Origin of the sequence: Brevundimonas sp. UBA5713 (assembly GCF_002419815.1) — a bacterium.
Lineage (GTDB): Bacteria > Pseudomonadota > Alphaproteobacteria > Caulobacterales > Caulobacteraceae > Brevundimonas.
In genome coordinates this window covers 1-81,035 of sequence record NZ_DIGV01000019.1, presented here as the reverse complement: position 1 = coordinate 81,035, position 81,035 = coordinate 1, and the positions used below count along the sequence as shown (strand labels likewise).

Annotated in this window: 80 protein-coding genes and 4 pseudogenes; 33 read left to right on the top strand and 51 right to left on the bottom strand. The window is 62.0% G+C overall.

The window, feature by feature from the left end:
- The 3 genes and pseudogenes from B3B04_RS05340 to thiE form a co-directional block, all read right to left on the bottom strand.
- Positions 1-330, bottom strand: a pseudogene (locus B3B04_RS05340) (hypothetical protein); the annotation flags it as partial.
- Between the two features lie 54 nt (positions 331-384).
- Positions 385-2,031, bottom strand: coding sequence for an ATP-binding protein (locus B3B04_RS05335; RefSeq protein WP_292040682.1), 1,647 nt, complete (start codon positions 2,029-2,031; stop codon positions 385-387).
- 129 nt (positions 2,032-2,160) lie between these two features.
- Positions 2,161-2,820, bottom strand: coding sequence for a thiamine phosphate synthase (gene thiE / locus B3B04_RS05330; RefSeq protein ID WP_292040681.1), 660 nt, complete (start codon positions 2,818-2,820; stop codon positions 2,161-2,163).
- A gap of 135 nt (positions 2,821-2,955) precedes the next feature.
- On the opposite strand from thiE, the gene B3B04_RS05325 reads away from it, so the two are divergent.
- The 6 genes from B3B04_RS05325 (at position 2,956) to B3B04_RS05300 (ending at position 7,280) form a co-directional block, all read left to right on the top strand.
- The gene (locus B3B04_RS05325) at positions 2,956-3,141 is read left to right on the top strand and encodes a (2Fe-2S)-binding protein (protein WP_292040694.1); all 186 of its coding nucleotides are present in this window, start codon (positions 2,956-2,958) and stop codon (positions 3,139-3,141) included.
- 170 nt (positions 3,142-3,311) lie between these two features.
- A complete protein-coding gene (bfr, locus tag B3B04_RS05320) occupies positions 3,312-3,800 on the top strand; it encodes a bacterioferritin (protein ID WP_292040679.1) in 489 nt (162 codons plus the stop codon).
- 74 nt (positions 3,801-3,874) lie between these two features.
- The gene (locus B3B04_RS05315) at positions 3,875-4,369 is read left to right on the top strand and encodes a TspO protein (RefSeq protein ID WP_292040676.1); all 495 of its coding nucleotides are present in this window, start codon (positions 3,875-3,877) and stop codon (positions 4,367-4,369) included.
- A gap of 131 nt (positions 4,370-4,500) precedes the next feature.
- Positions 4,501-5,067, top strand: coding sequence for an elongation factor P (gene efp, locus B3B04_RS05310; protein ID WP_292040641.1), 567 nt, complete (start codon positions 4,501-4,503; stop codon positions 5,065-5,067).
- A 132-nt stretch (positions 5,068-5,199) separates the two neighbouring features.
- Positions 5,200-6,006 carry an inositol monophosphatase family protein gene (locus tag B3B04_RS05305; protein ID WP_292040639.1) on the top strand — a complete coding sequence of 269 codons (807 nt, stop codon included), beginning with the start codon at positions 5,200-5,202 and terminating at the stop codon, positions 6,004-6,006.
- A 233-nt stretch (positions 6,007-6,239) separates the two neighbouring features.
- Positions 6,240-7,280, top strand: coding sequence for a glycerophosphodiester phosphodiesterase (locus B3B04_RS05300; RefSeq protein ID WP_292040637.1), 1,041 nt, complete (start codon positions 6,240-6,242; stop codon positions 7,278-7,280).
- A gap of 2 nt (positions 7,281-7,282) precedes the next feature.
- Here the strand turns inward: B3B04_RS05300 and B3B04_RS05295 are convergent, their stop codons facing one another.
- Entirely contained in the window at positions 7,283-9,139 is a 1,857-nt protein-coding gene (locus B3B04_RS05295) for an ABC transporter transmembrane domain-containing protein (protein WP_292040634.1), read from the bottom strand.
- A 132-nt stretch (positions 9,140-9,271) separates the two neighbouring features.
- Between B3B04_RS05295 and rpmE the strand changes: the two genes are divergently transcribed.
- Together rpmE and B3B04_RS05285 are read left to right on the top strand one after the other, a co-directional pair.
- The gene (gene rpmE, locus B3B04_RS05290; RefSeq protein WP_292040632.1) at positions 9,272-9,496 is read left to right on the top strand and encodes a 50S ribosomal protein L31; all 225 of its coding nucleotides are present in this window, start codon (positions 9,272-9,274) and stop codon (positions 9,494-9,496) included.
- A 148-nt stretch (positions 9,497-9,644) separates the two neighbouring features.
- Positions 9,645-11,198, top strand: a complete 1,554-nt coding sequence (locus tag B3B04_RS05285; protein ID WP_292040631.1) for a L,D-transpeptidase family protein — start codon at positions 9,645-9,647, stop codon at positions 11,196-11,198.
- A 69-nt stretch (positions 11,199-11,267) separates the two neighbouring features.
- Here the strand turns inward: B3B04_RS05285 and B3B04_RS05280 are convergent, their stop codons facing one another.
- Positions 11,268-11,777, bottom strand: a complete 510-nt coding sequence (locus B3B04_RS05280; protein ID WP_292040619.1) for a DUF1465 family protein — start codon at positions 11,775-11,777, stop codon at positions 11,268-11,270.
- A 114-nt stretch (positions 11,778-11,891) separates the two neighbouring features.
- The gene (locus B3B04_RS05275) at positions 11,892-12,110 is read right to left on the bottom strand and encodes a DUF1192 domain-containing protein (RefSeq protein ID WP_292040618.1); all 219 of its coding nucleotides are present in this window, start codon (positions 12,108-12,110) and stop codon (positions 11,892-11,894) included.
- An 87-nt stretch (positions 12,111-12,197) separates the two neighbouring features.
- On the opposite strand from B3B04_RS05275, the gene B3B04_RS05270 reads away from it, so the two are divergent.
- Entirely contained in the window at positions 12,198-13,169 is a 972-nt protein-coding gene (locus tag B3B04_RS05270) for an NAD(P)H-quinone oxidoreductase (protein ID WP_292040616.1), read from the top strand.
- Between the two features lie 60 nt (positions 13,170-13,229).
- Here the strand turns inward: B3B04_RS05270 and B3B04_RS05265 are convergent, their stop codons facing one another.
- Positions 13,230-13,895, bottom strand: a complete 666-nt coding sequence (locus tag B3B04_RS05265) for a beta/gamma crystallin-related protein (protein ID WP_292040614.1) — start codon at positions 13,893-13,895, stop codon at positions 13,230-13,232.
- 211 nt (positions 13,896-14,106) lie between these two features.
- Between B3B04_RS05265 and B3B04_RS05260 the strand changes: the two genes are divergently transcribed.
- Entirely contained in the window at positions 14,107-14,778 is a 672-nt protein-coding gene (locus tag B3B04_RS05260) for a DUF1013 domain-containing protein (protein WP_292040613.1), read from the top strand.
- Positions 14,779-14,841: 63 nt separating this feature from the next.
- On the opposite strand, the gene B3B04_RS05255 is transcribed toward B3B04_RS05260, so the two are convergent.
- Positions 14,842-15,015 carry a YdcH family protein gene (locus B3B04_RS05255; protein WP_292040610.1) on the bottom strand — a complete coding sequence of 58 codons (174 nt, stop codon included), beginning with the start codon at positions 15,013-15,015 and terminating at the stop codon, positions 14,842-14,844.
- A gap of 128 nt (positions 15,016-15,143) precedes the next feature.
- Between B3B04_RS05255 and B3B04_RS05250 the strand changes: the two genes are divergently transcribed.
- The 3 genes from B3B04_RS05250 to B3B04_RS05240 are packed head-to-tail and all read left to right on the top strand — an operon-like array spanning position 15,144 to position 16,486.
- A complete protein-coding gene (locus B3B04_RS05250; protein ID WP_292040609.1) occupies positions 15,144-15,746 on the top strand; it encodes a UbiX family flavin prenyltransferase in 603 nt (200 codons plus the stop codon).
- The gene (locus B3B04_RS05245; RefSeq protein ID WP_292040606.1) at positions 15,743-16,219 is read left to right on the top strand and encodes a TIGR02444 family protein; all 477 of its coding nucleotides are present in this window, start codon (positions 15,743-15,745) and stop codon (positions 16,217-16,219) included. Before B3B04_RS05250 ends, B3B04_RS05245 begins: the two co-directional genes overlap by 4 nt.
- 42 nt (positions 16,220-16,261) lie before the next feature.
- Positions 16,262-16,486 carry a YdcH family protein gene (locus tag B3B04_RS05240; RefSeq protein WP_292040603.1) on the top strand — a complete coding sequence of 75 codons (225 nt, stop codon included), beginning with the start codon at positions 16,262-16,264 and terminating at the stop codon, positions 16,484-16,486.
- A gap of 38 nt (positions 16,487-16,524) precedes the next feature.
- On the opposite strand, the gene B3B04_RS05235 is transcribed toward B3B04_RS05240, so the two are convergent.
- The 5 genes from B3B04_RS05235 to B3B04_RS05215 all read right to left on the bottom strand — a co-directional run bounded on the left by B3B04_RS05235 (position 16,525) and on the right by B3B04_RS05215 (position 24,703).
- Positions 16,525-16,998, bottom strand: coding sequence for an Lrp/AsnC ligand binding domain-containing protein (locus B3B04_RS05235; protein WP_292040602.1), 474 nt, complete (start codon positions 16,996-16,998; stop codon positions 16,525-16,527).
- A gap of 145 nt (positions 16,999-17,143) precedes the next feature.
- On the bottom strand, positions 17,144-18,916 hold the full coding sequence (locus B3B04_RS05230; protein ID WP_292040600.1) for a DUF885 domain-containing protein: 1,773 nt from the start codon (positions 18,914-18,916) through the stop codon (positions 17,144-17,146).
- A gap of 96 nt (positions 18,917-19,012) precedes the next feature.
- Positions 19,013-21,967 (bottom strand): TonB-dependent receptor domain-containing protein, encoded by a 2,955-nt coding sequence (locus tag B3B04_RS05225; protein ID WP_292040597.1) that lies wholly within the window; start codon positions 21,965-21,967, stop codon positions 19,013-19,015.
- 122 nt (positions 21,968-22,089) lie between these two features.
- Positions 22,090-23,757: an amidohydrolase family protein gene (locus tag B3B04_RS05220; protein ID WP_292040595.1), complete on the bottom strand. Its 1,668-nt coding sequence runs from the start codon at positions 23,755-23,757 to the stop codon at positions 22,090-22,092.
- Between the two features lie 361 nt (positions 23,758-24,118).
- Positions 24,119-24,703 carry a GGDEF domain-containing protein gene (locus tag B3B04_RS05215; RefSeq protein WP_292040593.1) on the bottom strand — a complete coding sequence of 195 codons (585 nt, stop codon included), beginning with the start codon at positions 24,701-24,703 and terminating at the stop codon, positions 24,119-24,121.
- A gap of 129 nt (positions 24,704-24,832) precedes the next feature.
- On the opposite strand from B3B04_RS05215, the gene purE reads away from it, so the two are divergent.
- Together purE and B3B04_RS05205 are read left to right on the top strand one after the other, a co-directional pair.
- A complete protein-coding gene (gene purE / locus B3B04_RS05210; protein ID WP_292040591.1) occupies positions 24,833-25,324 on the top strand; it encodes a 5-(carboxyamino)imidazole ribonucleotide mutase in 492 nt (163 codons plus the stop codon).
- Between the two features lie 2 nt (positions 25,325-25,326).
- Positions 25,327-26,403, top strand: coding sequence for a 5-(carboxyamino)imidazole ribonucleotide synthase (locus tag B3B04_RS05205; protein WP_292040588.1), 1,077 nt, complete (start codon positions 25,327-25,329; stop codon positions 26,401-26,403).
- A 35-nt stretch (positions 26,404-26,438) separates the two neighbouring features.
- Here the strand turns inward: B3B04_RS05205 and B3B04_RS05200 are convergent, their stop codons facing one another.
- Positions 26,439-27,140, bottom strand: coding sequence for a COQ9 family protein (locus B3B04_RS05200; protein WP_292040585.1), 702 nt, complete (start codon positions 27,138-27,140; stop codon positions 26,439-26,441).
- 192 nt (positions 27,141-27,332) lie between these two features.
- Between B3B04_RS05200 and rpsU the strand changes: the two genes are divergently transcribed.
- On the top strand, positions 27,333-27,563 hold the full coding sequence (rpsU, locus tag B3B04_RS05195; RefSeq protein WP_292040692.1) for a 30S ribosomal protein S21: 231 nt from the start codon (positions 27,333-27,335) through the stop codon (positions 27,561-27,563).
- Positions 27,564-27,714: 151 nt separating this feature from the next.
- Here rpsU and B3B04_RS05190 read toward each other — a convergent pair whose 3' ends face one another.
- From B3B04_RS05190 to B3B04_RS05170, 6 genes and pseudogenes are all read right to left on the bottom strand, one after another.
- A complete protein-coding gene (locus tag B3B04_RS05190; RefSeq protein ID WP_292040582.1) occupies positions 27,715-29,157 on the bottom strand; it encodes an ABC transporter permease in 1,443 nt (480 codons plus the stop codon).
- Positions 29,154-30,113: an ABC transporter ATP-binding protein gene (locus B3B04_RS05185; protein WP_292040579.1), complete on the bottom strand. Its 960-nt coding sequence runs from the start codon at positions 30,111-30,113 to the stop codon at positions 29,154-29,156. Before B3B04_RS05185 ends, B3B04_RS05190 begins: the two co-directional genes overlap by 4 nt.
- A 139-nt stretch (positions 30,114-30,252) precedes the next feature.
- Positions 30,253-32,049, bottom strand: coding sequence for an autotransporter domain-containing protein (locus B3B04_RS05180; RefSeq protein WP_292040576.1), 1,797 nt, complete (start codon positions 32,047-32,049; stop codon positions 30,253-30,255).
- 128 nt (positions 32,050-32,177) lie between these two features.
- On the bottom strand, positions 32,178-33,434 hold the full coding sequence (gene serA, locus B3B04_RS05175) for a phosphoglycerate dehydrogenase (protein ID WP_349679362.1): 1,257 nt from the start codon (positions 33,432-33,434) through the stop codon (positions 32,178-32,180).
- A gap of 108 nt (positions 33,435-33,542) precedes the next feature.
- Positions 33,543-34,082: pseudogene (locus B3B04_RS14590) on the bottom strand (HAD family hydrolase); the annotation flags it as partial.
- 88 nt (positions 34,083-34,170) lie between these two features.
- Positions 34,171-34,797 carry a hypothetical protein gene (locus B3B04_RS05170; RefSeq protein WP_292040570.1) on the bottom strand — a complete coding sequence of 209 codons (627 nt, stop codon included), beginning with the start codon at positions 34,795-34,797 and terminating at the stop codon, positions 34,171-34,173.
- Positions 34,798-35,068: 271 nt separating this feature from the next.
- On the opposite strand from B3B04_RS05170, the gene B3B04_RS05165 reads away from it, so the two are divergent.
- Complete coding sequence (locus B3B04_RS05165; protein WP_292040567.1) at positions 35,069-36,007, top strand: Hsp33 family molecular chaperone; 939 nt, start codon at positions 35,069-35,071, stop codon at positions 36,005-36,007.
- 67 nt (positions 36,008-36,074) lie between these two features.
- Here B3B04_RS05165 and phoB read toward each other — a convergent pair whose 3' ends face one another.
- From phoB to B3B04_RS05135, 6 genes are all read right to left on the bottom strand, one after another.
- A complete protein-coding gene (gene phoB, locus B3B04_RS05160; protein ID WP_292040564.1) occupies positions 36,075-36,764 on the bottom strand; it encodes a phosphate regulon transcriptional regulator PhoB in 690 nt (229 codons plus the stop codon).
- Positions 36,765-36,812: 48 nt separating this feature from the next.
- Positions 36,813-37,553 carry a phosphate signaling complex protein PhoU gene (gene phoU, locus B3B04_RS05155; RefSeq protein WP_292040561.1) on the bottom strand — a complete coding sequence of 247 codons (741 nt, stop codon included), beginning with the start codon at positions 37,551-37,553 and terminating at the stop codon, positions 36,813-36,815.
- A 7-nt stretch (positions 37,554-37,560) separates the two neighbouring features.
- Entirely contained in the window at positions 37,561-38,448 is an 888-nt protein-coding gene (gene pstB, locus B3B04_RS05150) for a phosphate ABC transporter ATP-binding protein PstB (RefSeq protein ID WP_409514416.1), read from the bottom strand.
- Between the two features lie 5 nt (positions 38,449-38,453).
- Positions 38,454-39,746 carry a phosphate ABC transporter permease PstA gene (pstA, locus tag B3B04_RS05145; RefSeq protein WP_292040559.1) on the bottom strand — a complete coding sequence of 431 codons (1,293 nt, stop codon included), beginning with the start codon at positions 39,744-39,746 and terminating at the stop codon, positions 38,454-38,456.
- On the bottom strand, positions 39,739-41,169 hold the full coding sequence (pstC, locus tag B3B04_RS05140) for a phosphate ABC transporter permease subunit PstC (protein WP_292040556.1): 1,431 nt from the start codon (positions 41,167-41,169) through the stop codon (positions 39,739-39,741). The genes pstA and pstC overlap by 8 nt, the downstream gene beginning before the upstream one ends.
- Positions 41,170-41,341: 172 nt before the next feature.
- Positions 41,342-42,763: a sensor histidine kinase gene (locus B3B04_RS05135; protein WP_292040553.1), complete on the bottom strand. Its 1,422-nt coding sequence runs from the start codon at positions 42,761-42,763 to the stop codon at positions 41,342-41,344.
- Between the two features lie 168 nt (positions 42,764-42,931).
- Between B3B04_RS05135 and B3B04_RS05130 the strand changes: the two genes are divergently transcribed.
- Positions 42,932-45,232: an ATP-binding protein gene (locus B3B04_RS05130; RefSeq protein WP_292040550.1), complete on the top strand. Its 2,301-nt coding sequence runs from the start codon at positions 42,932-42,934 to the stop codon at positions 45,230-45,232.
- A gap of 41 nt (positions 45,233-45,273) precedes the next feature.
- Here the strand turns inward: B3B04_RS05130 and B3B04_RS05125 are convergent, their stop codons facing one another.
- Both B3B04_RS05125 and aceA read right to left on the bottom strand, forming a co-directional pair.
- On the bottom strand, positions 45,274-45,483 hold the full coding sequence (locus tag B3B04_RS05125; protein ID WP_292040548.1) for a hypothetical protein: 210 nt from the start codon (positions 45,481-45,483) through the stop codon (positions 45,274-45,276).
- A gap of 55 nt (positions 45,484-45,538) precedes the next feature.
- On the bottom strand, positions 45,539-46,816 hold the full coding sequence (aceA, locus tag B3B04_RS05120) for an isocitrate lyase (protein WP_292040545.1): 1,278 nt from the start codon (positions 46,814-46,816) through the stop codon (positions 45,539-45,541).
- 155 nt (positions 46,817-46,971) lie between these two features.
- On the opposite strand from aceA, the gene B3B04_RS05115 reads away from it, so the two are divergent.
- The gene (locus B3B04_RS05115) at positions 46,972-48,417 is read left to right on the top strand and encodes a helix-turn-helix domain-containing protein (protein WP_292040543.1); all 1,446 of its coding nucleotides are present in this window, start codon (positions 46,972-46,974) and stop codon (positions 48,415-48,417) included.
- Here B3B04_RS05115 and B3B04_RS05110 read toward each other — a convergent pair.
- The gene (locus B3B04_RS05110) at positions 48,414-49,856 is read right to left on the bottom strand and encodes a hypothetical protein (protein WP_292040542.1); all 1,443 of its coding nucleotides are present in this window, start codon (positions 49,854-49,856) and stop codon (positions 48,414-48,416) included. The two genes, B3B04_RS05115 and B3B04_RS05110, sit on opposite strands and share 4 nt — an antisense overlap.
- A gap of 94 nt (positions 49,857-49,950) precedes the next feature.
- Positions 49,951-50,928 carry a helix-turn-helix transcriptional regulator gene (locus B3B04_RS05105; protein ID WP_292040540.1) on the bottom strand — a complete coding sequence of 326 codons (978 nt, stop codon included), beginning with the start codon at positions 50,926-50,928 and terminating at the stop codon, positions 49,951-49,953.
- A gap of 99 nt (positions 50,929-51,027) precedes the next feature.
- Here B3B04_RS05105 and B3B04_RS05100 point away from each other — a divergent pair, with 99 nt between their 5' ends.
- Positions 51,028-51,300: a hypothetical protein gene (locus B3B04_RS05100; protein ID WP_292040537.1), complete on the top strand. Its 273-nt coding sequence runs from the start codon at positions 51,028-51,030 to the stop codon at positions 51,298-51,300.
- Positions 51,301-51,328: 28 nt separating this feature from the next.
- Here B3B04_RS05100 and B3B04_RS05095 read toward each other — a convergent pair whose 3' ends face one another.
- From B3B04_RS05095 to B3B04_RS05050, 10 genes and pseudogenes are all read right to left on the bottom strand, one after another.
- Entirely contained in the window at positions 51,329-51,706 is a 378-nt protein-coding gene (locus tag B3B04_RS05095) for a cupin domain-containing protein (protein WP_292040536.1), read from the bottom strand.
- A gap of 83 nt (positions 51,707-51,789) precedes the next feature.
- Positions 51,790-52,218 carry a hypothetical protein gene (locus B3B04_RS05090; protein ID WP_292040535.1) on the bottom strand — a complete coding sequence of 143 codons (429 nt, stop codon included), beginning with the start codon at positions 52,216-52,218 and terminating at the stop codon, positions 51,790-51,792.
- 39 nt (positions 52,219-52,257) lie between these two features.
- Positions 52,258-53,676, bottom strand: a complete 1,419-nt coding sequence (locus B3B04_RS05085) for an NAD(P)(+) transhydrogenase (Re/Si-specific) subunit beta (protein ID WP_292040534.1) — start codon at positions 53,674-53,676, stop codon at positions 52,258-52,260.
- Positions 53,677-53,699: 23 nt separating this feature from the next.
- The gene (locus B3B04_RS05080) at positions 53,700-54,068 is read right to left on the bottom strand and encodes a hypothetical protein (RefSeq protein ID WP_292040532.1); all 369 of its coding nucleotides are present in this window, start codon (positions 54,066-54,068) and stop codon (positions 53,700-53,702) included.
- Between the two features lie 22 nt (positions 54,069-54,090).
- On the bottom strand, positions 54,091-54,375 hold the full coding sequence (locus B3B04_RS05075; RefSeq protein WP_292040530.1) for a hypothetical protein: 285 nt from the start codon (positions 54,373-54,375) through the stop codon (positions 54,091-54,093).
- The gene (locus B3B04_RS05070; protein ID WP_292040529.1) at positions 54,375-54,668 is read right to left on the bottom strand and encodes a hypothetical protein; all 294 of its coding nucleotides are present in this window, start codon (positions 54,666-54,668) and stop codon (positions 54,375-54,377) included. Before B3B04_RS05070 ends, B3B04_RS05075 begins: the two co-directional genes overlap by 1 nt.
- A gap of 2 nt (positions 54,669-54,670) precedes the next feature.
- Positions 54,671-54,985 carry an NAD(P) transhydrogenase subunit alpha gene (locus B3B04_RS05065; protein WP_292040527.1) on the bottom strand — a complete coding sequence of 105 codons (315 nt, stop codon included), beginning with the start codon at positions 54,983-54,985 and terminating at the stop codon, positions 54,671-54,673.
- Between the two features lie 2 nt (positions 54,986-54,987).
- A pseudogene (locus B3B04_RS05060) lies at positions 54,988-56,120 on the bottom strand (Re/Si-specific NAD(P)(+) transhydrogenase subunit alpha).
- Between the two features lie 148 nt (positions 56,121-56,268).
- Positions 56,269-56,520, bottom strand: a complete 252-nt coding sequence (locus B3B04_RS05055) for an aa3-type cytochrome c oxidase subunit IV (RefSeq protein ID WP_292040525.1) — start codon at positions 56,518-56,520, stop codon at positions 56,269-56,271.
- Between the two features lie 73 nt (positions 56,521-56,593).
- Positions 56,594-57,958, bottom strand: a complete 1,365-nt coding sequence (locus tag B3B04_RS05050) for a serine hydrolase domain-containing protein (protein ID WP_292040523.1) — start codon at positions 57,956-57,958, stop codon at positions 56,594-56,596.
- A gap of 126 nt (positions 57,959-58,084) precedes the next feature.
- Between B3B04_RS05050 and B3B04_RS05045 the strand changes: the two genes are divergently transcribed.
- Positions 58,085-59,392: a short-chain fatty acid transporter gene (locus tag B3B04_RS05045; protein WP_292040521.1), complete on the top strand. Its 1,308-nt coding sequence runs from the start codon at positions 58,085-58,087 to the stop codon at positions 59,390-59,392.
- A gap of 21 nt (positions 59,393-59,413) precedes the next feature.
- On the opposite strand, the gene B3B04_RS05040 is transcribed toward B3B04_RS05045, so the two are convergent.
- Positions 59,414-61,210, bottom strand: coding sequence for a M3 family oligoendopeptidase (locus tag B3B04_RS05040; RefSeq protein WP_292040520.1), 1,797 nt, complete (start codon positions 61,208-61,210; stop codon positions 59,414-59,416).
- 292 nt (positions 61,211-61,502) lie between these two features.
- Between B3B04_RS05040 and B3B04_RS05035 the strand changes: the two genes are divergently transcribed.
- From B3B04_RS05035 to B3B04_RS05025, 3 genes are all read left to right on the top strand, one after another.
- Positions 61,503-63,218, top strand: coding sequence for a DUF4153 domain-containing protein (locus B3B04_RS05035; RefSeq protein WP_292040518.1), 1,716 nt, complete (start codon positions 61,503-61,505; stop codon positions 63,216-63,218).
- Positions 63,219-63,351: 133 nt separating this feature from the next.
- Positions 63,352-64,833 (top strand): sigma-54-dependent transcriptional regulator, encoded by a 1,482-nt coding sequence (locus B3B04_RS05030; RefSeq protein ID WP_292040516.1) that lies wholly within the window; start codon positions 63,352-63,354, stop codon positions 64,831-64,833.
- 163 nt (positions 64,834-64,996) lie between these two features.
- Positions 64,997-65,644: a hypothetical protein gene (locus B3B04_RS05025; RefSeq protein ID WP_292040515.1), complete on the top strand. Its 648-nt coding sequence runs from the start codon at positions 64,997-64,999 to the stop codon at positions 65,642-65,644.
- A gap of 3 nt (positions 65,645-65,647) precedes the next feature.
- Here the strand turns inward: B3B04_RS05025 and B3B04_RS05020 are convergent, their stop codons facing one another.
- From B3B04_RS05020 to ykgO, 3 genes are all read right to left on the bottom strand, one after another.
- Entirely contained in the window at positions 65,648-66,064 is a 417-nt protein-coding gene (locus B3B04_RS05020) for a hypothetical protein (RefSeq protein WP_292040514.1), read from the bottom strand.
- Between the two features lie 16 nt (positions 66,065-66,080).
- Positions 66,081-66,350, bottom strand: a complete 270-nt coding sequence (locus tag B3B04_RS05015) for a DUF2312 domain-containing protein (protein ID WP_292040512.1) — start codon at positions 66,348-66,350, stop codon at positions 66,081-66,083.
- Between the two features lie 222 nt (positions 66,351-66,572).
- A complete protein-coding gene (gene ykgO, locus B3B04_RS05010; RefSeq protein WP_003165750.1) occupies positions 66,573-66,698 on the bottom strand; it encodes a type B 50S ribosomal protein L36 in 126 nt (41 codons plus the stop codon).
- A 295-nt stretch (positions 66,699-66,993) separates the two neighbouring features.
- On the opposite strand from ykgO, the gene B3B04_RS05005 reads away from it, so the two are divergent.
- Together B3B04_RS05005 and B3B04_RS05000 are read left to right on the top strand one after the other, a co-directional pair.
- Positions 66,994-68,283, top strand: a complete 1,290-nt coding sequence (locus tag B3B04_RS05005) for a lytic murein transglycosylase (protein WP_292040686.1) — start codon at positions 66,994-66,996, stop codon at positions 68,281-68,283.
- Positions 68,284-68,387: 104 nt separating this feature from the next.
- Positions 68,388-69,005 (top strand): DJ-1/PfpI family protein, encoded by a 618-nt coding sequence (locus tag B3B04_RS05000; RefSeq protein ID WP_292040510.1) that lies wholly within the window; start codon positions 68,388-68,390, stop codon positions 69,003-69,005.
- Between the two features lie 67 nt (positions 69,006-69,072).
- Here B3B04_RS05000 and B3B04_RS04995 read toward each other — a convergent pair whose 3' ends face one another.
- On the bottom strand, positions 69,073-69,282 hold the full coding sequence (locus B3B04_RS04995; RefSeq protein ID WP_292040507.1) for a cold-shock protein: 210 nt from the start codon (positions 69,280-69,282) through the stop codon (positions 69,073-69,075).
- 340 nt (positions 69,283-69,622) lie between these two features.
- On the opposite strand from B3B04_RS04995, the gene B3B04_RS04990 reads away from it, so the two are divergent.
- Positions 69,623-70,027, top strand: a complete 405-nt coding sequence (locus B3B04_RS04990; protein ID WP_292040504.1) for a hypothetical protein — start codon at positions 69,623-69,625, stop codon at positions 70,025-70,027.
- A 7-nt stretch (positions 70,028-70,034) separates the two neighbouring features.
- Here B3B04_RS04990 and cysS read toward each other — a convergent pair whose 3' ends face one another.
- Entirely contained in the window at positions 70,035-71,486 is a 1,452-nt protein-coding gene (gene cysS, locus B3B04_RS04985; protein WP_292040503.1) for a cysteine--tRNA ligase, read from the bottom strand.
- A 157-nt stretch (positions 71,487-71,643) separates the two neighbouring features.
- On the opposite strand from cysS, the gene folE reads away from it, so the two are divergent.
- From folE to B3B04_RS04965, 4 genes are all read left to right on the top strand, one after another.
- Positions 71,644-72,258 carry a GTP cyclohydrolase I FolE gene (folE, locus tag B3B04_RS04980; protein WP_292040502.1) on the top strand — a complete coding sequence of 205 codons (615 nt, stop codon included), beginning with the start codon at positions 71,644-71,646 and terminating at the stop codon, positions 72,256-72,258.
- Between the two features lie 220 nt (positions 72,259-72,478).
- Entirely contained in the window at positions 72,479-72,901 is a 423-nt protein-coding gene (locus B3B04_RS04975) for a biopolymer transporter ExbD (protein ID WP_292040500.1), read from the top strand.
- A 140-nt stretch (positions 72,902-73,041) separates the two neighbouring features.
- Complete coding sequence (locus B3B04_RS04970; protein ID WP_292040497.1) at positions 73,042-74,886, top strand: gamma-glutamyltransferase; 1,845 nt, start codon at positions 73,042-73,044, stop codon at positions 74,884-74,886.
- 17 nt (positions 74,887-74,903) lie between these two features.
- A complete protein-coding gene (locus tag B3B04_RS04965; RefSeq protein WP_292040495.1) occupies positions 74,904-75,575 on the top strand; it encodes a DUF2971 domain-containing protein in 672 nt (223 codons plus the stop codon).
- A 50-nt stretch (positions 75,576-75,625) separates the two neighbouring features.
- Here the strand turns inward: B3B04_RS04965 and dxs are convergent, their stop codons facing one another.
- From dxs to B3B04_RS04940, 5 genes are all read right to left on the bottom strand, one after another.
- Positions 75,626-77,509 carry a 1-deoxy-D-xylulose-5-phosphate synthase gene (gene dxs, locus B3B04_RS04960; RefSeq protein ID WP_292040492.1) on the bottom strand — a complete coding sequence of 628 codons (1,884 nt, stop codon included), beginning with the start codon at positions 77,507-77,509 and terminating at the stop codon, positions 75,626-75,628.
- A gap of 80 nt (positions 77,510-77,589) precedes the next feature.
- Positions 77,590-78,462, bottom strand: coding sequence for a polyprenyl synthetase family protein (locus B3B04_RS04955; protein ID WP_292040685.1), 873 nt, complete (start codon positions 78,460-78,462; stop codon positions 77,590-77,592).
- 35 nt (positions 78,463-78,497) lie between these two features.
- Positions 78,498-78,854 (bottom strand): tRNA-binding protein, encoded by a 357-nt coding sequence (locus B3B04_RS04950; RefSeq protein ID WP_292040489.1) that lies wholly within the window; start codon positions 78,852-78,854, stop codon positions 78,498-78,500.
- Positions 78,854-79,111 (bottom strand): exodeoxyribonuclease VII small subunit, encoded by a 258-nt coding sequence (locus B3B04_RS04945; protein ID WP_292040487.1) that lies wholly within the window; start codon positions 79,109-79,111, stop codon positions 78,854-78,856. The genes B3B04_RS04950 and B3B04_RS04945 overlap by 1 nt, the downstream gene beginning before the upstream one ends.
- A gap of 68 nt (positions 79,112-79,179) precedes the next feature.
- A complete protein-coding gene (locus B3B04_RS04940; protein WP_292040484.1) occupies positions 79,180-79,797 on the bottom strand; it encodes a histidine phosphatase family protein in 618 nt (205 codons plus the stop codon).
- Positions 79,798-79,999: 202 nt separating this feature from the next.
- On the opposite strand from B3B04_RS04940, the gene B3B04_RS04935 reads away from it, so the two are divergent.
- Entirely contained in the window at positions 80,000-80,527 is a 528-nt protein-coding gene (locus tag B3B04_RS04935) for a GNAT family N-acetyltransferase (RefSeq protein ID WP_292040483.1), read from the top strand.
- Between the two features lie 62 nt (positions 80,528-80,589).
- Positions 80,590-81,035: pseudogene (locus B3B04_RS04930) on the top strand (VWA domain-containing protein); the annotation flags it as partial.

Sequence of the window (81,035 nt, the reverse complement as noted above, 5' to 3'; positions counted from 1 at the left end):
GGCTCGCGGCACGGGCCTCGGGGCCGGTGCGGGGCGTGCAGCAGGTGATGCAGGCGTCTGGTTCACAGGAGCAGATGCGCGCGGGGCAACTGCGGGCGTTTCCACAGGGGCAGGGTTTGTGACCGGGCGTACAACCTGCTGCGGCACACTCTGCGCTGCCGGTTGTGCGGGGGAACGGGCCGAGTTTAGGCGGCGGGTCAGTTCCTGCGCCGACATACGCTGGGTGTCCTGATCGGTCGGAGCTGGCGATTGGCTTGCCGATTGGGCCATCGCGGGTGCCGCTGACAGAGCAGCAGCCGCAGCAACAAGGGGGAGGACAAGGTGTTTCATGCCCGAACCCTGCCCCCGCGCAACGCCACTAGGCAAGCCCAAATGGTCGTGAACTCAGTGCACTTCCGGTAAGTCGATCCAGAAGGCAGCCCCCTCGCCCACGGCAGAGATCACGCCCATCTGGCCCTCCTGAAGCTCGGCCAGACGCTTGGACAGGGCCAGACCAATGCCATGCCCTTCGATGGTGCTGCGCTCCAGCCCCAGGCGATTGAACGGCTCGAACAATTGGGCCTGCTTCTCCTCGGTCAGACCGGGACCGTCGTCCTCGACCGACAGGCGGATGGTATGATCGCCCGCGCGCGATGCGCGGAAACGCACAGTCCCGCCAGAACGACCGTATTTGGCGGCATTGCTGCCGAGGTTCGCCAGTATCTGCGCCAGCCGCTGCGAGTCAGCGCGCACCATCAGGCCTCGCTCTTCCTCGATAACCGATATCTCCAGACCCTGCGCCTCGGGTAGAAGACGAAGTCCCGACGCCGCATCTTCCAGAACGCCATAGACATCGGTATTGCGCAGCTCGATACGCACGGCACCCGACTCGGCCTTCGCCACATCCAGCAGGTCATGCGACAGCGCTTCGATCTGGCGGGCCGTGCGCACCATCATCTGGGCCATGTCGATCTGGGCGTGGTCGACCTTGCCCAAATGACCGGAGGCCCACATCTCGGCAATGCCGATGATGCCCCCGATTGGGCTTTTGATCTCGTGCGCCACATTGGCAAGCAATCGCGACTTGGCCACCGAAGCCTGTTCGGCTTTGATCCGCCCCTGACGGGCCCGCTCGGCCATGGCGTCGCGTTCATGCAGGAGGCCCGCCACGATCAGTGCTGGCGCATAGCCGAGCAGGATCAACATCTGGACCATGCCCAGACGGTCATCCAGCTCCATATTGTAATAGGGCCCCATGCCCGCGACCGTGCCCTTGATAGCAATGGCCGTGAGCACCGTCAGCGCGACCGCCGTGCCGACCACGCCCAACCGCACAGCGAACATCAGCAAAATCGGCAGAATGAGAAAGCCCGTCGCCATCGATTGCGGCCCGAACACGAACAGCGCCGCCACAACCAGCGTCGTCATCAGCACGACGAACTCGGCGACCTTGCGCGGTGATTTCATGTGCGCCAGCGTCCGGCCCGTCACGGCCAGTCCTGCCGCAGCCATCAGTACCGAACCCAGTGAGTGGCCCAGCCACCACATCCGCATACCGGCCAGAGGGCCGTCCAATGCCCCATGCCTCAGCAGGAAGGCACACAGAACCGCCGACGGCAGGGTAGCCACAATGATGCACAGTAGCAGTCGAACCTGACCGGCCACCGTCCCGATCTCCAGACGAGGCTGGAAACGGCGGAGGATCATCACCGCCAGCACGATCTCGAGGAAGCTGAGCCCTGCAAACAGAATGGCGCGGTCAGGCGGATTGCCCACCAGTAACTCGCCCGTCATCAGGGCAAAGGCGGTCATGCCGCCAAAGGCCACATCATAAGCCAGCCCGCGTCCGCAGCGCAGCCAGACGGCTATAGCCAGACCACTGGCCAGCCAGACGGTCGAGATCACGGTCGGCCCCGCCGTCAGCACCTTGATCGCCAGTACAGCCAGCGCGCAAACGGCAAAGGCCGTCAGGACCGGCGCAAACGGATGGCGGAAAAACGAGGTTCCGGCTCGGGCATGACGATCGGACGCCGAACGGGATGCCGTCCGCACCGGTCCGCGCCTGCTATCGCTGCGCTCAGCCGCCTGCCCCATTGATCCCCACTCCGCACGCAAAAGTAGGTATCTACTAGGCTATAAGCTCCTAACAGCGCGTGAAAAACCGCCGTTCAAACCGCTGGCTCAAAAGGCCTTGGACAACACGTCATTGAAGGCGGCCACGGCAGCTGCAGGGCCGTCTTTGTGGCTCCAAACGCCGCCGGATACCGCAACGAAATCCGCACCTGCCGCAGCCAGAGCCGCTGCATTCTCCACGGTGATACCACCGATTGCGACGCACGGGGTCTCCATGGTCTCCTGCCAGATGGTCAAAACGTCCGGCTCGGGCTTGTATTCGGTCTGTTTCGTATCCGTCGGATAGAAGGCACCAAACGCCACATAGTCGGCACCGGCCTCTGCCGCTTCCATGGCCAGATGGCGGCTGTCGTGACACGTGGCACCGATCATGGCGCTGTCACCCAGCATACGGCGGGCATCGGCCACGGACGCATCTTCCTGTCCCACATGGACGCCATCGCAGCCCGTCGCACGCGCCAGATCCGGACGGTCGTTCAGCAAGACCGGAACGCCGTGCGCATGGCAGACAGGTTTCAGTCGCGCCACAGCCGCGCGGATCTGCTCATCGCTGGCTGGTTTCAGGCGGATTTGCACCGCCGCCACCTCACCGGCACCCAGCGCCTTGTCGAGCTGGTCGGCAAAGGCGTCCAGATCGTCAATCGACGGGGGCGTGATCAGATACAGCTGACAGACAGGACGGGGCGGGACTTGCGGTTCACGAGCCATAGGCGTGACGTGCCCTCACCCGCGCCGAAGGTCAACGGCCTAGTCCAATTGTCGCGTGCGTTTGCGAATGAGTTGCACAGACAGGAATCTGTGATATGGAGAACCATTCTCAGCAATGACTTGGGGCAAAACGCCTTGTACGTCTGTAACTGTAACGGCATCCGCGCTCGCGACGTCCACTTTGCTATCGAAGCCGGTGCCAAGCGTCCGAAGGACATTTTCGCTTCGCAGGGCTGTCAGGCCCAGTGCGCCAAATGCGTCTGCGAAATGCGCCAGATGATCCAGGAAGCCGAACAGTCGTTCGCCCTGGCTGCCGAATAAAGTCACCGCGTTAGATGCGAGTGAAAAACGCTCGCATTATCAATGTGGTGAAAGTAATTCTCAAATAAACAAATCCGATTTTTCGGTGCTATTCTATGCTTCGAACAAGCAGTGATGGCACCAAGGATGAACCCTGGTCTCCCGTTGACTGCCAACCGAGAGGCAAGACCATGAAGGGTGATCCCGCTATCATCCGCACCCTGAACAAGGTGCTGACCAACGAACTGACCGCCGTAAACCAGTATTTCCTGCATGCGCGCATGTTCGAAAGCTGGGGCCTGACCCATCTCGGCGACATCATTTACAAGGAATCGATCGGCGAGATGAAACACGCCGATCTGCTGATCAAGCGCGTGCTGTTCCTTGATGGTCTGCCGAACCTGCAAGACCTGCACAAGCTCAAGGTCGGCGAAGACCCCATCGAGTGCCTGCAGGCCGATCTGCAACTGGAACTGGACAGCCGCGAAGCCACCCGCGACGCCCTGACTGAATGTGAAGCCGCACGTGACTACGTCAGCCGCGAAATCCTTCAACAGATCCTGACCGATACCGAGCACCACATCGACTTCCTCGAAAACCAGATGCAACTGGTCTCGTTCATGGGTGCCCAAAACTACCTTCAGTCGGCCATGAAGGAGATTGTCGGCGAGGGTCACTGACCCTTTTTGACGATTTTCAATCAGATGTGTCAGGGCGGCGGGGAACATCCCAGCCGCCCTTTCATTTGGGCTGCATGGAAGACATTGAAGACCTGATCGACACCGCCCGCGACAAGGCCGACGAGCTGCTCAACATCGGCAACCGCGACATGTCCCACGTTGTCACCGGCGCGCTGCTGACCGCCGGGTTCGCACTGGCCGTCACGGTGCTGGCGCGAGAGATCGCGCCCGAGCAAACGCCGAAGGCCTTTGGTCGCAGGATGAAGAACGAGGTGAAGGCCGGCAACTGGCTGATGCCCGCTGTCTTCTCGGCCAATACTCTGGCTGCCATCCGTGTATGGAACTCCCCCGCTAAAAAGGGTCGTGTGTCGGCGATGGGTCTTTGGGCCATGGCGCAGACGGCCAATGCATGGTGGCTTGCGGCGCGCCCGCAAAATCGCTGGAGCCAGATTGGCGCGGCCATGGCCTCGGCGGGGCTGGCGGCCGCCTTTGCCTATGAGGCGCGCAGACTCAAAGGCGTCAGCGCTATGGTCAACCCCGTGACCACCGCCACAAACCTTGTGAAATAACATCGGGCGGGGTGCCTATTGGTGCCCTTCCCATTGCCCTTTTTGCCCCTTTCCTCTACGGCTCGCGTCGATTTGGAGCGCCCCTTAAGGTTGGTGCCCACCTGCCCATCAACGAGCCCGAACGGTTCCTCATGAAAATCAACGCCAATACCATCAAGCCGGGTATGGTCCTGCAGCACAACGGTGGTCTGTGGGTCGTCACCAAGGTCAACCACGTGAAGCCCGGCAAGGGCGGCGCTTTCGCCAACGTGGAAGCCAAGAACCTGGAAACCGGCAACAAGCTGGCCGAGCGCTTCCGTTCGGAAGACCGCGTCGAGCGCGCCACACTGGAACAGAAGGACTTCTCCTACCTGTTCGACAACGGCGACAGCCTGGTGTTCATGGATGACGCTACCTATGAGCAGATCGAACTGCAAAAGGACTGGGTCGGCGAAGACCGCATCGCCTATCTGGCCGAAGGCATGAAGGTCGTCATCGAAATGCACGAAGGCCGTCCGATCGGTCTGGAACTGCCGGACCATGTCGTTCTGGAAGTTGCTGAAACCGAGCCGACCGTTAAGGGTCAGACCGCTTCGTCGTCGTACAAGCCGGCGACCGCCTCGAACGGCGTGCGCATCATGATCCCGCCGTACATGTCGGCTGGTGAAAAGATCGTCGTGGACACCGCCACCGGTGAATACGTCCGCCGCGCGGACTAAAAAACGCCTGCTTCCACCTGCAAAGGTGGACTATTGTTTCAGGGGTGCGGATGGTCCGCACCCCTTTTGACTTCTCCGTCCATCCGGGGCCGCGGCCTTACGTACAGGATGCACGGATCAGGAGATCGACTTATGGCTCTCGCTTCCGCCCTTCTTCAGGTCATGATGGACGCCGTCCGCAAGACCGCCCGCCCGATGCTCCGCGACTTCGGTGAAGTTTCGCAGCTTCAGGTTTCCCGCAAAGGTCCGGCTGACTTCGTCACCGCAGCGGACGTCAAGGCCGAAGACACCCTCTACGAACTGCTGATGAAGGCCCGCCCGGGCTACAGCTTCCTGGGTGAAGAGCGCGGTCTGATCGAAGGTACCGACAAGACCCACATGTGGATTGTCGATCCGATCGACGGCACCACCAACTTCATGCACGCCATGCCGCACTTTGCGATCACGGTCGGCCTGCAACGCACCCACCCTGATGGCTCTTCGGAAATCGTCGCCGCCGTGACCTATAATCCGGTCATGAACGAGATGTTCTGGGCCGAAAAAGGCAAGGGCTGTTACCTGAACGACACCCGTATCCGTCTGGCAGGCCGCAAGAACCTCGACGAGGCTCTGGTCGCCACCGGCCTGCCCTTCGTCGGCAAGACCGGCCACGGCCAGGCCATCAAGGACATCCATGCCGTGGGTCAACGCGTGGCCGGTATCCGCCGTCTGGGCGCAGCCTCGCTGGACTTCGCCTGGGTGGCCGCTGGCCGCTACGACGCCTTCTTCGAGCGTAACCTCAAGCCGTGGGATGTCGCAGCCGGCATCCTGCTGGTCACCGAGGCCGGCGGCGTCGTCACCTCGATCGAACAGGACGGCGATCCCAAGAACGGCAAGACGATTGTCGCGGGCAACCCCGACATCCAGGCCAAGCTGCGCAACGTGCTGCAAGCCGCCTAAGCCTGTAGGGCTACCACAACAAATCAGGGGCGCTTCCTCATCTGGAAGCGCCCCTTTTTTTCTGACAAAGCCGTCATCGTCTGCCGCCCCTGCGTTCGGACTGCCTCAGGGCACGCCCCGTCGCCACAGGCGGAAAAGAGATGATCTTTCCGGCAGGTTTGCCACGTCGTGACGGCATATTTCTTTCATCTCCACGACACAGGGTCATTGCACAACCGGGCCAAAAGGCGTCCATGATCGCTATTATGCTCGGCCTCGTCCTGACCCTTGCCCCCGCGCCGCTCGGCCCGACCACGCCCCAGATCATCGCCCACCGTGGAGCCAGCGGCGAACGCCCTGAACACACGCGCGCGGCCTATGAACTGGCCATCGATCAGGGGGCCGATGTGATCGAGCCCGATCTGGTCATGACCTCTGACGGGCATCTGGTCTTGCGCCACGAAAACGAGATCGGCGAGACGACCAACGTGGCCGACAAGCCCGAGTTTGCCAGCCGCCGCGCCACCCGCACGATCGATGGTGTCGATGTAACGGGCTGGTTCACCGAAGACTTTACGCTGGCCGAACTGAAGACCCTGCGCGCCAAGGAACGCCTGCCCCAGATGCGCGGCACGGCCTTTGACGGGCGCGAGGCACTGCTGACCTTTGACGAAGTACTGGACATCGCAGAGGCGGCCAGCGCCCGCACCGGCCGCCGCATCGGTGTCGCACCCGAACTGAAGCACCCGACATATTTCATCCAGCGCGGTCTGCCCGTCGAAGACGCCTTTGTGGCGGTGCTGGAGCGCCGCGGCCTGACAGGACCGGATGCACCGGTGCTAGTGCAATGTTTCGAGGTCGGCACGCTGGAGCGCCTGTCGCAGCGTGTCGACACGCCGCTGCTGCAACTGATGCAGGCATCGGGCGGCCCGTTCGACAAGCCGGACACCACCTATGCCCAGATGGCCACGCCAGAGGGTCTGGCCCGTATCGCGACCTACGCCCGTTCCATCGGCGTGGACACCGGCATGATCCTGCCGCCCGACGAGGCCGGACGTAGCGCCCAGCCCACGGCTCTGGTCGAGGATGCCCATACAGCGGGTCTCAAGGTGGTGGTGTGGACCTTCCGCGCGGAAAATGCCTTCCTGCCGCTGGAGCATCGTTCCAATGGAAACCCGTCAGACCATGGCGATCTGACGGGCTATCTGAACCGCTTCTATGACCTGAAGGTCGATGCGGTGTTTAGCGATTTTCCGGCGCTGGCGACGGCGGCCCGACTGGGCCGCCAGCCCTGACTTCAGTCGTTCTGGAACTGAAGCTTGGCGAGGCGTGAGTACAGCCCACCCTTGGCCATCAGCTCGGCGTGGGTGCCCTCTTCCACCACCTCGCCTGCGTCCATCACCACAATGCGGTCGGCCCGCAGAACGGTGGCCAGACGGTGGGCGATGACCAGTGTGGTGCGCGCCTCCATGGCCTGATCCAGAGCCGCCTGAACCAGACGCTCGTTCTCGGCGTCCAGAGCGCTGGTAGCTTCGTCCAGCAGCAGGATCGGTGCCTCGCGCACCAGAGCACGCGCAATAGCCAGACGCTGGCGTTGACCGCCCGACAGGCTCTTGGCGCGCTCGCCCAGCGGTGTGTCAAACCCTTGCGGCAGACGCTCGATAAAGGTCAGGGCCTGCGCCTCGCGGGCGGCTTCCTTCGCCTGTTCCAAGGTGGCGTCCTCACGGCCAAAGCGAATGTTCTCCAACGAAGAGCCCGAGAACAGCGGGGCCTCTTGCGACACCCATGCATAGCGGCCACGCACTTCAACCGGATCGGCCTCGCGGACGTCCACGCCATCTACCGACACCACGCCCGACTGCGGATCATAGAAGCGCAGCAACAGACGGAAGACTGTCGACTTGCCTGCGCCCGAAGGCCCGACCAAAGCCACCGTCTCGCCCGGACGCACGGTCAGGCTAAAGCCTTTCAACGCCGTCAGGTCGGGACGGCCCGGATAGGCAAAGTCCACCGCCGACATCGACACCTCGCCACGCGGCGGCACCGGCAGTGCGCGCGGCTGGGCTGGAGCGGCAATCGCAGGCTCGGCGCGCATCAGCTCGTCGATCCGCTCCATGGCACCGGCGGCCTTTTGCACATCACCCCAGCTTTCGCCCAGCGCACCAACGGCCCCTGCGGCAAACACCGACAGGAGCACGAACTGTAGCAGCGCGCCCGGCGTCATGTTGCCCGCCACCACATCCTGCGCCCCCAGCCACAGCACCAGCGTCACGCCACCGAACATCACCACGATGATCATGGCCGTCATGACGGCGCGGGCCCGCATGCGCTTCAGCGAGGCGGCAAAAGCGGCCTCGACAGCACCTGCGAAACGGCCATGGGCGCTGGCTTCGCGGCCAAAGGCCTGCACCGTTTCCAGTGCGTCCACGCTCTCGCCGGCAAAGCCCACGGCACCGGCAAAGGTGTCCTGCGAGCGAATGGTCAGCTTGCGCACCTGACGGCCAAAAACAAACAGCGGCACAATCAGCACCGGCACGATCAGCAGTACCAGCGCCGTCAGCTTGGGACTAACGAAGAACAGCAGGATCGTCGCACCGATCAGGGTGAAGAAGTTGCGCAGCGCATAGGAGATAGAGGTGGTCAGCAGCGTATCGACCAGCTGGATGTCGGTCGTCATGCGCGACAGCACCTCGCCCGTGCGCATATGGGCAAAGAAGACCGGATCCAGGGACAGGATGCGGCCAAACAGCCCCTGACGCAGATCGGCGATCATGCGCTCGCCGGTCTTGGTGACGAAATAATAGCGCAGGGCCGTCATCAGTCCCAGCACCAGCGCATTCAGGCCCAACAGTCCGAACCAGAAGTTCAGATAGCCTCCGCCTTGGTCAAAGCCGGTGTCGATGGCCCCGCGCGCCGTCGCCGTCAGCGCCAGCGACGCCCCCGTCGAAGCCAGCAGGAAAACGAACGACAACCATGCATGCCCCTTATGCGCTGCCAGATAGGGCAACAGGCGCGACAGCGGCTTGATGTTGCGGCTGCGGCTGCGCTTACCGGCAGCCTCGCCGATCTGTTCCATCAACTGCGCCCCGGCCCCCGGACGACCCTGGGCAGCGAAATCGGCACTGTTATGCGGACTTTGGGATGTTTGGCTCATACGCTGCTCTTGCCCCGTAACGCCCCTCGGTGTAAACGCCGCACCTCGCTCCCGTCGCTGTTAGTGGCGGGATTCTCTATTTTACGCGCAGTGACGGTCGGAATCGTCGTCGCGCAGAGACGGAATTTTACGATGAAAGCCGACACCCACCCGAACTATCACTTCATCAACGTTGTGATGACCGATGGCACCACCTACCAGACCCGTTCGACCTACGGCAAAGAAGGTGACACCCTGAACCTCGACATCGACCCGACCTCGCACCCGGCTTGGACCGGCGGCAACGCCCAGCTGATGGACCGTGGTGGTCGCGTGTCGCGCTTCAACGGCAAGTTCGGCGGCTTCCTCAAGAAGTAAGCCCTACGCCTCGGCGACATTAGGAAGCACCGCCCCCCATAAGGGCGGTGCTTTTTGTTTACCCGGAACAGGGATAATCTGCGCGCGTTCAGTCCCTAGTCTTGCCGACAATGGGTCTGCAATTTTTAGCGTTTAGAACGGTCTGGATATGAATCGACGTGAATTGGGCTTGGGTGTCGCCACAACGACCCTGACCCTGGGTGCAGCTAACTCGGCCCTGTCGCAAATACAGGTCACCGTCCCCGCGCCTGCCTCCGACGCGATGACTGCCCAGATTGGCCGCCTGCCTCAGGATATTCAGGCCGATGTGCGGAAGGTCTATGAAAAGACCGGAGGCCGCCCGATCTGGACGCCCGAGCGCCTGCGCACCTTGCAAGAGGTGGCCCAGCGCGCCGACCATCACGCCCTACCGGTCAATGACTATTTCGATTTCGTCGGTCTGGCCGCCCAGCCCGAAAGCGCCGAGGTCCGTACCACGGCCGCCGCCCTCTCCTACGCCAAGGTGCTGGCCCATGGCCGCATTCGTCCGGAAACGGTCGAAGAGCTATGGGAGATGGACAAGAACAGTGTCGATGTCGCCGATGGTCTGGTCACGTCGCTGACCAACAACCGTCTGTCTGACTGGTTTGACGAACTGCCGCCGCAGGACATCGGCTATAAGAACCTGTCGGCGGGCTACATCCGTTATATGCGTCTGGCCCGTAACGGCGGCTGGCCCGCGTTCACCACCGGTCCGCAGATCGAGCCGGGCAGCTCCGACGCCCGCGTGCCTGCTCTGGTCGCCCGTCTGGTGGCCGAGGGTGACCTGACGCAATCGGCCGCTGCGGCTGTCAGCGGCAATGTCTACAGCAGCGCCATCCAGCAGGCTGTGCGCAGCTTTCAGGTCCGTCACGGTCTGGGCTCGGATGGCCGCATCGGTCCGGCAACCCAGCGCTCTCTGACCGCCTCTGCCGAAGACCGCGCCCGCCAGATCGCCCTGAACCTCGAGCGGCGCCGCTGGTTGAAGCGCGAGCTGCAGCCCGAGCGTATCGAGGTCAACACCGCCGCTGCCATCATGGTCTATTGGAAGGACGGCCAGCCCGTTCACTCCAACCGCGTGGTTGTCGGCTCGGTCGAAAACCAGACACCCAGCCTTGAGCGCCCGTTCGCCTCGGTGGTGGCCAATCCGCCGTGGACAGTGCCCATGGGCATCGCCCGTCGCGAAATCCTGCCCAAAGGTCCGGCCTATCTGGCGGCCAACGACATGTACATCAATGACAGCGGCTGGGTGGTGCAACGCGCCGGCCCGCGCTCGTCGCTGGGCTATGTGAAGTTCGAACTGCGCGACAGCTACGCCATCTTCCTGCATGACACCCCCAGCAAGGGGGCCTTCAACCTGTCGATGCGCCAGCGCAGCCACGGCTGCGTGCGCGTGCAGAACGCCGAAGATTTCGCCCGTCTGTTGCTGCAACCCGATCCGGCGCGTCTGGCCCGCTTTGACGAGGCGCGCGCCAGTGGCCAGACCACCCGCGTGCAGACCGGTCGCCCGATCGGCGTCCGCCTGCTGTACTGGACGGCCTTTGTGGACGGTCAGGGCCGCGTCGCCTTCCGCGAAGACTCCTATCGCCGCGACAAAAAGCTGGCCGAGGCCATGGGCATCCACGTCAACCTGCCGGAAGTCGTTTCCGAAGCGCCGGCAGACAAGGATGACCGCTGGATCTGATCCGGCGGCAGACCAAACAAAGAGGGCGACGGTTCATCCCGTCGCCCTTTTTTATATCCGCATATCGCCTTAGCCAAATGCGGCGCGCAACCGCTCCATCTGGCCCAGCACTCCGTTCTGGGACGGAGCTTCGGGCGGCAGAACGAACATCTTCTGATCGAGATAATAGACGCGGTCATACAGGCGCTCGGCCCGCACGATGTATTCTACCAGCGCAATCGGCATTTCCGACGGTAGCGGCTCGGGGGCCATGGCCCGCTCGGCCAGACGATAGCGCGGCTCGAACACCGCATCGGGTATCAGATTGCCTTCGTTGACGGCGCGCTGCACCAGAAGCCACGATGCGATCTGCATCAGGCGCGTGGTCAGTTTCATGCTCTCGCTGGCATAGGCCAGACCCACGGCCCGCGACAGCAGGCGTGATTCATTGCGCCCATCTCCGTCCAGATAGGCAGCTGTCTCTTCCACCAGCTCTATGCCTTCACGGAAAAAGCGGTGGAACAGCTCGGATCGGGTGAACTTCAGCACCTCGGCCGAACGGTCCACTTCGGCAAGTTGTTGAACGTTAAGAAGATTCACGCCTATGCCATCCCCTCAGGCTTTAACTATACTGTGCGTCACTTGCCCAAGCTTGGCAATAACAATGGTTGGTTTCACCCACAGTGCAATCTGCCTGCCAACGACGGTGCCCCATCATGAGGCACCGGAGCCCTTGAAACTGAAAAGCGCGTCGGCAGCATTGCGCTGGGACGACTTGGCCTCGATAGCCTGACGCGCGCGACGGATTTCCCCTTCCAGAGCCTCGATCCGCGCTTGCAGGTCCACGACGGCATAGCTGTCCAGATCTTCGCGAAGCAGCGCCTTTAGCGCATCACCGTCCACATGGCGCGGTTCCAGATCTTCGAAGGACATGGCCATCTCCTTTGACCGTTTCCGTATGAAACTGTTCCCAGATAGAAAGCGCTTCAAAAGCACAGTTGGCAAGTTGAGGAGTGTCACATGAAGGTCATAGAGATCGACGGCGGAAAAGGTCCCGCCAGCGCCCTGCGCATCGCAGAGCGCCCGACGCCCTCGCCGAAAGCTGGCGAAATTCTCATCCGTGTGCGCGCGGCGGGCGTAAACCGCCCCGACATCGTACAGCGCAACGGCCACTACCCGCCCCCCGCCGGGGCCTCCGATATTCTGGGACTGGAAGTGGCGGGCGAGGTCGAGGCTGTCGGCGAGGGCGTTACCCAATGGGCGGTTGGCGACAAGGTCTGCGCCCTGCTGGGCGGCGGCGGCTATGCCGAATATGCTGTGGTGGACGCCCTCCACGCCCTGCCCGTGCCGGAGGGCCTCAGCTTCGAGCAGGCGGCGGCCTTGCCGGAGACGGCCTTTACCGTCTTTACCAATGTGTTCGAGGGCGGCGCTCTGAAAGAGGGCGAGACCTTGCTGATCCATGGTGCCACCAGCGGCATCGGTGTCATGGCCATACAGATGGCCAAGGCTGCCGGTGCCCGCGTGATCGCCACCAGCCGCTCAAAAGCCAAGGCAGAGGCCGCCAAGGCACTGGGCGCGGACATCAGCCTGGATGCCTCGTCGCTGGACCTCGCCGAAGAGATCAGGGCGGCGGGCGGTGCCGATGTGGTGCTGGACATGGTCGGCGCCGACTATGCCGAGTTGAACCTGAAATCGCTGAAAGAGCGTGGCCGATGGGTGGTGATCGCCAGCCTGACCGGCACCAAGACCCAGATCGACCTGCAACGCATTATGCTGAAGAAGCTGGTGCTGACCGGATCGACCCTGCGCAGCCGCCCTGCCGACGAAAAAGCCCGTCTGGCCGAACAGGTCCGCAACCGCGTCTGGCCGTGGGTGGAAAGTGGACAGATCAAGGCCCGCATCCACGCTACCTATCCGCTGGACAAAGCCGCAGAAGCCCATGCCGATCTGGAATCCGGCGATCACGTGGGCAAGATCGTCCTGATCCCCTGATACAAAAAGGGCGGAAGACCTTTTGGCCTTCCGCCCTTTCAGTGTGCCATTAACGCGGGCCTAGCGACGGCCCACCGGACGCAGCGACGACACCTTGTCGTTGAAGTTCATACGCGTCAGGTCGCGGACGTCACCACGGACGGTCTCGCAGCGGCCACGGAAGTCGGCGTGCTCGCAGATTTCCCACGTGCCGCGCGACAGGCGGATCGAGCTGATGGCATCGTTCAGACCGTACTCACGCAGATTGCGGATCGACCCGTCAAAGGTGCGCGACGTGCCGCGGTACTGGGCGTCACGATACACAGTGATGGCAGCGCCACGACCATTGTCCCAACCGGGGCGGTTCGGACCGTGGTGGCCTTGCCCCGGACGGTTCGGGCCATTGTCCCAACCCGGCCGCCCGTTGTTCGGACGATCGTTATTCGGACGGTCGTTGTTGGTCAGATTTTCCATGCGGCCACGGTTATTGCCGCACATCAACAGGCCATTGCTGTTGTTGATATCGTGGCCATTACAGCGGTTCACCTCGATCGAAGACCCCCGCAGTTGGCCACGCGTGTCATAACAGCGGGCATAAAGGCGGCCCGAGCGAACTTCCGTATCAGGGCAGGTCTGGGCATAGCTGCCACGCGGACCACGTTGCTGGGCCTCAGCCGGGTTGGCATAGAATGCCGAAGCACCTGCCACGATGGCCACACCGGAAACGGCAAGGATAAGATTTTTCATCGGAGTGACCTCCCTCATAGATGCTGCGAAAAGTCAGCGTTGAAGGGGTAATGACCCAAACTATGTGAACGTTGCCTGTATGAAGAACGCAGTCTTCGTTTTCTTTTCCTCGAAATAGGCCTATAGTTTAGTCATCGCGCCCGGCCGAAAGGTCGGGCGCCGTCGTATCCAACGCCCGGAAACGGGCCCGCAAACGCCGGGATTTACGCCCATGACCGAGATTTTGATGCCTAAGGCCACTGCGGTCTGGCTGGTAGAAAACACCTCGCTGACGTTCGAGCAGATTGCCGATTTTTGCGGCCTGCACCCGCTGGAAGTGCGCGGCATCGCCGACGGCGACGTGGCCCGCGACATCCGTGGTGCCGATCCGATCGTCAACGGTCAGCTGACCCGCGAAGAGCTGGAAAAGGCCCAGAACGACAGCAACTATCGCATGAAGGCTGTCGTCAGCCGTCACGCCGAGCTGCTGAAGCCGGCCAAGAAGGCTCCGAAATACACGCCGGTGTCGCGCCGTCAGGACCGTCCGGATGCCATCATGTGGTTCGTCCGCAACCATCCGGAAGTGCCGGACGCCCAGATCGCCAAACTGCTGGGCACCACCAAGGCCACCATCGAGTCGGTGCGTAACCGCACCCACTGGAACAGCGCCAACATCAAACCTGTCGATCCGGTGACGCTGGGCCTCGTTGGTCAGCTGCAACTGGACGAAGTGATCCGCAAGGCCGCTGACAAAAAGGCCAAGGAAGACGCCAAGAACGGCGTGCTCCAGCCGATCGAACCGGCTGCCGAAGAGGCCCCGGCCCCTTCGTTTGAAGAAGAAGAAACCGATCGCTTTGCCGATGGCGAACCGACGGCGGAATCGGTGTTCGGCTCGCGCGACTGATCCGCGCAGCCCGCTGATGAAACAAGGCCCCGAAGCGATGCTTCGGGGCCTTTTTCCTTCGCCTTAGTGAGGAGGGGATTCGAGAGCGGAAATCTGCTCTTTGAGCTTGAGCTTTTGCTGCTTCAGAGCCCTGAGTTGGGTCGGGTCGGCTGTTGGCCTACGCATTTCTCGCTGGATATGGTCGTCCAGACTCCGATGCTTACTTCCCAACTCGCGAATACGCGCCTCAATGGTCATGGCTTGCGCCTCCATGTCTAAGGGATCACTACAGTGAGGACGAGGATGCCGCCGGTGTGGAATCACATTCCGGTGACTTCCTGCCCCGCTTCCGCCCTTCGCCCCCCGGCTTCACACGGTTTGAAACAGTGACTGACGCGCCCCTATCCTCGACGCCCCGCCGACTGGTTGTGGGAATTTCCGGAGCATCCGGCGTGGCTTACGGGGTCCGTGTGCTGGATGCGCTCAAAGAGTTGGGCGTTGAAAGCCACCTTGTGATTTCACGCGCGGCCCTGCTGACCCTTTCACAAGAAACTGATCTGACGCCGGACGATGTCACGGGGCGTGCCGATGTGGTGCATCGCATCAATGATGTCGGGGCGACTATTGCCTCCGGCTCTTTCCGCACCATGGGCATGATCATCGCCCCCTGTTCGGTCCGCACCATGAGCGAGATCGCCACGGGCGTAACCTCTACCCTGCTGACGCGCGCGGCGGATGTGGTGCTGAAAGAGCGCCGCACACTGGTGCTGATGGTGCGCGAGACGCCGCTACACCTCGGCCATCTGCGCACAATGACGGCGCTGGCTGAAATGGGCGCGATCATTGCCCCGCCCCTGCCCGCCATGTACGCCCGCCCCGAGAGCGTGGATCAGATCATCGACCAGTCGGTCGGACGCGCGCTGGACCTGTTCGGTCTGGATTGGGCCGCCGTGCGCCGCTGGAACGGCCTGCAAGGGACCGAGGCATGAACAACAGCGACGGTCTGTGGGACTGGGCATTAACCGCTTATAAGCGCGAGGGTGTGTCCGAGGCCTGCTTGCAGCTTCAGGACTATTTCGAGCAAAACGTCTGCCTGCTTTTATGGGGCGCCTGGTGCGCCGATACCGGTCGCCTGCCGGACGAAGACACGCTGGAAGCCGCCGCCGACACCGCCCGCGCGTGGGAGACAACCACCGTCGCGCCTCTACGGGCCGTGCGCCGCACTCTGAAGGCCCCTGTGCCTGATCTGGACACCGATGCTCGCCTCGCTGTGCGCGAGCAGATCAAGGCTGTTGAACTGCTCGCCGAGCGCCACCTGCTGAACCAGCTTCAGGACCTCGCCCCGCCGCCATCGGGCAAGGTGCGCCCTGCTCTGGACGGCATGGCCGACGCGGCCCGTCTGTGGGCCCGCATCATCCCCCGCCCTGCCCTCAAGACACTGGCAGAACGCCTTTCAGCCTGATCCGGCGTCGGTTATAAGCCGTTGTCGCGTGGGGACCCGTCTATGAACGATCACGATCCAATTCTGAGCGAAGAAGACAAAGAGCTTCACGAAAAGCTGGCTGTCCTTCAGCAGGAGCATGCCGATCTGGACGCTTCCATCGAGGCGCTGGCCCTGATGCCGTCGCCCGACCAACTGATGATTGCCCGCCTGAAACGCAAGAAGCTGCTGCTCAAGGAAGAGATCGTCAAAATCCGCGACCAGATCCTGCCCGACATCATCGCCTGATACAAAAAAGGCCCGCCGCAGCGAGCCTTTTGAAGTCATTACAGCGGCAGGACCGAGGTGTCCTTCACCTCTTCCATCACCGCATAGGTGCGGGTTTCGCGCACCCCCGGCATGACCACCAGCGTGTCGGCCAAGAAGGCGCGATAGGCCGCCATGTCCTTCATGCGCACCTTGACCAGATAGTCGAAACCGCCGGCCACCATGTGGCATTCCAGAACCTCGGGAGAGCGACGGATGCGTGCTGCAAACTGGTCGAAAATGTCCGAGGTGGTGCGGTCCAGCAGGACTTCGATAAAGATCAGCAGCTCGCGCTCGGCGTATTTCGGATCAATCAGGGCCGTATAGCCCATAATCACGCCACGCTCGCGCAGACGTCGGACGCGCTCGAAGCACGAAGAGGCCGACATGTTGCAGGCAGCGGCCAAGTCCTGATTGGTAATGCGTCCGTCTTGCTGGAGGACACGCAGGATACGACGATCCGCTTCGTCGAGCTTGTATTCTGGCGAACTCATTTTTGATCCCCCTCAAAACGCACCTTCACGTTTATTGTCAGAGCGGGACCGTGCCGACAATGGCTGTTCTGCAAATGAATCGGAACAGCTGGGCCGTGTGGGAATGGCGCACCACATTCGGTAAGCGGTGCGCCATTCCGAAAAATTAACGGCCAGCAGCCGCCTTTTGATCGGCAATCCAAATATCCATCTCCGCCGTCATAGACGGGATGGTGGCCACGCTGATCGCCATCAGGTGATCGTGGAAGGCGCGGATGTCGAACTTGTCACCCAGTTCCTGCTCGGCCTTGCGGCGCAGGCGAACGATCTCGATCTCGCCCAGCTTATAGGCCAGCGCCTGACCCGGCCAGGTGATATAGCGGTCGATCTCGGTGCCGATCTCGTGGTCCGACAGGGCGGTGTTGTCCGTCAGGAAGGCAATAGCCTGCGCACGGCTCCAGCCCTTGGAGTGGACACCGGTGTCGATCACCAGACGGGCAGCGCGCCACATCTCGTAGTTCAGACGGCCAAAGTCCTCATAGGCATCTTCATAGACGCCCATCTCCACAGCCAGCTTTTCGGTGTACAGCGCCCAGCCTTCACCAAAGGCCGAGATATAGACCTGCGCGCGATAGGGCGGGATGTCGGTGTGCTCGCGGCGCAGATTGCCCTGCCAGGCGTGACCGGGGTTGCACTCGTGCACAGTCAGGGCCGGAATATTGTAGCGCGGACGCGACGGCAGGTCATAGGTGTTCAGCAGGCAGGTGCCATTGCCGCCACGACCCGCCGTATAGAAGGGCGCGATATTGTCCGGCACGGGGATCAGGCTGAAGGTATCGCGCGGCTTGTGGCCGAAATATTCGCCCATCTTGCCGTCCACCTTTTTGATGACCCATGCGCCGTGCCACAGCAGGTGCTCGGGCTTGTCATAGTGGAACTGCGGGTCCGTCTTCAGGAAGCGGACGAACTCGGCAAAGGTACCGGTAAAGCCGGTGGAGCGCATGACCGCTTCCATCTCGGCGCGGATGCGGGCCACCTCGGCGCGGCCGATCTCGTGGATCTGCTCCGGCGTCAGGTTCACGCTGGTGTATTGGCGGATTTGCGTCTGATAGAAGTCTTCGCCGTTCGGCAGGCGGTTGGCGGCCAGTTCGTTACGGGCACCCGGAACATATTCGTTGCGGATGAAGTCCAGCAGCGTCTTGTGCGCCGGAACGACATCGCCGCTGATCACCTGTACCGCGCGGGCGCGCAGACGGGCCTGATCCTCTGCCGAGATGGTGCGCGGCATGGTCTCGAACGGTTTGTAGAACAGGCTCTTGGTCGGGTCCGACACCTCGGTCACGGCCAGAATGGACACGTCGCGACCGACCAGCGATTCACGCGGCTGGGTAAAGCCACGGGCCAGACCCGAACGCATGTTATCGATCTGCTGGCCGAAATAGCGCGGCACCTGCGACAGGCGGTTCAGATAACGCTCATACTCCTCGACCGAGGCGTAGGTCTGGTTGGCCGAACCGGCGATGGACGACCAGAAGGACGAGTCCGAGTTGAACGGCATTTCGTACAGACGGTGGCGGCCGTCATCGACATAGTTGTCGACCTCGTGCTTGAAGACCGCATAGTCCAGACGCGCCGAGCGCGACAGCTGGTCCGGCGAAATGGCATTCAGACCCTGCTGGACCTGCTGCCAGTAGGCCAGAATGCGTGCTTGGTTGGCAGCGCTGACGTCGGGCAGATCGACCGCGCGCGAACCGCGACCTGCCATCTCTTTCTGACGCCAAGCCCATGCCTCTTCGGCCAGTGCCTTGAAGGCCTGCTCAGTTGCACTGGCCGTCACAGTCTGCGGTGCCGATGCCATGGCCGGTGCCGTCAGCAGAGTGGTTCCTGCCAGAACCCCCATGGCGGCTATGATCGCACCTTTGGCGATTATGGTTTTCATCAGGAACTCTCCCCTTTTCCTTCGACGGCCCCGAAGGGTCCCCCGTACCCAACTGAAGTTTAGGGTGCTGCCCGAAAAGCAGCACCCTTGGCAAGCTTAGAACGTCGCGTTCACGCCCACATAGATATAACGGCCCAGATTGTCATACAGGCTGGCGTTGAATCCGTTGTAGAGCGAGGTTCCCGTCCAGGTGAACGGGGTCTGCGGCGGGATTTCGTCGGTGAAGTTGTTGATACCGGCAAACAGTTTGTACCGGTCCAGATCGTACTCGACGCGGATGTCGTGAGTGGCCCACGACGGTGCCTTCCACACCTCATAGGTGCCCGGCGCGTCCTGATTGGAGCGTAGCACGCTGCTGAGATAGCGGTTGGCGTAGGACAGGCTGAGGCGGCCATGATCCCAGGTGATACGTGTGTTCACGCGACGCTTGGGATTGGGCGTCTCGCCGGCCTGATCGTCACGCACGCTGGCGTCACCCGGCACCGGATCATAGGTCAGCTCGTCAAGGAAGCCTGCGGCCACATTGAACGACAGCAAGCCATAGTCCGGCAGACCCAGATCCGCCAGACTGGTGCGATAGGACGCCGTCACATCCCAACCCGAGTTGGTGTACTCGGCCACGTTCATCACCTGATTGATGACGCGCGAGATATTGCCGTCGGCGCTGCGGAAGACATTGGCGCAGAACGGGTTGTTCAACGTCGGGCTGTCCACGCAGTTGTTGATGATGGTGCGTGCCCCGAACGAGGCGATCACATCGCTGATATCGATCTGGTAGTGGTCAACCGTGATGGCCAGACCCGGCACGAATGACGGGGTCAGGACCACGCCCAGCGTCAGGGTTTCACCTTCTTCCGGCGACAGGTCTTCATTGCCCTTGCTGACGCTCGGCTTGGTGCCGCCCGACTGGGTGAAATTCGGGTCCAGACCCAATGCCGCACAGTTGGCGCGACGGTTGGCGGCATAGTTGCCACCGTTCAGGCGCGTGGCATCGCAGGGGTCGTCAAACAGGGCGTAGCCCTCGCTGCCACCATTGAACAGTTCGCTGATGTTCGGTGCCCGTACCGCCTTGGCATAGTTGCCACGGAAGCGGACGTTGCGGTCAACAGCCCACTCCAGACCCAGACCAAAGCTGCCGTCACCACCAGTGGTCGAATAGTCCTGATAGCGATAGGCCGCGTTCAGGTTGACGTACTGGGCAAACGGCACGTCGGCCAGCAGCGGCACGCTGACTTCGGCGAAGATTTCACGCGACTGGTACTCACCTTCGGTACGCGCCTGGGTGTTCTGGAAGATCAGGCCCTTTTGCGACCGCTCGTCCGGCACCATGCGGCTGTATTCCTTGCGCCATTCGACGCCCGCTGCGAACGACACCGGCAAGGCCGTGCCGCTGAACAGCGACGGATAGGTAAACAGTTCGCCATCCACGCTGGCCACGGCATTCCACTGCTTCATCACGTCCTCGCGGACGGTGTAGATGTAGGAATAGTCCAGCGCCTCACGCGAGGCGACGCCTGCGCCAAACAGGTTCAGCGGCTGACAGCCATTAGCGCGCGCCAGTTCGCTGCGGCAGACAATCTGGCCGTTCAGCGAGACAGCGTCGATTGAGTCGTAGAACTCGGCCTGCAGGCGGTCGAAGTTGATGAATTTCGACTGCGTCTCGCCATAGTTCACATAGGCTTCAAAACGCCAGCCATTGGTGAAGGAGCCGTCCACGCCGGTCACGAAACGAACGGTGTCGTTCTTGCTGTTGGTGGTGCGGATGCCGAAGTCGGTGTCGATACGGCTGATGTCGAAATACTGGCGACCGGTCGTAGCTTCGATAGGCGCACTGGCCAGATGCGGCTGCAGCGACGCGGGCAGGAAGGCGTTGTCGGTATAGATGCGATAGGCATTACCCGTCGCGCGGCCTGCTGTGGTGTCGGCAAAGGTACCGTTACGCGCCTGACTGCTGGCTTCCATGTGGAAGAATTTGCCTTCGGCGAACAGGCTCACATCGTTGATGAAGCTGTTCGACGCGTCAAAGCGGTGACGCAACTGAATGTCGGCCCCGTAGCGCTCTACCGGCGTACGCAGCATGTCGTCCGTGATGCGGAAGCCGTCACCACCGATTGACACCGCCTGCGCGCGCCCTTGGCCGTCATAAACGATCTGGCCACGGTTGAAGGTGGTCAGTTGGCCGTCCGGCGTGAACGTCAGCGAAAAGGCTGGCGTGTCGCCCAGGCGCGTCACGATTACCGGGGTGAAAAAGTTGTTCTGGGTGTTGGTATAGACATCGCGCGCCACGATGAATGACGGCAGGCCGTCATCGGCGCTCTTCTTCAGCGGATTGGGGATTTCGGCCAGCGAGCTCAGCGCATAGTCGCGTTGGTGACGCAGCAAGCCCTCGGACTTGTCATAGGTCAGCGCACCCATGACGTTGGTGCGACCTTCGTTGAAGTTCCGGCCCATGGCGACCGAACCAAAATAGGTGTTCGTGCCATCCGCCGAGCCGTACTGGCTCTGGAAGGTGATGCCGTCGAAGTCCTGTTTGGTGATGAAGTTCACCACACCGGCCACGGCGTCGGCACCGTAAACCGCCGAAGACCCACCGGTCACCGTATCGACGCGCGCAATCGCGGTCTTGGAGATGGAGTTGATATCAACGGCACTGCTGCCTGCCGAACCGGGCACGTGACGGCGACCGTTGACCAGAACCAGCGTACGCCCTGCGCCAAGGTTGCGCAGGTTGACCGTAGCCATGCCCTGACCGGCAATGGAGTTGGTGGTGCTGGATGCCGAGCTGCCCAGACCCGCTTGCGGCTGACGGGCCATGGCGTCGGCCAGATTGGTGGTGCCCAGAGCCTCGATTTCGCGCGAATCCACCACGTTTACCGGCGTGGCCGCTTCGATGTTCGGGCGACGGATACGCGATCCGGTCACCACGATCTCGCTAACGGCAGCCACCTCCTCCTGACCGGTAGCGTCCTGTGCCAACGCCGCAGGTGCCAGCACCATTGTGGAGACGCCCGCCAGTATCGTGCCGGACCTCAGATATTTGGACAGTCTCATTGCGTCATACCCCTCATGCTATGACTTCCCTTCCAGGCACACTTCCTCGATCGCCCTCCCTCAAAGGCGTCTCAGAAGAGTTCGGTTAAAAAGAAAGGGCGGCCCCCCGACCGCCCTAGGCTTTAGCGGCCAGTTTGTCCGCGTTCGGCTTTCTGTTGATCGACCATGGCCCGCACATCGGCCAGCAGGGCCTGAGCGTCATAGGCGACACCCCGGGCCACGGTCCATTTCACCCCGCCCACCGTTTCGATGCGGTTCTCGGGGCTCAGACGCTCATGGCCGGTGGCGTACAACGTCTTGAAGTTTTGCAGCGGGTTTTCCGGCACAATGACCAGATCGGCGCTCATGCCCGGACGGACAATGCCGAACTCTGCCGGACGGCCCGTCGGTTCGGCCAGCACATTGGCCCCGTCCATGGTGGCGGCGCGCACCACTTCCAGCGGGTGGAAGCCGGCTTCTTGCAGAAGCTCCAGTTCCTCGATGTAGCCAAAGCCGAACAGCTTCCAGATGAAGCCCGAGTCCGAGCCCACCGTCACTACGCCGCCCGCTTTCTTATAGTCGTTCAGCAGGCGCATGAAGCGGTCGTAGAACCGGCGCCATGACACTTCGTTCTGGGTGGTCCAGTCGAAGAAATAGCTGCCGTGGTTGTCGCGGGTGGATTCGAAATAATCCAGCAGGGTCGGCAGGGTGTAGGTGTCGTGCCAGCTGGCGTTCTTGGCGCGCATCAGATCACGCGAGGCCGCATAGATGGTCATGGTCGGATCGAACGCCACGCCCGTCTCGACCTGAGCCTTCAGATAGTCGTCCCACCCCGGCATGCCGATGTCGACCTGACGCCAGATTTCGGCCGCCTCGCCAAAACGCTTCTGTTCGTCGAGGAAATTATAGTCGACGGGATAGTTCTGGATCGTGCGGCCACCCAACAGCGATTCAAAATGGCCATAGAAGTGGGTGATGGTGCCCAGACCCGCTTCGGCCAGCTGGGCAGCATTCAGTTGTGCCACGCCCGGCTGGGCGATGTGGGCCACCGTGCCCATGCCAACCTTTTTGGCTTCGTCGATGGCCGCGAGAACCACCTCGGGCGTCTCGTCATTGCGGATGAAGAATTTGATGCCGTCCACGCCGTTGGCTGCACCCCAGCGGACCCATTCGCGGGCCATCTCGGCATTGCGGATACGGCCACGGTTCCAGCCCGAACCCAGCGTTTGATAGTTGAAGATGCGCGGGGCGACGATCTCGCCACGGGCCGAGCGATCACGCTCCGAGCGGGCGATGGCGTGCGGGGCCAAGCTGACACCGCGCACCGTGGTCACGCCGTGGGCCAGCCACAGCTTATAGGCATATTCCATGTCCGGAGCCTTGCCCGGACCACCGGCGTGGGTGTGCATGTCGACAAAGCCGGGCATCACATACATGCCGCGCGCGTCGATCTCGTGGGCGGCACCGTGCGGAGCACGGTTCAGGCGCTCTGCCATGCCGGGCCAGCCCGCCTGTATGACATCGGTGATCTTGTCGTTCTCGATGACGATGTCGACCGGACCGGTCGGCGGTGCGCCGGTGCCGTCAATCAGCATCGCACCGCGGATGACCATCAGCGGGAACGGGCCAAGGCCTTCGCCCGCACGACGTGCCGGCGCGGGATTGAAAGTGTTACGCGAGGCGGCGGCAGGCTCCTGATGGGCCATGGCCACCTGTCCTGCCGACAAGGTGGCTGCGGCGATGACGACGGCTCCGCAGACCCCCGTCCACAACTGAGCCCCGAAACGACGATTATTCGCCGATTTACGCATACCACCCCTCCAAGTTCACCGGGCCGCGCTATTTCCGCGCCCTGACTATCCCTTGGATGAAATCGGTAACACTGTAATCGCAGACAGAGTTTCGGATATTGATTGCCAAGCTGAATAAAATTCGGATAACGACAATCTCTGATGTGTCGAACACCAGACATCAACCGAAGGCTGTCGGGGTGAAATTTTTTCCAATGTGCCATTTGGCTAGCCGAATAGCCAAGCTTGCGCAGTTTTACGTAGGAAACATGCAACAGATTGCCCGCCTAGCGGGTCAGACGCCATCCCACAGCGTCCTTTCATTTACCTACGACACCCGAATATCGTTCGAGGAAACATAACCGCCGTTAAGGTGACGCGCCTAGCGTGAGGCTTTGCGGTCCGCCTTGCGTAGCCACATGGCCGCGTCCGCCTCGGCCAGCCAGGTTTCGGCATCGGCCTGCTGCCCCAAGGCCCGCACACCGATGGAGCCGCCCAGCGTGCGCGGCTGCCCTTGCCAGCTAAAGGCGATCCGGGACAGGCCCTCGGTCAGACGCTCGGCCTTTACGCGGGCCGATTGGGCGTCGGCATTCATCAGCAGGACCGAAAACTCGTCCCCGCCCAGACGCCCCACCGCATCCGACTCGCGCACCTGACTGATCAAATATTCCGCAACACAGATCAGGGCCGCATCCCCTGCCGGATGACCCAGTTCGTCATTGATCCGTTTAAATCCATCCAGATCCAGATAGAGCAGTGCGGCCTCGACCCCGTGGCGACGGCAATAGGACATGGAGCGCGACAGGGTCTGAAAAAAGCCGCGCCGGTTCAGCGTGGGGGTCAGAACATCATGGTCGGCCAGTCGTTCAGCCCGTTCCGCACGAACAGTCAGCGCCTCGACCTCGGTGCGTAAACGCTCGATTTCGGCCAGCAATGCCTCGATCGAAGGGCTGTCAGTCTGGCTCAAGGTCACGGCTCCGGCATGACAAAGGGCGCGACTCGCTCCCCCGACAGGCATTTTAAGTCTAACGCTGTCGGTTGCGGACGCAACGCACCTGCTATAAGCGGCCACTTTCTGAATGGGGAGCCTTTGCGCATGACCGCCTCCACTCCACCCGTCGCCATCATCATGGGCAGCCGCTCGGACTGGCCGACGATGAAACTGGCCGCCGACAAGCTGGATCAGCTGGGCGTCGCTTGGGAGGCCAAGGTTGTCAGTGCCCACCGCACCCCGCAACGCCTCTATGACTTTGCCACCGGCGCCAAGGCCGCGGGCTATAAGGTGATCATCGCCGGTGCGGGCGGTGCCGCCCACCTGCCGGGCATGGCCGCCTCCATGACCGATCTGCCGGTGCTAGGTGTGCCGGTGCAGTCCAAGGCCCTGAAGGGCATGGATAGCCTGCTCTCCATCGTCCAGATGCCGGGCGGTGTGCCTGTGGCCACTCTGGCCATCGGTGAAGCCGGTGCCACCAATGCCGGTATTCTGGCCGCGCAGATTCTGGCCCTGTCGGACGACAGCATCGCCGAGCGCCTCAGCGCCTTCCGCGCTGCCCAGACCGAATCCGTACTCGAAACCGTCGAGGATTAAATATGACGGCAGCCCTGCCCCCCGGTTCCACCATTGGCATCCTCGGCGGCGGCCAGTTGGGGCGCATGCTGGCCGAGGCGGCCTCTACCCTGGGCTTTGACGTGGCGCTTCTGGAACCTCAGGCTGACTGCCCCGCCTCGCGCGTGGCCGCTCACCACATCCAGACCGCCTATGATGACGTCGAGGGCCTGAGAAAACTGGCGGCACTTAGCGACGTCGTGACCACCGAGTTTGAAAACGTGCCCGCTTCGGTCGTGGCCGTGCTGGAGGCCGAGGGCGTGCGTGTGGCCCCCAATGGTCGCGCACTGGCTACCGCCCAGGATCGCGTCACTGAGAAGACCTTCCTGAACAGCGTCGGGGCTACCACGGTCGATTTCGCCAAGGTCGATGATCTGAACGATCTGACCGCCGCCATCGAAAAGCTGGGCCTGCCCGCCCTGCTGAAAACCCGTCGCGAAGGCTATGACGGCAAAGGTCAGGTCTGGATCAAGAACGCAGCCGACGCCGAAGCCGCGCTGGCCGCCGTGGGCAACAAGCCGTCAATTCTGGAGGCACGCGCCGCCTTTACGCGCGAACTGTCGGTGATTGCGGCACGCGGTGTGGATGGCGATGTCGCCGTCTATCCGCTGGGCCAGAATACCCATGAGAACGGTATCCTGCGCACCACGGTCGCGCCGGTGGAGGTCGATGACGCCACCCAAGCCCGCGCCGTCGAGATCGCTACCGCCATTCTGAAGGGTCTGGATTATGTGGGTGTGATCGGGGTCGAACTGTTCGACCTTGGCGGTACCCTGCTGGTCAACGAGATCGCGCCGCGCGTTCACAATACCGGCCACTGGACGCAGGACGGCTGTAGCTGTGACCAGTTCGAACAACAGATTCGCGCCGTCGCGGGCTGGCCGCTGGGCTCGACCCGCGCCCATGCCAAAATCGAAATGATCAATCTGTTGGGCGATGAAGTGGACGGCTGGCACGCTATGGCATCCGATGCCGACACCCACCTGCATTTCTATGGCAAGCGCGAAGCCCGCGCGGGCCGCAAGATGGCCCACATTAACAAGGTGCTCCAGCGCCTCTGATAATCAAAAGGGCCGCTGATCCAGCGGCCCTTTTTCTATTCCACCTTCGCGCCGTAACGCAGACGCCCGAGGAAGTCGGTGATCTTGCGCACCGGTGCGTCGAAATCCTTGCCTGCCTTCCACTTCTCGAACGCCATCACATTCTCGATGCGACGGGCGACGAAGGCGTCGGCGGCCTCCTTGCCTTGGAAAAGGCGGATGGTCAGGGCCGGAGCCAGAATGCCGCTGAGGATGGTCCGCTTGGAATAGTGGTTCTGGTCGGTCGCCGTATCACCGGCCCAACGCCAGATCTTGTCGGCGGTGTCCCACGTGAGACTGATTCCGAGATCAGCGTTAAATGGAAGCGCGAGGAAGCCCGCGCACTTTTTCGATGCCTCGGCATCCTTGGCCGCGGCCTCCAGACGGGCGGTGACCCCTGCCGAGATTCGCTCGCGAATCTTCAGCGTGTGGGCGGGCGTCGCCTCGAGCGCCTTCAACGCCTCGGCATCGTGGCGACGCGACAGCAAGGCCGCCAAATCGCGGGGACCGTGAGGAAGCAAAAGCTCTTGATCTCCAAGGGAAAGTCCCTTGGCTTCGCAAGCGGCCCGCACCAGCTGGCTGTTCCAGCCCAGACGCCCCGCACGGGCAATGGCGGCGTCCAGAACAGCCTGTTCCGTGCGCTGCGCCCAATCAGAAGACGGCTGATCTCCGCCTTTGGTAGAGGCGGTGTGCTCGGTCGGGTGCGGAGTCTCGGTCATATCCATACAATACCCGCATAATGATTGGGTTTCGAGCCATCACGATTACCTTCGTCCGCTGGACAGACGCCGAAACATCATGTATTCCGCCGCCTTCATCCAAAGGGGCCCGTCTCTTTGGACCAGAATTTTGTTTTGTCTGCCCGTCTTCCCTTCAAAAGGACGCGGCGGGCGGCCAAAGGAGAGAGAACCCTGGTTCAGATTTTCGTTCGCGACAACAATGTCGATCAGGCCCTGAAGGCTCTGAAAAAGAAAATGCAACGTGAAGGCAGCTTCCGCGAAATGAAGCGTCACGTGCACTTTGAAAAGCCGTCGGAAAAGCGCGCCCGTCAAAAGGCCGAAGCTGTCCGTCGCGCTCGCAAGCTGGCTCGCAAGCGCGCTCAGCGCGAAGGCCTGCTGCCGGCACCGAAGGGTCGTCGCTAAGACCGACGCCTTCAAAAGGCTTCCTGAAAACCCGCCCCGCGATTGCGCAGGGCGGGTTTTCTTTTGTCTGTGCCCCTGCCCCGCACAGCGGGCACGAAAAAAGGGCGGACCAGAAACGGCCCGCCCTTTCGTTGTTTGAGGCACGCAGCTGTTAGCGGCTGCGCATGGCGTTCATGAACGACTTCCACGACAGCTTGGCATCCGACATGGCCCCGGCGCGGAAGGCCCGCCCCGACAGCCACACCATCAGCGCTGCGAAGGCGAACATCACCACAATGCTCGCGATGATCTCGATCATCGGCGGCTCGCTGGGCGCGCGTGCGGGCATCAGGAACGGCGTGAACGGCGGGATCAGGCTAAGCACCTTCAGGATCATCGCATCGGGCGATCGCAGCGCCATCTGCATGAACAGCAGCGGCACGATCATGGCGATCATCACCGGCCCCATCAGCACCTGTGCCTCACGCGGGGTCTCGCAGAAGGCCCCGATGGCAGCGAACAGCACCGCGTACATCAGATAGCCGCCGATCAGGAAGATCAGCAGATAGAGCCACAGGCCGTTGGTCAGCAGCACCGCGCCGATATCGCGCGCCACCTCGGGGAAGGCCATGCTGAGGCTGACGGCACTGATGAGGCCCCACCCCGCCATGACCGTCAGGGTCAGGATGGCGACGCCCAGCACCTTGCCGGTCAGCAGCTCGGTCGCCGTCACCGATGACAGCAGCACCTCGAGAATCTTGTTGGACTTCTCTTCCATCACCCCGTTCATCAGCATGCTGGCCCCGGTCAGGATCAGCGACCACATCAATAGGCCACCGACCATGCCGATCAGGCCGGGCAGACGGTCACGCAGGCCCACCTCGCCGCCCGAGGCCGCGCGCGGCGACAGCAGGGTCACGTCGGGACGGAACTGCTCGGTTGTCTCCACCAGCTGCGGATCGATGCCATTGGCGGCAAATACCGAATGGCGATGGGCTTCGGACAGGGCGTCTCGGATATTGTCTTCCAGATCATTACCCGAAGCGCGGCGCGTCCAGATACGGGCGGCAGGTTGGTCATCCTTTTGCGTCAGGATCACCACAGCCGACAGATCACGGCCATCGATAGCCCCGTCCCTCTCGACCCATTCGCGGGCCAGAGCATCCTTGGCCTCGCCCGCAGGGGCAGCCACCAGATCGGCCGGCGCGGGCAGTTCTTCAGTGCCGCGACGCGGTGCCTTGAAGGAGGCCGCCGCGCGGGGAGCCACCTGTTTCAGGGCCGCAAGCCCCCCGTCATAGCCACCGGTCGCAGTCGCAGCGCGCACGGCATCGCGTCCGGTCATCCCTGCCTCTGGCACAGCGGCCATGGCCATGGAGGAAAGGACGGAGCGGTCATAGTCCGAGGTCAGCGCCTTGCGCACATCGGCGGCCAAGGTGCCGCCCTCGGTCTCGTCCACCACCACATAGGCATGCACAGGCTCGGCCCGCTGCATCAATATCGGCGCAAAGCCGCCCAAGGCCGCAAAGAACGGCAGGCTGAGCAAAGACAGCCAGAAGCCCCAGGTTTTGACATAGGCCATCACCTCGCGCTGGGCGATCAACAGGGTCCGGTTCATGCCCCCGCCTCCCCTTCGATCTTGTGTCGTTGGTCGTCTTCAGGATTAGTGCCGGTCAGGGCAATAAAGGTGTCATGCAGGGTCGGCTCGTGCAGTTCGAAGCGGCGCACATCCAGCCCCCCCACAAAGGCCGCCCGCAGCGTCTCCTGCGCCTGTACGCGTGGGGCCAAGGCCACACGCAGCGCCACGGCATCATCCTGACGGGACAGTTCGCTGACGTCGGCCACGCCGGGCAGCGCCCTCACCTGCCCCACATCCAGCGCGCCCTCGATCTCCAGATAGCGCGGCGACGTCTGGCGGGCTTGATCCACCGTGCCCTCGAACGCCTTTTGACCGCGCGCCAACAGCACCACCTTGTCGCACAGGCGCTCGGCATGCTGCATCACGTGTGTCGAAAACAAGACCGTGGTGCCATTGTCGGCCAGAGCGCGGATCATCGCCTCCAGGCCCTGCTGGTTCATCGGGTCCAGACCCGAAAACGGTTCGTCCAGAATCACGAACTCGGGCTGATGCACCACAGAGGCGATCAGCTGGACCTTCTGGGCCATGCCCTTGGACAGATCCTTCATTTTCTTCTTGGCCGCGTGGCCCAGCCCCATCCGCTCCAGCATGTCGCGGGCGCGCTTTCGGCCCTCGCTGGCGGGCAGGCCCTTCAGCGTACCCAGATAGGTGATGGCCTCGACAGGCGTCATCTTTTTGTACAGGCCGCGTTCTTCGGGCAGAAAGCCGATCTGGTCGCGCACCTTGCGCCCGTCGTTCGCACCCAGAATTTCGATAGAGCCGGACGTGGCCGCTTGCAGCCCCAGTATCATGCGGATGGTCGAGGTCTTGCCCGCGCCATTCGGCCCCAGAAAGCCGCAGATCGCGCCGCGCTCGACTTCGAAGCTGAGGTTTTTCACGGCTTCAAAGCTGCCGTAGCTCTTGCTGACGTTGGCCAGTTTCAGAACTGTCGCCATGCCACCTCCCATTGTGCCATCATGGCTACCTTGGGTTAGAAGTCAGACAATCGGGCTCGCCTCGCAAGGCTTTTCCCTGAAGGCCAACAGGAAAAGGGCCCGCGTTTTGTCGCAGGCCCTCCCCCACACTTCGCGAAGATCAGAAGGCGTAGCTGAGACGCACGCCGCCCAGATGGCTGTTGAAATCGCTGCCGAAACGGCCGCGATAGGCCACCTCGACGTTCAGCTTTTCACCGATCCGGCCTTGCAGGCCGACCGTGGCGAGCCCTTGCGAGCCATAGGGCACATCCACCGTTTCCGACAGGACACGAGCCGTATTGCCGACCAGACCGGTGCGCATGGCATCGCCGTTGTCGCTGATGATGTCGCGCCAGCCGCCTTCTGCGAACAGCTGGAAGCGTTCGGTGCCGTGTTCAAGGCGAAGCGCCACCTCGCCCGTCACCGCGTCCAGCTTGCGGGTCTGATAGTCGTATTTGGCTGCGGGGCCGTTCTCGAGAAAGTCATCGACCGAGGTGTTCACCCACGCCACGGCCACGCGCGGCGAGATGGCCAGATTGCCGGACTGGAACCACATGCCGCCCTGTGCGCGCGCGCCATACGACTTACCACGCGTGCTGGAGGCATGGACCACGGGTGCCAGAACCGTCAGACGGCGGATGTCGTTATAGTCGTCCGAAGCCGCCCCAGCGGCCAGATTGAAAAAGGCCGTGTCCGAGCGCCAGCCGCCATAGACGTCGATGCTGAAATTATCGACATCGGCTTTCACTATGCCTGCATGCAGTTCCGACTGACGGATACCGCCTGCAAGACCGAAACGCATCGTTTCGCTGCCCGATTCCAGTGCCAGACGCAGGCCATAGCTGTCGGTGCGGGCCTCTTCGATAGCACCGCGCGCATCCACCTTGGCGGTGGCGGCAATGCCCGACAGGGTCATGCGCGTACCTTCGCCCCAACCGCCGCGGCTGGACAGAACGCGCGTGGCCTCGTCCAGATCATCTTCGCGGTGGCGCCATGAGGTTTCCCCCAACACCGCCATCCGCGAACCCGAGACCCCATAGTACAGATAGTCGGTCGCCAGATTGGCCAGCACCCTATGGCCTTGTGCCGTGGGGTGAACGCCGTCGAAATAGAAATAGCTATCCGGATTGGAGCAGACGGTCGTGCCGTTGAAGCACGGCTCGGTGATGTTGGACACGCCGAACGCCTGCGGGTTGGCCGCCACCACATCGCCGATGGCGAACAGGTCGACCTGAATGATGTTGGTGTTGGGGTTGGCCGCCGCCGTGGCCGTCAGCAGGCCTGACAGGGTCGAGTTGAAGGTACTGGCCCCATAGTCGGCCAGCGGTGCCCCTGCCGTATTGCGGAACTGGGGCGTCAGGGACAGTTTCGGCAGGTTGGTGACCAGCACCGTGCCCGCGCCCATGGTGGCGATCTGGCCGACCAGCCCGTTTACGTCGTTCGCCGCGCTGCGGGCGGTCACGCCGAATGTTCCGGTCGGATTGGGCGAGGCACCGGCTGCGGCAATACCTTGAAACAGGTTGTTGGCCCCGCCCAGCACGCTGACCAGATCATTGGGGCCGAAGGTGCCGCCGCGCTGACGATAGGTGGCCAGTTGAAGCTGCATACCCAGTGGTGCCGCCTGACTGTCGGTCCGAGCACCGCCAAAGGCCATGTTGATGCTGCCGCTGACCGGCCCCATGAAGTTGGCGGCATCAAAGCCCAGCTGTTCGGTGAACACCTTGCCGTTCGAGAAACGGCCTTGCCAGAAGGGCGGCGAAGCGGGCGTCGTGCCCTGCGTCGCCATATAGAGATTGCCATTGTCCGACAGGCTGTCGCCGAACACGACCAGACGGTCATAGGTCTGGGCTTCGCCCCGAGAGGTCCACACCCCCACGGCCAGAACCGCCACGGCGGCCCCGCACATCAACGCCTTCATCCTGAATCCTCCGATCAGTCCTCACTGACGGGACTGTTGAGGCGAAGGATGCGCCGCTTTCGCGCTTTTACAATACAGCGTTTGGCGAAAGGCTTTCGCCTTTGGCGAGAAAGCGGGTTGGCGTGATTTTAATGCAGCATACGGAACTTAACCGTTCCGGGAATGTGGCGCAGCTTCTTCACCGCCTCCAGATCGTAGTGGCGGTCCACGTCGATGATGACGTAACCGGTCCGCTCGTCGGTCTTGAGGTGCTGGCCGAGAATGTTCAGGCCCGCCTCTGACAGGCCCTTGTTCAGTTCGGCCAGAACGCCCGGCTGGTTCTTGTGGATGTGCAGCAGACGGTGGGCGCGGCTGACTTCCGACAGCTGCACGTTCGGCAGGTTCACACAGAAAGTCGTGTCACCACGGTTCAGATAGTTGAGCAGGCGCTCGGCGGCGAACTCGGCGATGGCTTCCTGCGCTTCTTCGGTCGAACCGCCGACGTGCGGGGTCAGGATCACCTTGTCGAGGCCGATCAACGGGCTGTCGAACGGGTCGGAGTTGGTGCGCGGCTCTTCAGGGAAGACGTCAACCGAGGCACCGCCCAGCTTGCCCGACTTCACAGCCTCGGCCAGCGCATCGACATCAACGATGTGACCACGGGCGAGGTTCAGGAACAGAGCCCCGTCCTTCATCTTGGCGAACTGTTCGCGGCCAAAGATGTTGGCGTTGTCCTTGCGGCCATCGACGTGCAGCGTGACGACATCGGCCTCTGCCAGCAGATCGTCCAGCTTGCGCACGCGACGGGCATTGCCCAGCGCCAGACGCTCGTTCAGATCATAGAACAGCACGCGCATGCCAAGGTTTTCGGCCAGCACCGAAAGCTGGCTGCCGATCGCGCCATAGCCGACAATACCCAGCGTCTTGCCGCGCACTTCGCGCGAGCCGGTCGCCGACTTGTTCCAGATGCCCTGATGCATCTGACGCGACTTGTCGGTCACATCACGCATCATGACGATCATCATGCCCAGCGCCAGTTCCACCACCGAACGGGTGTTGGAGTAAGGCGCGTTGAACACGGCCACGCCCTTGTCGGCGCAGGCGTCCAGATCGATCTGGTTGGTGCCGATGCAGAAGGCCGCCACGGCCATCAGACGGTCGGCGTGTTCCAGCACGCGCTTGGTGACGGTCGTTTTCGAACGGATGCCCAGAACGTGCACGCCCTTGATCGCTTCGATCAGGTCGTCTTCGTCCAGCGCGCCCTTCATGGTGGTGACGCTATAGCCCGCCTCTTCCAGACGCTCGACGGCGGCAGGGTGGACGTTTTCCAGCAGCAGCATCTTGATGCGGTTGCGCGGATAGGACCAACGCCCCGGCACGCCCTCGGCGTGGAGCAGTTCATCCATCGAAGAGGCCACGGCATCGGCCACCTCGACCACCTTGGGACGGGCCACGATTTCGGTGAAGGCATAGAAGCGGTCTGCCGCACCCGACAGCTTGACCTCGGCATCGTTCCAGCCGTCACCGATCATCACGATCGGGCGCTCGAGGTTCAGGCTGTTGATGACCGTCGGCTTGCCGTTTTCACGGGCCAGCGGATTGGCTTCGTTCACGCCCGTCACGCGGCCTTCGTCATCATAGACCAGCTCATTGGCCAGCACGTGATCGCGCGAAATGCCCAGACGGTCGGCCAGCGGATAGATGACCTCGGTAAAGCCACCCGACAGGATGTAGATACGTTCGGCGTTACGCTCGAAGAAGTCGACGTTGCGGCGTACCGAAATGGTCGCCTCGTCCAGAATACGGTCAGCCAGAGCCTCGACGTGCTCGCGGCGAAGGCCCAGCAAGGACAGTCGCTGGTGCAGCGCCTCTCCGAAACCCAGCTGGCCGTTCATCGCCTGATCGGTCAGATCGGCAATCCTGGCCTTGCGCTCCTCGGCGTCGGGCGCGGCAGCCAGTGACAGCTCTGCAAGCGCCTCCAATGTCTCGATCCGTACCAGGGTCGAGTCGAAATCGAACACGAAAACGGGCGAAGCATTGATCGGCGAGGTCATGCCCGCCGATTAGCCCACCTTCGCACTTGCAGCAATAAAAAGGGGGACCAGAGCCCCCCCTTTCTGCACGATTTTTCCAAGAAGCGACTTACTCGCCCTCTTGTCCGGAAACGCGCTTGTGTTCCAGCGCCACCGCACCGATAGCCGCCGCGATCAATGCAACCGCAAACAGGGCCGCACCTTCACGGGCATGGTCCTTGGCAAAGTCGGTTGCATAGTCGCGCGCGTCCTCGGCAGCACGGCGGGCCTTCTTGGCATAGCGGCGGCCTTTGCGGCCATGACGGCTGCTGCCGCGCCAGTCCTCGAAACGCTGACGCACGCTATCGGCAAGATCCAGAGCGCGGTCCTGCACATCCTGGGCGCGGTCCTTGACCTCAAACCCCAGATCGACAGCGCGATCCTTGACGTCGTGGCCCAGATCAGCAGCCCGACCGACAGCGGCGCTACCCATGGCTTGGGCCCGCGCGGCGCGGCGGCGGTACTTTTCGGCCCTGTGGTCGAATTCGTCTTCAAAGTCGTTTTCGTCGAACTGGCCAAAGCGCGCGCGCAGGCCACGGGTATCCACCCACCCCCGCGGATCCAGACGCTCGCGGATCACCTCGATACGACGCGGACCCGTGCGTTGGCGCAGGAATAGGGTCGCAAAGCCCACACCCGCCAGAATGGCGATGGTCCCTGCGACAATGCCCGGGTGCTTGCGGGCTTCTTCGGCCAAGCTGCAGTCTGTGAAATCGAAATCGTGTGCCATGCCCGACCTTTCGTCCTAATGCGCAATGATATCCGGCTAGATGAGCGGATACTGGGCCGATGGGTTCCAAAAGGCCCGGCTTGTCCCGATGTATGCACAGTCACAGTGTGCATCCAACATCGGTTAGGCCGGGTTTGAATTGCCGCCACGATCGAGGCGCGCTCCCTGCCCTTACATTTCGCCCTCACCATCCCTATGTTCCGCGCCTTCTAGAACCACGCGCATTTCAGGACCCCCTGTGACCGATCACACCGCCACCGCCCCCGCAATCCATGACGATCTGGCCGCCGCCTTCCAGATTGACGGCTGGCCTGTACGCGGTCGTCTGGTGCGTATGGGCGATGCCATCAACACTGTGCTGTCGTCGCACAAATATCCGCTGCCGGTCGCCCGCCTCCTGGGCGAGGCCTGCGCCTTGGCGGCTCTGGTGGGGTCTTCGCTGAAGTTCGAGGGCCGTCTGCTGGTGCAGGCACAGGGCGACGGTCCCGTTCGCTATGTCTTGGCCGACTATGGCACCGATGGCTCGCTGCGAGGCTTCTGCCGCTATGACGAGGGCGAACTGGCCGCGGCCTGCGAAAACAAGTCCAACCCCGGTGCCGAAGACCTGTTGGGCAAGGGCGTGTTCATCATGACGCTGGACCGTGGTCCGGACTTTGAACGCACCCAGGGCCTGACCCCGATCGAGGGTGACAGTCTGGCGTCGTGCGCCGAGCATTATTTCGTCCAGTCCGAACAGATTCCGACCAAGGTCAATCTGGCTCTGGGCGAGATCACCACCGACACCGGCACCCAGTATCGTGCGGGCGGTGCCCTCATTCAGGTCATCGCCGCCGACGACGCCCGCGGCTCGACCGAAGATGTGTGGGAGCGCACGCGCGCCTTGTTCGCCACCCTGACCGACGATGAACTGGTGGACCCGACCATTACGCCGGAAACCCTGCTGTTCCGCCTGTTCCACGAGGACGGCGTGCGTCTGGAAGGCGCGACCCCGATCAAGGCCCAGTGCCGCTGCTCGCGGGACCGCATCGTTACCGTGCTCCAGTCTTTCCCCGAGGACGAGCGCGACGAGATGATCGAGGAAGACGGCAAGATCCACGCGAACTGCGAATATTGCTCGACCGATTATCTGGTCGATCCGGCAGAGGTTACGCCTCCGGCTCCGGAAGCCCGCCACTAAGTCGAAAGGGCGCTGCGGCATCGGCCACAGCGCCCTTTTTTTTCTGTCCGGCGTTCGTCTAAGCGCCCTAGTTGTTCAGGTCCAGCGAATAGCCCGCCGAGCGCACGGTGCGGATGGGGTTGACCGTGCCGTCCACATTCAGCGCCTTGCGCAGGCGGCCGACGTGGACGTCCACAGTGCGCGCCTCGACATAGACGTCAGAACCCCAGACGGCATCCAGCAGCTGTTCGCGGCTGAACACACGGCCAGGATGTTTCAGGAAATGATCCAGCAGGCGGAATTCCGTCGGGCCAAGGTGGATTTCCTTGCCCGCGCGCGACACGCGGTGGGCCACACGGTCCATAACGATATCGGCGTGGTTGACGCGGTCATCGGCCAGGCCGGGACGCAGGCGGCGCAGTACAGCGCGCATACGGGCCGTCAGCTCCGTCATGGAGAAGGGCTTGGTCATATAGTCGTCGGCACCGGTATCCAGACCCCGTACGCGGTCGGCTTCCTCGCCACGCGCCGTCAGCATGATGATCGGCAGGTTACGCGTTTCCGACTTGGAGCGGATACGGCGGCACACCTCGATGCCCGACAGTTTGGGCAGCATCCAGTCCAGCAACACCAGATCGGGCTGGCGTTCTTCGATCATCAGCCAGCCCTCTTCGCCGTCCTGGGCGACCGCGACCTCGTAGCCTTCTTTTTCAAGATTGTACTGGAGGAGCGTCGACAGCGCGTCCTCATCTTCCATAACCAGTATGTAGGGTTGCATGTCTGGTTGTCTCCGATCTGCGGGGGACGTCAGGGCAAGATTTTAGGGTCAGTCAGCCGACGGAGTGTCCGTCAGGGTCGGTGTCGGCGAGTTGTCCTCACCAGGGGCCGGTACCGCACGCGGGCGTTCGCCCTGCATGTCTTCGCCGGTGATCTCGTAATAGACGGCCTCGGCGATATTGGTCGCGTGGTCACCGATGCGCTCAAGGTTTTTGGCCATGAACAGCAGATGGGTGCAGGCCGTGATGGTGCGCGGGTCGCCCATCATATAGGTGAGCAGTTCGCGGAACAGGGCGTTGTAGTGCTCGTCCACCTCGTCGTCGGTCTGCCACACGCTCATGGCGCGTTCGACTTCCGAGGCGGTGTAGGCGTCCAGCACATCACGCAGGCGGTTCGACACCAGACGGCCCATGCGTTCGATCGAGCGGGTCAAGACCTGCATCGGCTCGCCCTCGGCGAGGATCAGGGCGCGTTTGGCGATATTCTTGGCCAGATCACCCGTGCGCTCGAGGTCCGAGGCCAGCTTGATGGCCCCCAGCGTGCGGCGCAGGTCACTGGCCACAGGCTGACGAAGGGCGATCAGACGGATCGCCTTCTTCTCGATGTCGTAATGCAGCGTGTCCAGCTTGACGTCGCGCTCAATGACGGCGCGGGCCAGCGCCACGTCGCGGCGGGCCACAGACTCGATGGCGTCGGCCACCTGGGCCTCAGCCAAACCACCCATGCGGACGACCTCGGCCGTCAACTGGTTCAGTTCGTCGCCATACGCTTTGACGGTGTGCTGGTTCATAGCGTCCTCAGCCGAAGCGGCCGGTGATGTAATCGAGCGTGCGACGCTCGCGGGGGTTGGTGAAGATGTCTTCGGTGTCGCCGGTCTCGACGATGTTACCCATGTGGAAGAAGGCCGTGCGCTGCGACACGCGGGCGGCCTGCGCCATGGAGTGGGTCACGATCACGATGCAATAACGCTCGCGCAGTTCGTCGATCAGCTCTTCGATCTTGGCGGTGGCAATCGGGTCCAGTGCCGAGCAAGGCTCGTCCATCAGGATGACTTCCGGCTCGACGGCAATGGCGCGGGCGATAACCAGACGCTGCTGCTGGCCACCCGAAAGGCCGGTGCCCGGCGCGTGCAGACGGTCAGCGACCTCATCCCACAGACCGGCGCGCTTCAGGGCCGACTGGACGATGTCTTCCAGTTCCGACTTCGACGAGGCGAGGCCGTGGATTTTCGGACCGTAGGCCACGTTCTCGAAGATCGACTTCGGGAATGGGTTCGGCTTTTGGAACACCATGCCGACCTGTGCGCGAAGCAGCACCGGATCGATCTTCTTGTCGTTGATGTCCTGACCGTCCATCTCGATACGGCCCTCGACGCGCGCGCCGGGGACGGTGTCGTTCATGCGGTTCAGGGTGCGCAGGAAGGTGGACTTGCCACAGCCCGACGGGCCGATCAGGGCGGTGACCGCCTTGTCCGGAATATCGAGGCTGACGCCGTGCAGGGCCTGCTTCTCGCCGTAGAAGACCTTGACGTCCTTGGCGGCAATCTTGATTGCGCCCAGATCAGCGCGGGCCGAGGCTCCAACGGTGGGTACGGACGACAGAGAGGCACCTGCCGACGCACCCTGCCCTTGCGACAGACCTTCGGGGGCGCGTTGGATAGAGGCGCGGATAATCTTGGAGCTCATTCGTATTACCACCGGCGTTCGAAACGACGACGCAACAGGATTGCGGCGGCGTTCATGACGATCATGAAGGCGAGAAGCACAAGGATGGCGGCAGCGGTCCGTTCGTGGAACGCGCGCTCCGAGGCATTCTCCCAGATATAGATAAGCGACGGCAAAGCGCCAGCGGGGGCGTCAATGGCTGCCGTAATGCCCGGCACAAAGCTGATCATACCGATCAGCAGCAGCGGGGCCGTCTCGCCCAGGGCGTGGGCCATGGCGATGATCGAGCCGGTCATCACGCCCGGCATGGCCAGCGGCAGCACGTGCTGGAACACGGTCTGGGTGCGGCTGGCACCCATGGCCAGAGCGGCGTCACGGATCGACGGCGGCACAGCCTTCAGCGCCGAACGGGTGGCGATGATGATGGTCGGCAGCGCCATCAGCGCCAGCACCAGACCCCCGACCAGCGGACTTGCGCGTGGCAGGTGCAAGAAATTGATAAACAGGGCCAGACCCAGCAGGCCGTACACAATCGAAGGCACAGCCGCGAGGTTGTTGATGTTTACCTCGATGATCGCCGTCAGGCGGTTACGCGGGGCATATTCTTCCAGCCACACGGCTGCGAACACACCTACCGGAATAGCGATCAGAGCCGTCACCGTCAGCATCAGCGCCGAGCCGACCACAGCACCGAGCAGACCTGCCAGTTCCGGCTGGGTCGAGTCGCCCTTGGTGAACAGGGCCGAGTTGAAGTGGGCACGGGTCACGCCGCGTTCCTTCATCTGGTCCAGCCACTGCATCTGCTGGTCGCTGATGCGGCGCTGCTCCTCTGGCGTATTCTGGGTGATCTTGCCCTTCAGATACATTTCCGCATCGTCGGACAGAGGGGCCGACACCGGAACGGTCTGACCGATCAGGGCGGGCTGGTTGCGGATCATCTCCGCCGCCACATACTTCAGCTCCGACGAGATCAGGGCGCGCATGGCTGCGGTCTGGGTGCCGGTCTCATCGGTAATGCCCAGACGGGCGATCTGCTGTTCGGCGGCCAGTTGTTCGAAATTGGTACCCTGCGGATAGGCGCGCTCGATGCGTGCCGGATCCATATACAGCGGCATGGTCAGGCTGTGGCCGTAGAAGGCCGTATAGCCCTGCATCACAATGCTGGACAGCAAGATGGCCAGGAACACCAGAGCCACGCCGATAGCACCGCGCCCGTACCATTTGAAACGGTTCTCGCGGGCATAGCGGCTCTTCAGGCGCGCTTGCAGCTTTTGGGCTCGGGTGCTGACCGCACCGGATTTAGAGACGGCGTCAGTCATACTGTTCACGATAGGCTTGCACGATGCGCATGGCGATCACGTTCAGGATCAGGGTGACGACAAATAGCGTCAGCCCCAGACCAAACGCAGCCAGCGTTTTCGGGCTGTTGAACTCTTGGTCGCCGGTCAGCAGGGTCACGATCTGCACGGTCACTGTGGTAACCGTTTCCAGAGGGTTCAGCGTCAGCTTGGCCGCCAGGCCGGCCGCCATGGTCACGATCATGGTCTCGCCGATAGCGCGCGACACGGCCAGCAGCAGAGCGCCCGCAATGCCCGGCAGAGCCGCAGGAAGCAGAACCTTTTTGACCGTTTCCGACTTGGTCGCCCCCATGGCGTAGGAGCCATCACGCAGAGACTGGGGCACAGCGTTCATGATGTCGTCCGACAGAGACGACACGAACGGGATCAGCATGATGCCCATCACGCAGCCGGCCACCAGAGCCATCTGGTTTTGCACCAGCATCAGATACTGGCCCAGACCGTTCAGCGGACCGCCAACCATCCACTCGCCGATGGTGTTGAAGAAGACGCGCAGCGCCGGACCAACGGTCAGGGCGGCAAAGAAGCCGTAGACCACGGTCGGCACGCCTGCCAGCACTTCCAGCAGCGGCTTGACCACGGCGCGGGTCGTCTTGGAGGCGTACTCCGACAGATAGATCGCCGAGAACAGGCCGACAGGCGCAGCCACAGCCATGGCGATCAGCATGATCAGGAAGGTACCGGCAAACAGCGGCACCGCGCCGAAGGCACCCGACGAGCCGACCTGATCGGCGCGGATAGCGATCTGCGGGCTCCACTGGGTGCCGAACAGGAACTCGAACACCGACACCATGCTGAAGAAGCGCAAGGAGTCGTAGACCAGCGAGAAGATGATGCCTGCGGTCGTCAGCACGGCCACGGTGGCGCAGCCGAACAGTATGCCGACCGCCCAGCCTTCAACCGTGTTGCGCGCGCGCAAGGACGGTCGAATGCGCAAGGTCACGTAAAGTGCGCCTAGGATTGCGGCGAGAACAGCAGCCGTCAGGCCACCCCATTGCAAGGCGGTGCGAATGCTGTGGGCACGGCGACCTTCGGCGGCCAGCTCTTCGGCGTACGGGGCGGGCCAGATTTGCAGCGCCGGCTGACCGGCACCCACGCGACGGGCGTCATTGAAGAAGGCCTCGCGACGGAACGGCTCGAGTTGCTCGACCACTTCCGGCGTTCCGGCGGCAACCAAAGAATGCTCGATCGGGCCGGAGAAGACGCTGGCCAGCGCCATGACAGCCATAAACGGGGCCAGCACACCGATCAGGGCGTACATGCCGTGTTGGCCCGGACGCGAATGGGCCCGCGTGCCTTGGCTGCGGCGGATGGCCAACCGACGCCCGCCCCAGAAGGACAGAACGGCAAAGGCAGCCATCAGTAACAGAAAAATCCAGGTCATCCGTATCCGTGACGTTTACACAGCCCGCCCGGAGGCAGGATTTATCTTTGGGCGGAAAATGCCCATGAATGGCGAGCGCAATAAGACGGATGCATGACAGTTCTGTTACGTAGCAACCGAGCCACAGCGCAGCGATATTTGAAATTTTTGACCCTGGCGCGCCTGTGAAATCCTAAAAGATTTCCGCTGGTAAGCTGTCATCGGCCCGAATTCGATCCGGGGCCAGAGGAAAAGCAGCAGCAAACAGAGCCCCCGAACCCAGCGCACTTTCCACAGAAAGTGCGCCGCGATGGCGGATGACAATGTGACGCACAATGGCCAATCCGAGCCCTGTACCCTGTCGCTCGCCGCTCTTTTGGCCTTCGACGCGATAGAATCGTTCCGTCAGACGTGGCAGGTGCTCGCGCGCCATGCCCGGCCCGTGATCGCGCACGGTCACGACCACATATCGGGCCGACTGTTCACGGTCAGGTGTTACCAGAGACAGGCGGGTGCTGTCCTCCATACGCGAGCGGAAGCTTTCATCCAGAGTGCGGTCGCGTTCGATGGTGATTTCGATCTGGCCACCGGCGCTGGAGTATTTCAGGGCGTTGTCGACGAGATTTTGCACGACCTGAACGATCTCGTCGCGGTCCCCCGTCACATCGGCTCCGCCTAGCCCCAGTTCGGCGCGGATCGACACTTGCCTTTCTTGGGACAGCACACTGACAGCGTCCACCACATCGGACGTCGCGCGCGAAAGGTCCACGCGTCCCGAGGGGGCAATATGTTCGTTCAGTTCGATTCGCGACAAGGACAGCAGGTCCGCCACCAGACGGCTCATCCGGTCGGCTTGAGTGGCCATGATGTCGAGGAAGCGGTCGCGCGCCTTGGGATCATCCTTGGCGTGCCCCTTCAAGGTTTCGATGAAACCCGACAATGAGGCCAGCGGCGTGCGCAATTCGTGGCTGGCATTCGCCAGAAAATCCACGCGCATCCGCTCGATCCGGCGCAGGTCCGTTTCGTCGCGAAGTGCCAAGAGCGCCAAGGCCTCGTTCTGCCCTGCCCGTTTGGGCAGCGGCGTCACAAACGCCCGCCAGTTCCGCTCGCTGGCACCACCGGAGAGGAAATCCACGCGCGCCGAAATGTCGGCAAACAGGGCCTCGTCGACGGCTTCCAGCACGCTCGGTTCGCGAATAACAGAGACCAGCAGGGTGCTGGAGTGGCCTGCGATGCGGAACATGTCGCGCGCCGCACCATTGGCCAGCATGATGCGTCGTCCCGCAATATCGTCCGCTTCACCTCCCGCCACGATCATGATCGGATCGGTCACCGTCTCGAACACATCCGCCAGCAGGGCTGCCTCGTCGGGTCGGTCGACACTGGTATCCTTTGCGGCCGCAGGGACAGGTTCTGACATATGGGGCTCTCGGTTGACCAGCCACGTAGCCAGCCCCACGGCCATGGCCCCCATGACCAGCCACCCCGCCAGTTCGGGCTTCATTACCGCCAGCACCAGCATGATCAGGATGGACAGGCCGCCACTGGCACCCGCCGTCCAAAGACGGGAGTTCAGCTTGGGTGCCACCGGAGACGGCTGAGGTTCGTAAGACATGGACTTCCTGATCCGACGGCTGAGGCCGTGCTTTGCGGCTATCATGCCGCTCCGCTTCATCCCTGTCTGCCCTTGCCCTGTGACATCCGTGCAAAGATCGTCCTGATGCGCGTTTAAATCTCGTCCCGCAGCATAACCGTGATATCTTTTGTCACGGAGGGTGTGATTATGAATCGTCTGGGTTTGGCAGCATTGGGGCATCAATCCGTGCTGGAAGGGCTGACGACTTTCTCGGTGAGTTTGGCCGGGTTTGCTATTGTCTTCAGCCTTATGGAAGCGACCCACTATTTCGGGCGCGGCCGACGCATATTCCCAACAATCCTGATACCCGCTCTGTGCGCCCTAGGCGTATGGAGCCTGTGCTTTTCCGCGATTCAGGGTGGTTTGGTCGGTGAAGGCTCGACCTATGATCTTGCGCTGATCAGCCTGTCTATCGCGGTGGTTTTCACAGGCTTCATACTGGCCTATGGCCTTGTCATCGCCGTGCCGCACGACCGGTACAGCCGACCGCACCGCATGGCAGGGTCGATGCTGGCCATCGCCAGCGTAGTCGTGATGCACTACGCCATTTTAAAGAGTCTGCGGCTACCGGCCCAGGAGCTGCAATGGTCTGCACTATCCGTTTCAGTGGCCGTATCGGTACCCCTGCTGGCCGGATTGGTGGGTGGCTATTACTGGCCGGCCAAGCCCTTATGGCGCATTCTTTTTTATACATTTCTGGCCACTCTGGCGATTTGCTGGCTCCATTTCGTTAGTACCGGCCTGTCTGTGGTGGTCCCTTCGGCTTCACTCTCGGACCACGGCCTTTCCGCTTTTATCGTCAACAAGGTCGTGACCGGATTCATCACCTGTCTCATCCTCACGCTGACATTCGTCGCGGGGGGATTATGGCGCTCGAATTTCGACCTGATGCAAAGTGTGCAGGACGCGATCGAGGTCATGCCGGTGGGTCTGTCGATCTATGACCAGGACGACCGGCTGCTCATCTGGAACCAGAAGTATGCGCAGTTAAATCCCGAAATGATCATGCCGCTTAAAAAAGGCATGACCTATCATCAGGTGCTGACCCTGGGCTTGAAGAGCAAGCTGGTCCCGTCGGACATGACGGATCGGGAATGGATTGAAGAACGCAGCCGCAATCACTGTGAGGGCGACTGGCTGCTGTCCTTCTGTCACAGCGATGAATGGGTGCACATTCAAACCCGGCGCACAGGTAATGGCGGCTTGATCACCATTACCAATGATTTCACCGAGCAAAAACGCCACGAACAGGAACTTGCCAGCGCTCTGTCGGCCGCCCAGAGCGCTAGCGTGGCAAAAAGCCAGTTTTTGGCCAATATGAGCCACGAAATCCGTACGCCTCTAAACGGCATCATGGCCGTAGCCGACGCCCTGCACCGCACACCGCTACAGCCCAAACAGGCCGAGATGGTCGACCTGATCTGCGCCTCCAGCCGGACGCTCAAAACCCTGCTGTCCGACATTCTGGATCTGGCGCGCGTCGAATCCGGCCAGACGACATTGGCTCCAGAGCCTATCGAACTGGCCTGTCTGGTGCATGAGAGCACCCAGCTCTATGCCAACTCGGCGCGCGAAAAGGGACTGGCCTTCAATGTCCACATCGCGCCGGACGCGCGCATATGGGTCAAGGCCGATCCGGTGCGCACCAAACAGGTTATCGGCAACCTTGTATCCAACGCTGTGAAGTTTACGGACGAGGGCAGCGTGACGCTGAATGTCGACCGCATCGATGGCCAGATTCGCTTCACAGTGGCCGATACGGGCATCGGTTTCGATCCTGAAAGCCGCGACCGCCTGTTCAAACGATTTGAGCAGATCGACAACAACATCACCCGCCGCTTTGGCGGCTCGGGCTTGGGCCTCTCCATCGTTGCCCAACTCGTCGAGATGATGAACGGCAGTATCGATGGCACCAGCGTGCCCGAGACCGGCTCCATCTTTACCGTCACCCTGCCCTTGCCCGAAGTCACGCCTGTCCAGACAAAGGCGGCCGAGACCGGACTGGCAGACGATTTGGGCCGCGCCGCCCAAAGCCTGACGCAAGCTAGTTCCAGTCAGGCCACCCGTATTCTTCTGGCCGATGACAACCCCACCAACCGCAGAGTCGTGCAACTGATCCTCGACGCCCAAAATATCCAGGTGTCCGAAGCCGCCGACGGTCAGCAGGCGCTGGATATCTTCACCGCACAGGATTTTGATCTGGTGCTCATGGATATGCAGATGCCGGTGATGGACGGCCTGGCGGCCACGCGCGCCATCCGAGCGCTGGAATCACAAAGGGGCACCCTTCCTACCCCCATCATAATTCTGACGGCCAACGCCATGCCTGAACATGTGCAATCGTCTCTGGACGCGGGGGCTGACGCCCATCTGTCCAAACCGTTCAATGTCAGCCAATTTCTGGAGCTGACCTATAATCTGACCGCCAGAAACCAACAGCCCGCCTGAGGATCACTCAGACGGGCTGCCGTTTCAGGGAGAGGTTTGGCTTATTCGTAGCCGTGGGCGGCTTCGTTGATCACCTGACTGGGCATGGAAGAGAAATCCACGCTCAGGGGCACGGACGCCTTGGCCTGAAAAGTCTTGATGACGTGCTCCAGACGACGGCGCACTTCCTGCGTCGTGTCGGCACCCGCATCAAGTTCAAGCGGCGCGAGGCAGTAGTCAATGATCGCGCGGGGGCTGTTATAGGTCGTCATCAGGTCTCTCCTTTTCAGGAAGTGGGAGCCGGAACAGGCCGGCTCCCGTGGGGGATTAGGCGGCGTTGAACTGGGCCGTCTCGGTCGAGTCCTTCAGCGCGGTGGTCGAGGACTGGCCTTGCGAGATGACCGTGGCGACATCGTCGAAATAGCCGGTGCCGACTTCGCGCTGGTGGCGGGTGGCGGTGTAGCCTTGGGCTTCGTTGGCGAATTCGCGCTGTTGCAGCTCCGAGTAAGCCGCCATGCCACGGTCGCGGTAGCCCGAGGCCAGTTCGAACATGCCGTTGTTCAGGCTGTGGAAACCGGCCAGCGTCACGAACTGGAACTTGTAACCCATGGCACCCAGTTCACGCTGGAACTTGGCGATGGTTTCCTTGTCCAGCTTGGCTTCCCAGTTGAACGACGGCGAGCAGTTGTAGGCCATCAGCTTGCCCGGATACTTCTTCTGGACAGCTTCTGCGAACTTCTTGGCGTCATCCAGATCAGGGTGCGAGGTCTCCCACCACAGCAGATCGGCATATTTGGCGTAGGAAAGGCCACGGGCGATGCAATGCTCAAGGCCGGTGCCTTCCTTAAGACGGTAGAAGCCTTCCGGCGTGCGGTTCTCGCGGTCAATGAACGGGTGGTCGCGCTCGTCGATGTCCGAGGTGATCAGCTGGGCCGATTCAGCGTCGGTACGGGCAACCGTCAGGGTCGGGGTGCCGCAAACGTCGGCAGCCAGACGGGCCGCGATCAGGTTGCGCTCGTGGGCTTGGGTCGGGATCAGGACCTTGCCACCCAGGTGGCCGCACTTCTTCTCGGAAGCCAGCTGGTCCTCGAAGTGAACGCCAGCCGCTCCGGCCTCGATGAAGGCCTTCATGATTTCGAAGCTGTTCAGCGGACCACCGAAACCGGCTTCGGCGTCAGCCACGATCGGGGAGAACCAGTCGCGCTTGGCACCACCCTCGGCATGCTCGATCTGGTCGGCGCGTTGCAGGGTGCGGTTGATGCGGCGGCACAGTTCCGGCGCAGCATTGGCCGGATACAGCGATTGGTCCGGATACATGGCGCTGGCGGTGTTGGCGTCGGCAGCGACCTGCCAGCCCGACAGATAGATGGCCTTTAGACCCGCGCGGACCATCTGCATGGCCTGATTACCGGTCACAGCACCCAGAGCGTTGATGTAGGGTTCCGAGTGCAGCAGTTCCCACAGACGGTTGGCACCGCGTTCGGCCAAGGTATGGGTGATCGGCACCGAGCCGCGCAGACGCAGAACATCCTCGGGGGTGTACGGGCGTTCAATGCCGTCAAAGCGGCCCTGGGGTGCGGGAACCAGATCAGCGAAGGTCGTCATGGCGTTCTCGTTTTCTGCGTTGGCGCGGTCACAACCGCCTCACAGGTCAAAGAACACACCCCAGTCACAAAAGACACAGGCCGACAGCCGACTTTAAAGTCACTTAGTCAGAATATGACTTGACGAAGTTAGTCACAATATGACCTAACAGAGACATGCAGGACAATGCCGACCGCAAACTCTTTCTCGGGGCGCGTCTGAAACGGCTGCGCCGCGATCTGGGCCTGACCCAGACGGCTATGGCCGAAGACCTTGGCGTGTCGCCGTCCTATCTGAACCACATCGAGCGCAACCAACGCCCCGTCTCGGCGCAACTGCTGCTCAGACTGGCAGAGACCTATGACGTTGACCTGCGCACCCTCAATCAGGCGGGTGCCATCGATGAGGCGCGACTGAACGAAATCCTGGCCGATCCCGTCTTCAAAGGCGTGTCGGCACCGCGCCACGAGCTGATGCAGGTGGTAGAGGAAGCCCCTGCTGTCGCCGAGGCCCTGTTGCGCCTGTATCAGGCGTTCGATGACCAGCGCGCACGCGCCCGCGCGGCCGCCGAACAGGGCGATGGTCTGGACGATGCCGCGCCTGCCGACTGGGTGCGTGAATATGTGCAATCGCGCGGCAACCACTTCCCCGATCTGGACCAGATGGGCGAGGCTTTGGCCCACCAGCTGTCGCAGGACCGCCCGCCCCACGCCGAAGGGTTTGAAGTCACCGCCCGCCACCGATTGGCTGTCACCCATGGACTGACGGTGCGCACCGTGCCCGCCGATGTGATGGTGGAATGGACGCGGCGTTTTGATCTGCACCGCCGTCGCCTGTTGCTCAGTGAGAGCCTCGGCCCGTCATCGCGCGCCTTTGCCGTCGCCTATCAACTGGCCCTGTCCGAACACGGCAGCGCGCTGAATGCCATGGCCGATGACGCGGGTGCCCCTGATGCGGCCACGCGCAATCTGTTGAAGGTGGCCCTGACCAACACCTTGGCCGCCGCCATCCTGATGCCCTATGGCGCGTTCCACCGCGCCGCCGAAGAAAGCCGCTATGACCTCAACCGGTTGGCCGCAAGATTTGGCGTCTCCTATGAACAGGTGGCCCACCGCCTGACGACCCTGTCGCGGCCCTCGGCCCGTGGCGTGCCCTTCTTCCTGATGCGGGTGGATCAAGCGGGCAACATCTCCAAACGCTATGCGACCGGCGCATTTCCCTTCTCGCGCTTTGGCGGGGCCTGCCCGCGCTGGCGGCTGCACTCGGCGTTCCGCACACCGGGGCGCATCATCACCCAGATCATCGAAACGCCGGGACAGGACGGCAAGCCCGGTGGCCGCTGGTTCACCTTTGCCCGCACGGTCGAGCGTCAGGGCCGCGACGGCTTTGGCGATGCCCAAGACCTCGCCATCGGCATGGGTTGTGAACTGCAACACGCCCACCGCCTGATCTATGCCCAGGGACTGGACCTGAACCATCCCGACGTCACGCCTATCGGTCCTGCCTGTCGACTGTGCCACCGCCATCCGTGCGCCGAGCGCGCGGCTGCGCCTATCGACCGCCCGCTGGCCGTCGACGACTGGGCAAAGTCGCTGAGCCCCTACCCGTTTGCGCAGGCCTAAGCCTGGCCGAGGATGACGCGATCACCGACTCGGCGGGTTGGCCAGTCGGACAGCACCGCCATGACAGCAGCCTGCGGATCGGTGGCACCCCGATTGATCATGTCCAGCAGCAGGCTGGCCACCTCGGGGCGACCTCCGCGCGCGGCAAAGTGGGCCATCCACTCTTGCACCGTCAGCACACCGTCACGGCGGTTGGCGTCGATTAGCGGGCGAATAAAGTCGATGAAGTCGCCGCCTGTGCGCCTGCGCTCAGCCGCCTCTGCGGCCATGGCGAACACGGCCCCGCAGGCATAATAGGCGCGGTGCTCGCCACGCTCGCCCGCAGTGGCGATGGGCTGACGGGCATATTTAACACAGTCATCGATCTCGGTCTGGAGTTCGGCCGTTTCGTCATAGGCCGGATCGCGCGCCTTCAGTGCTCGCACCGCCATCATATCGGCCCCGCCCTCGGTGATCCACGCATCGCGGGCGAACTCGTAACGCACCGTCTGGCCCAGCCAGAAGTGGGCAGCTTCATGCGCGATGAACCACAATGAACGCTCGCGGATTTCATCATTTGGCTCTGTGATGCCCGAACCTTCGAAATTCATGACGATCAGTCCAGGCAAGACGCTGCCACTCATACTGGTCATGCGTCGGGTCGGGCCGTTCCATGCCGCCATCAGCACCGGATTTTCCGCCTCGGCATTCGCTGGCCCCAGTCGCTGCCGATACCATTGTCCCGTTGCGGGCGCAGCAGTGGCCAGCGCGCTCGCCATCCATTGGGGCAGGGCCGGATCGATAACCGCCGTCAGACCGTCTCCGCTAGTCACGTCGGCATCGCCCAGCAGCACATAGGAGCGCTCGAACTGGGTAATCAGTTCTGGGCGGCGCACCGCCGCATACAGCAGTGGCCCCGCTTCATCACGCCAGTGCACGCGCGTCGGGCCAGTGGGCAGGTCCACACCATTCAGGTCTGACGGCAGGGCCGCCACCTCGTCCGCACTGTCCATCGGAAAGACCGTCATCTGCCGCGTGGGCAGTGCCACCGCACCGTTGGAGAATTTAAGCGTCGGGTATTCCGCCTCCAGATCCACCGCGCGGGGCGTGATCTGGATATCCACCGTGCGCGGCACCGGACCGCCGTCATCGCTGCGTAAAATGTCGTAGTGTCCTGCCCGATCCAGCACGACGCCGGGGGTCAGCACCCGCCATTGGCGCGGACGCCACGGCTCGCGCACCTCGCTCATCAGGGCCGAGTCATAGAAGGCCCAGACGGCGGCATCGCGGTCCAGACTGTATTGCAGATGAAGGGTCTCGCCCTGACGCAGCACACTGGCGCTGGCCGCAGGCGGCCCGCCACGCTCAATCGGCGGCAGGGGCGCACAGGCCGTAATCAGGGCCGTCATCAAAGCCGCGACCGAAGCCGCAGCCGCCGCCCGTCCGGAGCGAATGTTCAAAGGCCACCTCATGTTAAAACCGTCACCGACACCGTCACCGGATGCCGCCCCCGTTGTCAGCTTACAAATCAGCAAGGCACGATGCGGGTTCCTTTCAGGCGATGGTATGTCGCGCCTTTTCCAGCTCCTCGGCCATGACCTGTTTCAGCCGTTCGGGCTGGACGATAGTGGCGGTACCGCTCCAGCTGAACAGGTGCCACGCCAGTTCGCGCATGCCCGAGGCGCGGAAACGCACGATGACAGAGCCGTCGGCCTGATCCTCCAGTGACTGCGTCGGGTGCCAGCGCCAGCCTCGCGCTTCCTGCGCCGCCTCCGGCGCGATCCGCAGGACCACATCCTCGATCTGGTCCTGATAGATGCCGAACGACTGGGTGGCGAAGGCGGCCAGATCGAAATCGGCGGGCGGACGGGCCATCCCCTCGCCCGTCATGACGCTGCTCATACGGTCCAGACGGAAGGTCTGGATGCGCTCGCTGGCCGGATCATAGGCCACCAGATAGTTGGCCCGTCCGAACATCAGCCCGCACGGCGTGACGGTGCGGGTGCGCGCATCCGCTCCCGGTCGCGAATAGATAAAGTTCAGCGGGCTTTCCGACAGGATGGCATTGCGGATGGTGGTCAGCACCGTTTCATCGGCACCGGGACGCGGGCCGGCCTGCACGGCGATCGTTTCGGCGCGCACCAGAGCCTCCAGATCGGGGGCCATCCGGTTCAGCGTGGTCGAGCGCATGGCTGCCTTGATCTTGCGCTCAAGGCTTTCCAGCGCCGCCGCCCGTGAAGGGTCGCCCGCCGCGTGCAGGGCGGCTGCCGCCTTGGTCAGCTCCAGCATCTCCGTCGCCGTCGGGGCCTGCTCGAACGCCGACAGGCCGCCACGGATGCGCCAACGCTTGGTCGGCGGGTCGCTGATTTCCTCGGCCTGCGGAAACAGCATCAGGACCGCATCGCGCATACGCTCTGCGGTACGGCGCCCCACGCCCAACTGGCCGGCCATGTCGTTGATGGTCAGGCCCTCGGCGCTGGCCGCCATCCCGCGCGCCAGATCGATGACCATCGCCGCCTTATCGTGCCGCATGAAACTCTCCACAGAGGTGCGTCCGTATCTGACGCAATGCTGTCGCATAACCATCCTGTCAGCAAGAGGCAGACGCCTCCCAGCAGGAGTTTTTCACAAATGGCCTTCTCGTTCGCCCGCACCGCCAAAGCCCAGATGGATCGCGCTGCCCAAAGCCCCTACGCCGCCGCACCGACCCTGCGTCCGTTCGAGCGCAAGTCGTTTGCCGATCGCTATCTGATCGTGCCGTGCGAGACCGAGGCGGATCTGGCCGTCATCTGGGACCGTCAGGAAGAACAGGTCGTGGACGTGATCTGCGCCCCCATGGGTCATTATTCCGAAGAAGATGCCATGTGGGACGAGTTCCGCAGTGCAGCGGCCCTGGCCGCCTGATGGCCAGCGGTCCCGCTTCGCAGGGGCTTTAGTGGACGAGCGGATCCGGCTTCGCGATCCGCCCCGCCAGCGTCCAGGGCCCCTGCGGCACCAGCCGCACCCAAGCCCCCGACGGAGCCGTCATCCAGTGACCGTCTCCTGCCTTTGAGGCCTCGCGCATAACCGGTCCTCCGGTCGCGATTTCCAGAACCAGCGGCGCACCCATATAGGCCGTCCACATTTCCTCGCCGTCCATAGGCACCCACTGCGGGTCCTGATCGGCGCAGATCAAACGATAGGAGGCGATCTTTTCTGCATCCGCCTCCTGCCCCGGCAAAATGCGATAGAAACCGCCCGCCGGATGCGGCGCGAGGCCAAGGTTCATCGCAACCTCGTCGGCCGTGAAATCGTCGTCGCCGTCGCTCATGGATCGCGTTACCCGTGCGGTGTCTCAAGCTCAGCTATAAGATGATCCGCTATGCGGTGCCAAGCCGCACCGAGGGCGCGGCCTTATGGCTGGACCACAGCCTTCCACTGCCCGTTTTCGAAGCGATAATACCCTGCCCAAGTCCACGGCACGGCCGATAGCGCGGATTTCGAACGCCCCGACGCCCTGACCAGATAGGTCTGATCCGCTTGTAAAGGCGCGGCCTGTCCCGATTGCACAAAGCCATCCGGTACCTCGCCATAGGCCAGTTGCCGCACCGTGCGGCACCCGCGTTTGGCGTCGAGGGACCAGATGGGCTGGTCATGACTGCGCGATACGCCGAGGTGCTCGACGCAGGCCCGTTCCGGCTGCTCGGCGCTCAGGCCAAAGGTGGCCACGGGCTGCGCCAGCGTTCTGGCAACATGCACCGGCACCATGGCCGAACAGGCGGCCAGCACCGTAACGGCAAACAGCCAGACCGGATGGCGAGGGACAGACAGGCGAGCGCTCATACAGGCCAAACGCCCGCCCGTGCCGCCGGTTCTCGGCACCTAAAGACCTTTGACGATACCCTCGACCATCTTCTTGGCGTCGGCGAACAGCATCATGGTGTTGTCGCGGAAGAACAGCTCGTTCTCGACGCCCGCATAACCCGCCGCCATGCCGCGTTTGACGAACAGCACCGTGCCCGCCTTATCGACATCGAGGATAGGCATGCCGAAGATCGGGCTTTGGGGATCGGTCTTGGCGGCAGGGTTGGTCACATCATTGGCCCCGATGACAAAGGCCACATCGGCAGAGGCGAACTCGGAGTTGATGTCTTCCAGCTCAAACACCTCATCGTACGGCACATTGGCCTCGGCCAGCAGCACATTCATGTGGCCCGGCATACGTCCGGCCACGGGGTGGATGGCGTATTTCACCTCCACACCCTCTTCCTTCAGCTTGTCGGCCATTTCGCGAAGGGCATGCTGGGCCTGCGCAACCGCCATGCCATAGCCCGGCACGATGATGACCTTGGAGGCATTCTTCATAATGAAGGCGGCGTCGTCGGCACTGCCCTGTTTGACGGGGCGCGTCTTCACGCGGCCATCTCCAGAGGCAGCGGACGCATCCGCACCAAATCCGCCGAGGATGACGCTGATGAAGCTGCGGTTCATCCCCTTGCACATGATGTAGCTGAGGATCGCACCCGAGGAACCGACCAGAGCGCCCGTGATGATCAGGGCGATGTTCTCCAGCGTAAAGCCCAGCGCCGCTGCGGCCCAGCCGGAGTAGGAGTTCAGCATGGACACCACCACCGGCATGTCGGCCCCGCCAATAGGGATGATCAGGGTGACGCCCAAAATCAGACTGATGCCGAACACCGCCCAAAAAGCCCAGACTGCCGTGCCCCCCGTGCCGATCAATATGCCGATCAGGAATACCAGCGCCGCCGCCAGCGCCAGATTGATCAGATGGCGCGAGGGCAACAGAATCGGCGCACCGCTCATATTGCCGTTCAACTTGGCGAAGGCGATAACCGAGCCGGTAAAGGTAATGGCCCCGATGGCCACGCCGAGGCTGAGTTCGACCAGAGACAGGGTCTTGATACCGCCCGCCACAGTCTGGATGTTGAAAGCTTCGGGCGCATAGACCGCACCCACAGCGACCAGACAGGCCGCCAGACCGACCAGAGAGTGAAACGCCGCCACCAGCTGCGGCATGGCCGTCATCGGCACGCGATTGGCGATCACGGCGCCTGCCCCGCCGCCCACCACCACACCCGCAGCCATCAGACCCAGTGTCAGCGGGTCCAACAGGCCTTGGGAACCCATGAGGAAGAGGGTGACGCCGACTGCCAGCGCCATACCCACCATGCCAAGCAGATTGCCGCGTCGGCTGGTTTCAGGGCTGGAGAGGCCACGAAGGGAGAGGATGAACAACACCCCCGCCGCCAGATAGGCCAAAGCCGCAAGTGATGCCTTCATCCCCTCCCCCTCATGGAGTTGCCTTAAAAGACGTTGATGACCGCCGGTGCAGCACCCGTGCTGCCTGCGGCGGTGGGCTTGCCGTCCTTGACCAGGGCGACGCCGACGTTGCCGTCACCGCCGGTCTTGGTCAGGGTGCAGCTGCCGTTATCGGTCGGCAGATTGCCGCGTTGCGGGCCGGTGCCCGAAACCTGCATGCGGTTTTGATACACGCCGCGCAGGGTGACCGGACGGAAGCGGCAATCCAGGGTCCACGATGCGCCCTGCGGCGCAGCCACGGCCCAATCCAGACCGCCCTTCAGGTCACCGGCCACTTCCTTCGGCTGGGCCGAAACGGCACCAGCAGCGGTCAGGCTCAGGATCAGGGCGGCGGTCGAAACAAAGGTCTTCATTCTCGGATACTCGACTGAGTTTTTATGACTTGATGTGCGGCTGGGTGCGGGACAGTCGCCACAGGGCAGCGACGATGAACAGCGGGCCAAGCATGACGATTACCCAATCCAGAAAATTGAGTTCTCTGTCACGCAAGAAATACATCGCCAGTGTCGCCGATATGACGATCATCGTGCCGCAGTCGTGAAAACGCTGACGGATGATGGGGGATCTTGCCTTGAACCAGCCCCACCCCCACAGGCCAAAGCCGTAGAGAACCATCAGGCGGGCCAAGATCAGGGCCCAGGGTTCGCCAGCGATGGTCATCAGTTCTTGCCTGCCTGACGGCGGCGCTGGGACCGGATGGCCAGAAACACCATGGCCGCACCGCCCACGGCAAAGCCGTACATCGAGGTGTCGTTTCCTTCCTGATAGGCGCGATACGACAGGGCCGCAAAACACACGCCGACGGCCAGCGGATAGCCGACCCCCAATACCTTCTGCAGTCCGGCACGCACGCCGGGGCTCAGTCGCGACGAGAACACCGTCAGCAACAGAACCGCTGCCACACTCAAGGCCATGGCCGAGATCGCCACCATGGCCGGATCAAATCCACTCATACTCAACGTCTGTCCTTCTTGCGGTACATGGCCAGCATACGCCGCGTGACCATGAAGCCGCCAAATATGTTCACACTGGCCAAGGTGACCGCTGCAATGCCAGCGGCCTTGGCGATCCAGCCACCGGAGCCGCCGTCCACCGTCAGCGCCGCCGCGGCCATCAAGCCCCCGACAATGATCACCGATGAGATCGCATTGGTGACCGCCATCAGCGGCGTGTGCAGGGCCGGAGTGACACTCCAGACCACATAATAGCCGACGAATATGGCCAAGACGAAGATGGCCAGACGAAAGACGGTGGGATCGACATGTTCCATGCTCAGCCCTTCAGTCCCTGATGCACCACTTCCCCGCGTGTGTGACGACAGCAGCGGTGAGAATTTCATCATCCTGATCAATCACCAAGGCTCCATCCTTGATGATCAGTCCCAAGAAGGCGAATAGATTGCGCGCATAAAGGGCGCTGGCGTCTGCGGCGATACGTCCCGCCAGATTCGCCCAGCCGACGATGCGCACGCCATTGTTCGTGGTGACCACCGTATCCAGCCGCGATCCCTCGACATTGCCGCCCGCCTCGACGGCCAGATCAACGATAACCGAGCCCGCCTTCATCGAGGCCACATGGTCGCGCGTAACCAAAGTCGGGGCCTGCCGACCGGGGATCAGGGCGGTCGTGATCACCACATCCTGTTTGACGATGTGGCTGGCCGTCAGCTCGGCCTGTTTGGCCTGATATTCGGCGGACATGGATTTGGCATAGCCGCCCGCCGTCTCGGCGGCTTTGAACTCCTGGTCCTCGACGGCGATGAATTTGGCCCCGAGGCTTTCGACTTGTTCCTTGGCGGCGGGGCGCACATCGGTGGCGGTAACCACCGCACCCAGACGCCGCGCCGTGGCAATGGCCTGAAGCCCCGCTACGCCGGCGCCCATGACAAACACCTTGGCCGCCGCCACCGTGCCTGCCGCCGTCATCATCATGGGAAAGCCGCGATCATATTCGGAAGCGGCCTCGATCACCGCGCGATAGCCCGCAAGGTTCGCCTGTGACGACAGCACGTCCATCACCTGCGCGCGGGTGATGCGGGGCACGAACTCCATGGCAAAGGCCGTGGATTGTGCCCCGCGCAAAGCCTCCACCGTCGCCTTTTCACGATAGGCGTCCAGCATGCCGATCACCACGGCACCGGGTTTCAGGGCGCTGATTTCCGCTGACGTCGGAGCGCGCACCTTCAACACGATGTCGGCCCCTGCCAGCACCGAGCCCAGATCGGGCCGCACCGTGGCACCTGCCGCCTCGAACTCATGATCGGGAATCGACGAGCCGAGACCCGTTCCGGCCTCGATCGCGACGCTGGCATCCAAGGCGACCAGCTTCTTGACCGTCTCCGGAGTGACGGCACAGCGCGTCTCTCCCTCTCGGCGTTCACGCGTAACAGCAATGGCAACTGCCAAGGGCCTTGCTCCCGATCTTCCCCGCCTCACACATATCAACGTTAGACAAGAAGGCCGACCGCGCAAGCCATGATCCGGCGCGGACAAGAAAAAAGCCCACCGGCAGGACCGGCGGGCTCTTTAGATCAGATAGGGACAGCGGCCCGTTTTAGTGGGCTGCGTCTTTCTTCTTGCGCAGTACGACCACGCCAATGGCGGTCAGCACTACAGCCGAAATCAGGGCCGGCAGGAAGCCAGCGCCAACGGCGAACCACACCACCAGAAACACCACGAGGGCGGCAACGCCCAGCGAGCACCACTTAGTCATCTCGATGAACAGATCGAACATCGTGACCTGAGCCGAGATTTCCATCTGGCCGTGAACGTGGTCGTGGGCGGTTTCAGCGTGCTGGTCAGCCATAGGACTTCCGGTAAATGAGTCAGTATTTTGTTGGGTCTTATAGCGTCCCGTTCGGGCGGCTCAAGACCTTCGTTCAATCTAGCTTGGCCAATAGGTCGCGGGTGAAGGCCGCAATGTCGAAGGCATGACCTGCCGGATCCTCGCCACGGCGCACGATAACGACCTGTCGGCTGGGCACAATCACCACGTACTGGCCGCGATTGCCAAAGGCGGCATAGGTGTCCGCAGGCACGCCTTCGGAGCGGTTCAGAACCCAGAAGGTCGCGCCATAGCCGAAGTTTCCGGTCGGCGGCTGCGGCCCCGAAGGATCGGAGACGAACCGCCCCCACCCTTGGGGCAACAGGCGCTCGCCCTCCCATACACCGTCATTCAGATAGAGCTGCCCCAGTCGCGACAGATCACGCGCCGTGGTCCAGACCTGAGACGACAGGATGAAGTTTCCGCGCCAGTCGGTCTCGGCAAAGGTGTGGGTCATGCCCAGACGGTCGAAAAAGGCCGAAGGCGGATTCGCCTTGAACCCTTCGGCAATCGACATCACCGCCAGCAAGGTATCATTGTTGGCGTAGCGATAGGTGCTGCCCACCGGATGCAGCAGCGGCCACGACGGAGCCTGTTCATCCGCCGTGGTGCCACCGAAATAGATGCCGTCGGTGCGGTTGCCCGCCGTGTCGCTGGTCAGGCCCGACGCCATACGCATCAGGCTTTCGACCGTGATGGCCGCGCGCGGATCGCCCGCCACCTGCCAGTTGGCGATGGGGGCTCGATCGCTGACAGATAACTCTCCGCGATGCACGGCGGCACCGATCAGCGTGCCCGCAATGCTCTTGGCCACCGACCATGTGCGCTGGGGTACGTGGGGGCCAAAGCCGTCCTTATAGGCCTCCGCCACCCGCTGGCCGTTTTGCAGGATGACCACGCCCGTGGTGTTGGTGCCCGCGCCATAGGTCTGATCCAGTGCGCTGCGGATCACCTGATCCACACCAGCCGCATCGCCAGATACGGTACCGGTTGGCAGGTCTTCAGCCTGAGTGCGACGTGCGACGGGAGCCAGAGGTGTGCCCGACACATAGCCCATGGGCTGGATCACACAGCCCTGCCCCGACCGATAGCTGGCGACACGGGCGGGCGCGGAGGCATCCCATGCCACGCGCACCTCGTGGTCGGAGACCTCGGCGGTCAGATGGTCGATGATCGGTTGCAGTTCGGGATAGATGCCCGACAGCTCATTGGCCTCTATGCTGGCGAGGGAGCGGGTACTGCCTGCGGCCTCGGCGGTTTTCAGCGCGCTACAGACGGTCAGGGCCTTATAGCCAGCGGCCATGGCGCGCTGCTGGGGCGGATGGTCAGCGATGGCGGCCAGTCCGGTCGAGGACTGTGCCACGGCTACAGGTGCGGCCAGCAGGCCCGCCGCGCTTAGGGCTAAAAACAGGGCTTTCATCCGGCCAAGCTTCCTGCGGACCGGCGTGCTGTCAACTCACAGTTCGGTCACGGGGACACAACACGAAATCCTGATTACCGCTAAAGCCGAAACTCCGCGAATACTCCCCCTTAAGTGGAGGAAAGTATGCTCAATTTCATTGCCAGGCCGCTTGTCAGACTGGTCGATCGCTGGCTGCCCGATCCTTATATCTTTGTGGTCATCCTGACGCTGATCGTCATGGCGGCAGCTGTCGGTATCGAGGGGCAAAGCCCGTTCGCCGTTATCGAAATGTGGGGTACCGGCTTCTGGGAGCTGCTCAGCTTTGCCATGCAGATGATGCTGGTGCTGGTCAGCGGCTATATGATGGCTTCAGCCCCGCCGATCCGTCGGCTGCTGGAGCGTCTGGCCGATCTGGCCAAGTCGCCGGTCACTGCCATCCTGCTGGTCAGCTATGTGTCGCTGACGGCCAGCTGGATCAACTGGGGCTTTGGACTGGTGATCGGGGCACTGTTCGCCAAGGCCATCGCCCGCAAGGTCGCAGTCGATTACCGCCTGCTGGTCGCCTCGGCCTATTCCGGCTTCATCGTCTGGCACGGCGGACTGGCAGGCTCGATCCCGCTGACCATCGCCACGCCCGGCCATGCGTTCGAAAGCGCTATCGGCGTGATCGGCACTGACCAAACCATCTTCGCCCTGTTCAATCTGGTGATCGTGGCGGGCCTGTTCGTCGTGGTACCTCTGGTCAATCTGCTGATGATGCCGCGCAAGGGTGAAGAGGTTCTGGTCGATCCCGAACTGCTGAAAGAGCCTGAACTACCCGCACGCAAAGCCGAGACCCCGGCCGAAAAGATGGAAGACAGCCGCGTGCTCAGCCTGTTGATCGGGGTGTCCGGTCTGGCCTTCCTGTTCAACTATTTCCTGAACGACGGCACGCTGACGCTGAATATCGTCAACTTCCTGTTCCTGTTTCTCGCCATCATTCTGCATGGCAAGCCGCGCAATCTGCTGGCCAGTCTGAACGAAGGCGTGAAAGGCGGCTCGGGCATCATTATCCAGTTCCCCTTCTATGCGGGGATCATGGCGGTGATCCTGCATTCGGGACTGGCGGAGACGATTTCGTCGCTGTTCGTGGCGATTGCCTCGCCGCAGTCTCTGCCCTTCTGGACATTCATTTCGGCGGGGATCGTCAACTTCTTCGTGCCGTCAGGCGGTGGCCAGTGGGCCATTCAGGCCCCTGTCTTCCTGCCTGCCGCAGAGGCGCTGGGCGTGGATGCCGCGCGTGTGTCGATGGCGATTGCGTGGGGCGACAGCTGGACCAATCTGGTCCAGCCGTTCTGGGCCCTGCCCATCCTTGGCATCGCCGGACTGCGCGCCAAGGATATTATGGGGTTCTGCACCCTGCATCTGCTGCTGACGGGTGCCATCATCGGTGTCGGGCTGACCTTTTTCTAGAGGGTCAGCCCGACAGGGCTTTTACTCGGCGCACAGCGCCTCGAACTGGTCCACCAGACCTTCGAGGCGTTTGGTGCCGATGGTCCAGAAGGCCGGATCGCGCGGGTTCAGGCCAAACGGCTCTAGCGCCTCGACATAGGTTTTGGAGCCGCCATTGGCCAACAGTTCGCGGTACAGCGGCGTAAAGGCCTCGGGGTCCTTGGCGCGCGTTTCCATCAAGGCCGCGACCAGCAGATCACCAAAGGCATAGGCGTAGACATAGAAGGGCGAGTGAACGAAGTGGCTGACATAGGCCCACCAGTTCTCATAGCCCGTCAGGTCTACCGCCGGACCCAAGCTGGCCGTCAGTTCCTCGGTCCAGATCTGGTTGATGCGTTCGACCGGCAATTCGCCCTGCGCACGCTCGTCATGGAAACGGGTTTCAAAGCGGTGGAAGGCGATCTGGCGCACCACCGTGTTCAGCCCGTCCTCGATACGGCCCGCCAGCAGGGCGCGGCGATCCTCGTCGGTGGCCTCCGACAGCAGGCGATCGAACGTCAGGCCCTCGGCGAAAATAGAGGCTGTCTCGGCCAGCGTCAGCGGCGTATCGGCCAGCAGACCGCCCTGCCCCGCCGCCAGCGTCTGGTGGACGCCGTGGCCCAGTTCATGCGCCAGCGTCAGCACGTCGCGGCGCTCGCCCATCCAGTTCAGGAAGACATAGGGGTGGGTACCCGCCGTCACAGGGTGCGAATAGGCCCCCGACTGCTTGCCCGCACGCGGACGCGCATCGATCCACGGACGGTCAAAGAACCAGCCCGCGCGTTCGGCAAAATCTCCGCCCAGATCGGCAAAGCTGCTGAGCACCAAATCCTTGCCGCCCTGCCAGTCGTAAGCTTTTGACCCCGCCTGTCCGATGGGCGCATTGCGGTCCCAGTGGTTCAGCTTGTCCTTGCCCATCAGCTTGGCCTTCAGGGCGTAATAGCGGTGGGCGATGCGCGGATAGGCCTCGGCGACGGCGTCGGCCATGGCATCGACGCTCTCGCCATGCACCTCATTGGCCAGATGTCGGCTGTCGGCGGGGCGTTTGAAGCCGCGCTTGCGATCTTCCAGCGCCTTTTCGGCAGCAACCGTGTTCAGCACCATGGCCATGGTGCGGGTGATGCCATTGAACGCTTCGGTCAGGGCTTTGCCCGCCGCGGCCCGCTTGGCCTCATCCTTGTCGGTCAGGCGGTTGAGGCCTTCGGACAGGGTCAGCTTCTCGCCATCCACATCGGCGCGCAGCAGGGCCAGGGTCTCGTCGAACAGGCGCGGCCACTGCGCCTGGATCGGCGATTGTTCGGCGATAAAGGTTTCGAGCTCTTCCGACAGTTCATGCGGCTTCATGGCGCGCAGACGGCGCAACCACGGCTCCCATTTACGGGCCGGTTCATGAGCGGCCAGTGCGGCCTTCACGGCCTCGTCGTCCAACTGGTTTATTTCCAGCGTCAGCCAGACGGTCGGCGTGACGATGGCCGTCAGCTTTTCGCGCAGATCCGCTTCAAACGACTGGGCGGCGGCATCCTCGCGGTTGGTCGAGGCGGCCAGAAAAGCATACGCCCCCAGACCACCGACCACTTCGCCCGCCTCTTCGTAAAGGCGAATGACCTCGTCCAGCACCTTGCCCAGTTCGGCACCCGACAGGGCAGTCAGCTTGCCCTGATAGACGTTCATGCGCCCCACCAGATCGCGGGCGCGGTCCAGATCAGTCTGGATGCGGGCATCCTCGCGCGAGGCATAGAGGTCGGACAGGTCCCACAAAGGGGCGTCGGCGAATTCGGTCGGCTTAACGGGCGCGTTCATGCCCCTAGTTGTGGGGGCTGGGCAGGACCAGCGCAAGCTGGCAAAGGCGGGATCGCTGTTATTCGACACACCCAGAGACAGAGCCACGCGCCGTGCCCACACACCTGACCATTCGCCCCTACCGCCCCGAAGACGACCTGACGGCGCTGGTCGATATCTTTGGTGTCATCACTCTAGGCCTGAACACGACAGCAGCCTGACAATCCGCTGTTCCCTATCAAGGAACTGTAACTTGTCACACCGATGTTAGCTGCCATGCTCCGGACCCACGACTCATGGCGAGGGCCCGACGATGGACCACCTCTTCTCCCCCAATAGCGGTTCGCGTTTTTCCCGATCACAGCAAGGCACGAGCCGGTCGCGCCTGATCGCCCGCCTGATTGTAGGGCTGATACAGGGTGCCCTGCTGTACGGCCTCTACCGTGTCACCAAGTTCGACGCTCTCAATACCGGTCCCCTGGTCGCGTGGGCCATGATTGCGGCTTTTGCTCCTCCTGTATGGCTGGCGGCCATAGGTCAGGTCTCGCTGAGAAGCACCCTCGCCTGGGGAACCATTGCCACGATCATTCTGGGGCTGCTGGGCTGGGCCAGCGGAAGTCTGGAAAACGGAGACAGCACCTTGCTGGTGCTCGGGTTGTGCCTGCCCGCCGCGCTGTTTTGTGCACACCACCTGATCGTTCCGGCGCTGCGGCAAGGCGAAGCCTTTGTGCCATACGACCACTATTATGAAACCGCGTGGAAGGCGGGCATCCAGCTGGTTCTGGCCCTGATGTTTGTGGGGGTCTTCTGGCTGATCCTGCTGATCGGCGGCGCTCTGTTCCGGACAATCGGCATCAGCTTCGTCATGGATGTCATAGGCAAGGCGTGGTTCATCACCTTCCTGTCAGCGATCGTGTTCGCCCTTGGCGTCGAGCTCAGCGATGTTCGGGACGGCCTGACGCAAGGCATACGCATGGTGGCTCTGACCCTGCTGTCGTGGCTGCTGCCGGTCGCGGTCCTGCTGGCCGGAGCCTTTCTTATTGCCCTGCCGGTGGTGGGGACCGGTGGCCTGCATACGTCGCTCAGCCCCGCAGCCTTTATGCTGGCATCGGCGGCGGGCCTGATCATCCTGATCAATACTGTCTATCAGGACGGGGCAGAGCACCTGTCCGAGGCCCCGTTCCTGCGCATTACCATGCGGGTGGCCTGCGTGCTTCTGGTGCCATTGACGGCCTTCGCCCTGTGGGCCGTTTGGGTGCGGATTGGTCAGCACGGCCTGACTCCGCAACGCATTGTAGCGCTGACGGGGGCCATCATCGGCCTGTTGTATGGTGTGGGCTATGTGGCGGCGCAATGGATAGGACGCCAGCGCGGCGGGGGATGGATGCCGCTTCTGGAGGGGACCAATGTGGCAGTGGCCGTGGTGACCACTCTGGTCCTGCTGGCCTATTCAACGCCATGGCTGAACCCTGTGCAGCTGTCGATAAATAACCAACTGGCCCGCGTGGCGTCTGGCACCCTGAATGCGGAACAGATTCCCTATGCTTGGTTGGGCTGGAAGGGCGGCCCGCGCGCCAGAGCGGCACTGGAAGAGCTGTCCCGCTCTCCCGACGCCGAGATTGCACGGCGCGCCAAGAATGTGCTCGACAACCGGTTCAGCGCTCCCCAACCGGCACGCGTTACCTTCTATCCCGAAGGCACCCCCGCGCCGGAAAACTTCACCGATGGCGGCGTGTGTTATCAGGACTGTCCGGCGCGTTTGCTGGATGTGACGGGTGACAGTCAGCCCGAGGTGCTGATGGTCGTTTTCAACGAAGCTCACGTCTTCGAGCGTACCGAGACGGGATCGTGGAAGCGGATGGGCCTGTTTGCCCTGCGCCATCAGTGCGGGGGCGGGACGACATTGGCGGATAAATTTATTTCCGGCGATCCGCAAATCTTACCGCCGTCCGGGCCGTCTGCGCTGTCGATCGATGGCCAGACCCTTGATTTCCGTTATGAACCGACTTGTCCGGTAAACAAAAATTAAGCGTAGCCATTAACTTAGCCACCCCAAACGGGAAACCCGATCTTCATTCGTGTCGTTTAGAGACAGGAACCATAGCAACCGTCCCGCTCCAAAAAGAGGACGGTCGAGTGGTGAAGTTTAAGGGGTGTCCCATATGGGCAAGACTGTTCTGGTCGTGGATGACGATCCGACCCAGCGCCGCCTGATACAGGCGATTCTGGAGCGCGAGGGCTATGCGGTCGTTCACGCCGAAAACGGTGGGGAGGCTATTGATCGCCTGACCAAGGGCGGCAGCGCCGATGTGGTGCTGCTGGACCTGATCATGCCCGGCGGTCCGTCCGGTCTTGAAACACTGGCCGAGCTGCGCACCGCGGGCATCACCACGCCGGTGATCGTGCTGACGGCCAATGGCGGCATCGAGACCGTAGTCAAGGCCATGCAGGCCGGGGCGCAGGACTTCTTCGTCAAACCGGTCGGGCCGGAGCGCCTGTTGATCGGCGTGCGCAACGCCCTGCAAATGACCCAGCTGACCGCCGAAATCGGTCGCCTTAAGAAACGCGCCACCGGCCGTACCAGCTTTGACGACATCGTCGGCGACAGCGCGCCCATGCGGATGGTCAAGGCCTTGGGTGCCCGCGCGGCCAAGTCCTCCATTCCGGTGCTGATCACCGGCGAAAGCGGCGTGGGTAAGGAAGTCATCGCCCGCGCCCTTCACGGGGCCAGCCCCCGCTCGGGCAAGCCCTTCGTGGCCGTAAACTGCGGGGCCCTGCCCGCCAATCTGGTCGAATCCATCCTGTTCGGTCACGAAAAGGGTGCCTTTACCGGCGCGCATGAAAAACATGCGGGCAAGTTCGTAGAGGCCAATGGCGGCACCCTGTTTCTGGATGAAATCGGCGAACTGCCGCTGGATATTCAGGTCAAACTGCTGCGCGCCCTTCAGGAAGGCGAAGTCGATCCGGTAGGCGGCAAGCGTCCCGTAAAGGTCGATGTGCGCATCATCTCGGCCACCAACCGTGATCCGGCCCAGCAGGTGAAGGAAGGGGCCTTCCGCGAAGACCTGTTCTATCGCCTAAACGTCTTCCCGATCGAGGCTCCGGCCCTGCGCGAACGCCGCGAAGACATTCCAGCCCTGATCGACCACTTCATCACCCGCTTCAATATCGAAGAGGGCAAGCGCATCGTGGGCTGCTCGCCGGAAACCATGGCCCTGCTTCAGGCCTATGACTGGCCGGGCAATGTGCGACAGCTGGAGAACACCATCTATCGCGCGCTGGTGCTGGCGGACTCCCCGATGCTCCAGCCGCATGACTTTCCGGCTATTTCGGGTGTCGCCGCGCCGCTGGAAACCACGCCGACCGCAGCTCAGTTTGCCGATGCTCCCGATGGCGAGGTGGCGCTGGCCGAGGCTCAACAATCGTCCCAGTCTGCCGCGCTCGACAGCCCGATCCGCATCACCGACGAACGCGGCCACGTGCGCACGCTTGAAGACATTGAACGTGACCTGATCCAGCACGCCATCGAGGTCTATTCCGGCCACATGTCCGAAATCGCACGCCGTCTCGGCATCGGTCGCTCGACCCTGTACCGCAAGGTGCGCGAACAGGGCCTCGAGGACCACATCAAGGAAGCGGGCTAACCCCCGCCGCCTCTTTATCTCTCCAGAACCTCTAGACCGGTTCCGGCCCAGTGGTCGGGATCGGTTTTTTCTTTGTGCCGAGCCGATGTTCGCCCTGCACGACTGGCATAACATCGATTATCGATCCAAACTTGGCCTTTACCCATGTGATTCCGAGGTCTTTGTGTCCAAGCTTGTGTCTTCGCCCCTCATTCTTCCGCTGGTGGCCATGGGCTTGGCGCTGGCTGCCTGTTCCCAATCCGACACGCCTGCATCCGAAGCCACCGCCGCGCGCACAGCAGCCCTACCCGACACCTGTAAGGATAATCCCCTGCTGCCTGCCCTTCCCGAGCCCGCCGCCATTGCGGGCAAGCCGCTGACCTCTGTCGACTGCCAGCCCTTCTCGGTGGAGATGGTCTGGGGAGAACCAGGCGCATCCACCAGCCTTATTCTGGTGGATTCACAGGGACCGGACGGTGACACTCCGCCGCAACTGGCGCAAATGGGCAAGGCCCTGCCGATGCAGGCGGCCAAGACCGCTGTCATCATGGCTGAAGGCCTTCGCGAGACGGCGCTGGCCTATCCGGCTTCTCTGGAGGAACTAGGCGGCGAAGACTATCTGACGGTTGTCAAAGAAGAGGCCGGCGGCCTGAAATATGCATTGGACGTCGAGCCGCTATCGTCGGGCGGTCAGGTCGGTAGCGTGGTCGGCGTGGTTCGCGACCGCTATGCACTGACCCTCAATATCGAGCAGGAGATAAAGGGCATCACCGCCGGACAGGCGGCCTATGCACCTTGGCTGTCGGCGTTGCGCCTCGAACAACTGCCCTGAGGCCTATTCATCGTTGATATCGCGAGAGGGGTACGGGGTCCGTGCCCCTCTTTTGCGTTGCGGGGCAGCGCGGTCTTCGCCGTTAGCCTTGTTCTTGGGGCTAAAGCGGTCTTCGCCGTTAGCCTTGTTTTTCGGGCTAAAGCGGTCTTCGCCGTTAGCCTTTTTCGCAATCTCTTTGAGCTTACGCCCCTGCATGGCCGAGAGCGCCTGCCCCGGCCCGCCCAGTTCGGGATCACCGAAGGCGCGGCCATGCTCTTTCACCCGTTCGCTGACGGAGGTGAGGAACTCGTCCTCCCATTCAGACAGCGAAACGCCCGCCTTCTCTGCGGAGCGGCGGGCGCGCTTGAGGGCGTTCAAGGCCGCCCGCTGGGCTGCCTTGCGCTGTAACTCATAGGGACTGGCAGGAGGCTTTCGCTTCAAGCCGGTGCCTGTGGCCTTAGACTTCGCCCAGAGCCGACAGATACAGGTCGAGGATCGCTTCCTCTTCCTGACGCTTGGCGCGATCCTGCTTGCGAATGCGGATGACCTTGCGCAGCACCTTGACGTCATAGCCTTCGCCCTTGGCCTCGGCGAAGACCTCCTTCATGTCTTCCATGACGGCTTTCTTGTCTTCTTCCAGACGCTCGATGCGCTCGATGATGGTGCGCAGGCGGCCTTGGGCGGCGGCGGTCAGAACGTCTGGGTTTTCGAAGGATGCGTCGTCCAAAGTGGATCTCCGGCGAACTTTTTAAATGAGGATTGGCTGCGGACTAATCACGCCCGCGCGTTCGGCTCAAGCCAGAGATTCGAAAAACTCTGTTGCCGCATCTGGAAGGCCGATGAGCAGGCACGAAAAAGGCCACGGACATTTGCCCATGGCCTTGTGGATCTGCACAATCCACCAACTTGACGGGGCGCACCCGGCGGGCGCGCCACAGTCACGCGTTCCTTAGCCTTGCTTGGCCTTGAAGCGCGGATCAGTCTTGTTGATCACGTACAGAACGCCCTTGCGGCGAACGATTTTGCAGTCGCGGTGGCGACCCTTGAGCGACTTCAGCGAGCTACGGACCTTCATGGTCGGACGTCCCGTATGATTGGAGGCCCGTGAGGGCGAATAAAACAAGGAAGCCGCAGGCGAACCCGCGGCGGAGCGGTGCCTATAGAGAGCTATGGCCTGCACGTCAACATCCGAGCCGGATTCAGTGCCGATCACGCCCCTAGACGAACGCCCAAGACGAAGTGGGTCAAATAGCAGAGTCGGACAAAAAAGTCTGCAAATTTAGCGGGCTTTTAAAGGTTTTAGACGAAACCCACGGTGACTTCGCGCGCTTGTGATTGGTCGACAGTTTTTGGGGCGTTAGCCTATGGTCATGCGTATTGCCTTCCGTCTTCTGCTTGTAACTACGGTTGCGGCTTGCTCGCCCATGGTGCCGGTCCCCCAACCGGCGACACCACCGGTCCAACCTGTCGAAACTCCGGCACAAACGCCGACCACCCAACCACCGGTCGCCGAGACCCAGCCGGACCTGTCGCCAGCTTTCGACTACGCCAGTTTCGAGCAGTGGAAGGACAGCTTCCTTGAGCGTCACGGCGGCAATCGCCGCTGGGAATACGCCCGCGAACTGGAAGGCATCACGCCGAACCCCAGCGTGATCCGTCTGGATCGCAACCAGCCTGAATTCTCGCGTCCGGCGGGCACCTATATTCAGAACGCCACCGCCGCCTCGCGAATCGCCATGGCACGCCAGCGCACGGACCGTGTGCCGTGGGCTGTCACCCAGAGATTCGGCGTACCGTCGGAAATCCTTCTGGGCATCTGGGCGCAGGAAAGCGCCTTTGGTCAGGTGCAGGGTGATTTCGATGTCATCCGATCGCTGGCCACGCTGGCCTTTGACGGTCGCCGCCGCGCTTGGGCAGAAGGCCAGCTGAAACATGCCCTCGACATTGTGGTGGACGGCAAACGCGACCGCGCGGGCCTGAAGGGCAGCTGGGCCGGTGCCATGGGCCAGACCCAGTTCATGCCCGACAACTATCTGCGTCTTGGCGTGGACCAAAACGGCGACGGCAAGGTCGATATCTGGGGCTCGGACGCCGACGCCCTCGCCTCTGCCGCCAACCTGCTGGCACAGGCCGGATGGAAGCGCGGCCAGGGCTGGGCCTATGAGGTCACTCTGCCCGCCAACTTTGACTACACCCAAGCCGAAGGCCCCAAACATAACTGGGCCTATTGGGAATCGCGGGGCGTTCGCCTGACCAATGGCCAGAGCCTGAACGAGGCCGAACGCGCCGAGGAAGCCACCATCCTGCTGCCCCAAGGGGCCAAGGGCCCTGTCTTCCTTGCCCTTCCGAACCACTATGTGATCCGCCGCTACAACAACTCCGTCAGCTATGCGCTGGCCATCGGCCTGATCGCAGACGGCGTAATGGGTAAGCCGGCGCTGCAGGCCAGCTGGCCCAATGACGGCCCACTGACCCGAGAGCAGCGGATCGGTGCCCAGACGGCTCTGACCAAGATGGGCTTTGACACCCAAGGCGTCGACGGCGTGATCGGCTCCAACACCCGCGCGGCACTACGCCGGTGGCAGGCCGCCAATGGCCGCACACCGGACGGCTATCTGACCGATACGCTGGCCGAGGAACTGATCCGTCGCGCACGCTGATCGCTTAAACGGCCCGCCCCATCCGGCGGGCCGTTTTGATTTCTGCGCCTGCCTTGCCCTGCAGGACACTGGACACGCGTCCGGTTGGGGCACAGGTTGAAAGCATGAAGATCGCCGTTCTCACACTTGATGGTTTTAACGAGCTGGACTCGTTCATTGCTGCGGGCATCCTGAACCGGATGCGGGCCAAAGGCTGGGAAGCCCTGATCACCACGCCCACCGAACAGGTCACGTCGATGAACGGCGTCACCATCACCGGTCAGCGGGGTCTGGATTTTTTGCCTGAGGCCGATGCCGTGCTGGTGGGCAGCGGTATCAAGACCCGCGACTATGCCGCCGACGCCGGCTTCCTGTCGCAGCTGCAAATCGATCCGGCGCGCCAGTGGGTCGGGGCGCAATGCTCTGGCACCTTGCTGCTAGCCAAGCTGGGGCTGATTGGCGACCTGCCCGCCTGTACCGACCTGACGACCAAGCCGTGGGTCATCGAAGCGGGCGTCAAAGTGATCGAAGCCCCATTCGTGGCGCATGGCCGTGTGGCAACGGCAGGGGGCTGTATGTCGGCGCAGTATCTGGCGGCATGGATGATCGCCTCCATGGGCTCGCAGGCCGATGCGGACGAAGCCATCTATTACGTCGCGCCGGTGGGGGAAAAAGAGCACCACGTCGAGATGGCCAGAAAAGCCATCGCGCCCTATCTGGCCCCGCAGTTTCGCGCAGCCTGACCCCCAATTAGAAAAACCCGCACCGGCACCGGAGCGGGTTCTTCCTTAGATCAAAAGCAGACCGTGATTAGGCGGCTTGCAGTTGACCGGCTGACGTCTTGCCAGAGCGCTGATCGCGTTCCAGTTCGTACGACAGAGCTTGTCCTTCACTCAACGGACCCATGTTGGCGCGTTCCAGCGCCGAGGCGTGAACGAACACGTCGCCGCCACCTTGATCCGGAGAGATGAAGCCAAAACCTTTAGCGGGATTGTACCACTTAACGATACCAGTAGCCATTTCCATGACCTCCGTAAAAATGAACTTATCAGGCAAATCCTGAAAGTCGTCGGGTCTAGGGAAACGGAAGATCTCAATGCGGTGCATAAAAGATAGAGCGTTGCGCAGAGATATTCGACAACTGAGAACTACGATTTATTTTTTATAATAGCCAGCTTTTATTTTAGAAATATCGACCACGCTCGAAATCGCTCTCTATAAAGCGAGACAATAATATTGCTCGCATTTGTTTTTGTGCGACTTCGCCAGGCCTCACCACACAGGGTTGGGAAGTAAACGTGATTACGCGCGGATGAACCTCCATTCCCCGTCAGTCATTAGGTCTGGGGAGGATATGATCATGCGTTGGGTCGCTATCATTACGGCTTTAGGGGCAATGCCCCTGATGCCCGCGCCATTGGCCGCTCAAAACACCACAGCCTGCTCTGCTGCGGCCCTGCCCGAGGCAGAGCGTCGCGCTATGCAGATGCGTTTTCAACAGATTGCACAAAGGCAGGGCCGCGCCGCGGCAGAAACCCACGCGCGTGAACAGGCACACGCGTTTCGGCAGCGCCTGATCGCCGAAGGCGTATGCAGCGAGAACGACGCGCCCCGACCATCGCCTCGCCAGCCGCCTCAAGCGCGCCCCTCGCCGCCCGCGTCATCCGGATCACGCGACGAGGGGCCCAGATGCCGCGTCGAGAACCGGGCCTTGCCCGATCTCAACGGCGGCATGAATCTGGTGCTTGTGACCGTGTGCGACTAGGCGAGGCCTAGCCCTTCATGCGCCACGTCGCGCCGGTGGGGCCGTCCATGACCACCACGTTAAGCTCGTTCAGGCGGTCGCGGATACGGTCGGCCTCGGCCCAATTCTTTTCGGCACGGGCCGTGGCCCGCTGCTCCAGCAGAGCCTCGACCTCCACCTTCAGATCGCTGTCGCCACCTGTGAACCATTCCTCCGGAGCCATGGCCAGCACGCCCAGCAGATCGGCGGCTTCCTTCAGCGTCCAGCGGGCCATGGCCACATCGTTGATGTCGGCCTCGGCGTCGTTCAGCAGTTCGCGCAGGGCATTGCCCAGAGCGAACAGCTGGGCAAATGCCCCCGGCGTGTTCAGGTCGTCGTCCAGCGCGTCCAGCACCGGATTCAGTTCCTGCTCGGCCAGTTCCATTTCGGCCTCTTCCAGCGCGGCATAGTCGAAGTCGCCCAGTTTGGCGTCGGCATCGCGCAGCACGCCGTACAGACGATCGAGGTTCTTGCGCGACTGTTCCAGCAGGGTCTGGTTCCAGTCCAGCGGCTGGCGGTAGTGGGCGCTCAGCAGAGCCCAACGCACCACCTCGCCCGGCATGGCCTTCACGAGGTTGTTCAGCAGCAGGACGTTGCCGATCGATTTGGACATCTTCTCGGCGTCCACGGTCAGGAAGCCGTTGTGCATCCAGTAGCGGGCGTATTCATCATGCGCGCGGTCGCCATGGGCGTGACCGTGGGCGCAAACGCCCTGTGCGATCTCGTTCTCATGGTGCGGGAAGACCAGATCGATACCGCCGCCGTGGATATCGATCGGCAAACCGAGGTTCTTCTCGATCATGGCCGAGCATTCAATGTGCCAGCCGGGGCGGCCTTCGCCCCACGGCGAGGGCCACGACGGCTCGTCCTTCTTGGACGGCTTCCACAGCACGAAGTCGTGCGGGTTCTTCTTGTACGGGGCCACTTCCACGCGGGCACCGGCAATCATGTCGTCCAGATTGCGGCCCGACAGCGCGCCATAGGACGGATAGGACGACACATCGAACAGCACATGGCCCTCGGCGGCATAGGCGCTGCCTGCATCGATGATGGCCTGAATCTGCTGGATGATTGCATCCATGTGGTCCGTGACGTGCGGCGCAATATCCGGCGGCGACACGTTCAACAGGCCCATGTCCGACAGATAGGCAGCTTCATAGCGGGCCGTGATCTCGCCGATCGGCACGCCTTCCTTGGCGGCCTTAGCGTTGATCTTGTCGTCCACGTCGGTGACGTTGCGGGCATAGATCACCTTGTCCGCGCCATAGGTCTTGCGCAGCAGGCGCACCAGCACGTCGAACACCACCGGCGGGCGGGCATTGCCGATATGGGCATAGTCATAGACCGTCGGCCCACAGACATAGAGTGTCACCCGGTTCGCATCGCGCGGTTCGAACAGGCGCTTTTCACGGCGCAGGGTGTCATAGATATGCAGGGCCATTAGTCGTAAAGTCTTTTGCGAGTTTTCTTGCAGGACGCGCCATACGTCCCATATAGCGAGCAAGATAAACAGTCCGCGCGCCTTGATAAACCACTTGGGGTGCGTTCGTCGTCTTTATTCACGGGACAGCCCGCCGTCCCACTCGGAAACGTTCTTCATGACCACGCCCGCAAAGCCCGTTCTCGTTGCCAATGAAGGCGCTGTCGTGCGTCCCAGCCGCGAACAGGCGCTGGAGGCTGTGCGTACGCTCATCGCCTGGGCGGGCGACAACCCCGACCGTCCGGGCCTGATCGACACGCCCAAACGCGTGGTAGACGCCTATGGCGAATGGTTTGACGGCTATGACGCCGATGCGTCCAAAGAACTGTCGCGCACCTTCGAAGACGTGACCGGCTATGACGACATGGTCATCCTCAAGGAGATCGAGGTCGAGAGCCACTGCGAACACCACCTCGCCCCGTTCCTCGGCAAGGCGTGGGTCGCCTATATTCCGGGTGAAAAGGTTGTCGGCATTTCCAAGCTGGCGCGCGTGGTCGAGATTTTCGCCCGCCGCCTGCAAAATCAGGAAACCCTTACCAACGACATCATCGAAGCCATCGAACAGCATCTTCAGCCCAAAGGCGTCGCTGTCATGGTCGATGCAGCCCACCAGTGCATGACAACCCGTGGCGTGCACCACCGCCACGTTACAACCGTGACGACGCGCTTCACCGGTGTATTCAAGGAAGACAACGCCCTGGTCGAGCGATTCCTGAAACTGGCCCGCGGCTAAGTTTCAGACTGAAATCACAAGAACAACGTTCTGCAAGCGATTGAAACTGGTTGATTTCGACCTTTTTCAGGGAGCTTTCCCCTTAAAATCGCAAGCTTATTTCGTTCATCTGCGATTTCATCGTTCGAGACGGCTTTACAACAGGCCAAAGCAACGCCAAGACACTGATCGAGACTTTCAGTGCAGCCCGCACGGATGCGGGCCATGATGGAGACTGCACATGGGTGCGAAAATGGGCAACGGCGGCGACCAGAACGCCGACATCAACGTTACGCCGTTCGTGGATATCATGCTGGTTCTGCTGATCATCTTCATGGTGGCCGCTCCGATGGCAACCGTGTCGATCAAGCTGGACCTGCCGCCGGCAGTGCCGTCGAACAATCCGAACGAAAAACCGAAAGAGCCGGTTTACGTCAGCATCCAAAACGGCGGCGACCTGTACATCGCCGACGCTAAAACCAGCCTGACCACTCTGGCTGCCGATGTCTGCGCCGCTCAGGCCGTGGCCACCGACTGCCGCGAAGAGCGCGTCTTCATCCGCGCCCAGGCCGACGTGAAGTACAACCAGTTCATGGAAGTGATGAACACCCTGCAGGAAAACGGCATGTTCAAGGTCGGCCTGCTGAACGAAGACATCGAATAGTCTTCGGCATCACGCCAAAGGATTTAAGGGTCGCATCTCCCGATGCGGCCCTTTTTCTTTGCCAAGTGAGGATCAGGGGGTTGCACACGGCTACGGTTCGGCAGACCAATATTCTGCTGTAATCCGAGGGGGAGTTGACCATGGATCGTCGTAAGTTTCTGGGTGCCATTCCGGTCGGAGCCGCGCTGGCCACCGGCCTGAGCAAGTCGGTTGTGGCACAGGAGGCCGCATCGGTGCCTGCATCGACTGCACCCGCAACGACCGAAGCGCCAACTTCCGCTCCTCAATCCCTGCGTGTCGGCCCCGGTGACCGCATTTCAGGTGCCCCCTTCGCCGGTCGCTCCACGGTATGGGGTCAGCATGGTGCGGCAGCGACCGCCCACCCAGTCGCGACCCTGATCGGTATTGAAACGCTGAAGCGCGGTGGCTCGGCCATTGATGCCGCCATCGCCATCAATGCGGCACTGGGCTTCCTCGAGCCTACAGGCAACGGCATCGGCGGCGACGCCTTTGGACTGTTGTGGGACCCGCAGCAGCGCAAGGTGGTGGGTTTCAACGGGTCGGGTGCCTCCCCTCGCCTACTCGGGCTGGAGCAGGTGCGTAATCGCGCCACGAACGGCGCCCTGCCCCGCTATGGCGCTGTGACAGTCAGTGTACCGGGTGCGGTGGATGCGTGGTGGAGCGCACACCAGAAGTACGGAAAGCTGCCGTGGAAGGATGTGCTGCTGCCCGTCGCCGAGCTGTGCGAACAGGGCGTGCCAGTGCCGCAGGCCATTGCCTACTACCTTGAGCGGAACATGGGCCTGTTTGATCGCCAGTCGTCGATCATCGAGGAAAACGAGAACCGCAAAAAGGTCTATGCGCCGAACGGCAGCATCCCCAAGGTCGGGCAGATCTTTGCAAATCCTGACCTCGGTCGCACCTATCGCATCATCGCCGAGCAAGGCCGCGACGCCTTCTATGAGGGCGAGCTGGCCGATGCCATGGTCCGTTATTTCCGCCGCATCGGTGGCTGGATCGACCGTGGCGATCTGGCCTCGCACCAGACCGAATGGGTCGAACCGATCATGACCAACTATCGCGGCGTCGATGTCTATTCGCTTGGCCCGAACACCCAGGGCCTGTCGACCAACCAGATTCTGAACATCTGCGAACAGTTCGATCTGAAGACTATGGGCTTCCAGTCCGCCGCCTCCATCCATCATCAGGCCGAGGCCAAGCGACTGGCGTTTGAAGACCGCGCCAAATGGTTCGCCGATGCCCGCTTCAGCAAGACGCCGGTCGAGTATCTGAACTCCAAGGCCTATGCCCAAGAGCGTGCCGCCCTGATCAATCCCAACCGCGTCATGGACCGCGCCTTCCCCGGGGACGCCCCGACGCAAGGTGACACCACCTATTTCAGCGTTGCCGACAAGGACGGCATGATGGTCAGCTGGATCCAGTCCAACTATCGCGGCATGGGCTCTGGTCTTGTGCCCGATCAGGGCCGTCGCACGCTGGGCTTCATGTTCCAGAACCGTGGCGAACTCTTCTCGGTCGAAGATGGCCACCCCAACATCTATGCCCCCGGCAAACGCCCGTTCCACACCATCATTCCGGGCTTTGCGGTCAAGGATGGCAAACCGTGGCTGGCCTATGGCGTCATGGGCGGCGGTATGCAGCCGCAGGGACAGGCCCAGATCATCATCAACATGGTCGACTATGGCCTCGACCCGCAAGAAGCCGGCGATGCCCCGCGCTGGCAGCATTATGGCTCCTCAGAGCCCACAGGCCAGTCGCAGGAGGGCGTCGGCAAGCTACATCTGGAAAGCGGCGTGCCGGACATCACCAAGACCCGCCTGACCGAAATGGGCTGGACCCTCGGTGGCCCCGACGGCGGCTTCGGCGGGTATCAGAACGTCATGATGCAGCAAAACCCCGACGGCCGCTGGACCTATGGAGCCGCGTCAGAGATGCGCAAGGACGGGCTGGCGTTGGCTTATTGAAATAAAGGGGGACGCATATGGCTGAGACCAAAATTTATGGAAAACCAATTCATCTCTTTCGATACAGGTCGCTAGGAAAGAACTGTGAACAAGAAATAGATGCCATTCAGAGTAATTATATATACTGCTCTACATACAGCAAAATGAACGACCCCATGGAGGGCGCATACGACGAAGATAGAATTACATCTATAATTTCTAACAGATTTGAAAACAAAGAACTAATTAAAGTACAAATATCAAGAATAGGAATTGCATCATTTTCTGAAACTTATGACCACGAAACAATGTGGGCTCATTACGCAGATAGATTTCAAGGAATTTGCGTTCAATACAACTTCAATTCGCTTTTAAGAGGACTTGAAGAAAATATTGAATTTGCTCGCATGATGTACTCAGAACATGCTCCAGTTTTGAATATTGACAGCTACGATATCGAAGAAAAATCCAAAAACTGCCTCTCTAGCAAGACAATAAAGTGGTCTGGAGAACGAGAATGGCGGATGTTCAGCCCATCACCCGGCAAAATTTCCATACGCAGGAACAATCCGATTAGTAAAATCTATCTCGGAGCTAAGATAAATACGCACGACGAACGTCAAATATTAGAAATAGGCAGAGAACTTGGCATTCAAATTTCGAAGATGAACTTGAAAAAATACTCTATAGATTTTAAGCCAATCAAATGATGCCTGATGGCGGTGAAAACCTCAAAGGGCCACCGCCACCACGACTTAGCCTATCCCAGCGCCTCGATCGCCTTGGCCGCGATGTGCTTGGCGTTGAGACCCGCCTCGTCGTACATGGCCATGGGGCTGTTGTGGTCCTGGAAGATGTCCGGCAGGTGCATTGTGCGGATCTTGAGGCCACGGTCCAGAGCGCCCTTTTCGGCAAGCATCTGGAGCACAAAAGCCCCGAAGCCGCCCATAGCGCCCTCTTCCACTGTGATCAGCACTTCGTGCTCGCGGGCAAGGCGCAGGATCAGGTCCTCGTCCAGCGGCTTGGCGAAGCGGGCATCGGCGATGGTGGTCGAGATACCGGCCTGTTCCAGAATGTCGGCGGCCTTCAGGCTTTCCTGCAGGCGGGTACCCAGCGACAGGATGGCGACCTTGGTGCCTTCCTTGACGATGCGGCCCTTGCCGATGTCCAGCGGCTTGGCCAGTTCGGGGATTTCCACGCCCACACCGTCGCCACGCGGATAGCGGAAGGCCGACGGGCGGTCGTTGATTTCCAGCGAGGTGGCGATCATGGCAGCCAGCTCAGCCTCGTCGGCTGCGGCCATCAGCACCATGCCCGGCAAAGTGCCCATGAAGCCAATGTCGAACGAACCGGCATGGGTCGAGCCGTCAGCCCCTACCAGACCCGCACGATCCATCGCAAAGCGCACCGGCAGCGACTGGATGGCTACGTCGTGGACTACTTGGTCGTAGCCGCGCTGAAGGAAGGTCGAATAGATGGCGCAGAACGGCTTCATGCCGTCCGCAGCCATGCCGGCAGCGAAGGTCACGGCGTGCTGTTCGGCAATGCCCACATCATAGACGCGATCCGGATAGGCCTGACCGAACAGGTCGATGCCCGTGCCCGACGGCATGGCGGCGGTGATGCCGACGATGGTCGGGTCATTGGCCGCGTGTTTGGTCAGCTCGGTGCCGAACACCTTGGTGTAGCTGGGCGCGTTCGAGATGGCCTTGGCCTGCTTGCCCGACTCCACATCGAACTTGACCACGCCATGGTATTTGTCGGCGCTGTTCTCGGCAGGGGCATAGCCCTTGCCCTTTTGCGTCACGACGTGGACCAGAACCGGCTTGTCGGTGATCTTGAGCGCATTCTTCAGGATCGGCACCAGATGGTTCATGTCATGACCATCGATCGGGCCGATGTAGTAGAAGCCCAGTTCCTCGAAGAACGTGCCGCCAGCGACCATGCCGCGGGCGTATTCCTCGGCCTTGCGCGCCGTCTCGCGGATCGGGCGCGGCATGTGGTCGACGAACTTTTTGCCGAAGTTACGCACGCGCTGATAGGCGTCGCCCGAAACCTGTTTGGCCAGATAGGCGCTCATGGCGCCCACCGGAGGCGCGATCGACATGTCGTTGTCGTTCAGGATGACCATGAACTGGCCGTTGGTCGCCTCGATGGCGTTGTTCATGGCCTCATAGGCCATGCCCGCCGTGATCGAGCCGTCACCGATAACGGCCACAACCTTGTTGTCATGCCCCTGCTGGTCTCGCGCAGCGGCAAAGCCCAGACCAGCCGAAATGGAGGTCGAGGCGTGGGCCGCGCCGAACGGGTCGTATTCGCTTTCAGCGCGCTTGGTGAAGCCCGACAGACCACCGCCCTGACGCAGGGTGCGGATACGGTCGCGCCGCCCGGTCAGGATCTTGTGCGGATAGCACTGGTGACCGACATCCCAAATCAGAATGTCTTTTGGCGTATCCAGGAGGTGGTGCAGTGCCACCGTCAGCTCCACCACACCCAGCCCCGCGCCCAGATGGCCGCCCGTTACCGACACGGCGTCGATGGTCTCGGCCCGCACCTCATCGGCCAGCTGTTTCAGCTGGGGGATGTCGAACCCGCTCATGTCGGCGGGGATGTTTACGGTGTCGAGAAGGGGGGTGTGGGGCATAGGGTTTTAAATAGCCTTGCAGGCTGAAAGGACGAAGGGCGAACTGTCACAAATCCGTGGGGAAACAAATCGTTTCCGGATCAGGCCCGACGCTTGAGAACAAAATCCACGCTGGCTTTAAGGATTTCGGCATCGTGGCCGAAAACGTCAAGATGGCCACGGGCCTGATCGGCCAGATGCGCGACTCTCTGCCGCGCCGCGTCCACACCCAGCAGGGTTACGAAATTGGTTTTGCCGAGGGCCGCATCCTTACCGCCCGCTGCCTTGCCCATTTCCTCGGCCGAACCTTCGGCGTCGAGCACATCATCGACGATCTGATAGGCCAGACCGATATCGTGGGCGAAATTCATCAAGGCGCTGCGTTGGCTGTCGCTGGCGCGGGCCATGATCAAAGGGATTTCGAAAGCATAGGCGAACAGGGCACCGGTCTTCAGGCGCTGCATGCGCGCCACCCCGCCCAGATCATCGCGCACGCCCATCAGGTCGATCATCTGACCGCCCGCCATGCCCAGCGCGCCGGAAGCAAAGGCCAGACGTTTGCCCAGTTCGCAACGGATAACCGGATCGTCGTGGGTGTCTTCGTCCAGAATGATGTCGAACGCTGCCGTCTGCAGGGCATCGCCTGCCAGAATGGCCGTGGCCTCATCATAGGCGCGGTGCAGGGTCGGACGCCCGCGACGCACGTCGTCATTGTCCATCGCCGGCAGGTCATCATGCACCAGCGAATAGGCGTGGATGCATTCCAGCGCACACGCCGCGCGCAATACCCAACCTTCGTCCAGATCGAACAGACGCGCCGCTTCCATGGCAAAGAAGGGGCGCAGGCGCTTGCCCGGTCCCAGCGCGGCATAGCGCATGGCCTCGGTCAGGCGCGCCTCGGGGCCTTCGCCGCGCGGCAACAGGCGATCCAGCGCCACGGTGACCAGATCGGCCACCTCGGCCACGCGGTCCAGAACCGCCTGCTCGGGCGAATTTGCAGCCAAAATCGTCAATAAAGCCTCCCGCCCAATGGCAGGTCTCGATCAACGCCCAACAGCACCACATGGCCGTTAGCGTCGGGAAAGCCCAGGGTCAGCACTTCGGACATCATCGGCCCGATCTGGCGCGGCGGAAAATTCACCACCGCCGCCACCTTGCGTCCCTGAAGCTGTTCCAAGGAATAGTTTTCGGTGATCTGGGCCGACGAGCGTTTGACGCCGATGGCCGGTCCGAAATCGATGGTCAGCCGATAGGCGGGTTTGCGTGCCTCGGGAAAGGGCTCGGCCTGAATGATCTGGCCCACACGGATATCGACCTTGAGAAAGTCCTCAAAGCCGATCTGCGGCGCAATCTCGCCAGCGGCCATTAGCCGAAGTCCGCAGGCGTGACCCCTTGTGCCTGTTGATCGGGGCCGACGACGATCTTTTCCACGCGCAATTGGGCCGCCTTCAGGCGGGCTTCGCAATGGGCTTTCAGTTGGGCCCCCTGCTCATAAAGGCTGATGGATTCTTCCAGTCCGGCCTGACCCGACTCCAGACGGGAGACGATGGTCTCCAGACGCTGAAGGGCGTCCTCAAAGCTGAGGTCGGTCGGGATGGCGTTCGTCGCAGATGCTTCGGTCATGCGCGCAAACTAGAGGGGGTGCGGCACGGGTTCAACCTTGCTGTAAGGTGCCGCCGGGTGATGAGGGATTAAACCCGTTCAAAACGGCGCTGACGCCAGTATTTGAACCCCTGGTCCAGCGTCAGTTTCCAGCCTCGCGCCTGCAGCTGTTTGCCGATCATAAAGTTGAAATAGCCGTGCGCCAGCAAAAGCACATCTTGACCGTCTTCGGCCCGCGCAATCAAATAGTCCGCGGCGCGTCCGGCGCGTTGCTCGGCTTCCTTGCGGGTCTCGCCACCACGCGGATTACGGCAAAGGTGCCAGAACAGCCGCGACAGCACGCCCCACAGACGCGGCGGCATCTTGAACCATGAGGGCAGCGGCGGCGGCGGCAGGGGCGCTTCGATAAAAAGGTCCTCGCTTTTGTAGACCCTCCCTCCGCAGACAGCATCTCCTGTCTCTCGCGCTCGCCTGCGTGACGAGGTCAGAAGGACTGCTGCCTTTTTCGCGGTCGCCAACAGGTCTGCAGGCGGGGATTGGGGCGAATACAGCCCCCCCTCCTCATAGCGGGCCCACCAGTCCACATACTCGGTGGCCGACAGCCAGCAACGACGCGACAAGGCAGGTTTGCCATGACGGGCCAGCACAACGGCCCCCGCGCGTTTGGCTGTGGCAGGCGGAAAGTCGGAAGGAAGGGTATTGGCCATTATCATAGGAGATCACGGCCTGACGGCCTGTCCATCCCCGCTCCCTCCCCTCTGGTCCGAATACGACCGGACACATGCGATTCTTCGTTTCGTACCGTCTGGGCGAAGGGCGATCAACCTTGGGTATATGAATATTGGATCGCGCCAGGACGTTTTTCCTGACCTCTGGCAACCGGCGCAGACAGCCGCTAGGCAGTCAAACATGAGCGATTACCACATCCGTCCTGTCACCGACGCCGACCTGACCGCCCTGTCGGCGTTCAGCCGCCAAACCTTTTTCGAGACCTTCGTAGACGGCTTTGGCATCCCCTATCCGCAGGCCGATCTGGACGTGTTTTTTGCCGAAAGCTTTAGCGAAGAGGCCTTGGCCAAACGCATCCACGATCCGGCGTGCATCTTCTGGCTGGCCGAACGGGATGGCGAGATTCTGGCTCTGTGCCATGCTGGGCCTAACGGGCTGCCCCACCCGCTGGCCCAAGAGGGCGAGATGGAACTGCGCCGCCTGTATGTCGCCAAGGCCGCACAGGGTCGGGGCCTCGGGACCGAGTTGCTGACACGTGCTCTGTCATGGATGGAAAAACAGACGACAGGCGCTTTGTGGATCGGCGTCTGGAGCGGCAATCTGAAAGCCCAGAAACTGTATGGTGCCCACGGCTTCGAAAAGGTCGGCGAGTACCAGTACCCTGTCGGCCAATGGCTGGACGACGAGTTCATCCTGCGGCGGGCATAGACGCTGCCTTAGTGCCATGGTCTAAATCAGATCACGCCTTTTCAAGGGGTTCAGGACTGCCCATGCTGCTGCCGTTTTTCACTGCCCTGCGCGACGCCAAGGTTCCGGTTTCGCTGAAGGAATGGCTCCATCTGATGGAAGCCATGGACAAGGGCGTGATCGGTCCGGGGGCCGAAGACACCACTGGCCGCAGCATCGACGACTTCTATCACCTGTCGCGCGCCGTGCTGGTGAAGGACGAAAAACACTATGATCGCTTCGATCAGGTATTCGGCAAGGTTTTCAAAGGCTTTGAAGGCCCTGTCGCGGGCGACGAAGTGTCTGCCGCCATCCCCGAAGACTGGCTAAAGCTCCTGAACGAGAAATATCTGACCGAGGAAGAAAAGGCCCAGATCGAGGCGCTCGGCGGATTTGAAAAGCTGATGGAGACGCTGAAACAGCGCCTTGAAGAGCAAAAAGAGCGCCACGAAGGCGGCAACAAATGGATCGGCACCGGCGGCACCAGCCC

Bases quoted from the DNA above. Each gene is read 5' to 3' on its own strand.
- thiE (WP_292040681.1), bottom strand. From the start codon at position 2,820: ATGGCTCGTGAACCGCAAGTCCCGCCCCGTCCTGTCTGTCAGCTGTAT.
- bfr (WP_292040679.1), top strand. From the start codon at position 3,312: ATGAAGGGTGATCCCGCTATCATCCGCACCCTGAACAAGGTGCTGACC.
- B3B04_RS05315 (WP_292040676.1), top strand. From the start codon at position 3,875: ATGGAAGACATTGAAGACCTGATCGACACCGCCCGCGACAAGGCCGAC.
- efp (WP_292040641.1), top strand. From the start codon at position 4,501: ATGAAAATCAACGCCAATACCATCAAGCCGGGTATGGTCCTGCAGCAC.
- B3B04_RS05305 (WP_292040639.1), top strand. From the start codon at position 5,200: ATGGCTCTCGCTTCCGCCCTTCTTCAGGTCATGATGGACGCCGTCCGC.
- B3B04_RS05300 (WP_292040637.1), top strand. From the start codon at position 6,240: ATGATCGCTATTATGCTCGGCCTCGTCCTGACCCTTGCCCCCGCGCCG.
- B3B04_RS05295 (WP_292040634.1), bottom strand. From the start codon at position 9,139: ATGAGCCAAACATCCCAAAGTCCGCATAACAGTGCCGATTTCGCTGCC.
- rpmE (WP_292040632.1), top strand. From the start codon at position 9,272: ATGAAAGCCGACACCCACCCGAACTATCACTTCATCAACGTTGTGATG.
- B3B04_RS05285 (WP_292040631.1), top strand. From the start codon at position 9,645: ATGAATCGACGTGAATTGGGCTTGGGTGTCGCCACAACGACCCTGACC.
- B3B04_RS05275 (WP_292040618.1), bottom strand. From the start codon at position 12,110: ATGTCCTTCGAAGATCTGGAACCGCGCCATGTGGACGGTGATGCGCTA.
- B3B04_RS05270 (WP_292040616.1), top strand. From the start codon at position 12,198: ATGAAGGTCATAGAGATCGACGGCGGAAAAGGTCCCGCCAGCGCCCTG.
- B3B04_RS05265 (WP_292040614.1), bottom strand. From the start codon at position 13,895: ATGAAAAATCTTATCCTTGCCGTTTCCGGTGTGGCCATCGTGGCAGGT.
- B3B04_RS05260 (WP_292040613.1), top strand. From the start codon at position 14,107: ATGACCGAGATTTTGATGCCTAAGGCCACTGCGGTCTGGCTGGTAGAA.
- B3B04_RS05255 (WP_292040610.1), bottom strand. From the start codon at position 15,015: ATGACCATTGAGGCGCGTATTCGCGAGTTGGGAAGTAAGCATCGGAGT.
- B3B04_RS05245 (WP_292040606.1), top strand. From the start codon at position 15,743: ATGAACAACAGCGACGGTCTGTGGGACTGGGCATTAACCGCTTATAAG.
- B3B04_RS05240 (WP_292040603.1), top strand. From the start codon at position 16,262: ATGAACGATCACGATCCAATTCTGAGCGAAGAAGACAAAGAGCTTCAC.
- B3B04_RS05235 (WP_292040602.1), bottom strand. From the start codon at position 16,998: ATGAGTTCGCCAGAATACAAGCTCGACGAAGCGGATCGTCGTATCCTG.
- B3B04_RS05230 (WP_292040600.1), bottom strand. From the start codon at position 18,916: ATGAAAACCATAATCGCCAAAGGTGCGATCATAGCCGCCATGGGGGTT.
- B3B04_RS05225 (WP_292040597.1), bottom strand. From the start codon at position 21,967: ATGAGACTGTCCAAATATCTGAGGTCCGGCACGATACTGGCGGGCGTC.
- B3B04_RS05220 (WP_292040595.1), bottom strand. From the start codon at position 23,757: ATGCGTAAATCGGCGAATAATCGTCGTTTCGGGGCTCAGTTGTGGACG.
- purE (WP_292040591.1), top strand. From the start codon at position 24,833: ATGACCGCCTCCACTCCACCCGTCGCCATCATCATGGGCAGCCGCTCG.
- B3B04_RS05205 (WP_292040588.1), top strand. From the start codon at position 25,327: ATGACGGCAGCCCTGCCCCCCGGTTCCACCATTGGCATCCTCGGCGGC.
- B3B04_RS05200 (WP_292040585.1), bottom strand. From the start codon at position 27,140: ATGACCGAGACTCCGCACCCGACCGAGCACACCGCCTCTACCAAAGGC.
- B3B04_RS05190 (WP_292040582.1), bottom strand. From the start codon at position 29,157: ATGAACCGGACCCTGTTGATCGCCCAGCGCGAGGTGATGGCCTATGTC.
- B3B04_RS05185 (WP_292040579.1), bottom strand. From the start codon at position 30,113: ATGGCGACAGTTCTGAAACTGGCCAACGTCAGCAAGAGCTACGGCAGC.
- B3B04_RS05180 (WP_292040576.1), bottom strand. From the start codon at position 32,049: ATGAAGGCGTTGATGTGCGGGGCCGCCGTGGCGGTTCTGGCCGTGGGG.
- serA (WP_349679362.1), bottom strand. From the start codon at position 33,434: ATGGATGAACTGCTCCACGCCGAGGGCGTGCCGGGGCGTTGGTCCTAT.
- phoB (WP_292040564.1), bottom strand. From the start codon at position 36,764: ATGCAACCCTACATACTGGTTATGGAAGATGAGGACGCGCTGTCGACG.
- phoU (WP_292040561.1), bottom strand. From the start codon at position 37,553: ATGAACCAGCACACCGTCAAAGCGTATGGCGACGAACTGAACCAGTTG.
- pstB (WP_409514416.1), bottom strand. From the start codon at position 38,448: ATGAGCTCCAAGATTATCCGCGCCTCTATCCAACGCGCCCCCGAAGGT.
- pstA (WP_292040559.1), bottom strand. From the start codon at position 39,746: ATGACTGACGCCGTCTCTAAATCCGGTGCGGTCAGCACCCGAGCCCAA.
- pstC (WP_292040556.1), bottom strand. From the start codon at position 41,169: ATGACCTGGATTTTTCTGTTACTGATGGCTGCCTTTGCCGTTCTGTCC.
- B3B04_RS05135 (WP_292040553.1), bottom strand. From the start codon at position 42,763: ATGTCTTACGAACCTCAGCCGTCTCCGGTGGCACCCAAGCTGAACTCC.
- B3B04_RS05130 (WP_292040550.1), top strand. From the start codon at position 42,932: ATGAATCGTCTGGGTTTGGCAGCATTGGGGCATCAATCCGTGCTGGAA.
- B3B04_RS05125 (WP_292040548.1), bottom strand. From the start codon at position 45,483: ATGACGACCTATAACAGCCCCCGCGCGATCATTGACTACTGCCTCGCG.
- aceA (WP_292040545.1), bottom strand. From the start codon at position 46,816: ATGACGACCTTCGCTGATCTGGTTCCCGCACCCCAGGGCCGCTTTGAC.
- B3B04_RS05115 (WP_292040543.1), top strand. From the start codon at position 46,972: ATGCAGGACAATGCCGACCGCAAACTCTTTCTCGGGGCGCGTCTGAAA.
- B3B04_RS05105 (WP_292040540.1), bottom strand. From the start codon at position 50,928: ATGCGGCACGATAAGGCGGCGATGGTCATCGATCTGGCGCGCGGGATG.
- B3B04_RS05100 (WP_292040537.1), top strand. From the start codon at position 51,028: ATGGCCTTCTCGTTCGCCCGCACCGCCAAAGCCCAGATGGATCGCGCT.
- B3B04_RS05095 (WP_292040536.1), bottom strand. From the start codon at position 51,706: ATGAGCGACGGCGACGACGATTTCACGGCCGACGAGGTTGCGATGAAC.
- B3B04_RS05090 (WP_292040535.1), bottom strand. From the start codon at position 52,218: ATGAGCGCTCGCCTGTCTGTCCCTCGCCATCCGGTCTGGCTGTTTGCC.
- B3B04_RS05085 (WP_292040534.1), bottom strand. From the start codon at position 53,676: ATGAAGGCATCACTTGCGGCTTTGGCCTATCTGGCGGCGGGGGTGTTG.
- B3B04_RS05080 (WP_292040532.1), bottom strand. From the start codon at position 54,068: ATGAAGACCTTTGTTTCGACCGCCGCCCTGATCCTGAGCCTGACCGCT.
- B3B04_RS05075 (WP_292040530.1), bottom strand. From the start codon at position 54,375: ATGACCATCGCTGGCGAACCCTGGGCCCTGATCTTGGCCCGCCTGATG.
- B3B04_RS05070 (WP_292040529.1), bottom strand. From the start codon at position 54,668: ATGAGTGGATTTGATCCGGCCATGGTGGCGATCTCGGCCATGGCCTTG.
- B3B04_RS05065 (WP_292040527.1), bottom strand. From the start codon at position 54,985: ATGGAACATGTCGATCCCACCGTCTTTCGTCTGGCCATCTTCGTCTTG.
- B3B04_RS05055 (WP_292040525.1), bottom strand. From the start codon at position 56,520: ATGGCTGACCAGCACGCTGAAACCGCCCACGACCACGTTCACGGCCAG.
- B3B04_RS05050 (WP_292040523.1), bottom strand. From the start codon at position 57,958: ATGAAAGCCCTGTTTTTAGCCCTAAGCGCGGCGGGCCTGCTGGCCGCA.
- B3B04_RS05045 (WP_292040521.1), top strand. From the start codon at position 58,085: ATGCTCAATTTCATTGCCAGGCCGCTTGTCAGACTGGTCGATCGCTGG.
- B3B04_RS05040 (WP_292040520.1), bottom strand. From the start codon at position 61,210: ATGAACGCGCCCGTTAAGCCGACCGAATTCGCCGACGCCCCTTTGTGG.
- B3B04_RS05035 (WP_292040518.1), top strand. From the start codon at position 61,503: ATGGACCACCTCTTCTCCCCCAATAGCGGTTCGCGTTTTTCCCGATCA.
- B3B04_RS05030 (WP_292040516.1), top strand. From the start codon at position 63,352: ATGGGCAAGACTGTTCTGGTCGTGGATGACGATCCGACCCAGCGCCGC.
- ykgO (WP_003165750.1), bottom strand. From the start codon at position 66,698: ATGAAGGTCCGTAGCTCGCTGAAGTCGCTCAAGGGTCGCCACCGCGAC.
- B3B04_RS05005 (WP_292040686.1), top strand. From the start codon at position 66,994: ATGCGTATTGCCTTCCGTCTTCTGCTTGTAACTACGGTTGCGGCTTGC.
- B3B04_RS05000 (WP_292040510.1), top strand. From the start codon at position 68,388: ATGAAGATCGCCGTTCTCACACTTGATGGTTTTAACGAGCTGGACTCG.
- B3B04_RS04995 (WP_292040507.1), bottom strand. From the start codon at position 69,282: ATGGCTACTGGTATCGTTAAGTGGTACAATCCCGCTAAAGGTTTTGGC.
- B3B04_RS04990 (WP_292040504.1), top strand. From the start codon at position 69,623: ATGCGTTGGGTCGCTATCATTACGGCTTTAGGGGCAATGCCCCTGATG.
- cysS (WP_292040503.1), bottom strand. From the start codon at position 71,486: ATGGCCCTGCATATCTATGACACCCTGCGCCGTGAAAAGCGCCTGTTC.
- folE (WP_292040502.1), top strand. From the start codon at position 71,644: ATGACCACGCCCGCAAAGCCCGTTCTCGTTGCCAATGAAGGCGCTGTC.
- B3B04_RS04975 (WP_292040500.1), top strand. From the start codon at position 72,479: ATGGGTGCGAAAATGGGCAACGGCGGCGACCAGAACGCCGACATCAAC.
- B3B04_RS04970 (WP_292040497.1), top strand. From the start codon at position 73,042: ATGGATCGTCGTAAGTTTCTGGGTGCCATTCCGGTCGGAGCCGCGCTG.
- B3B04_RS04965 (WP_292040495.1), top strand. From the start codon at position 74,904: ATGGCTGAGACCAAAATTTATGGAAAACCAATTCATCTCTTTCGATAC.
- dxs (WP_292040492.1), bottom strand. From the start codon at position 77,509: ATGCCCCACACCCCCCTTCTCGACACCGTAAACATCCCCGCCGACATG.
- B3B04_RS04950 (WP_292040489.1), bottom strand. From the start codon at position 78,854: ATGGCCGCTGGCGAGATTGCGCCGCAGATCGGCTTTGAGGACTTTCTC.
- B3B04_RS04945 (WP_292040487.1), bottom strand. From the start codon at position 79,111: ATGACCGAAGCATCTGCGACGAACGCCATCCCGACCGACCTCAGCTTT.
- B3B04_RS04940 (WP_292040484.1), bottom strand. From the start codon at position 79,797: ATGGCCAATACCCTTCCTTCCGACTTTCCGCCTGCCACAGCCAAACGC.
- B3B04_RS04935 (WP_292040483.1), top strand. From the start codon at position 80,000: ATGAGCGATTACCACATCCGTCCTGTCACCGACGCCGACCTGACCGCC.